General features: G+C 50.2%; 102 protein-coding genes, 2 tRNA genes and 1 other RNA gene (2 of these 105 running past the window's edge). 45 read left to right on the top strand and 60 right to left on the bottom strand.

The features are described 5' to 3' along the window. Positions 1 to 845, top strand: partial view of a glycosyltransferase family 1 protein gene (locus tag IPM52_12485; GenBank protein MBK9292426.1) — the 3' portion only. The gene continues 292 nt to the left of window position 1, outside the view; 845 of the gene's 1137 nt are visible here — the last part of the coding sequence; its start codon lies off the left edge, out of view; it ends in the stop codon at positions 843 to 845. Positions 846 to 847: 2 nt separating this feature from the next. On the opposite strand, the gene IPM52_12480 is transcribed toward IPM52_12485, so the two are convergent. The 3 genes from IPM52_12480 to thiF are packed head-to-tail and all read right to left on the bottom strand — an operon-like array spanning position 848 to position 2380. Next, positions 848 to 1555, bottom strand: a complete 708-nt coding sequence (locus IPM52_12480) for an ATP-binding cassette domain-containing protein (GenBank protein MBK9292425.1) — start codon at positions 1553 to 1555, stop codon at positions 848 to 850. 32 nt (positions 1556 to 1587) lie between these two features. Next, a complete protein-coding gene (gene thiS / locus IPM52_12475) occupies positions 1588 to 1791 on the bottom strand; it encodes a sulfur carrier protein ThiS (GenBank protein ID MBK9292424.1) in 204 nt (67 codons plus the stop codon). Continuing rightward, complete coding sequence (gene thiF, locus IPM52_12470) at positions 1766 to 2380, bottom strand: sulfur carrier protein ThiS adenylyltransferase ThiF (protein ID MBK9292423.1); 615 nt, start codon at positions 2378 to 2380, stop codon at positions 1766 to 1768. The genes thiS and thiF overlap by 26 nt, the downstream gene beginning before the upstream one ends. A 209-nt stretch (positions 2381 to 2589) precedes the next feature. Between thiF and IPM52_12465 the strand changes: the two genes are divergently transcribed. Then, positions 2590 to 4749, top strand: a complete 2160-nt coding sequence (locus tag IPM52_12465; GenBank protein MBK9292422.1) for an aldehyde:ferredoxin oxidoreductase — start codon at positions 2590 to 2592, stop codon at positions 4747 to 4749. A 60-nt stretch (positions 4750 to 4809) separates the two neighbouring features. On the opposite strand, the gene IPM52_12460 is transcribed toward IPM52_12465, so the two are convergent. After that, positions 4810 to 5931 carry an ABC transporter permease gene (locus tag IPM52_12460; GenBank protein ID MBK9292421.1) on the bottom strand — a complete coding sequence of 374 codons (1122 nt, stop codon included), beginning with the start codon at positions 5929 to 5931 and terminating at the stop codon, positions 4810 to 4812. Positions 5932 to 6102: 171 nt separating this feature from the next. On the opposite strand from IPM52_12460, the gene IPM52_12455 reads away from it, so the two are divergent. Together IPM52_12455 and IPM52_12450 are read left to right on the top strand one after the other, a co-directional pair. Next, positions 6103 to 6780 carry a PorT family protein gene (locus IPM52_12455; GenBank protein MBK9292420.1) on the top strand — a complete coding sequence of 226 codons (678 nt, stop codon included), beginning with the start codon at positions 6103 to 6105 and terminating at the stop codon, positions 6778 to 6780. An 18-nt stretch (positions 6781 to 6798) separates the two neighbouring features. Further along, on the top strand, positions 6799 to 8433 hold the full coding sequence (locus IPM52_12450) for an NAD+ synthase (protein MBK9292419.1): 1635 nt from the start codon (positions 6799 to 6801) through the stop codon (positions 8431 to 8433). 11 nt (positions 8434 to 8444) lie between these two features. Here IPM52_12450 and IPM52_12445 read toward each other — a convergent pair whose 3' ends face one another. The 3 genes from IPM52_12445 to IPM52_12435 all read right to left on the bottom strand — a co-directional run bounded on the left by IPM52_12445 (position 8445) and on the right by IPM52_12435 (position 11770). Next, positions 8445 to 8696: a NifU family protein gene (locus tag IPM52_12445; GenBank protein MBK9292418.1), complete on the bottom strand. Its 252-nt coding sequence runs from the start codon at positions 8694 to 8696 to the stop codon at positions 8445 to 8447. An 11-nt stretch (positions 8697 to 8707) separates the two neighbouring features. Further along, the gene (locus tag IPM52_12440; protein ID MBK9292417.1) at positions 8708 to 9757 is read right to left on the bottom strand and encodes an Mrp/NBP35 family ATP-binding protein; all 1050 of its coding nucleotides are present in this window, start codon (positions 9755 to 9757) and stop codon (positions 8708 to 8710) included. Positions 9758 to 9919: 162 nt separating this feature from the next. Then, positions 9920 to 11770 (bottom strand): T9SS type A sorting domain-containing protein, encoded by a 1851-nt coding sequence (locus tag IPM52_12435; GenBank protein MBK9292416.1) that lies wholly within the window; start codon positions 11768 to 11770, stop codon positions 9920 to 9922. A gap of 254 nt (positions 11771 to 12024) precedes the next feature. On the opposite strand from IPM52_12435, the gene tatC reads away from it, so the two are divergent. After that, positions 12025 to 12828, top strand: coding sequence for a twin-arginine translocase subunit TatC (gene tatC, locus IPM52_12430; protein ID MBK9292415.1), 804 nt, complete (start codon positions 12025 to 12027; stop codon positions 12826 to 12828). Here tatC and IPM52_12425 read toward each other — a convergent pair. Continuing rightward, the gene (locus tag IPM52_12425) at positions 12825 to 13553 is read right to left on the bottom strand and encodes a response regulator transcription factor (protein MBK9292414.1); all 729 of its coding nucleotides are present in this window, start codon (positions 13551 to 13553) and stop codon (positions 12825 to 12827) included. The two genes, tatC and IPM52_12425, sit on opposite strands and share 4 nt — an antisense overlap. A 2-nt stretch (positions 13554 to 13555) precedes the next feature. Then, positions 13556 to 14845 carry a HAMP domain-containing histidine kinase gene (locus IPM52_12420; GenBank protein MBK9292413.1) on the bottom strand — a complete coding sequence of 430 codons (1290 nt, stop codon included), beginning with the start codon at positions 14843 to 14845 and terminating at the stop codon, positions 13556 to 13558. 263 nt (positions 14846 to 15108) lie between these two features. Here IPM52_12420 and IPM52_12415 point away from each other — a divergent pair, with 263 nt between their 5' ends. From IPM52_12415 to IPM52_12400, 4 genes are all read left to right on the top strand, one after another. After that, the gene (locus IPM52_12415; protein ID MBK9292412.1) at positions 15109 to 15312 is read left to right on the top strand and encodes a hypothetical protein; all 204 of its coding nucleotides are present in this window, start codon (positions 15109 to 15111) and stop codon (positions 15310 to 15312) included. A gap of 155 nt (positions 15313 to 15467) precedes the next feature. Next, positions 15468 to 15893, top strand: a complete 426-nt coding sequence (locus IPM52_12410; protein MBK9292411.1) for an OsmC family protein — start codon at positions 15468 to 15470, stop codon at positions 15891 to 15893. Beyond that, entirely contained in the window at positions 15883 to 16278 is a 396-nt protein-coding gene (locus IPM52_12405) for a thioesterase family protein (protein MBK9292410.1), read from the top strand. The genes IPM52_12410 and IPM52_12405 overlap by 11 nt, the downstream gene beginning before the upstream one ends. A 101-nt stretch (positions 16279 to 16379) precedes the next feature. Further along, positions 16380 to 16679 carry a hypothetical protein gene (locus tag IPM52_12400; GenBank protein MBK9292409.1) on the top strand — a complete coding sequence of 100 codons (300 nt, stop codon included), beginning with the start codon at positions 16380 to 16382 and terminating at the stop codon, positions 16677 to 16679. A gap of 31 nt (positions 16680 to 16710) precedes the next feature. Here the strand turns inward: IPM52_12400 and IPM52_12395 are convergent, their stop codons facing one another. Both IPM52_12395 and IPM52_12390 read right to left on the bottom strand, forming a co-directional pair. Then, entirely contained in the window at positions 16711 to 19518 is a 2808-nt protein-coding gene (locus tag IPM52_12395) for a T9SS type A sorting domain-containing protein (GenBank protein MBK9292408.1), read from the bottom strand. A gap of 142 nt (positions 19519 to 19660) precedes the next feature. Further along, a complete protein-coding gene (locus IPM52_12390) occupies positions 19661 to 21223 on the bottom strand; it encodes a DUF2807 domain-containing protein (GenBank protein ID MBK9292407.1) in 1563 nt (520 codons plus the stop codon). Between the two features lie 78 nt (positions 21224 to 21301). On the opposite strand from IPM52_12390, the gene IPM52_12385 reads away from it, so the two are divergent. The 5 genes from IPM52_12385 (at position 21302) to IPM52_12365 (ending at position 26280) form a co-directional block, all read left to right on the top strand. Further along, positions 21302 to 22195: a DMT family transporter gene (locus IPM52_12385; GenBank protein MBK9292406.1), complete on the top strand. Its 894-nt coding sequence runs from the start codon at positions 21302 to 21304 to the stop codon at positions 22193 to 22195. After that, a complete protein-coding gene (locus IPM52_12380) occupies positions 22192 to 22794 on the top strand; it encodes a YigZ family protein (protein ID MBK9292405.1) in 603 nt (200 codons plus the stop codon). Before IPM52_12385 ends, IPM52_12380 begins: the two co-directional genes overlap by 4 nt. A gap of 256 nt (positions 22795 to 23050) precedes the next feature. Then, positions 23051 to 24487 carry a chromosomal replication initiator protein DnaA gene (dnaA, locus tag IPM52_12375; GenBank protein MBK9292404.1) on the top strand — a complete coding sequence of 479 codons (1437 nt, stop codon included), beginning with the start codon at positions 23051 to 23053 and terminating at the stop codon, positions 24485 to 24487. 112 nt (positions 24488 to 24599) lie between these two features. Continuing rightward, positions 24600 to 25559, top strand: coding sequence for a pyridoxal-phosphate dependent enzyme (locus IPM52_12370; protein MBK9292403.1), 960 nt, complete (start codon positions 24600 to 24602; stop codon positions 25557 to 25559). Further along, positions 25525 to 26280, top strand: coding sequence for an SAM-dependent methyltransferase (locus IPM52_12365; GenBank protein ID MBK9292402.1), 756 nt, complete (start codon positions 25525 to 25527; stop codon positions 26278 to 26280). Before IPM52_12370 ends, IPM52_12365 begins: the two co-directional genes overlap by 35 nt. Here IPM52_12365 and IPM52_12360 read toward each other — a convergent pair. Next, complete coding sequence (locus IPM52_12360) at positions 26274 to 26780, bottom strand: peptidylprolyl isomerase (protein MBK9292401.1); 507 nt, start codon at positions 26778 to 26780, stop codon at positions 26274 to 26276. The genes IPM52_12365 and IPM52_12360 overlap by 7 nt on opposite strands. A gap of 320 nt (positions 26781 to 27100) precedes the next feature. On the opposite strand from IPM52_12360, the gene IPM52_12355 reads away from it, so the two are divergent. Further along, entirely contained in the window at positions 27101 to 27901 is an 801-nt protein-coding gene (locus tag IPM52_12355; protein MBK9292400.1) for a sugar transferase, read from the top strand. Positions 27902 to 27992: 91 nt separating this feature from the next. Here IPM52_12355 and IPM52_12350 read toward each other — a convergent pair whose 3' ends face one another. The 6 genes from IPM52_12350 to pta form a co-directional block, all read right to left on the bottom strand. After that, a complete protein-coding gene (locus tag IPM52_12350) occupies positions 27993 to 30086 on the bottom strand; it encodes a hypothetical protein (GenBank protein ID MBK9292399.1) in 2094 nt (697 codons plus the stop codon). A gap of 39 nt (positions 30087 to 30125) precedes the next feature. After that, positions 30126 to 30872: a 3-oxoacyl-[acyl-carrier-protein] reductase gene (gene fabG, locus IPM52_12345; GenBank protein MBK9292398.1), complete on the bottom strand. Its 747-nt coding sequence runs from the start codon at positions 30870 to 30872 to the stop codon at positions 30126 to 30128. Between the two features lie 78 nt (positions 30873 to 30950). Beyond that, positions 30951 to 31853, bottom strand: coding sequence for a cation transporter (locus tag IPM52_12340; protein ID MBK9292397.1), 903 nt, complete (start codon positions 31851 to 31853; stop codon positions 30951 to 30953). Between the two features lie 96 nt (positions 31854 to 31949). Then, entirely contained in the window at positions 31950 to 33170 is a 1221-nt protein-coding gene (locus IPM52_12335; protein ID MBK9292396.1) for an acetate kinase, read from the bottom strand. A gap of 21 nt (positions 33171 to 33191) precedes the next feature. Next, positions 33192 to 34154, bottom strand: coding sequence for a 3-hydroxyacyl-CoA dehydrogenase family protein (locus IPM52_12330; GenBank protein ID MBK9292395.1), 963 nt, complete (start codon positions 34152 to 34154; stop codon positions 33192 to 33194). 3 nt (positions 34155 to 34157) lie between these two features. Further along, the gene (gene pta / locus IPM52_12325; protein ID MBK9292394.1) at positions 34158 to 35174 is read right to left on the bottom strand and encodes a phosphate acetyltransferase; all 1017 of its coding nucleotides are present in this window, start codon (positions 35172 to 35174) and stop codon (positions 34158 to 34160) included. 213 nt (positions 35175 to 35387) lie between these two features. Here pta and IPM52_12320 point away from each other — a divergent pair, with 213 nt between their 5' ends. From IPM52_12320 to IPM52_12280, 9 genes are all read left to right on the top strand, one after another. Then, a complete protein-coding gene (locus IPM52_12320; GenBank protein ID MBK9292393.1) occupies positions 35388 to 36233 on the top strand; it encodes a DUF4271 domain-containing protein in 846 nt (281 codons plus the stop codon). 64 nt (positions 36234 to 36297) lie between these two features. Further along, positions 36298 to 37062 (top strand): uroporphyrinogen-III synthase, encoded by a 765-nt coding sequence (locus IPM52_12315; protein ID MBK9292392.1) that lies wholly within the window; start codon positions 36298 to 36300, stop codon positions 37060 to 37062. A 130-nt stretch (positions 37063 to 37192) separates the two neighbouring features. Next, positions 37193 to 37855 (top strand): VWA domain-containing protein, encoded by a 663-nt coding sequence (locus IPM52_12310; protein ID MBK9292391.1) that lies wholly within the window; start codon positions 37193 to 37195, stop codon positions 37853 to 37855. A gap of 163 nt (positions 37856 to 38018) precedes the next feature. Beyond that, a complete protein-coding gene (locus IPM52_12305; GenBank protein ID MBK9292390.1) occupies positions 38019 to 38339 on the top strand; it encodes a winged helix-turn-helix transcriptional regulator in 321 nt (106 codons plus the stop codon). 4 nt (positions 38340 to 38343) lie between these two features. After that, positions 38344 to 38577 carry a TM0996/MTH895 family glutaredoxin-like protein gene (locus tag IPM52_12300; protein ID MBK9292389.1) on the top strand — a complete coding sequence of 78 codons (234 nt, stop codon included), beginning with the start codon at positions 38344 to 38346 and terminating at the stop codon, positions 38575 to 38577. A 27-nt stretch (positions 38578 to 38604) separates the two neighbouring features. Further along, positions 38605 to 39021 (top strand): hypothetical protein, encoded by a 417-nt coding sequence (locus tag IPM52_12295; protein ID MBK9292388.1) that lies wholly within the window; start codon positions 38605 to 38607, stop codon positions 39019 to 39021. Between the two features lie 14 nt (positions 39022 to 39035). Then, positions 39036 to 39737 carry a sulfite exporter TauE/SafE family protein gene (locus IPM52_12290; GenBank protein MBK9292387.1) on the top strand — a complete coding sequence of 234 codons (702 nt, stop codon included), beginning with the start codon at positions 39036 to 39038 and terminating at the stop codon, positions 39735 to 39737. 7 nt (positions 39738 to 39744) lie between these two features. Continuing rightward, positions 39745 to 41064 (top strand): permease, encoded by a 1320-nt coding sequence (locus IPM52_12285; GenBank protein ID MBK9292386.1) that lies wholly within the window; start codon positions 39745 to 39747, stop codon positions 41062 to 41064. Next, positions 41048 to 41479, top strand: coding sequence for a rhodanese-like domain-containing protein (locus tag IPM52_12280; GenBank protein MBK9292385.1), 432 nt, complete (start codon positions 41048 to 41050; stop codon positions 41477 to 41479). The genes IPM52_12285 and IPM52_12280 overlap by 17 nt, the downstream gene beginning before the upstream one ends. Positions 41480 to 41511: 32 nt before the next feature. Here IPM52_12280 and IPM52_12275 read toward each other — a convergent pair whose 3' ends face one another. The 10 genes from IPM52_12275 to IPM52_12230 form a co-directional block, all read right to left on the bottom strand. Then, entirely contained in the window at positions 41512 to 42780 is a 1269-nt protein-coding gene (locus tag IPM52_12275; protein MBK9292384.1) for a T9SS type A sorting domain-containing protein, read from the bottom strand. Between the two features lie 99 nt (positions 42781 to 42879). Then, a tRNA-Arg gene (locus tag IPM52_12270) sits at positions 42880 to 42952 on the bottom strand. Positions 42953 to 42995: 43 nt separating this feature from the next. After that, entirely contained in the window at positions 42996 to 44816 is a 1821-nt protein-coding gene (locus IPM52_12265; GenBank protein ID MBK9292383.1) for an ABC transporter ATP-binding protein, read from the bottom strand. Next, complete coding sequence (purB, locus tag IPM52_12260; protein MBK9292382.1) at positions 44816 to 46177, bottom strand: adenylosuccinate lyase; 1362 nt, start codon at positions 46175 to 46177, stop codon at positions 44816 to 44818. The genes IPM52_12265 and purB overlap by 1 nt, the downstream gene beginning before the upstream one ends. 49 nt (positions 46178 to 46226) lie before the next feature. Beyond that, the gene (locus IPM52_12255; protein MBK9292381.1) at positions 46227 to 47087 is read right to left on the bottom strand and encodes a DUF4249 domain-containing protein; all 861 of its coding nucleotides are present in this window, start codon (positions 47085 to 47087) and stop codon (positions 46227 to 46229) included. A 5-nt stretch (positions 47088 to 47092) separates the two neighbouring features. Beyond that, positions 47093 to 49456 (bottom strand): TonB-dependent receptor, encoded by a 2364-nt coding sequence (locus tag IPM52_12250; GenBank protein MBK9292380.1) that lies wholly within the window; start codon positions 49454 to 49456, stop codon positions 47093 to 47095. 71 nt (positions 49457 to 49527) lie between these two features. Further along, a complete protein-coding gene (locus IPM52_12245) occupies positions 49528 to 50202 on the bottom strand; it encodes a hypothetical protein (protein ID MBK9292379.1) in 675 nt (224 codons plus the stop codon). A gap of 192 nt (positions 50203 to 50394) precedes the next feature. Continuing rightward, positions 50395 to 51132 (bottom strand): hypothetical protein, encoded by a 738-nt coding sequence (locus IPM52_12240; protein ID MBK9292378.1) that lies wholly within the window; start codon positions 51130 to 51132, stop codon positions 50395 to 50397. 3 nt (positions 51133 to 51135) lie between these two features. After that, positions 51136 to 52113, bottom strand: a complete 978-nt coding sequence (locus tag IPM52_12235) for an alpha/beta hydrolase (GenBank protein ID MBK9292377.1) — start codon at positions 52111 to 52113, stop codon at positions 51136 to 51138. Positions 52114 to 52203: 90 nt separating this feature from the next. Further along, positions 52204 to 52797: a Crp/Fnr family transcriptional regulator gene (locus IPM52_12230; protein ID MBK9292376.1), complete on the bottom strand. Its 594-nt coding sequence runs from the start codon at positions 52795 to 52797 to the stop codon at positions 52204 to 52206. A gap of 101 nt (positions 52798 to 52898) precedes the next feature. Here IPM52_12230 and IPM52_12225 point away from each other — a divergent pair, with 101 nt between their 5' ends. After that, positions 52899 to 53630 carry a rhomboid family intramembrane serine protease gene (locus tag IPM52_12225; protein MBK9292375.1) on the top strand — a complete coding sequence of 244 codons (732 nt, stop codon included), beginning with the start codon at positions 52899 to 52901 and terminating at the stop codon, positions 53628 to 53630. On the opposite strand, the gene IPM52_12220 is transcribed toward IPM52_12225, so the two are convergent. The 4 genes from IPM52_12220 to IPM52_12205 form a co-directional block, all read right to left on the bottom strand. After that, entirely contained in the window at positions 53627 to 54058 is a 432-nt protein-coding gene (locus IPM52_12220; protein ID MBK9292374.1) for a hypothetical protein, read from the bottom strand. The two genes, IPM52_12225 and IPM52_12220, sit on opposite strands and share 4 nt — an antisense overlap. 4 nt (positions 54059 to 54062) lie before the next feature. Next, positions 54063 to 56672: a hypothetical protein gene (locus IPM52_12215; protein MBK9292373.1), complete on the bottom strand. Its 2610-nt coding sequence runs from the start codon at positions 56670 to 56672 to the stop codon at positions 54063 to 54065. Positions 56673 to 56679: 7 nt separating this feature from the next. Continuing rightward, positions 56680 to 57144, bottom strand: coding sequence for a heme-binding domain-containing protein (locus IPM52_12210; GenBank protein ID MBK9292372.1), 465 nt, complete (start codon positions 57142 to 57144; stop codon positions 56680 to 56682). A 273-nt stretch (positions 57145 to 57417) separates the two neighbouring features. After that, a tRNA-Pro gene (locus IPM52_12205) sits at positions 57418 to 57491 on the bottom strand. Between the two features lie 262 nt (positions 57492 to 57753). On the opposite strand from IPM52_12205, the gene trxB reads away from it, so the two are divergent. From trxB to IPM52_12180, 5 genes are all read left to right on the top strand, one after another. Next, positions 57754 to 58710, top strand: a complete 957-nt coding sequence (gene trxB, locus IPM52_12200; protein MBK9292371.1) for a thioredoxin-disulfide reductase — start codon at positions 57754 to 57756, stop codon at positions 58708 to 58710. Between the two features lie 135 nt (positions 58711 to 58845). Further along, a complete protein-coding gene (locus IPM52_12195) occupies positions 58846 to 60102 on the top strand; it encodes a hypothetical protein (protein MBK9292370.1) in 1257 nt (418 codons plus the stop codon). A gap of 78 nt (positions 60103 to 60180) precedes the next feature. After that, the gene (locus IPM52_12190) at positions 60181 to 61170 is read left to right on the top strand and encodes a dihydroorotate dehydrogenase-like protein (protein ID MBK9292369.1); all 990 of its coding nucleotides are present in this window, start codon (positions 60181 to 60183) and stop codon (positions 61168 to 61170) included. Between the two features lie 20 nt (positions 61171 to 61190). After that, the gene (locus IPM52_12185) at positions 61191 to 61904 is read left to right on the top strand and encodes a TIGR00730 family Rossman fold protein (protein ID MBK9292368.1); all 714 of its coding nucleotides are present in this window, start codon (positions 61191 to 61193) and stop codon (positions 61902 to 61904) included. Beyond that, positions 61904 to 62350 (top strand): clan AA aspartic protease, encoded by a 447-nt coding sequence (locus tag IPM52_12180; GenBank protein MBK9292367.1) that lies wholly within the window; start codon positions 61904 to 61906, stop codon positions 62348 to 62350. The genes IPM52_12185 and IPM52_12180 overlap by 1 nt, the downstream gene beginning before the upstream one ends. Positions 62351 to 62358: 8 nt before the next feature. On the opposite strand, the gene IPM52_12175 is transcribed toward IPM52_12180, so the two are convergent. Then, on the bottom strand, positions 62359 to 64650 hold the full coding sequence (locus tag IPM52_12175) for a T9SS type A sorting domain-containing protein (GenBank protein ID MBK9292366.1): 2292 nt from the start codon (positions 64648 to 64650) through the stop codon (positions 62359 to 62361). A gap of 35 nt (positions 64651 to 64685) precedes the next feature. On the opposite strand from IPM52_12175, the gene IPM52_12170 reads away from it, so the two are divergent. Continuing rightward, a complete protein-coding gene (locus IPM52_12170; protein ID MBK9292365.1) occupies positions 64686 to 65849 on the top strand; it encodes a sigma-54-dependent Fis family transcriptional regulator in 1164 nt (387 codons plus the stop codon). 76 nt (positions 65850 to 65925) lie between these two features. Then, positions 65926 to 66324, top strand: a transfer-messenger RNA (tmRNA) gene (gene ssrA, locus IPM52_12165). A gap of 99 nt (positions 66325 to 66423) precedes the next feature. On the opposite strand, the gene IPM52_12160 is transcribed toward ssrA, so the two are convergent. From IPM52_12160 to IPM52_12135, 6 genes are all read right to left on the bottom strand, one after another. Next, complete coding sequence (locus IPM52_12160) at positions 66424 to 67803, bottom strand: SusD/RagB family nutrient-binding outer membrane lipoprotein (GenBank protein MBK9292364.1); 1380 nt, start codon at positions 67801 to 67803, stop codon at positions 66424 to 66426. Positions 67804 to 67850: 47 nt separating this feature from the next. Next, complete coding sequence (locus IPM52_12155) at positions 67851 to 71060, bottom strand: SusC/RagA family TonB-linked outer membrane protein (GenBank protein MBK9292363.1); 3210 nt, start codon at positions 71058 to 71060, stop codon at positions 67851 to 67853. 250 nt (positions 71061 to 71310) lie between these two features. Then, a complete protein-coding gene (locus tag IPM52_12150) occupies positions 71311 to 72804 on the bottom strand; it encodes a RagB/SusD family nutrient uptake outer membrane protein (protein MBK9292362.1) in 1494 nt (497 codons plus the stop codon). A 19-nt stretch (positions 72805 to 72823) separates the two neighbouring features. Then, positions 72824 to 75976, bottom strand: coding sequence for a SusC/RagA family TonB-linked outer membrane protein (locus IPM52_12145; protein ID MBK9292361.1), 3153 nt, complete (start codon positions 75974 to 75976; stop codon positions 72824 to 72826). A gap of 200 nt (positions 75977 to 76176) precedes the next feature. Continuing rightward, on the bottom strand, positions 76177 to 76605 hold the full coding sequence (locus tag IPM52_12140) for a hypothetical protein (protein MBK9292360.1): 429 nt from the start codon (positions 76603 to 76605) through the stop codon (positions 76177 to 76179). Between the two features lie 22 nt (positions 76606 to 76627). Continuing rightward, on the bottom strand, positions 76628 to 77071 hold the full coding sequence (locus tag IPM52_12135; protein ID MBK9292359.1) for a hypothetical protein: 444 nt from the start codon (positions 77069 to 77071) through the stop codon (positions 76628 to 76630). Between the two features lie 94 nt (positions 77072 to 77165). Between IPM52_12135 and IPM52_12130 the strand changes: the two genes are divergently transcribed. After that, positions 77166 to 77486 (top strand): thioredoxin family protein, encoded by a 321-nt coding sequence (locus tag IPM52_12130; protein ID MBK9292358.1) that lies wholly within the window; start codon positions 77166 to 77168, stop codon positions 77484 to 77486. Positions 77487 to 77490: 4 nt separating this feature from the next. Here IPM52_12130 and hutH read toward each other — a convergent pair whose 3' ends face one another. From hutH to IPM52_12115, 3 genes are all read right to left on the bottom strand, one after another. Continuing rightward, complete coding sequence (gene hutH, locus IPM52_12125) at positions 77491 to 79008, bottom strand: histidine ammonia-lyase (protein ID MBK9292357.1); 1518 nt, start codon at positions 79006 to 79008, stop codon at positions 77491 to 77493. A gap of 65 nt (positions 79009 to 79073) precedes the next feature. Next, the gene (locus tag IPM52_12120) at positions 79074 to 80456 is read right to left on the bottom strand and encodes a histidine--tRNA ligase (protein ID MBK9292356.1); all 1383 of its coding nucleotides are present in this window, start codon (positions 80454 to 80456) and stop codon (positions 79074 to 79076) included. Between the two features lie 65 nt (positions 80457 to 80521). Continuing rightward, entirely contained in the window at positions 80522 to 80998 is a 477-nt protein-coding gene (locus IPM52_12115; GenBank protein ID MBK9292355.1) for a WbuC family cupin fold metalloprotein, read from the bottom strand. A 203-nt stretch (positions 80999 to 81201) separates the two neighbouring features. Between IPM52_12115 and IPM52_12110 the strand changes: the two genes are divergently transcribed. After that, positions 81202 to 82506 carry a sodium:proton antiporter gene (locus IPM52_12110; GenBank protein MBK9292354.1) on the top strand — a complete coding sequence of 435 codons (1305 nt, stop codon included), beginning with the start codon at positions 81202 to 81204 and terminating at the stop codon, positions 82504 to 82506. A gap of 84 nt (positions 82507 to 82590) precedes the next feature. Here the strand turns inward: IPM52_12110 and ettA are convergent, their stop codons facing one another. The 4 genes from ettA to IPM52_12090 form a co-directional block, all read right to left on the bottom strand. Beyond that, complete coding sequence (gene ettA, locus IPM52_12105) at positions 82591 to 84270, bottom strand: energy-dependent translational throttle protein EttA (GenBank protein ID MBK9292353.1); 1680 nt, start codon at positions 84268 to 84270, stop codon at positions 82591 to 82593. 58 nt (positions 84271 to 84328) lie between these two features. Next, on the bottom strand, positions 84329 to 85519 hold the full coding sequence (locus IPM52_12100) for a glycosyltransferase (protein ID MBK9292352.1): 1191 nt from the start codon (positions 85517 to 85519) through the stop codon (positions 84329 to 84331). Between the two features lie 66 nt (positions 85520 to 85585). Beyond that, a complete protein-coding gene (locus IPM52_12095) occupies positions 85586 to 86803 on the bottom strand; it encodes a glycosyltransferase family 4 protein (GenBank protein ID MBK9292351.1) in 1218 nt (405 codons plus the stop codon). After that, the gene (locus IPM52_12090) at positions 86800 to 88266 is read right to left on the bottom strand and encodes an LptF/LptG family permease (protein ID MBK9292350.1); all 1467 of its coding nucleotides are present in this window, start codon (positions 88264 to 88266) and stop codon (positions 86800 to 86802) included. Before IPM52_12090 ends, IPM52_12095 begins: the two co-directional genes overlap by 4 nt. Before the next feature lie 120 nt (positions 88267 to 88386). Here IPM52_12090 and IPM52_12085 point away from each other — a divergent pair, with 120 nt between their 5' ends. From IPM52_12085 to IPM52_12075, 3 genes are all read left to right on the top strand, one after another. Continuing rightward, positions 88387 to 89145: a hypothetical protein gene (locus tag IPM52_12085; protein ID MBK9292349.1), complete on the top strand. Its 759-nt coding sequence runs from the start codon at positions 88387 to 88389 to the stop codon at positions 89143 to 89145. 13 nt (positions 89146 to 89158) lie between these two features. Beyond that, positions 89159 to 90382 carry a 3-deoxy-D-manno-octulosonic acid transferase gene (locus IPM52_12080; protein ID MBK9292348.1) on the top strand — a complete coding sequence of 408 codons (1224 nt, stop codon included), beginning with the start codon at positions 89159 to 89161 and terminating at the stop codon, positions 90380 to 90382. Positions 90383 to 90457: 75 nt separating this feature from the next. After that, positions 90458 to 91915 carry a leucyl aminopeptidase gene (locus tag IPM52_12075; GenBank protein MBK9292347.1) on the top strand — a complete coding sequence of 486 codons (1458 nt, stop codon included), beginning with the start codon at positions 90458 to 90460 and terminating at the stop codon, positions 91913 to 91915. A gap of 17 nt (positions 91916 to 91932) precedes the next feature. Here the strand turns inward: IPM52_12075 and IPM52_12070 are convergent, their stop codons facing one another. Continuing rightward, positions 91933 to 92331, bottom strand: a complete 399-nt coding sequence (locus IPM52_12070; GenBank protein MBK9292346.1) for a hypothetical protein — start codon at positions 92329 to 92331, stop codon at positions 91933 to 91935. A 94-nt stretch (positions 92332 to 92425) separates the two neighbouring features. On the opposite strand from IPM52_12070, the gene IPM52_12065 reads away from it, so the two are divergent. Together IPM52_12065 and IPM52_12060 are read left to right on the top strand one after the other, a co-directional pair. Next, positions 92426 to 93109, top strand: coding sequence for a cytidylate kinase-like family protein (locus IPM52_12065; protein ID MBK9292345.1), 684 nt, complete (start codon positions 92426 to 92428; stop codon positions 93107 to 93109). Beyond that, positions 93106 to 94080 carry a hypothetical protein gene (locus IPM52_12060; GenBank protein MBK9292344.1) on the top strand — a complete coding sequence of 325 codons (975 nt, stop codon included), beginning with the start codon at positions 93106 to 93108 and terminating at the stop codon, positions 94078 to 94080. The genes IPM52_12065 and IPM52_12060 overlap by 4 nt, the downstream gene beginning before the upstream one ends. A 7-nt stretch (positions 94081 to 94087) precedes the next feature. On the opposite strand, the gene IPM52_12055 is transcribed toward IPM52_12060, so the two are convergent. Further along, on the bottom strand, positions 94088 to 94804 hold the full coding sequence (locus IPM52_12055; protein MBK9292343.1) for a hypothetical protein: 717 nt from the start codon (positions 94802 to 94804) through the stop codon (positions 94088 to 94090). Between the two features lie 148 nt (positions 94805 to 94952). Between IPM52_12055 and IPM52_12050 the strand changes: the two genes are divergently transcribed. The 5 genes from IPM52_12050 (at position 94953) to IPM52_12030 (ending at position 101350) form a co-directional block, all read left to right on the top strand. Then, entirely contained in the window at positions 94953 to 96077 is a 1125-nt protein-coding gene (locus tag IPM52_12050) for a hypothetical protein (GenBank protein MBK9292342.1), read from the top strand. Between the two features lie 98 nt (positions 96078 to 96175). Further along, a complete protein-coding gene (locus IPM52_12045; GenBank protein MBK9292341.1) occupies positions 96176 to 97312 on the top strand; it encodes a DNA polymerase III subunit in 1137 nt (378 codons plus the stop codon). Between the two features lie 123 nt (positions 97313 to 97435). Further along, a complete protein-coding gene (locus IPM52_12040; protein ID MBK9292340.1) occupies positions 97436 to 98596 on the top strand; it encodes a hypothetical protein in 1161 nt (386 codons plus the stop codon). Continuing rightward, positions 98589 to 99065, top strand: a complete 477-nt coding sequence (locus tag IPM52_12035; GenBank protein ID MBK9292339.1) for a gliding motility lipoprotein GldH — start codon at positions 98589 to 98591, stop codon at positions 99063 to 99065. Before IPM52_12040 ends, IPM52_12035 begins: the two co-directional genes overlap by 8 nt. 14 nt (positions 99066 to 99079) lie before the next feature. Further along, positions 99080 to 101350, top strand: a complete 2271-nt coding sequence (locus IPM52_12030) for a PBP1A family penicillin-binding protein (protein MBK9292338.1) — start codon at positions 99080 to 99082, stop codon at positions 101348 to 101350. A gap of 3 nt (positions 101351 to 101353) precedes the next feature. Here the strand turns inward: IPM52_12030 and IPM52_12025 are convergent, their stop codons facing one another. Next, complete coding sequence (locus tag IPM52_12025; protein ID MBK9292337.1) at positions 101354 to 102514, bottom strand: beta-aspartyl-peptidase; 1161 nt, start codon at positions 102512 to 102514, stop codon at positions 101354 to 101356. 168 nt (positions 102515 to 102682) lie between these two features. Between IPM52_12025 and IPM52_12020 the strand changes: the two genes are divergently transcribed. Then, positions 102683 to 103549, top strand: a complete 867-nt coding sequence (locus tag IPM52_12020) for a hypothetical protein (protein MBK9292336.1) — start codon at positions 102683 to 102685, stop codon at positions 103547 to 103549. Between the two features lie 38 nt (positions 103550 to 103587). Here the strand turns inward: IPM52_12020 and IPM52_12015 are convergent, their stop codons facing one another. The 11 genes from IPM52_12015 to IPM52_11965 form a co-directional block, all read right to left on the bottom strand. Continuing rightward, positions 103588 to 104022 carry a hypothetical protein gene (locus IPM52_12015; protein MBK9292335.1) on the bottom strand — a complete coding sequence of 145 codons (435 nt, stop codon included), beginning with the start codon at positions 104020 to 104022 and terminating at the stop codon, positions 103588 to 103590. Positions 104023 to 104063: 41 nt separating this feature from the next. Next, on the bottom strand, positions 104064 to 104573 hold the full coding sequence (locus IPM52_12010; GenBank protein ID MBK9292334.1) for a hypothetical protein: 510 nt from the start codon (positions 104571 to 104573) through the stop codon (positions 104064 to 104066). Positions 104574 to 105073: 500 nt separating this feature from the next. Next, the gene (locus IPM52_12005) at positions 105074 to 106132 is read right to left on the bottom strand and encodes a hypothetical protein (protein MBK9292333.1); all 1059 of its coding nucleotides are present in this window, start codon (positions 106130 to 106132) and stop codon (positions 105074 to 105076) included. Positions 106133 to 106233: 101 nt separating this feature from the next. After that, positions 106234 to 107067: a GLPGLI family protein gene (locus IPM52_12000; GenBank protein MBK9292332.1), complete on the bottom strand. Its 834-nt coding sequence runs from the start codon at positions 107065 to 107067 to the stop codon at positions 106234 to 106236. A gap of 68 nt (positions 107068 to 107135) precedes the next feature. Beyond that, positions 107136 to 107948 (bottom strand): GLPGLI family protein, encoded by an 813-nt coding sequence (locus tag IPM52_11995; protein ID MBK9292331.1) that lies wholly within the window; start codon positions 107946 to 107948, stop codon positions 107136 to 107138. Positions 107949 to 108196: 248 nt separating this feature from the next. After that, entirely contained in the window at positions 108197 to 108325 is a 129-nt protein-coding gene (locus IPM52_11990; protein ID MBK9292330.1) for a hypothetical protein, read from the bottom strand. 119 nt (positions 108326 to 108444) lie between these two features. Beyond that, positions 108445 to 109083, bottom strand: coding sequence for a hypothetical protein (locus tag IPM52_11985; GenBank protein ID MBK9292329.1), 639 nt, complete (start codon positions 109081 to 109083; stop codon positions 108445 to 108447). 551 nt (positions 109084 to 109634) lie between these two features. After that, a complete protein-coding gene (locus IPM52_11980; protein MBK9292328.1) occupies positions 109635 to 110483 on the bottom strand; it encodes an MBL fold metallo-hydrolase in 849 nt (282 codons plus the stop codon). 82 nt (positions 110484 to 110565) lie between these two features. Further along, the gene (locus IPM52_11975; protein ID MBK9292327.1) at positions 110566 to 110808 is read right to left on the bottom strand and encodes a hypothetical protein; all 243 of its coding nucleotides are present in this window, start codon (positions 110806 to 110808) and stop codon (positions 110566 to 110568) included. A gap of 47 nt (positions 110809 to 110855) precedes the next feature. Next, positions 110856 to 112931 carry a T9SS type A sorting domain-containing protein gene (locus IPM52_11970; protein ID MBK9292326.1) on the bottom strand — a complete coding sequence of 692 codons (2076 nt, stop codon included), beginning with the start codon at positions 112929 to 112931 and terminating at the stop codon, positions 110856 to 110858. A gap of 102 nt (positions 112932 to 113033) precedes the next feature. Continuing rightward, positions 113034 to 115343, bottom strand: the end of a protein-coding gene (locus IPM52_11965; protein ID MBK9292325.1) for a fibrobacter succinogenes major paralogous domain-containing protein. 5013 nt of this gene lie beyond the right edge of the window; only the last 2310 of its 7323 coding nucleotides appear in the window; its start codon lies beyond the right edge, outside the window; it ends in the stop codon at positions 113034 to 113036.

Here is a 115343-nt window from a genome sequence, read left to right as displayed (position 1 = left end):
CTGATGAGCACCCAATCCTGCTCGAGGGGCTGCACACCACCATGCTGCTCAACGACCCGCGTTTTGCATCGCGCAAAATAGCAGTTCGCACCCACAATATCGAGCACGAATACTATCGCAACCTGGCCAGTGCCGAATCGCAGTTCCTGAAGAAGTATTATTTCGCCAATGAGGCCAGAAAGCTCGAACGCTACGAAAAAGTGCTGGAAAAAGCCTCGGGCATTGTGGCCATCTCGCGCAAAGATGCCGCCTATTTTGGAACAAAATACCCGAACGTCCATTTCATTCCGGCTTTTCACCCCCATCAACAAGTCAATATTCTTACCGGTAAGGGCGATTATGTGCTCTACCACGGCAACCTGTCGGTAAACGAAAACCACAGTGCGGTAAAGTACCTTCTCGAAAATGTGTTCAGCGACATGGACGTGCCTTTTGTCATTGCCGGGCTCAACCCTCCCAGATGGCTGGCGGATAGGGTTGCAAGCATGCCCCACGTAAAACTGATTGCCAATCCCGACGATGCGACATTGGCCGGAATTATCCGCAATGCACACATCCATCTGCTGATCACTTTTCAGGCTACCGGCCTCAAGCTCAAGTTGATAAACACGCTTTACAACGGGCGCTATTGTCTGGTAAACGACAAAATGCTTAGTGGAAGTGCCCTCGATGAGCTTTGCATCCTCTCAAACGGGGCCGAATCGATCAAACAACAGCTGAAGCGGCTGCTGCGCCGCGATTTTACGGCCAAAGAAATCGCCCGAAGGGAGAAAAAACTTGCACAGCTCTACCACAATGGGCACAATACCGACAGGCTGATCGATATTCTGTTTGGCCAGGCCTGAGCTCAGCTGTTGTCGGTCTTCTGGGCGCTGTCGGAGAGGGTGCCCTCCTCGCATTTTACCACCCGTGCCGGGAACTTGTGGATGAGGTTGTAGTTGTGTGTGGCCATCAGAACGGCATGACCCTGCTCGCTGATGCTCATCAGCAGGCGCAGGATTCCGTTGGCTGTCTCCGGATCAAGGTTGCCGGTGGGTTCGTCGGCCAGAATAATTTCAGGTTTATTAAGCAAAGCCCTGGCAATGGCCACCCGTTGCTGCTCGCCCCCCGAGAGCTGGTGAGGAAATTTGTATCCTTTGGTAACCAGACCCACCAGCATCAGCACTTCCTTAATGCGGTGCATCATCTGTTGTTTGTTTTTCCAGCCTGTGGCTTGCAGCACAAATGCCAGGTTGTCGTTCACCGTGCGATCGTTCATGAGCTGAAAGTCCTGAAAAACAATACCCAACCTGCGACGCAGGTAAGGTATGTCTTTGCGCCGGAGCACCGAAAGATCGTAACCTGCAATATAGGCCCTGCCCTCGAGCACCGGAAGCTCGGCATACAAGGTCTTAAGCAGACTCGACTTGCCGCTGCCTGTTTTGCCGATGAGATAAACAAACTCTCCTTTGCGTATGGTCAGGTTTACCTTGTTCAACACCAGGTTTTTCCGCTGAAAAACAGATAGTTCTTCGATGCGGATAACCACATCCTGAGGTGGCTGCGAGGCCTCCATCTCAGTAGATCTTATGTATGTCCGGATACCTGTCATCCTCCCGAAATCAGATGGAGCACCTCAACCTTGTCGCCCTCATTCACCATCACCTTGTCGCGTTCCTCAACCCGCACCAACTGACCATTGACCTTGGTAACCAACATCTTAAAAGTAAAGTTACGGGCTTTGATGAGCTCGTTCACCGTCATCGGACCGCCGGGTATCGATTCTTTACGGTTGTTGAGTATGATTTCCATTGGTATTCATTTTTAGCAAAAGCTCGAGCGCCAGGTTGGCCATCATATTCGATACGATGCCCACACGTGGCGCCAGGGGTGGCAAATCTTCGCCAGCCTCGCTGACGAAGTCGCCACAAACATACACATTTTCGAACCATTGCTCCTGCCTGATCTTGTCGAACATCCCAATTCCGGCCATGCCGTTGCCCATGATCAAGGGCACCCTGGGCATATGGGCCAGCATGGATTCGGCAATCATCTGCTTGGCTTCCGATCTGTCGAAAGCCTCGATCACCAGGTGGCAACCGCCAAACACCTGTGGTATGTCGGCAAACTCAAGCTTTCTGGTGTGCAATTCGAGTTTCAGGCCGCGCGCAATCATATGCAGGTTGTCGGCAAGGGCCGAAGTTTTATACTCCCCGATCTGATGCAGGAAATAATATTGCCTGTTGAGGTTCGACGGTTCAATAACATCAAAGTCGGCCAGCACCAACTGCTTTACCCCCACCCTGGCCAGCGCCACAGCGGCATTGCTGCCCAGACCACCGCAACCGGCAATACCTACCTTGTACCTGGCCAATGCTTTCTTGATCTGCTCCCAGCGCATAAAAAATGCGTTATTACCGCAAATTTAAGCACGAAACACCAAAAGCCGAATTTATAACCGTTCTAAATATCCTCCTAATCCCATAATGCACAAGCCCTTGTAAAACGCCAGGCGATATGCAAATTATTGCATATTGCTATAAATGAACACTTTACAGCAAAGAAAACGGATAAAAAACCTATATTTGTGAAAAATATAACACTAAATTTATGGAAGTTGCATCCTATCCTTTAACACACGAACCCATCAGGCAGGTGGCTTACACTTTCACGGCCCTCGACCGGGGTTATACGGACAAGATTTTGTACATCAACCTGAGCACCAACGAGATCCGCATCAAGGATGTGGACCCCTTGATGAAAGAAAAGTTTGTGGGCGGACGTGGGTATGGCCTCAGGTTGTTGTGGGACGCCACCGAACCCCGCACCGCCTGGGACGATCCGGCCAACGAAATCATCATTTCCTCGGGGCCTATCGGAGGCATCACGCAATACTCCGGTGCCGGCAAATCCATATGCGTGAGCATTTCGCCAACCACCGACCAGGCCATGGACAGCAATGTGGGTGGCTTTTTCGGGCCTTACCTCAAGTTTGCCGGCTTCGACGCTTTTGAGGTGCAGGGCAAAGCCGAAAAGGATGTGATCATCTTTATTGACGGCGTAAACCACAAGATTGAAATTCTTCCGGCTCCCGACGGCCCGCGCGACAGCCACGAACTGGCCGAAGCGCTCACCGAATATTACGCAGCCAACGAACAGGACAAGAAAAACATAGCTGTGGTTTCAGCCGGAACCGCTGCCGAGAACTCACTGATTGGCATGCTCAACTTCAGTTTCTACGACCCCAAACGCAAAAAAGTTCGTTTCAAACAGGCGGGTCGTGGCGGCATTGGCACTGTTTTTCGCAACAAAAAGATCCTCGCTTTGGTTGCAAAAATACCCGGTGTGAAGGGCAATCTCAACAATGTGGTTGATCTTGAGGCCATTATGGAACGTGGTCGTCGCTTCAACCGCGAAATGCGCGAACTCGACGACAAACAAAACGAAATGCGCAGCAAGGGTACGGCCCACCTGACCAACATCATGAACGACTACGACCTGCTGCCTGTGCACAACTTCAAATACGGCTCACATCCCGAAGCCATCAACATCCACAGCGATGTGTACAAGTCGTACTTCACACAAGGTGTGCCCGACGGCTGCTGGATTGGTTGCAACATGTCGTGCTCCAAAGGAGTGGACGAATATCAGCTTCGCACCGGCCCGTACAAAGGCCAGAAAGTGCTGGTGGACGGCCCTGAGTATGAAACCGCTGCATCGCTGGGCTCCATTGCCGGCATCTTCAATCCCGATTTCACCATCGAAGCAAACTTCTATTGCGACACTTACGGCATCTGTACCATCACCTGGGGCACCATCCTCGGGTTTGTGATGGAATGTTTCGAAAACGGCATCCTGAACGAAGAACGCACCGGTGGGCTTAAGCTCAACTTCGGAAATGCCGACGCCGCCATGGAATTGCTGCACCAGCTGGCCCGGGGCGAAGGATTTGGCAAAACTGCAGGTCTGGGCGTGCGCAAACTCAAACAGATGTTTATCGAGAACGGCTGGGGCGACCCGCAGTTTATCAACGACATCGCCATGGAAAATAAAGGACTGGAGTATTCGCAATACGTCAGCAAAGAATCGCTGGCACAGCAGGGCGGATATGCCATGACCAACAAAGGCCCGCAGCACGACGAAGCCTGGCTGATCTTCATGGACATGGTGAACAACCAGATTCCTACCTTCGAAGACAAGGCCGAAGCCCTGCATTATTTCCCCATGTTCCGCACCTGGTTTGGTCTGGTGGGTCTTTGCAAACTGCCCTGGAACGACGTGGAACCCGAAGACAACCACCTTACCGACGAACCTGCCAAAGTGCCTGCACATGTGGACAACTACGTTACCATCTACAAGGCCGTAACCGGAAAACCTTTCGACAAGCACGAGCTGATCAGGCAATCGGAGCGGGTGTACAACTTCCAGCGCATCTTCAACCTCAGGCGCGGCTATGGCATGCGTCAACACGATGCCCAACCCTACCGTGCTGCCGGCCCTGTGACCATCGAAGAATACGAATCGCGTGCTGAGCGCTACGACAATCAATTGCGCGAACTCGTCGGATTTGATCCTGAAGGAAAAAGCACGGAAGAAAAGCTCAAAGCCCTGCGTGCGTATCGCGAAAACCGCTACGAACAGCTCCTCGACGCAGTTTATCAAAGGCGTGGCTGGAACAAAAACGGCGTGCCAAAAATCTCGCACCTCCAAGCTATCGGCATGGATCTGCCCGAGTTGATCGAACTGGTTAAGCCCTATCAGGAGGACTAAGACATCTCAACATTGAAATAGAACCAAAACCGCCAAAGCCGGCCTGATGGCCGGTTTTTTTTATTTGGGAAGCCTGACGTCGAGTGCGTCGCGCAAGGCATTGCCTACCAGCATAAACGCAAGGGTAAGCAGCATGATGGCCAGGCCGGGCAAAATGGCCAGGTGGGCCGCATCGAGCAGGATAAATGCATAATTTTCGCGCAACATGCTGCCCCAGGAGGGCATGGGCGGCTGCACGCCCAAACCCAGAAAACTCAGGCCAGCCTCAATCAAGATGGCAGAAGCAAAATTGCCGGCCGAAATGACAATGAGCGGACTGACCACATTGGGCAGCAAATGCCTGAAAACTATTCGGAAATGGTTGTATCCCAATGCCCTTGCAGCTTCGGCAAACTCTTTCTCGCGCAGACTGATCAGCTGACCACGAACCACGCGGGCAACCTCGACCCACATGGTAAGCCCCACCGCCACAAACACCTGCCAGAACCCTTTTCCCAATGCAAAGGTGATGGCAATAACCAGCAACAAGGTGGGCAGCGACCATATGACATTAATCAACCACATAACTACATCGTCGGTCCTGCCCCCGAAATATCCCCCTAGGCTGCCAATGAAAAGCCCAATCAACAACGAAATGAAAACTGCAATAAAACCTACCGAAAGGCTGATGCGCGATCCTAGCAACATGCGGCTGAGCATATCGCGCCCAAACTGATCCGTGCCCAGCCAGAAGGTCGCATCAACAATATGCTGATTCTCCACCTTTTCGCGGAGCTCTGCCACCGATTGAACAGCCATCAACTTATCGGCACCTTCGCCAAATACTATCTGCTGCAGAGCCAAACATACCTCCTCCGATTGCTGTGCAGCATCCGCATCAAAAACCTCGTAGCATAACTTATCCTGATCAAAACGCCAGCTGCGCAGAGGAACGCTTTCGAAATGATCGCGCCTGCCATGAATAAAACGCCCGAAAAATCCCGTGCTATCGGGCTGCCCACGTTGAATGCGTAACACCTGGATGCCTGTGCCGGGCGACAAGGATGCAATTTCAAGCATCTGACGATTGGCTCCAGGCGTCGGGTCGGGGGAAATGTGGTATGAAAATAATGCAGCCAAAGCCACCAACAGAATGAATATTAACGCCACTACCCCCACAGTGTTTTGCAAAAACCTGCGCATTCCCCGGCTGTGAGAATCACCATTCTTTAATTCTTCAACCACCTGTGCGTGTCATTTCGATGTAAAATTAGAACATTCGGTTTAGTCGGCCCCGGCATGCCGACATCGAACTTAGATATACAATTACCAAACTTAGCCAGAATTGTTAATTTTGCTTCAAATCATTGAGATATGGCACGCAATTTACTCCTCACCATTTTTTTGGCAATATCAGTTACTTCATTTGCACAGGAAAAGGCATTTCAGTTTGGCTTTGAGCTGGCGCCCAACATCGGTTGGGTCAGCCCGAATACCAACAACTATGAAACCGATGGCGTAAGAATGGGTTTCAGCTGGGGTTTTGTCGGAGACATCTACCTCGTTGAAAACTATGCCATTAACACTGGCCTTAGATTCCTTTACCTGAACGGGAAATATACATTCCCCGAAAAAAAAGATGACTCCAATGGTTTAACCCGCCGCAAGCTAAACACCAGTTACGTTCAGATTCCGGCAGTTTTGCGCATGCGCACACAGGAAATCAGCAACGGCTATTCCATTTACGGTGATTTTGGGTTGGCCCTGGCCCTCAGGCTCAATGCCTCGGCAGATGAAAAATTTTATGTCAACGATCGTTTGTTCGGCACGGAAAACAAAAAAGACGTGGACAATGAGATGCGCTACAGCCGCACTTCGATGATCATCGGCGCCGGGGTGTACAAAGAACTTGCAGAAACGACAAAGCTCAATATCGGCTTGCGCTGGGACAACGGCCTGCTCAATGTGCTCAAAGGCACCAACAACATTTCGGGCGACAAGGTGAAAGGCACTTTTAGCTTCCTTGAGCTTAAGGTCGGAGTGTTGTTTTAATTTCAATCCACTGGTTTTGTGAAAATCGCTTTAGCGCAGATCAATTTCCGGATAGGCGATTTTGAGGCCAACACAAAAAAAATCCTCGAAGCGCTTGCCTTAGCCCGGACAAAGGGAGCCGACCTGGCAGTATTTGCCGAATTGTCCGTTTGTGGTTATCCCCCACTCGATTTTCTGGAGTTCGACGATTTCATCCGCCAGACAGAGGCAGCCCTTCAAGACATAGCCGACCATTGTCAGGATATTGCGGCCATTGTGGGTGCGCCAAGCCGAAACAGGGGCGACAAAGGCAAACCTCTGTTCAATTCCGCTGCATTTTGCTACAAAGGGCAGATCGATTTTTTTCACAAAGGCCTGTTGCCAAACTACGACGTATTTGACGAATACCGCTATTTTGAACCTGCAAAGTCATTCCGGACACTTCATTTTAAAGGGCTTACAATAGCTCTTACCATTTGCGAAGACATCTGGGATCTGGGGCAAAGCCGGCTCTATACCATCGACCCAATGGCTGAGCTGCAGAAAGACAAACCCGACCTGATGATCAACATAGCGGCTTCGCCCTTTCATTACAACCAGGCAAAACGCCGGCATGAGGTACTCAAAGCAAACGTCGAAAAATATGGTATCCCGCTCGTCTACGTCAACCACGTGGGCGCACAAACTGAGTTGATCTTCGACGGTGGGTCGGCCGCCATGATGGCCAATGGCAAGGTGGGCTGCCTGCTGCCTTATTTTGCCGAAGCCATAGAGATTGTTGATACTGCCCATCTTGAAAAATCTGAGGAAGGTTTTGAGCCCGATTTCAGCCAAAAAACCGCATTGATTCACGATGCCCTCATCACCGGCATCCGCGACTATTTCGGGAAGATGGGATTCAAAAAAGCAGTGCTCGGTCTGTCGGGTGGCATCGATTCGGCTGTGACCATGGCACTTGCCGCGCGCGCACTCGGACCTGAAAACGTAACAGGCATCCTCATGCCTTCGCAGTTTTCTAGCACGCACTCGGTGACCGACGCAATTGCGCTGGCTGAAAATCTGGGATGCCCTCACTATACCGTTCCCATTGCACCACCTTACGAAACTGTCGAAAAAGTGCTCCAGCCCATTTTTGAAGGCACACCTTTCGGGCTGACAGAAGAAAACATGCAAGCGAGGCTGCGGGGGTTGATTTTGATGGCATACGCCAACAAATTCAACCATATCCTGCTCAATACCAGCAACAAAAGTGAGGCAGCAGTGGGTTACGGCACGCTGTACGGCGACATGAACGGCGGACTGTCGGTGCTTGGTGATGTGTACAAAACTGAGGTATATGAGCTAGCCCGGTACATCAACAAAGATGGTGAATTTATCCCCGATAACAGCATCACCAAACCGCCTTCGGCCGAGTTGCGCCCCGGCCAGCTCGACTCGGACAGCCTGCCGGATTATGCCATACTCGACCAGATATTGTATCAGTACATTGAACAGCGTCAAGGCCCCCAGGAACTCGTTCAGATGGGCTTCGACGCCGGTTTGGTAAAGCGGGTGCTGAGGCTGGTGAACATGAACGAGTACAAGCGAAAACAAACCCCGCCCATCCTCAGGGTATCGCCCAAGGCATTCGGCATGGGCCGGAGAATGCCCATCGTGGCAAAATATCTGAGCTGATTTAGAACGGATTAGCCCAGATTGACAGCTTCCACCGATTTAATCTCGGGTATCGCCTTGCGGATGGTGTTTTCCACCCCATTCTTTAGGGTCATGGTGCTGTATGGGCAGGATCCGCATGCCCCTGTGAGTTCCACGTTCACCACAAGGTCGTCGGTAAGCTCCACAAAGCTGATGTCGCCTCCATCCTGCTGCAGGTAAGGACGCACCTGCTCGATAATGTTCTTCACTTTACGAACCAATACTTCTTTGTCTTCGGCCATGGCTATGCGATTTAATTTTTGTTTACGCTTTCAATAACTTTTTCCGCAACTTCGGCAAAAGCTTTGGAGATGGGGTGATTATCGTCGAGGGCAATGGGTGAGCCGGAATCACCCGATGAGGCAATCTGATCCACAATGGGGATTTGCCCAAGGAATTGTACCCCCAGAACTTCAGCAAAGCGTTCACCATTCGTCCGACCAAAGATATAATACTTTCTGTCGGGCAGGTCGGAAGGCACAAAATAGGCCATATTTTCAATGAGTCCAAGCAAAGGAATGGTTAATTTTTCCTGCTTGAACATATTTGCAGCCCGGTGCACATCAGCAAATGCCACTTTTTGCGGGGTAGTGACCACAACGGCGCCTGTCACGGAATAGGACTGTGCCAATGTCAGCTGAATGTCGCCTGTGCCCGGAGGCATGTCGATGACCAGGTAATCGAGTATTCCCCAGTCGGCATCGCCCAGCAGTTGGTTCAGGGCGCTGGTAGCCATCGGCCCACGCCAGACCAGGGGTTTGGTCACATCCACAAAAAAACCGATCGAAAGCAGCTTGATGCCATGTTTCTCAATCGGAACGATGGCGGGCTTGCCATTTCTTTCTCTGGCTTCGGGCATCTCGTCCACCACGCCAAACATCACAGGCACCGAAGGCCCGTAAATATCGGCATCGATGAGCCCGACACGAAAACCCTTTTTCGACAATGCGATAGCAAGGTTAGCTGCCACAGTGGATTTGCCCACCCCACCTTTGCCCGAAACTACGGCGATGATATTGCGTACCCCGGCCAACGGACCGAGGCCTTTTTCCTTTTCAGTTATCGGGATGATTTCGAGGGCAAAGTCCTGACCAAAACGTTCGCGGAGCATTTTCTCGGCGGTGGCACTCACGATACGCACAGGGGGCTCGTTGAGCTTTGGAAAAACCAGCCTGAAACTCACCTTACCTTCTGAAACTTCCAGCCCGTCGAGCATCCCAAGATTGACAATATTGTCGCCCTTCGGAAAATAAATAACCTCTTTAAGTGTGTCAATTACAGACTGTTTGGTAATTTGATTCATAGAGCTTGTTGCAGTTAGCGTGCAACAAAAGTAATCAATGTTCGCCAGCGCACTGGTAGAGGCAGCACACCAAAGGCTGTTAATTATGTTTAACAGGGATGTGGAAGGTGATAAAACAAAAAAGCCGGGGGAAAACCCCCGGCCGCAGAAATAAAACCCGTATTAATGAACTATGATTTTCTGCGTAACTACTTGGTTACCATTGGATACACGCACAAAATATACTCCCCTGTCGAGTTTGCTCAGGTCGAGGGCAGCTTTGTGGATGCCAATGTAGTTGAATTGCTGGGTGGTAGACTGCACCTCCTGACCGATAAGGTTGACCAGGCTGATGCGGGCAGTAAGCGGTTTGTCAACCCGAATGGTTACGAAAGCCTCGTTGCGGGCAGGGTTGGGGTAAACCTTATCAATGGAAAGCACAGTGGCCGGCTTTTCGTTGATTCCTGTTACCGTATTCACAGTAAGGTGAACGATGTCGTTGTCCACATGGCCATGGTTTGGAGGTGTTGGCCTGTTGCTGCCGCCAATAAAGTTGTCGCTCTGATAAATCAGATGCACTTTATCGTTCACAGCGGAAGCAGCCGAGGGATAGACACACTCGGTGAACAGGTGGAAGATATCATCGTGCAGATCGGTATAGGGGCTCCAGGTCTGGCCATAATCATCCGAAAACCTCATCCAGATGTGGCGGTAGTTGTTGCCATCGCTGTCCACATAGCCCGGACTGATTGCCGAGTAGAAGGCATACAGAATTTTGTTCTGGTGGTCGAACACCAGCTGGGGCATGCTAGTCAAGGCAGCATAATAGTTAGGGCTGGTGATGGCTGAGATTGTATCGGTTGCTGTTTCGACAACTTCTGCAAGCAAATAACCCGGAGCAACCACAGAAGCATCCAGGATAGAGCTGCCAATTTTGGTAGTATCGAGCGGAGGCATGGTTTCATTCCAGTAAAGCAGGCCGTTGCTGTAAGGATAGTAGAACAATCCAGCCTCGGCGCGGTGAATCTGACGACCCACGGCTACGTGCACCCTCCCCAGGTCATCAATCACGGCATGCTGATACGAATCCGTTCCTCCGTGTATGGGATAAGTGGTATTGCCATCCATGAATTTGTCGATGCTTTCGTAATACAGCATCTTTTCCCATGTATCGCCTCCATCTTCCGATTTCATTACGATGCCGTCGCCATATCCATCGCCCACTACAAATGCGATTGTGTTGCCGAATGGAGCAGCCCAGGCATAGGTGTCGGCACGTACGCGCAACAGGTCGTTGGCGGTGATGCCTTCAAGCAGCACGTTCTGCGGGTCCCAGGTTTCTCCGCCGTCAGTGGAACGGCTGTAGAGCAAGGCACCGTCAAGCCCCTGATAAACGACTCCGCCATTGGCTGTTGGGGCCGTGAGGGCAATCACATGAATGACTTCGTTGTTTTCGCCGCTGGTAATCATGCGTGGCCAGAGCAGGTTGGGCACTTCGGCAGGTCCAGCCAGGTAGGAGTGCGTCCAGGCCCCGCTGCCCTTGGTTTCCCTTCTGCTGAAGATCAGTCCATTAGCAGCACCTGTGTGCGAAACAATAATTTCGCCATTGGGCCCCCAGGGGGCATACGACGGCCAACCCGTGCGCACTGGTTCAACCCTTGCGGTCGGAAGCGCTCCCCAGGCCGTTCCATTGAAATAGTTGTAGGCCGTTCCGCGATCCGAGAAGTTGGGGTCGAGCATACCGTAAGTCCAGGTTGCTCCAATGGTACCATCGGGGAAAAGGTGCACCCGACGTCCCATGGCATAGTTCGATTGCAGGTCGTAGCGCGTCTTGCCGATGACCACGTCAGGTCCGAACTTCAGATTGGCTACAAAAGGATTGGGCAGGTTGTTAATGACTACCACATCTTCGATGGCATGAGGTGCGGGCAAATAAATATTGCGCACGCGCTCTTCACGTTTCTGGCGCCAGTCGGAGGCATGCAACATAACCGCCGGCAAAAGAAACACCAAAAAGAGTAAAGATTTTTTCATAGAATTGGGTTTTAGGTTAAACTTTAATATTTGTCAGCCTTATTGGCAAAGATATATTTTTTGTTGAAAGAACAATTTTCATAACGTTTTTTTGCAAATTTTGGTCGAAAATCGACATTTGTTACCCGAAACAACCATTTTGACTGTATTATTTGCATTAACTACCAAAAACAACAAATGCGCACATAATGAATGCACATTCAAGCGGGCCATGCAATTTTTTCCTTTAGTACCTTTGCCAAAAACAGCACAGGATGAATCAGGAAGTTGACGAGGAGCGTGAGATGTCGTTCTGGGACCACCTCGACGAGTTGAGGGCGAGGCTGGTAAGAAGCATTCTGGCAATACTGGCAATGGCTGTTGTGGCCTTTGTCAATCGGGTTATCGTTTTTGATCAGATTATTCTCGGTCCATCCAGGGCCGACTTTGTAACCAACCGCTGGCTTTGTAAGTTGGGAACGCAACTGCAAATTGACGGACTATGTTTTGACAAGCTGAACATTCAGATCATCAACATCAACATGTCGGGGCAGTTTCTGGTGCATCTTTATACCTCGGCCATGGCAGGAGTGGTTTTAGCCTTCCCTTTTATCATCTACCAATTGTGGAATTTTGTGCGCCCGGCCCTGTATCCCGGCGAAAAAAAGAAATCGCAGCTTGCCATTGCCAATAGTTCGCTTCTTTTTGTTGCAGGCCTGCTTTTTGGTTATTTCCTCATCGTACCGCTCACCATCAATTTTTTGGGAAGCTATCAGGTAAGCAGCAGTGTAAGCAACCAAATCTCGCTCAACTCCTATATCAATACCGTGGTTTCCGTATCTTTTGCGGTGGGCCTGGTTTTTCAGCTTCCTCTGCTGATCTACTTTCTTGCCAGAGCCGGATTGGTTACTCCCGACTATCTGCGTCGCAACCGGAAATACATGCTTGTCGTGCTGCTCATTGTATCGGCCATCATCACTCCTCCGGATGTTTTCAGTCAGGTGATGGTTTGTATTCCCCTGATAGGCCTGTATGAACTGAGTATTCTACTGGCAGCTAAGGTTTACAAGGAGGATTAATCCTGTTTGTATTGTGTGTCATCCACTTTAAGGATAAAACCCATGCCATAAACGTTGGCAATGGTAACTGTGGGATCTTCTTTGAGGTATTTGCGCAAACGGGCGATAAACACATCCATGCTGCGGCTGACAAAATAATCGCTCTCGCCCCAGACTACCTTCTGGGCTGTTTCGCGCAAAACCAACTGATTGCGGTTGTTGCACAAAAGCCTTAGCAATGCAGCTTCTTTTCGCGTGAGGGTGCGCTTGGCACCTGGTGAGGAGAGCAAAAGGTTGTCGAAATCGAAAGTGAATACGCCAAATGTTATTTGAGACTCCTCTGCCTGACTTTTGAATTTTTTACGGTTGCAACGCCTCAGAATGGCACGTATGCGCGCATAGAGCTCATCGGTATTGAAAGGCTTGGTGATGTAATCGTCGCAACCTTGCATAAAACCGGTAATGCGGTCTTCCTGCATGGTTTTGGCAGTGAGAAAGATAATAGGTGTTCCGGGGTCATTTTCCCTGATCTTTCCAGCCAGGCTGAACCCATCCATTTTTGGAAGCATCACATCCAATACATAAAGGTCGTATTGGCCATTGAGCGCCAATTGAAGCCCCTGCGCTCCATCGGCCGCGGTCTCCACACTAAACTTCATCAGCTCAAGGTAGTCGTGCAGAAGCATCCTCAGGTTCGGATCGTCCTCCACTACCAGAAGCCTGATTGCGTCATTAACCGGTTCCATGCTCATGACGTTATTTGCATTGTTTTGGCCGGCATAAAAACCCTGAAAACCGAACCCTGACCAGGGTGGCTCTCAACGGTAATTTTTCCGCCGTGAAGTTCTACAATCTTTTTGACATAGAAAAGTCCTATTCCGAAACCTTTTACATCATGCAGGTTGCCTGTGTGCGACCTGTAAAGGTTTTTGAAAATCAGGTCTATTTCCTCGGGTGGGATGCCCATGCCTTTATCTGCCACAGATATCACCTGATGCTGACCTGATTGCCCCAGGCTCAGTTTTATTGTCGGGGCACCCCTGCTGTATTTTATGGCATTGTCGAGCAGATTGCTCAACACATTGGCCATGTGCAATTTGTCGAAATTCAACATGGGCAACTCTGGTGCCAATTCCAATTCAATCGTTCCGTTGAGTTCGGTTATACGTTGGCTGAATGCCGGCAACACTTGTTCCACAAGTTGCTGCAGGCTGCCTTGCTGCAGATTGAGCCTCACTTTGCTCTCCTCGAGCATGGCACTCATCAACACGTGATCCACCAATGTCTGCAACCGAACACTTTCGCTTTTCAAAACAGAGGCATAACGAAGGATTTTTTCGCTGTCCTGCACAACCACCGGCTTCGAAAGCATTTCGGCTGCAAGGCTGATGGAGGCAATAGGCGTTTTGAGCTCGTGCGTCATGTTGTTGATAAAGTCGGCTTTAACGCGGGAAAGGCGTTTCTGCCTGCGGGCAATACGCACAGTGGACCAAAAAGAAAACAACAATAAAAACAGAAATACAACCGACAGCCCTACCCAAAAAACCAACCTCCTCATCCGCCACAGCTCCGGTTCGGCAACATATACCGACAGCACATAATCGCCCCTGCCATAAACAGGCCTCAGGCTTACCTGATAGCTGCTATTGACGATCCTTTCCTCAAAGCCCATATAATTTCCCATGGCAAACTGCCGGTTCGCTCGGTTGAATACAGCATAATAGTAGGCACCTACGAATTCAAACTGTTGCATTTCCCGGGCAAGGAGCGAATCAATCATGCCGGGAGGAATGGCAGCCTCAATGGTGTTGAACATATCACTGCAGCTCCCGCCCGACTCAATACACCTGATTTTTTTCTCCACCTGCATTTCAGCCACCTTGTTCAGTGCCGATTGAAGGGCAAGCTCCATACCGCGGTTGAAGAGCTCTTTCCGCAAAGCCAACCCGTTGTAAACCAGGTATGCCTGAGTGAGCAAAATACCCAGAAAACCCACGGCAGCCAGGTAAGTCAGCAGATTAAACCTATGATTATTCATGCCCCAAATAAAGCACTAAATTAGCAATCAACCCATTGCGTCACAAGCACATTTCTTTCAGGAAAGAAAAACATCTTTTAAAACCATGAAAAAGCTTACCAGCACAGCATTAGAGGCTTACAAAATTTAAACTCAGGCTAGGGACATATCTGAATCCAATAGCTATTTAACATCTTGTTAAGAGACATTAACAGCGCCTTAACGGTTCACGAAACTTTTTTGCTTCTATCTTTGGCCAGCAATAATACAAAACCTTAAGACCCATGAAAAAATTAGCTATTGTACTTTCGTTTGCAGCCTTTGTTGCTTTTGCCCTTCCTGTTAACCAGGTGATCGCCTCCGGCAGTGTTGTTGAAATGGTACGTCAGGACAACGAGCCCAAGAAAGAAGAACCAAAGAAGAGCGAGCGCACTGCAAAGAAAGAGTGCTGCAGCAAGAAAACCGAGTGCAAAGAGGAGAAGAAATAATCCTCCTGAAGATACTCTCCACCTAACGTTTTGTTTTAATTTGGTTTGGGCCTTCCGATGCGAGTCGGAGGGCTTTTTTATTTTTAAGCAGAAATGAAAGTTCGGCTTTGATGCAGCTAAACCACAACCCAAAAATTATAAATTTGGTGCAAAAAATGGCAGATTTTACTGTTGAATATCTGGGCGACCTGCGCACGGTAATGACGCACCTGCGCTCAGGCAGCGAGGTGGTTACGGATGCCCCTGTGGACAATCAGGGACGAGGGGCATATTTCTCTCCTACCGATCTGGTGTCGTCGGCGCTGGCGTCGTGCATGCTGACCATCATGGGTATTTCGGCCCGCGAACATGGTTTCAGGATTGAAGGTGCCCGCGCGGAAGTACAAAAAATTATGGGATCGGGTCCTCGCCGGATTGCAGAGATCCATATCCAAATTTACTTTCCGCCAGAGGAATATACCGAAAAACAGAAAAAACTGCTGGAGCTGGCTTCGCGCACCTGCCCGGTGGCCCTAAGCCTGCATCCTGATACAAAACAAATAGTTCACCTCCATTTCACAAATACCGGTCATGAGCAATGAAATTGCCATCCCGCTGGGCCTTCGGGGCAAAACTGAGCTGATTGTAACTCCCGACAAAACTGCGGCAACCTACGGCTCAGGGCTTGTTGAGGTTTTTGCCACTCCGGCCATGGTGGCCATGATGGAGAATACCGCCTTGCAAAGCATCAACGATTATTTGCCACCACACCTGACCAGCGTGGGCGCTTCCATCAATATCCGCCACCTGAAAGCCAGCCCGGTTGGCAAAAAATTGTTTTGCGAGAGCCGTGTCATTGAAGTCCTTGGCCGAAAGATCGTTTTCGATGTTTCGGTATGGGAAGGCGAATCCATAGCCGGGCATGGCACGCATGTCAGGTATATCGTTGATAAACAGCAGTTCATGAGCCAGTTCGAAAGCCAATGAATGCAGGACGCTTCCTTGTGCTATGCTGTCTTGCATTGGGCATCCTATCCTGTGCCGATGAGCCGGTGATCGCTCCTATGGATTGTCGGGTTAAAACCGCTTTGCACATCAACACCCTTGATCAGCTGGTTGTAACCTATGAGCTCAGCAGCACGGGCGAACATGCTGTAAGTCAGTGGTTTTACTACGGACCCGACGGCAAGGTGATTGTTCTGTCACCTGAGTTGCCTGCCACAATTACTGTCGCTCTCGGCCCTGAAGACAGTGTTTTGGCAGGCGCCACGGGCACGGTAAAAGCCGGAAGCATTCGCGTCAGCTACCGGGCCGTAGCTCCCGACACAGTGATTACAGCTTCTGATATCTGCATTCAGAACCTTAACGCCACCCCGGTGTTGCCATAAAAAAACCGGCCCGAAGGCCGGCTTAGGCAGTTTATTGCTTTACAATCTTTCGCGTCACGTAGGAATTTCCAGTATCGATTCTCAAAAAATACTTCCCTGAACTGATACGTGCTGTGGAAGTAAGCCTGAGGGGATGACTTCCAGCCTGCAGCTGCCCTTCGTAAAGTTGCTCGACAACCTGGCCGAAAAGGTTGACCAGTTCGATGCGCACCCTTGAACCCGTGGCCAGATTGAGCAACAAATTAATCTGATTGTCAAATGGGTTGGGCGAAATGCGCAGATCAATCACCGGACTGTAAGTGGTTTCGTCGAGTCCGACAAATGCGGGCCGGGCCAATCTTTTGCTGGTAAAGACCTTGAATTCGCCGGGACCTAGTTGAATTGGGTCACCGGTATTGACTACCTGAATGGAATCGCCTGTGAAGTAATCATACCATTTACCGGCAAAATAGAACTGAGGATTCACCGCACGCGGCTGCACATCAAAATTGGCCACAACCGAAACCGACATATCCGGATGGAACAGGGTCAGATTTTTTTGCAGGGTACTGGCGGTGATGGTAAAGTCGGTTGTGCTGAAAACGGGGTGCGATTTGCGAAGCTCGATCAGACTTTTATAGTAATTGAATAATAACCTGCGGTCCCAGTTCTGCTGATATTCCCAGCGTATAGGCTTGGGACATACCCGGCATGGCACATCAATGGACACATCATAGCCCAGCTCACCAAATTGCCAGATCATTTTCGGGCCGGGAACAAGCAGAAACATAGAAGCTGCTGCTGCAGAACGCTTGACGGCAACAGGCAGTGATTTCACATTGTGACCTGCATTGGAAGTATTGCCATAGGTGAGGTTCTTGAACATTTGCCTTTCTTCGTCGTGGCTTTCCATGTAACCTACCAGGTGTGGATGATTCCAACCTCTTGATTTCCAGCTCACACCCGAGAAGTTAGAACCATCCACATAGCCCATGGTCGATTGTGCATAAGCATGGTTCATATTGCCCCAGATGAGCATTCCGTAAGCAGCCAGCTCGCGTTCCTCGTTGTTGGGGGCAAAATGCTCGAGAATCACATAAGTATTTGGCCGCACAGCCCAGATCTGGTCGGCCATACGCTTAAGATTGGCAATCCGGGTATTGTCGTAGCTGTCGTTCATCCCGGGACGATTGGTGAAGCCTTTGGTAAAGTCGAAGCGGAAGCCGTCCACCTTGTATTCGTTGATCCAGTAGCTATTGACGCGGTCGATAAATGCCCGGGTATGCGGACTTTCGTGGTTGAAATCGAAACCCCAGCAATATGGAGGATGCGGACAACTTACGTTGTACCAGGGATTTTCGGGCGTAACCTGACCTGTGGCACTGTTGTAATAAAGCTGCACAAGCGGCGATTGGCTGAAAGAGTGATTGAATACCATATCGATTAAAACAGCAATACCCCTTTTGTGGCATTCGTCAATAAAACGTTTGTAATCGTTTTTTGTGCCATAGGCTTTGTCGGCAGCAAAATAGAAAGAGGGATTATAGCCCCACGAGTCGTTGCCTTCAAACTCATTGATAGGCATGAGCTCAATGGCATTCACGCCCAGCCTTACCAGGTAATCCAATGTGTCGATCACCGTCTTGATATCGCGGGTAGCCACAAAATCGCGGATGTGCAGCTCGTAAATCACCAGATCCTCGGGTGCCGGAGGCACAAAGTTTACAACTTCCCATTGGTATTGTGGCGCACCGGGGTGCAAAACCGATACAATACCTGTGGTTTTGCCTGCAGGATAGGGCTTTAGGTTGGGATAAGTGCTGGCCGGGATGTATTGATCGTTCCAGGGGTCGAGCACTTTTTCGGTATAAGGATCAGCAATCCTAAGGTTGCCATCCACAAGATACTGGTATGCATATTCTGTGTTGGGCTGAAGATTGGTGATTGTTGTCCAGTAGCGCGAGCCATCGGGAGTGCGTTTCATATAGCCGGCCTCGTTGAACTCCCAGTTGTTAAAATCGCCGATGACAAAAACGTGGTTCTTGAATGGCGCGTGAAGCACGAGGGTAACGGCATTGTCGCTCAGATAGTTGATACCATCCACCACACCTTCGGGCAAGGCCTGTGTCATCAGGGGCGGACGCACGAAAACCAAAAGCGAGTCGGTCAGTGTCTGTCCGTTGCCATAAGCAAAGGCCTTGACGCGCTGGGCGCCCGACTGATTGGCTACCAGGGTGTAATTAAGCGTAGCTGAAGTGGTGCCCGCTACCCTTATCTGATTCACATACAATGCAGTTGAATCGGCACCAGAACTTGCAACCTGAATTGGCACCTGCTGTCCGGGTTCCACAAGGAGTTGCTTTTGATCAGGTTGAATGATGGACACATTGAGTCCGCCCTGCGACACATCGTAAAAGATGTCACCTCCGGTAGCAGTTTTGCCTTCGAGCCAGGTACCATTCACCTGTGTGGCGCTGCGAAACACAAATGCCATTTTGAGGATGGTTTCGGAAGCTGGCACCCCGTAATACGCACGGATGCTCGGGCCGATGGTCAGGTGATAGAGGTTGGGATTGTTTGCGTCGCGTGTCATTTTGGCCTTTGGGATATTAACTCCCCAGTTGGCCACCACATATTTCCAGTCGGAGCCACTGGTGCTTAGGTTCGTAATTACACCCGTATGGGCATACACATCGCCTGTGTAGTTGAGTAAACCCCGGTTGCCTTCGGCAGCATTAAAGGTAATGACCACCTGTTGCTGGTCGGTAGGGAAAGGAGGTACGGCGGTGATGAGCTGTGCGTGCAGTGGCAGACAAAACGAAGCCGTCAGAAAAAGCAGGAAGGTGAAGATGCGGTTCATACCAATAAAAATGTTTGTTTTCCAAAGATAAATAAACCGGAAAACCTTTGGCGTTTTTACGGCAAAATGCGAAACCATTCTTTTGCAAAGCATTGCAAAAAAAACGGGCCTCACAGCCCGCATCAACCTAAGGAGTATCACCTCAGAAACTGGTTAGGGTGAGACCTACGGCAAATGGATACAGCTCCGGCCCGCGATCTTTGATAAACATGGGTGTCAGTGAATAATTTGCAAACAGGTTGACAAATCCCCACCCGGCACGAATGCTGGCATCAAGCTTAAAAGGATTTTGCTGGAAACTGTTGTAGTCTTTCACAATGTTGCGGCGCGTGGCTCCCGGACTTACCCATGTACCCTGAACAGGTTGTCCGTTTTCATCAATCAGGTTGTAGGGCTTGTTGGCTTCAAGAAAAAACAGCTTGGTGTGTGAGCTGAACCTCCAGCCCCCAACCACACCCAGGGCAAGGTGGGCTTTCTCTTTGCGCCTGGAGGTGTTGGTCTGCAATTCGAAATAGACCGGAACGGTGAGATAGGTGTTCACCAGTTTGCTTTTGTTCATGCCTACCCCTTCAATGAAGTAGCCCTTCACCTCCCGGTTTTCGTTGCGCAGCATCACATTGTTGTCAAACCGGTAATTGTTCCAGGTCAGGCCTAATCCGCTGACAATACCAAAGGTGCGGCTTTTATTGAGGGGAATGTTCTGCTCGTAAAAATTCAGGTTCACCGCTATGCTTTTCTCCATCTGCAGGTCGAGGTAGCTCGAAGGCATGTTGAGGCTGAAGTCGGGAATAAGGTAGCCGTTGAGACCAAGCTCCAGGCCGCTCCAGTGGCCGTTGAACTTGTTGCGCTTTGTCCGCTTGAGCGAAACATTACCCTTTTCGTTCACAACCAGTTTGCGGTCGCCCAACTCCACCACAGTCGAGTCGCCATCAATTACTCTGACTTTGACATTACCCACTGTAACGCTCACTGTATCTGTTGAAGGCCTGGACGGAGCTGTCGGCGGCACCGGCACAGCAACGGATTGCGCTTTTTGTTCGATGCGCGCAGGCTCTTTGTCATAACGCACTTTGGCAACTCCGGATGTATTGATTTTCAAAAAGTCCCTGGCATCTATTAATGCGTCCGAGGCCCCGGAGGCATTCACTGTGGTCGAGCTTGTCCGAAGCCCACCTGCAATGAGTCGCGAAGCGCCGCTCATCTCGATGTTATGCTCATCAGCGCTCCCAAGCAAGGTAATTTTTGATGCACCCGACAGACTGGAAACCAGCTTAACAACAGAAACCGACAACTCTGCCGAGGTGGCCCCGCTGCACTTGATGGTCAGATGCTCGGATGTGAGATCGCCCTCTGTCTTTGCTTTCACCGCACCGCTCAGCTCAATCAGCTTCATCTCATTGAAAAACACCGTCATGTCGAGCCGGGTGGCTTTTCGTATGCCGCTGGTCGTGAGCCTCAGGGTGCCATTGCTTACCTTGAAATTGACCAATGGCATCAGGTTTTCGTCGGTTTCGATGATGATCTTATTCTTATCAGCCTGAACCAGAATCAGATTGATGGCACCACCGGCATCCACCGCGTTAAAGTAGGGCAAATCATGGGTTTCGGCAATCACCTTGCCATTGCCTGTGGTTTGTGCGAATAGACCCGATGCAAGAAGGGTAAGTAATCCCGCAAGAAAAAAAGTAGCTGTAATCTTTTTCATTGTTTGAAATTTATTGTTTCCATTCCTGTGACGATTGACCATGCGTATTGTTACAGCCGCCGATCAAATTTTCCTCACTTGCGTGTGGTGTTCCTTTTTAACTTTGCCGCAATCATGTTCGATGCGGCCTTAAGTATACTGTTTTCGGTTTCCATCCTGGTTTTTTTTCGCTTGCTGAAAACCGGATCAGCCAGCACACTTCAGGTGATTACAACCAATTACCTTGTCGCATTTTTTCTGGGCTGGAGCACCAGCAAGGGCAAGCTGGAGCATTTCCCGGCTGCCTGGCCCGAATGGACAGGCATCGCCATCATTCTGGGCATGATGTTCATAGGCACTTTTTTCCTTTTTGCCCTATCATCGCGCAAGGCAGGCGTTGCCCTTACCGCAGTTGCCAGCCGAATGTCGGTGCTCATTCCCGTTGCCGGAGGCATCCTGATATTTCACGAACAAGCCGGATTGGGCCGTTGGATCGGTCTGGCCATCGTTTTTCCGGCCTTTTACTACACCTTATATAATAATGATAACGGAATTGGTTTTAGTCTCCGACAGGCCGCACTGCCCCTCGCCTTGTTGCTGGGCACAGGTATGAACGACCTGCTGATGAATCTGGCCATCCGAAAGCATACCCCGGTGGATATTTCCCTGATGCTGGCTGCCATTTTCGGAATAGCGTTTATAATTGGCTCCACCATAATGTTGTACAATACATTTGTTGCCAGGCAGCCTTTCAATCCTGGCCTAATTCCGGCCGGAGTCCTTCTTGGAACCATCAACTATGCCTCCACTTATTTTTTGCTCCGAAGCATGACTCAGTTTGATGCATCGGTACTTTTTCCCGTGGTCAATGCCAGTATTGTGGTGCTGGCAGCCCTGACCGACTTTGTCTTCTTCAGGCATCAACCGGGTAAGCATCAGCTTGTTGGGATGGTACTTGCAGTAATTTCGATCATACTGATCACTGGCGGATGAGCGGCGATACGGATATCTACACTACCCTCACCGGGGTGGGCGAGGGGCTTTACAAGGAGAAAGGCAGCAAGTTTCTTGCTTTTTCCCACCATGTGGATAGCGAAGCAGAAGCGATGGCCTTGGTGGAGCATTACCGGAAAAAATATTTTGACGCCCGGCATCATTGTTATGCCTGGATGCTTGGCCCGGAACGGACTCACTTCAGGGCAAGCGACGACGGCGAACCTTCGGGCACAGCCGGAAAACCCATCCTGAATCAGATACTCTCGGCCGGCATCACAAATGTACTGGTGGTTGTGATCAGGTGGTTCGGAGGCATAAAGCTCGGAACCTCAGGCCTGATTCAAGCCTATAAGGAAGCTGCAAGAGCAGCCATTGAAAACGCATCCAAGGAGCAACGCACTGTAGATGTGATTGTTACCTTAACTTTTGCATATCCGCTCCTGAATGAGGTGATGCGCATTTGCAAAGAATGGAAAGTGAACCCCAACCTGGAATACGGTCCGGATCAACTGACCATTAAATGCCATATCCGAAAAAGTTTCGCAAAAGATTTCGCTGCCAGGCTCAGCGCCATTTATGGGGTAAAGGTGAACTAAGCCATGAAAACCGCATCCATCAATGGTTTCCATTTCAGCGGCCAAAAATATTTCACCCAAGTTGATCCACCAAGCTTATTTTTTTAAAAAATCAAGCCTAAAAAAACTTTTTTATTCACTTTTTTTCACACATTTTTGTTGAAAACGAAAGCACAGGTCTTAGCCAACCTAAGCCCGTCATATTCAGCGCTGTTCGTTTTTAACAAATGTAAGGGTTGTTTCTCGTTAAACATATTAAGTTGATTTTCAAAGGGTTATGAGTAAAAGGCATGTTGAGGTGTGGGCAAATTGCCTGAAAGTGATTAAAGACAATGTGCATGCACAGAGTTTTAAAACCTGGTTTGAACCAATCAAACCTGTGAAGCTCGAAAACAATGTGCTCACCATTCAGGTACCCAGCCAGTTTTTCTACGAATGGCTCGAAGAGCATTACATCATGTTGCTCAAAAAGACCATCAGAAAAGAGCTCGGGCCTGATGCAAGGCTGGAGTACAGCATCATTGTAGATAACAATCAGGGCAACGGTCAGCCCATATCCGTCAATTATCCCACGAGCAACCACCATGCCACCAAGAACCCATATGTTTCGATGCCCATCGACCTGAGTAAGGGCAACTCGAAAGAAATTCCCAATCCCTTTATCATTCCGGGACTGAAAAAGATCAAGGTTGAATCGCAACTTGTTGAGCGGTTTAGTTTCGACAATTTCATCGAGGGCGAATGCAACCGGCTTGCGCGATCAGCCGGATATGCCGTGGCCGAAAATCCCGGAAAGACAGCCTTCAACCCTCTGCTGATCTACAGTGCCACCGGACTGGGTAAAACCCACCTGGGTCATGCCATTGGCCTGCACGTCAAAAACAATTTTCCCGACAAAACTGTGCTTTATGTGCAGACCGAGCAATTTATCAACCAGTTTGTTGAGGCTTCGCGCAACAAAAACCAGAACGACTTTGTCCATTTCTACCAGATGATCGATGTGCTGATCATCGACGACATTCAGTTTCTTGCCGGAAAAGACAAAACCCAGGATGTTTTCTTCCACATTTTCAACCACTTGCATCAATCAGGCAAGCAACTGGTGATCACCAGCGACAAACCTCCAGTGGAGCTCAAAGGCATGGAGCAAAGGCTGTTGTCGCGTTTCAAGTGGGGATTGGCTGCCGACCTTCAGACGCCGGAATATGAGACCCGCATCGCAATCCTGAAAAAGAAAGCCTACAACGACGGCATCGAGCTGCCCCAGGAAGTTATTGAATACCTGGCCCGCTCAATCAACACCAATGTGCGCGAAATGGAAGGCGCACTCATCTCGCTCATCGCACAGTCGTCGCTCAACAAAAAAGCCATCACCCTCGACCTGGCGCGTCAAATGATCGACAAGTTTGTCAAGAATACGGTGAAGGAACTTTCGATCGACTACATCCAAAAAGTTGTCTGCGACCATTTTGGTCTGCCGGTCGAACAGCTGCACTCCAAAACCCGCAAACGTGAGGTGGTGCAGGCCAGGCAGGTAGCTATGTACTTCTCGAAAAAACACACCAAATCGTCGCTCGCATCCATCGGCATGCACTGTGGCAACAAAGACCACGCTACCGTATTGCATGCCTGCAAAACAGTGGCCAACCTGTACGAAACAGATAAAAGGTTCAGATCCAACCTGATAGAAATCGATAAAAAGCTTCAGCAATAGCAATCTGCCTCATCAGCCCGTCGCTCAAGGCGGGCTTTTTTGTTTGCCGCATTCCGGTTAGGAGCTTTTGGGCTATTTTTATGCGTCGAAATGCGAAACCCCATATCTCAGGATGAAACTTAATCATGTGCCCACTGCAGCCGATATTGTCGAAGCGCACAACATCATCAGGCCATACATTCACCGTACCCCGGTATTGAGTTCAACACTGCTCAATGCAATTGCAGGCGCTGAACTCTGGCTAAAGTGCGAAAACTTTCAGAAAGCGGGGGCTTTCAAATCGCGTGGCGCCCTGCACGCCACACTAAGTCTGCCGGCAGACCAATTGCGCAAAGGTGTGGCCACCCATTCGAGCGGCAACCATGCCGGAGCGCTTGCCCGTGCAGCAAAGGTATTAGGCACCAAAGCCTACATCGTGATGCCAAACAACGCTCCCGCAGCCAAAATAGCTGCTGTGCAACAATATGGAGGCTTCATCACGTTTTGCGAACCCACACTCAGCGCCAGGGAGCAAACCCTGCGCGAGGTGGTTGCCCAAACCGGGGCACACGAGATTCATCCCTACAACAATTACGACATCATTGCCGGCCAGGCGACAGCCACCGTCGAGGCCCTGCAGGAAATCACAAAGCCCGATTACATCCTGTGTCCGGTTGGCGGAGGCGGATTGCTTAGCGGCACATTGCTGGCTGCCAAATATTTCTCACCTCAAACAAGGGTCATAGCCTGCGAGCCTAAAGGTGCCGACGACACCTGGCGCTCATTCCAATCGAAAACACTGATTCCCAGTACGGCGCCAAAAACTATTGCCGACGGCCTGCTTACCTCGCTGGGCAGCCGAACCTTCCCCATCATTATGGAACACTTGCACGATGTGCTTACAGTGGAGGACGACGAGATTATCTCCTCCATGAAACTCGTCTGGGAACGTATGAAAATCATCATCGAGCCGAGCTCGGCTGTGCCGGTGGCCGTGGCCCTGCGACACAAAGACCTCTTCCTCGGAAAAAAAATATTGATCATCATATCCGGAGGAAATGTGGACCTCGATAAACTACCGTGGTATGGCTGAGGGAACTGTCTATCTTGTGCCTTCGCCCTTAAACACAGGACAGGAGGCCCTGCTCGAACTGCCGGCTGCCTCTGTGCAAATACTTGCTCAAAGCCAGCACTTTATTGTGGAAGACCTGCGAACAGCCAGGCGGTTGATTGCAGCAGTTCCCGGCCACAGACCTATTGATGAGCTGAAATTTGCCCTGATGGGAAAACACGACAACATGTCGGAAGCCACAGCCATGCTGCAGCTGGCCAAAGCTGGTTCAGATATTGTTGTGCTGAGCGAAGCCGGCTCGCCCTGCGTGGCCGACCCCGGAAGTTTTGTGGTAGCTGAAGCCCACCGCTTAAGGCTGAATATCAAACCCTTATCCGGCCCATCATCCATTATCCAGGCACTTATGGCCTCCGGATTCAACGGGCAACAGTTTGCATTTCACGGCTACCTGCCCATAGCCTCAGGCCAGCGAAAGGAGGCCATACGTAAAATGGAAAAACTAATTTACACGGCCAATCAGACCCAGATATTCATCGAAACACCTTTTCGCAACGAGGCTTTGCTGAATGACCTGATTGCCGTTTGCCAACCTTCAACCCTGTTGTGTGTGGCAGCAGCCATCGGTTCGGCACAGGAAAAAATTATCAGGTTTCCTGTGAGCTGGTGGAAAAACAGCAGGCCTTCCATAGGAAAGGTGCCTGCTGTTTTCTTACTTGGTAAAGAGCTTATCGTAACTCAATGATGGTGGCCATGGGGGCCGTGCACGTGACCATGCGCAAGCTCCTCGGCAGTGGCTTCGCGTACTTCGAGAATTGTGCCGGTAAAGTGAAGATTCATTCCTGCTAGCGGGTGATTGAAATCCATCACTACGGCATCATCAGTCACATCGAGCACAATGCCATCCACCGGATTGCCATCCTGATCCTGCATGGTGATCTGGTTGCCGATTTCGAGCAAGCCTTCCTCAATTTCACCATCAATCTCGAACATGCTTTTTTCGAGTGAGTAAATCATTTCCGGGTTGTGCTCGCCATATGATTCAGCTGCGGAAATGCTAAAACTGAAATTGTCGCCTGCCTGAAGGCCGTCGAGCGCTTTTTCGAATGCCGGCAAAAGGGTTCCGACACCAAAAAGGTGAACAAAAGGGCTGTCGCTTTCAACTTTCTGAATCAGATCGCCATTGGCATCATCTTCGCGCAGCTCATAAACGAGCGATACTACTTTGTTGTTTCCTACTTTCATAAGGGTGTTTTAACGGATAGCCAACGGAAACGCGCAAAACGGTAAACCGGTGTCTGATCCAGATGAATAATTTTTTTTGCAAATATAACACTTTCAAAGATTGGGCTATGCTAATGCATTTGCAAAGAAACATATACCAAATTGTTTATCAATATATTAACATTTAGATCATTACCAGATTTTCGTTCCGGCCAAACATTCGGCCTCCAAAAAATATTCACAATCATATGTTGATGGTTCAACAATTCATTGGCACGGAACTTTTATTTTAATCGTTACATTTGTCGCCGGCCTTGCGTAAGGCAATCCGAATCCTGAAGATGAAAAAATATTTCGATACCAACCAGGCTGAGACGTTTGCTCATTTTCGCATCGGATGGGGAAAACGATTGTTCGATATCATTTTCTCCACCATTGTGCTTATCCTTGCTTCGCCTTTTATGCTTCTGATTGCACTTGCCATCAAGCTCGAGTCGAAAGGTCCGGTATTGTATAAATCCAAACGCGTGGGCACAGGGTACGATGTGTTTGATTTCCTGAAATTCAGGTCGATGTACGTGGGTTCGGACCAACAGCTAAGTTCGATCTCCGATATGAATCTTTACCTGATCAGCAAGTCGAAAGATGCCATCGCATCCGAGGCCGACAAATGCCCGCAATGTGCCGCCCTGGGCCGTCCGTGTTCACCTGTACTTTATATAGATGGGCATGCCATATGCGAAAACTGGTATTTTTCATTAAAAAGCCGGACAAAAAAGAATGTTACTTTTTTCAAGGCAAAGGACGACCCCCGCATTACCAGGGTTGGTCGCTTCCTGAGGAGGTTCAATCTCGATGAGTTGCCGCAGTTTATCAATGTGCTGAAAGGCGATATGTCGGTGGTAGGCAATCGTCCCTTGCCGCTTTACGAAGCCGAAAAGCTCACCACTGATCAGTATGCCTATCGTTTTCTTGCCCCTGCCGGCATCACAGGATTGTGGCAGATTCAGAAAAACCGCTACCAGTCGGAGGAGGAACGCATTGCGCTCGACAACCAATACGCCATGATTGCATCTCCATGGAAAGATCTGGAGATCATTCTGAAAACGATACCTGCCCTTTTCTACAGCAGCAATTACTGAGTCGTTGACTTCTACCTATGCCCTGCTTTCCTTATTCAGCCTGTTGTACCTTTCTGGTGCCACAGCATGAAATTATTTTCCGGGCAAAGCTCTAATATGAACCCAGATACTTGCGCAGCAACCACTCTACCGAGAGAAGCACAAGCAGAAGCACAAGTGCCCATAGCTGCCCGAGCACCGGGCTGAAATCCAGGCTGAAACTCGCCGTGCTGGTAATGCGTTTGTCGTTGCGAAGTAGCTGAGCCAGTTCATCAATCTGATCAAAATGGATAAACTTTCCTCCGGTGAGCGCCGAGATGCTCCGGAGCAGGCGATGATTGGCCTGAAGGTTGCGCAGCTCGGGCGATTCCGAAGCTACCGAGAACCGGCCTTCGCGTGTCAACACCTCTCCCGCAAGGGTAGTTTGGGCAAGGTAAGAATAATCGCCCGGTGGAAGTCGGCCGATATTCAGACGGTAATCCGATTTTTCGGTCCGATAAAAAGCATAGTCAAACTTTACGTCCTGACCGGTTATTGTCATCAGCAATTCAGGCTCGTTCACCAATTCCATGGTCTGGTTATAAAGCTCGGCACGAAAACTGACTTCGTCGTTGCGCGAGAAAACATTCTCGGTGAACAATCGCAACCTTCGCTCTTCAGGCCTGATAATCAAGTAATTGATTGTTTTACGAATGATATCATTCACCGCATCATTGTTCCCGTTCCGTTGAAAATCGGCCAGGCGCCAGCGCCAAAGTCCGGTGCCGGTCACAAATGCCATCCTGCGTGCCGGGCTTTCATAAAAACTCCATAATGGATATGCCGTTTCCACCCCGCGAAGCCGTTGCCTGAAAAGCGGCACAGCAGGCGCAAGAATCTCCCAGTCGGACAGGCGCGCATTCAGGGCAGGCAATCCGGGAATGCGATTCATTTTATCCTCTTCCATGCTGAACAGGCCGAATGTCTTTTCGGCCCAGGCAAATGCATCCGCAAGGGCATCCTGACTAAACGGCCGCATGCGATAAACCTCCTGCATGCGGTTGAAGGAAGCTTCATCGGTGCGTGGACCATTGATAAACCACACCGGCAAGCGGGGGTTTTGCTGTATCAGCGCAATCAATGGTTCCGCATTGCCGCCACGAACCGGTAATTCGTGCAGGATGAGCAGGTCAGGAACTGTTGACATTCCGCTCCAGGCGTTTGCATAAGCTACTTCTAATTCATAATAGTCGGATGCCGCAGCCTGAATGGCTCCCAGGTCGGGATGGGGAGAGGCGGCCAGCAACAGGATTCTCTGTTTCTGTCCCATCACTTCAACAAAAAACTCCCTCCGGTTATTAGACGTAACACGCTCATTTTCAAGCCCTGTGATTTCGACTAAGAACCTACGTTGGCCTGACGGGGCTTCACGCACCTGAAAAGTGAAAGCACGCTCCCAACCCTCAGCACCCACAAGTGCCTCCGCGCGACCAATCAGCTTTCCGTCCATGAGCAGGCTGATGGACACCTTCGAGCCTGCGGCATCGCGCGCCAGTGCGTACACCTCCACCGGAAACTCGCTATTGCTCCACACCACCCTGTTGTAGCGCACATCAGCTATCGCCAGGTCAGGATAGGTATTTGTATCGCCCAAACCAACCGTATATACAGGGAAAGGCATCCTGCCGGCGGGCAACAGCGGATCAATTCCGGCATTGTGAATTCCATCCGATAGCAGCACAAGCGCCCCTACATTCTGGCGGTAAAACAAGCCGGGCAAAAGGGTCAGCGCCTCAGCCAGGTTGGTGCGTTCATCCTCGAACCGGGGCATCCGATTGTCGGCCAGCCTGCTTCCGAACACATAATGTACCGGCTGCATTCCTTTGGATAGCGAAGAAACGACCTCTCCGATGCGTGACTGATATCGCGCTGCAAATTCACCCGTTGTGTCGTTTGCTGCCACCGAAACCGAATTGTCGTGCAGGAAAATTATCCTTGGTTGTTGTATGGTGCGCCGGCTTTGCCTGAAAAAAGGCCCGAGCAACAATCCGGCTATGAGACTGACTACAAGAAAACGAAACAGAAACAGCAGGACGGTTGCCCTTCTGGAGAAAGGCGTGGAAACCTTTCCATAATAAAGCAACAAGGCGTAGCCCAGCCCGGCAAGCAAAGCCACGGGGGCAAGCCAGAGGGAGTGCTCGGTGAGCAACCGGAAGTCCTGAATCATCTATTTGCTGTAAGAGCGCACTTCATGCGCTTAGGTAAATCACATACTCATCCCGCCACACACGCTGATGACCTGCCCTGTAACATAAGAGGAGAGGTCGGAAGCCAGGAACACAGCCACATCGGCCACATCTTCGGGCTTGCCGCTGCGGCGCAGGGGAATGGTGCTGATCCATTGCTGGCGAACGTCTTCAGGAAGTTTGTGCGTCATTTCGGTTTCGATAAAACCGGGTGCAATGGCATTGCAACGCACGCCCCTGCTCCCAAGTTCCTGTGCAATGGATTTGGTAAAACCGATCATCCCGGCTTTCGAAGCGCTGTAGTTGGATTGACCGGCATTGCCGTTTACACCAACCACCGAACTCATATTGATAATAGAACCTCCTTTTTGCTTCAGCATAGTGCGCTGAACTGCCTTGGTAAGGTTGAAAACCGACTTGAGGTTGACAGCCATCACAATATCCCAATCCTGTTCGCTCATACGCATCAGGAGGTTATCGCGGGTGATGCCGGCATTGTTTACAAGAATATCGATGCGGCCAAAATCGGCGAGCACCTGCTCGGCAAGTTTTTCGCTATCGGAAGTTGAAGCAGCATTCGAGGCATAACCTTTCGCCCTGACACCCATAGCCAGCAGCTCGTTTTCGGTGCTTTCCATCAGTTCATCACGGTTCAGGTCCGAAAAAGCCACATCGGCTCCGTTTGCAGCAAAACGCATGGCTATGGCCTTGCCAATACCCCTCGATCCGCCGGTGATGAGGGCAACTTTTCCTTCAAGAAGTTTCATAGGTGTTGTTTTGATTTGAGGCCAAAAGTACAGGATTTTGGGAAAAGAGCAGCCGGGGCTTGATGAACCGGCTTCAGATTACTTCCCGTAGTAGGGCTCAATGTGCACGCCCACATGGGTTTGGAGGCCAAAACGCCGGCGCAGGGCCTGCTCGACAGCCGTGGCAATTTCGTGCGAGGCTTCTACCGAAAGATGTTTATCTACTTTCACATGCACCTCGATGGCCAGTACATTGCCAATCTTCCGGGTCTTGAGCCGGTGAAATGATTTCACACCTTGTTGTCCGCCTATCAAGGCAGCTATTTCGTCGTTAACATGCGCCGGAAGCGAGGCCTCGAGCAATTCGCGCACGCTGGGTATGCCCAGGTCCCACGCAACTTTGACGATAAACACACTCACCACCATGCCCGCAATCGGGTCGAGCACACGCCATCCCTCGCCCAAAAAAATTGCTCCACCAATACCCAATGCAGTGCCAACGGACGACAAAGCATCGGAACGGTGATGCCAGGCATTGGCCACTACTGCATGACTTTCAATATTTTGACCCACTTTGCGCGTCCAGCGAAACAGCCATTCCTTGACAAGAATACTTACAAGCGCTGCCCAGAGGGCAAGCTTTCCGGGTTCATCAAGTACCTGACCTCCGATGGCAGCAAAAACCTTTTCGAGCGATTCCCAAAAAATGGCTACACCCACTACCATGAGTGCAAAACTGATCAACATGGTGGCAAAGGTTTCGTATTTGCCATGGCCGTAATGGTGCCCGTCGTCGCTGTCCTTCCCGGAGATACGCAGAAAAGTGAGCACAACAAGATCGGTGACGATGTCCGACAAGCTGTGAAAACCATCCGCCAGCATGGCAGCACTGCGTCCGCTAATCCCGGCAAATATCTTTCCGGCAGTAAGCACAATGTTGACCAACATGCCGACCAATGTGACACGCGAAGCTTTGTTGCTGCGTCCGGCTTGAGCTTTCATACGACATCAAAGTTATAAAACCCGGGAAAAATTATCAATAAAAAAACCTGAGGTCTGGTGTCTGTCCTCAGGTTTATATCAATCCGAACAAGTGCTTCAGAGAACCTTCTGGCCTACCTTGCTGTAGATTTCGTAGGTGTCGGCAGCGATCATGTATTCTTCGTCGGTGGGCACAACCAACACCCTGACCTTTGAGTCGGGGGTGCTGATTTCAACTTCTTTGCCACGCACGCTCATCGACTTTTCTGCATCGATCTTCACACCCATAAATTCCAACCCTTCGACTGATCTGGTGCGGGTTACGGTGTCATTTTCGCCAATACCTCCGGTGAAAACGATGATGTCGACTCCACCCATGGCAGCGGCATAGGCACCAATATATTTTCTTACCCTGTACTGATAGATTTCCAATGCCAGGCGAGCCCGTTCGTTGCCCTGCTCGGCGGCAATCTCGATATCGCGCATATCGGACGATATACCTGAGATGCCAAGCATGCCCGAAAATTTATTCACCAGGGTGCTGGTGTACTGGATGCTGGTTTCTTCCTTATCGGCAATATAAAGCAGCGCTCCGACATCAAGATCGCCACAGCGGGTACCCATCACCAACCCTTCGAGCGGGGTCATACCCATGCTTGTATCCACCGAACGGCCTTTGTCAATAGCTGCCAGCGAGGCACCATTGCCAAGGTGACAGGTGATGATGCGCTGGGTGTGGATGTCGACACCCAGAATTTCGCAAGCACGTCTTGACACATATTTGTGGCTGGTACCGTGGAATCCGTAGCGACGAATCTTATACTTCTCGTAAAGTGAATAGGGTAATCCATACAGATAGGCCTTGGGTGGCATGGTTTGATGAAATGCCGTATCGAACACACCTACCTGCAACACCTCGGGCAGAAGCGCCTTCATGGCATAAATACCCTTGAGGTTTGGCGGGTTGTGCAGCGGTGCAAGGTCAACGCATTCTTCGAGTGCCTGAATAACTTCGTCGGTAATAAGCACACTGCCGCTAAACTTTTCGCCTGCATGCACCACACGATGGCCTACAGCGGTGATCTCGCTCAGGCTTTCCAGCGAGCCGTACTTTTTGCTGATCAGAACGCCCAGCAGGTATTCGATACCTGCCTGGTGGTCGAGGATTTCGCCTTCAATTTTTGCTTCCACCCCATCATTGCGCTTGTGCTTGATGGCAGCGCCTTTCAGCCCGATTTTGTCCACTATGCCCTTGGCCAGCACCGTGCGGCCGGGCATCTCGAACAATTGATATTTTATGGATGAACTTCCGCAGTTCAGAACAATGATCTTCATCAGTGTAAAGTGTTGATTAGATGGTTATTTTATTACAGCACAAGTCACAGTGTGGTCAACCGGCTTACCTGATTTGTAATTGTAGAAGCCGCGGCCGGTGAGGCGTCCCAGGTATCCTGCTCGCACAAGCCGTTTTATGATGGGAGAGGGCTTGTATTTTTTGTCGCCATATTCCTGGTATAAGTTCTCCATGTAGCGCAACACCTTGTCCAGTCCGATGCGGTCGGCCATCTCGAAAGGCCCCAGCAGGTAACCGGTAGATTCGCGCATGGCCAGGTCAATGTCGCTCACCGATGCAACTCCTTCCATGAGCACCTCGCAGGCCTCGTTGATGGTTACCACCAACATACGGGTCACAATATTACCAGGCGATTCGTTCAGCCGGATGACCTTTTTGTTGATCATGCCGGCAAAACGCTCTACAATGGCATAGGCTTCATCGCTTGTGTTGGTTGCCCTGACAACCTCGACGATATTGGTTTTGCTAATTGGCAAAATGAAATGCAGGCCAATGGCGCGCTCGGGATATTTGAGTACGCTGCTCAGGTCGCTGATTATCAGGGTGGCTATGTTGCTTGCAATGATGGCATCAGGCCTGACCACGGCTTCAATGTTCCGGAATATTTCGCGGCGGATTTCGAGGCTTGTGCCTTTCTTTTTCGAACTGATTGCCTCGATTACGATATCGCAGTCAGCCAGGTCTTTGTATTGGGTTGTGCCAGAGATCCGGCTCAGGATCGAACGCTTTTCGCCGGGGGTAAGCCCCCAGTGGTTGATCACCTCATCCAGGGCCACACCTATTTGCTTGATGGCTTCATTTACCTTCTCTTCGGTCAGGTCCAGAAACACCACATCCAGGCCATATTCGCTGGCTGTGCGGATAATTTCCTGACCTACTGTACCGGCACCGACCACCCCGATTTTGTGGATGCTGCCTTTAGGCTGGGGACGTTTGCCCAAACTGAAATCGGCTAAACTTTCACTCATTTTTTAATATGTTGTTTGCAGTTGTTTATTGGGTTGATTGGCAGTGATAGCCACAAGATTAACGATATCCTCCACCGAACATCCCCGGGAGAGGTCGTTGATAGGCGCAGCAAGTCCCTGAAGCACAGGCCCTATGGCTTCGGCACCAGCCAGACGTTGCACCAGTTTGTAAGCAATATTTCCTGTTTCGAGCGAAGGGAAAACAAGCACATTGGCCTTGCCTGCGATATCCGAGCCAGGGGCTTTGGAACGCCCAACGGATTCCACGATGGCTGCATCGGCCTGCAGCTCACCATCGATGGAGAGATTCGGATTTAACTGACGTGCGAGTTCGGTGGCTTCAATCACTTTATCCACACGCGGATGACGGGCGCTGCCTTTTGTGCTGAAACTCAGCATGGCCACACGCGGCTCAATGCCGGCAATGCTTTGCGCTGTTTCGGCCGAGAGGATGGCGATTTCGGCCAGTTCGGCAGCCGTCGGGTCAGGATTCACTGCACAATCGGCAAATACCAGCATGCCGTTCTCGCCATACGACCTGTCAGGAACCAGCATGATGAAAGCACCGGAAACTGCACTGATGCCGGGTTGTGTTTTAATGATCTGAAAAGCAGGACGAAGCACATCGCCGGTGGTATTTGCAGCTCCGGCCACCTCGCCATGTGCCTGCCCATCCTTGATGAGCAGCACAGCAAGATACAGAGGGTTCTTCACCAGTTCGGCAGCCTGCTCGCGGCTGAGGCCTTTTGATTTGCGCAGCTCAAAAAGCATTTCGGCGAAATATTCCTGCTGGCTGTGATTGAGCGGATCAATGATCCGTGCCTGTTTCAGGTGTCGAAGGTTATGCTTTTGTGCAAACGATGCAATGAAATCGGGCGAACCCAGAATAATCAGGTCGGCAAGCTGCTGCCCGAGAATGATGTCGGCAGCTTTTAAAGTGCGTTCCTCCGATCCTTCAGGCAATACAATTGTCCTTCCGGCCAGTTTTGCCCGTTCGCGGATGTGTGTGATGAAATCCATGGTATGGGAGTTGTTGAGTATTTGTTTGAACAGAAATGTGTGTTTTGGCGGTGCAAAATTACCGCTTTCCTGCCAAACAGTGCCTGTATTTGTTAACAAATTAACAAATTAGTATTTTTATATGATATTGATTATGAGTTTGTTAATTATTTCGTCACTAATCTAAAATCAATATAAATTACTAATTTTGCCGGCCAAAATACCATCCAGCTCGTGACAGCCATAGCTGAAGCCTTCAAACCAGATACAAGTCTGGTGTCAACTTCGGGAGTTTTGCTTCATGGAAACGACGGTTCATGGGAGCTTTACCCTCCTTTGCAGCGCGTGCCTGTGGGCAAACTAGTACAAACCGAACAAAGTCCGGCCCTGGTGGTGGTGCCACGAAACAACGACTCACAAACGCCATATTCACAATGGCTTGGAAATATCGTCCTGATTTCGTTTGCCCTCATGGTATTTTTCCGGCTCACCTATCCCCGGCGGTTTACCCAGTTTTTCAAAGCAGCCTTAAGCAACAAGGGGATGTTTCAGCTATTGCGCGAGTGGAGCCCGATGAACATTTTATCGCTGCTCTTCAGCCTGATGCATACCATCGGTTTTGCGATATTTATCTACGCAGGGGCGACAATTCTGGGATCGACGATCTCTTTTACCAACAAATGGATCATTGACATCCTCATCCTCTCGGCCATAACCACTTTTGTGGTTTACGGCAAATACCTAACTATACTTATTCTGGCCTGGATGTTTCAGCTTCGCGAAAGCGGAAGGCGATATCTTTCGAACCAGATTGTGTTCAGCTTCCTGATCAGCTTGCTGCTTTTCCCCGTGCTGTTGTCGATAATTTACAAGCCTTCCACCGGAGCACTCATCACTTCTGGCGTATTGCTCGCCCTGTTGCAAGGGTTCAGATTGGCAAGAAGTTTTGCTATTGGACTGTCCGAAAGGCACATCCCTTTACACTATTTATTTTTCTATCTTTGCACCCTTGAAATCGTTCCGCTGGTTCTGTTGATCAAGGCGCTGAGTATCGTGGTTTCCGGCCAGGCATTTTCCTGATAAAGAACTCTTTACGAAGACCCACCTTACCAGTAGGACCGACAAAAAAGATGAGGTTTAGCCGATGAGAATCAAAAAGGTACTGGTTTCGCAACCCAAACCCACAGATTTTGAGAAATCGCCTTACGGTGAGTTGGCCAAAAAGTACGGCCTTCAAATCGAATTCTTCAAGTTTATCAAGATCGAGGATGTACCTGCCCGTGAGCTGAGGCAGGAGCGGCTGAACCTGGGCGACTACTCGGCGGTTATCCTGACCAGCCGCAACGCAGTGGATCATTACTTCCGCATTGCCAAAGAGATGCGCTTCGAAGTGCCCGAAACCATGAAATATTTCTGCATTTCGGACTCCACGGCTTATTACCTCCAGAAATACGTGCAATTTCGCAAGAGAAAGATTTTCTACGGCAAGCAGAGCTTTCAGGACCTGATGGACGTGATTCGTAAGCACAAGGATGAGAAGTTTCTCCTGCCTTGCTCCGACATCCATAAGGACACCATGGTGGAACTGCTCGAAGAAAACTCCATCAATTTTCACAAGGCCGTCATGTATCGTACGGTTGCCGCCGACCTTTCCAAAATCAAGCTGGAAGATTATGACCTGGTGGTGTTTTTCAGTCCTGCCGGCATCAAATCGCTTCAGCAAAACTTCCCTAAATTCAAACAGGGCAACCTGCTCTTCGGAGCCTTTGGCCAAAGCACCTGCGATGCAGTGAAGGAGGCCGGTTTCGAACTTCACATTCCGGCCCCAACCAAAAACAGCCCCTCCATGACCATGGCCATTGAGGAGTTTATCATCAACGACCTGAAAAAGAACGGCAAGAAAAAATAACCGTTCAGCCCTTTAGTTTTCCCCAGGCTTGGGTAAGCCGCTCAACAGGAGCACAAAACTATTGTGTCAGCGACATGTTTTGACGCAGAGTGTGAATAGTTTTGCCCTCCCAAACCAAAATAACCCAGGCATGCAAAATTCAACCACAGTAAAAGTTTTCAACCTGATTGTACTCGACGAAAGCGGCTCGATGCAATCCATCAAGGAAGAAACCATCAGCACCTTCAACGAGCTGATCGACACCATCCTCAAGGCAGAAAAGGACAATCCGGGTCAACAACACTATGTAAGCTTTGTGAGTTTCAACTCATCCCGTATTCATACCCATCTCGACCGTATGCCTACGGAAAAAATCCGCAAACTTGATCATCACAGCTACCAGCCCGATGCCATGACTCCGCTCTATGATGCACTGGGCCAAAGCCTGACAAAGCTCGAAAATGCCCTCATTAAGGAAAATGACATTGCCGTGCTGGTATCTGTGATCACCGACGGAATGGAAAACGCCTCCAAAGAATTCAACCGACAAAGCATTGCGGCACTCATCGAAAGGCTTCGGCAAAAGGGCTGGACGATTACCTACATGGGAGCAAACCAGGATGCTGAACGGGTGGCTTTGACGATCAACATTGTGAACGCCATCAATTTCGACGCCAGTACCAAAGGAATGGACGATCTGCTGAACAGGAAAAGGAAGGCTATGGAGCGATATTACTCGGATATGAACGACCGATCGAAGCGCCATTCGGAAAAGAAGGACTACTTCAGCGACGCTGAAAACAATACGGATTAACCTCCAATCCACGGCACGTCCGCACGGTTGCTTCGTACGCACAGCATCGTGAAGTAGTTTAGAATTGCTCTAAATTCTACTATTCGCATAAAAAAGCCTTGCGAATCCTTGCCGGGTTCTGATGTGCCAGCTACATTTGTTTCGTATTTTTACGAAACACGAAATGAGCGCTGATTCAACAGTTTATACTTCAAAACAATTGCAGCTGGCCCGGTATGCGAGGGCACTCGGACATCCGGCACGGGTGATGATTGTTGAACTGCTTTCGGGACAACATTGCTGCTACAGTGGCGACCTGGCCAACGATCTGCCTATTGCCCGCTCGACCATCTCGCAGCATCTGAGCGAACTCAAAGATGCCGGGCTGATCAAAGGCGAAATTTTGCCTCCTCGCATCAGGTATTGCCTGAACCGTGAAAACTGGGAAGAGGCCCGAATGCTATTCTCTCAGCTGTTCTCCGAAAACAACGACCCCAATCCATAATCCTATGAAAAGCATAAAAATCCTTGGCACCGGCTGTGCCAAATGCAAAGCCCTTGAGCAAAGGGTGCGCGAGTATGTAAAAGAAAATCAGTTAGATGCCGATATTTCAAAGGTCGAAGATATTGTCGATATCATGGCCTACGGCATTATGCGCACGCCCGGACTGGTAGTCAACGAAAAAGTTGTGCTTAGCGGAAGGTTACCTTCGTACGACGAACTGAAAGATTTAATTGGCTGAAATAATCAGAACAAACAGTCCAAAACCATGAAAAAGCAGATTGTTTTAGTTTTGCTGGTTTGCAGCGCGTTGTACGTTGAGGCACAAACAGTTGCACAGAAAAACAGCAAACCACGGCTGGAGGTATATTACACCCATGCTACCAATCGCTGTCCGGGTTGCAGAGCCATCGAAAAAGAAACCACCGAGACCCTGAACACCATGTTCAAAGACAAAATGAACAAGGGTGAAATTGTGCTTCACATTGTTAATGTGGACTTAAAGGAGAACCAGGCCATTGCCGAGCAACTTCAGGCATGGGGATCGGGGCTCTATCTGGTGAAGGCTGGCGAAAGCAAACCAAGCGTTGACCTCACCCGCGAAGGTTTTTCGCTCGCGCGTTCCAAACCGGCAGAATTTCGCACTGTGCTGGCTGGTCACATCGAGCGATTGCTCAGGCAATAAACTGACATAGTGTAATGGACACCTTACAGCAATTGCTCGACAGTAGTTCCTGGCCTGTATTGAGCGCATTTTTGCTTGGCCTGATGACTGCTGTCAGCCCATGCCCACTTGCCACCAATATTACGGCCATCGCCTTCATCGGCCGGGATGTGAACAACCGTAGAAGGGTATTTTACAATGGACTGATCTACACCCTTGGAAGGGCAATTTCCTACGCCGGACTGGGTATTGTGCTATATTTGGGAGCGAGCAGGTTTGCTGTGGCGCGCCTGTTTCAGCATTGGGGTGAGCGTTTGCTCGGCCCCCTGCTGATCATTGTAGGTCTTTTGATGCTCGATGCGATCAAACTGCACCTGCCATTGATGGACAACATAACCAGAAAGTTTGAGCAAAATAAAGCCTTTGGTTTCTGGCAGGTTTTATTGCTGGGGATGGTATTTGCCCTGGCGTTCTGTCCTTACAGCGGCGCCCTGTATTTCGGCATGCTCATTCCGCTCACCATCGCAAGTCCCGATGGACTAATGCTTCCGGTGTTTTTTGCGGTTGCAACGGGTTTGCCCGTAATCCTCATCGCCTGGTTACTCGCCTTTGCCGTGTCGGAAGTAGGAACATTTTACAATCGCCTGAAAACTTTTGAACTCTGGTTCAGACGCATTACTGCGGTAGTGTTTCTTCTGGTGGGCTTTTATTACACCCTTATTTATTTCATCAACTAACAGCCTTATGGAGATCAGGAAAGAACTCAGGATCTTGCTTTGGATAGTTGCAGTCTTTTTGTTTGCATTTTTTCTGCCGCTTGAAAACGAACGCTTTACAGGAGCCATATTAGCCTCGCTTGATCTGGCACGCTGGTATGCCCGCGAACACGTGATCCTTTGTCTGCTTCCGGCCTTTTTCATTGCCGGCGTAATCAGCGTGTTCGTCAGTCAGGGTTCGGTGATCAAATATTTTGGTGCCGGTGCAAAAAAATGGCTTGCCTACCTGGTGGCTTCCGTTTCGGGGACCATACTTGCCGTTTGCAGCTGCACCATCTTGCCCTTGTTCTCCAGCATCCACAAGCGCGGCGCCGGTCTTGGGCCGGCCATTACCTTTTTGTATTCCGGTCCGGCAATCAATATTCTGGCCATCATTCTGACAGCCCGCATTCTCGGCTTCGAAATCGGGATAGCTCGTGTGATTGGCTCTGTGGTATTTTCGATTGTCATCGGACTTGCGATGGCATTTATTTACCGTAAGGAAGAAAAAGCAAAGCGAGATCAGCAACAGAAATTTCCGGTCATGCCCAATAAAAGGCCTTTGTGGCAAACCTCTTTCCACTTTTTCACCCTGGTGTTTATTTCAGTATTTGCCAACTGGGGAGCTCCTGCCAGCGAAGAGACCAGTGGCCTCTGGTATGCCATCTGGAGCCATAAATGGCTGATTACCTCAATCTTTGGGCTGATGCTTGCATTTTCGTTGGTTTATATTTTGAAAATCAGGTGGACCTATGTACTGGCAGGCACAGCCATCACAGCTTCTGCAGCCTTCTCATTTGCATCTCCGCTCGTTCCAATGGTTGCAGGCATTGCCTCGCTCAGCATCATCACGCTTTTCGACAAACAAGATCCTGAAAACAGGGAATGGACGCTTTCGAGCTGGGATTTCGCAAAACAGATCATGCCTCTGCTGGCTGTTGGTGTGCTTATTGCCGGTTTCCTCCTTGGCTCAACGCACGATGCAGTTGCAATGCCGGGAATTGTACCAAACAGCTGGATTACCGCATTGGTTGGAGGCAACTCGCTGTTCAGCAATTTCTTTGCTTCAGTGGTTGGTGCATTCATGTATTTTGCCACCCTGACCGAAGTACCTATTCTGCAGGGTTTGATTGCCTCGGGCATGGGCAAAGGCCCTGCGCTTGCCTTGCTGCTTGCCGGCCCTTCGCTCTCGCTACCCAATATGCTGGTTATCAAGGATATCCTTGGAACACAGAAAACCATGGTGTACGTAATGCTTGTGATTGTAATGGCAACAATTAGTGGTTTGATCTATGGATACTTTTTCTGACAGCCCCACCCTGTCCGAACTGCAGGCGCATTGCTTTGTTTTGTCAGGGCTCCGGTTTATCAGTGCACGCGAAGCCTGGCCCCTTTTGATGCGTGGCCTGCTCATGGTGGATCTCAGGCCGGTGTTTGCCAGGGCCGGCAAACAGCCCGACATCCCCAACCTGCTATCCTTACCTTACACGGAACTTCCCCACAAAATTGCTTTTCTGCCACGCGATAAACCACTGATTCTGGCCGATGCAGTAGGTTTGCGCAGCAAGGAGTGGCTCATCCGGCTCAGCGGGATGGGCTTCGGCAACATGGTGTCGCTTGCCGGAGGGTTTGTGGATTGGGAACGAAACGGCTTCCCGATGAAGACCGACCGCGCTGATCAGTTGCATGGTGGTTGCATGTGCCAGCTCAGGAAAAGAATTTGAGTCAGGGGCAGGTTACAAAGATATTGCCCGCATCATTGGTCTTTGATGCAGCGCACACTCAGGCCATGGTGCTTGTTGATGGTACCCCGCCCGAAGCTGGTTGAGTTGTGAAACATGTTGCGCAGCCACGAAAAATTCCCCTGCTGCTCAGTGGCAGACCACAACCAGCAGTAGGTTCCCATGGACTCGAACTGCCCCGACCAGTTGCGATAACCACCCGGCAAGGCGGAAAAACCGGTGCTGTTCAATGCACCTGAATTTGGTGGGTTCCAGTATGAGAACCCTTTTTCCTTGAGCTTTCCACCCACAGCAATGTTGCCAAGGAAGGCCGACAACTGACTGAACTCGGCATCGGTGGGCACATGCCAACCTTCGGGACAAAGATGCTTTCCACCATTGGTCGAAGGATTAACAGCATACCAGTTGTAAAGTGCGCCATAGGTGTCTTTGAAATCCGGGTTGAGGCCGTACCAGCAATACGCACCTGTGTTCAGGGCAACCCAGGCGCTGTTGCCGCTGACTGTGGGGATGTCGGTGCCGTCGGAATATTTGGTTGTTTTCAGATTCGAAGCCATCCACATCTGATTGCCGATCTGAACCACAGGATAGTGGTTGCCCTCGCCGTCAATGCAGTTCACAAATTCGGCGGTGATAAGGGTATCCTGCTGAACAACAGTGGGTATCAGCCTGGCGTAGTTTCCGCTTTTCAGCGTAAAAAGCAGCAAATCGCCAAAGGTGTATTGCATCTCGACTTTGTTTTTCTGGCTTTTATGCTGCAGAGCCGCCTCATTACTTTCAGTCGTTTTAACAAGGTTGACCTCCAGCGAATTCGGCTGATCGCCCGCAACGACAAATGGCCTGCGCAGCGCAAATTGTTTACCCCGGACAGTGAGCACATATGGCCCGGGACTGAGTGAACTCAGACTAAACGTTGTAAAACCGGCGGATTGCAGTTGCGCCTCAGCAACCAGTTGTCCCGACAAGGTACTGATTGCCACATCAGTAGCGGCCGAAGGCACGCCTGTTGCATTGATGAAATCCCTGGCTGGATTGGGCCACAGGTTCAGTGATGGTTCAGACAGATGCTCCACTCCAACCACACCCGACAAAACCAGGGTATCCGATCCGTTGAGGGTCAACTGGGTATCTTTGGCAAGGTTGCGAACGACAACCTGGTCCACAGTATTGGCTGCGCCCTGCCCGGCAAAGGTGACCTTGAGATGCTGGGAAAAGGCATCCGGACAGACAAACATGCCAACAAACATCAGGACTGCCGGTAGGGATGAGATAGCTTTTTTCATGGCAACAGGAAATGATGCACTAAATTAACGCTCCGGCCGAAAAATTTCAAGTGATGGGGCACAAATAAAAAAACCGCCTTTCAGCGGTTTAATCTGATGTGACCCCGGAGGGACTCGAACCCCCAACCTACAGAACCGGAATCTGGCATTCTATCCATTGAACTACGGGGCCATTCGGGCTGCAAATTTAATACGTTTTGCGAAACCTTGCTTCCTCAGGCGAAGGTCTGAAGCTCACACAATCGCTTATACACCCCTTCGCGGGCCATAAGTTCCTGATGGGTGCCACGTTCCACGATCTGACCTTTTTGCAGTACAACGATTTCGTCGGCATGTTGTATGGTCGAGAGGCGGTGTGCTATCACAAGGGATGTACGCGATTTCATCAGTCGCGAAAGGGCTTCCTGCACAAGACGTTCCGATTCGGTGTCGAGAGAGGAGGTGGCCTCATCCAGGATGAGTACTGCAGGATTGCGCAGCACGGCACGGGCAATGCTGAGCCTTTGGCGCTGACCGCCCGAAAGGTTCGACCCCCGATCGCCAATCAAAGTATCATAACCCTGAGGCAGCTGCATGATAAAATCGTGCGCATTGGCCACCTTTGCAGCTTCCACTACCTTTTCAAGGGTAGCATCCTCAATGCCAAAAGCAATGTTGTTGAATACGGTATCGTTGAAAAGTATGCTCTCCTGGGTTACGATGCCAAACAAACCTCTGAGTTTATCAATCTTCAGGTCACGGATATCCGTGCCATCCACCGTGATCCGGCCTTCGGTGACATCATAAAACCTGACCAGCAAATCAACCAGGGTACTTTTTCCTCCTCCCGACTCGCCCACAAGGGCTACCATCCTGCCTTTTCCGATCTTTAAATCTATGTGTCGCAACACCCAATCGGTATGGTATCGGAACGAAACATCCTCATATACAATGGCCTGGCTGAGTGAAGCAATATCCTGCGCATCAGGTTTTTCGGTGATGACTTCCTCTGCATCGAGCAGCTCGAAAATGCGCTCGGCCGAGGCAATCCCTTTTTGCAGGTTGTAATAAGCCTGCGTAAAAGTTTTGGCCGGTGGAATAATCTGCGAAAACACCACAATATAGGTGATAAAATCGGCGGCTCCGAGGGGCGAATTGTCGGAGAGCACCATGCGCCCGCCGAACCATAAAACGATGATAACCACTACCGACGACAGAAATTCGCTCATGGGCGAGCTGAGATCGCGTCGGCGGTAAATGCGCAACATCAGTTGCGAAAACTTCTGGTTGTGTGCTTTGAACCGCTGGTCGGAGTAATCAATGGCATTGAAAGCCTTGATGATACGCAAACCACTTATAGTCTCCTCGATGATGCTGAGCATGCCAGCCAGCTTATCCTGACCGGCTTTGCTCGACTTGCGGAGGCTGCGGCCCACCGCCCCGATGAGGTATCCGGCAAAAGGCAGAATGACAAGTACAAAAAGCGTAAGCTGCGGACTCATCGAAACCATAAAGATCAGGTAGGCGATGATCGTAATAGGGTCGCGCACAAACATCTCCAGCGAGTTCATGATGCTGTTTTCAACCTCCTGGACATCGTTGGAAATGCGCGCCATGATGTCGCCCTTTCGGTTTTTGTTATAAAACGAGAGCGGCAGAATGAGAATTCTTTGGTAAATGGCATTGCGCAGGTCTTTGGTTGCGCCCACCCTCAGCCCGGCAATGAAATAGCTGGTGAGAAAACGTCCCAGGTTGCGCAGCAAAAAAGCCGATAGCATGATCAGACAGATGTATAGCAGGGCTTTCACCTGTCCCTGCGAGATAATCACTTTGCTGATGAAGTAGTTCAGGGTAGCCAGCATGGCATCAAAGCTCAGGCTGAAAGACGGAGCTTCGGTGACCAGTGCCGTATTGCCAAACAACAGATTCAGAAAAGGTACCAGCAAGGCAAAGGTGAACAGGGAGAACAACACCACCCACAGGTTGAATACCACATTGAGCAACGCATATCCCCAATAAGGCCGGGCAAAGGAGAGCACCCTCAGAAACTTGCGCATCATGGCTTGTCGGTTGTTGCGATTCCGGTGTAATTTTCAGGAGTGACGCGTCGCAGTTCCTCTTTAATACGCTCTTCCACAGGCAGTTGATCAATAAATTGCCGCAACTCATTCATACCCGGCGCCTGGTTGGTACGGGTCAGGTCGCGAAGCAATTCGTAGGCATTGGGTACACCCTCGCGCCTGAGAATGGTTTGCAAAGCCTCAGCCACAACCACCGCATTGTGTTCGAGGTCGGCTGCAATTGCTTTATCGTTGATTATGAGTTTGCCAAGTCCACGTATGAGCGAATCGATGGCAATGAGGCTATGGGCAAATGGCACACCGATGTTTCGGCTAACGGTAGAGTCAGTCAGGTCGCGTTGCAGCCTGCTGACGGGCAGCTTTTCGGCCAGATGGGCAAAGACAGCATTGGCTATGCCAAGGTTGCCTTCGGCATTTTCGAAGTCGATGGGGTTTACTTTGTGTGGCATGGCCGACGAGCCCACCTCACCGGCTTTGATTGCCTGCTTGAAATAATCGAGCATGATGTAGAGCCAGATGTCGCGGCTCAGGTCGAGCAGGATGGTATTGATCCGGCGCATCAGGTCGAACAGCGCGGCCATATCGTCGTAATGCGCTATCTGCGTGGTGGTTTGCTGACGCTGCAAGCCAAGACGGTCGCTCAGAAACTTGTTGGCAAAGGCCACCCAGTCGATCTGCGGGAAAGCCACCGCATGGGCATTGAAATTGCCCGTGGCTCCGCCAAACTTTCCGCCATAGGAATGGGCAGCAAGCTGTGTCATTTGATTATCAAGCCTTTCCACAAATACCTGCAATTCTTTCCCGAGCCTGGTTGGGCTGGCCGGCTGCCCGTGCGTACGCGCCAGCATGGGCACATCTTTCCATTGTGCGGCAAGCCCGGCAAGTTTGTTGCGGAGACTTCGCAGGGCAGGCTCAACAATCGCATTCATGGCATCGCGCATGGCCATGGGCTGGGCAGTATTGTTAATGTCCTGCGAGGTGAGCCCGAAATGCACATACTCGCGCCAGGCGCTGTAGCCGGCTTCGTCCATGCGCTTTTTGATGAAATATTCCACGGCTTTCACGTCGTGATTGGTCACCTTTTCCGTGGCTTTGATATCGAGCGCATCTTCGAAGGAGAATTTCAGATAGAGTTCCCGTAAAAAGCGCTTTGCCTGTTCATCAACGCCTGCCAGCGCCGGAAGGGGAATCTCGGAGAGTGCGATGAAATACTCCACCTCGACCAGCACGCGGTAGCGGATCAGGGCAAATTCGCTGAAATAAATGTCAAGTGCTTCTGTTTTGTTGCGATAGCGCCCATCGACAGGCGAGATGGCAGTTAGGGCCGAAAGATCCATAATTCACCGAAATTACCGGCAAAGTTAAGCTATTTCGGCCCTTGGTACTTTAAGGCCTGTTGCCCCTGTTTTTGGGATCGCTGGTGAGGACGATGCTGCTTCGCCTGACGATGCGGGCATCGAAGAACCCCAACCCACCCTCGTGGATATTCGACATGATGTTGGCCGGAGGCCCCGAAAACAATGGATTGGATGGGCCGGATTGTGTGCGGAGTTGTAGAAAGAAATCGTAATAATCATTGCTGATGGCCGACATGACCAGGGTGAGCGTGTCACCGGTTTTCAATTCATCTCCGCGAATAAACATCACAGCCAGGCCATTGGTGGCATTGCCATTGATAAACCTGTCGTCGATCACCAGCGAACGCGAGGCAGTGTCGGTAATAGCCTTTCCGTTGATGAGCGCATCATACTTATAATAATCCGTGGTTGGAGGGTCCCAGGCATAAAGTTTCACCAGAAAAAAATCGAAAGGCTGCTGATACTCAAGAGCAATGGAATCCATCCGGAAGGCCGTGCCCGGCGAACGGATAGCGGCATTGTAATTGCTGGCACCACCAAGCTCCTCTGTCAGCCGGATGTCGAGGTTGTAAGAGGCATCGGGCAGCGCAAAAAAGTCGGGCGGGGTGGCATATGTGCCTGGTTCATCAGGCAGTTCAGTGAGGGCGAGGGTGCCATGCGGTCCGCTCAGCACCAGTTGTGCTCCCTTTATGGCCGGCGGCGCCTCATTGAAAAAGTAACTGGTTGTTTTGCTGAGCTTTACATAATGTACAGTGGTATCGGTACTTATGCTTCCATCCACCACCAGGCGGGCAAATGTGTCGTCGAGTTTTACATCGAATTTTTCGGTGCACGAAGTGGCAAACCACAGGAGTAAAGCCAGGATGAGCAGTGATCTTAATCTTTGCATGGCACTCAGAATTTGAAGTTGTAAGTTAAGGCAGGCACAATGGCAAAGAGGTAGGTCATTTCGGCGTAGGTTACATTCGGATTTTTAGGATCGGGCACGAAGTTGATTACCCAGGGATTTTTTCGGTAATAGGCGTTGTAAACCGACAGGTTCCACTCGCCTTCCCATTTTCTGCCTGGTTTGGGTTTGTTTTTCCATGTAGCCGAAAGGTCGAGGCGGTGGTAATCGGGCAGGCGGTAAGCGTTGCGGTCGGAATAAACCGGAGCTATGGTACTGCCAATCACAAACCTGCCGGTGGGAAAGGTGACCGGCGAACCTGTGGAATATACCCAGGTGGCACCAAAATTCCAACGCTCATTCAGGGTATAATTCGTCACAATGCTGATGTCGTGCGGGCGGTCGTAGCTGGCCGGATATTTTTTTCCGTTGTTGATGGCCTCGATATGCCGGAAAGTTCGCGACCAGGTATAACTGATCCATCCGTTGAGGCGACCGGCGGTGCGCCTGACAAGGGCTTCGATGCCATAGCTGTTGGCTTTGCCAAACCTGAGCTCACCCTCCAGCTTTTCGTTGAGCAGCAGGTCAGCATGATCCTTGAAATCGATGGCATTGTGGTTCAGTTTGTAAAAAGCCTCAACAGAAGCCTCAAGCGCAAGTGGTTCCCAGGCCCTGAAATATCCGGCCGAAAACTGATCGCCGAGCTGAGGTTTCACATTCGGGCTCGAAGGAAACCAGATGTCGAGGGGCGTACCTCCTGTTGAGTTTTGCGCCAGGTGAATATATTGTGCATTTCTGGTGTAGGCCGCTTTGATGGAGGAGTTAGGAGTGATCAGGAAAGAGGCACTGACGCGGGGTTCCAGGTTTGCGTAGGTATGAAACAGCTTTCCGGCAGGGTAATAGGTGGAATCGGATTGGGTAAAATTTTCGTCGAACCTGTACACCACGCCTTCGCCAATATTGCTGAAAGTACTCAGTCTCAGGCCGTACTTTAAGGTAAGCCGCTCGCTCAATTTCTGGTCATTGCTCACATACCATCCCCCCTGGAAGGCACGGTTTTGACGCATCTCAATGCGGTTGAACGGACTGTCGTTGCCTTTGCCCTCCGCCACACCGGGATTAAACCTGTGATACGTGCCGCTCAGGCCAAAACGTATGGTATTATTTTGACCGGCAAACCAGGTAAAATCTGCTTTTGCGCTGTGATCTTTCATGGAAGCAAACCAGTCGAACGCATTCGGCTGGCCTTCGGGCACGCCAAGCTGGTAATTAAATCTGCTGTAAACCAGCGATATGTTGCTGAACAGCCGGCTGCTGAACAAATGGTTCCAGCGCAGTGTGGCAGTCTGGTTGCCCCAGCCAATACCAAAATTCGGACCTTCGAAGATGTCGCGGCCAAAATATCCCGAAAGGAAAAGCCGGTTGCGATCGTTGATGATGTAGTTGGTCTTGGCATTAAAATCGTAGAAATAGAGGGTGTTGTCCTTGATTTGCTCGTTGCTTGAAAGCATCAGGAAAAGGTCGGCGTAGGTGCGCCGGCCAGCCAGCATAAAACTGGAACGGTCTTTCTGTATAGGTCCTTCAAGCGTCAGTCGGCTCGAGATGGTGCCCACCCCGCCCTGCCCGGAGAATTTCTTGATGTTGCCCTCGTTCATCCGCACATCAACCACCGACGACAGCCGACCGCCATAGGCCGGGGGGATGTCGCCTTTGAACAGCTCGACTCCTTTCACAGCATCATTGTTAAAGACTGAGAAAAAACCAAGCAGATGCGAGGGATTGTAAACCACAGCCTCGTCGAGCAGAATAAGGTTCTGATCCGGACTGCCGCCACGCACACTGAAACCCGAGCCGCCTTCGGTAGTGGCCTGAACTCCGGGCAACAGCTGAATGGCTTTGATCACATCCACCTCTCCCATGAGTGCAGGAATCTGACGAATGCTTTTGATATCCAGGCGGTTCACACTCATCTGAGCCTGGGCCAGGCGTTCCTGTGGCCTGTCGGCACTCACCACCACCTCGCGCAATTGCTTGCTTGTTTGCCCAAGGTTGATGTTGATCAATGTGTCGGCTCTCAGCCTGAACGACCGCACCTGAGGCTCAAAACCCACATAAGAAAAAGTAAGCGTATAACTGCCCGGTTCAAGTTTTAGGGCATAATACCCGTAAGCATTGGTGATGGTTCCACCACCTGTCTGAGCAATGATGGTCGCACCGATAAGCGTTTCGCCATTGGCTGCATCGCGCACATAACCGCTCACTGTGAATGTTTTACGGGCAGCGTTATCGCTTCCTGAGACCTCTCCTGCCCACAGGCTCAGACCAAAAATACATAGCAATACAAGGTTATGGAAAAAGTCTCTTGGGTTCATATGTGATTCTTGAACAGTGGTATAGGAAACAAAAGGGGGCTCAAAAGGTTTGCCGGAATGATTTTAAAAATTTAAAACGCACCAAACATGATGCCGAAGCTGAATGAGGGTGCAGAGAAATCGCCCGACTCGAAAAAGTTGCGGAAGCGAGGTGCACCGGGACCGGAAACATCCAGAAACTGCTTGTTGGAGGTAAATACGGCGCGGTACGAAAGTCCGGCCTCAAGCCGCATCCACCTGAGTGGCTGATAAGTTGCCACCACCCTGGGTTGCATCACAAAAATGTTTTCTTCAATGCGGTAGAGCTTTTGCCGGCGCCTGTCGGACATCACAGGTTTCCAGCCCGCACTTCCCCAGCCAAACATGCCTGAGGCTGAGAGGCTTAGTTCGTTTTTCAAGGGGAAAATCTTGCCCAGCCACAACCCGCCATAACTGAACTGCACCGGGTCGCCTCCATAATTCCATCCATTGACCGAATTGTCGTCGGGATGTTTGTAGTTGAGCGCCTTGTAATGGTTGGTGACCAATCCCATCCCGTAGCCACCAATGAAAAAATTGTTCCTCAGATAAGCGCCACCGCCTCCCTGAACAATACCCGTAGTGCCCATCATAGGGCTGATATCGTACAAGATACCCCCAAATCCGCCGTTGCCGTTGGATAAAGATGAACTGTTGCTCTGCGCGCTTGTAAGCTGTGCAAAAAACACACAGGCAAAAATCGTAGCTGATAATTTTTTCAGGTTCATTGTATGTAGGTTTTGAAATAACGACAACCGTTTGGCCCGATGGTTGCATCCACATCCAACGTTTCAACGCCTGGTGCATTGGGGGATTTTTGAAAATTAAACTGTCAACCAACACAATAGTATGTTAGCAGCCAGATTTTAAATTGTATAACGCCGGCCCCCATTCCGGCAAACTTAGGATGTGCTGTTTTTCTAATTTCCTTTGTTCCGAGGTATTGAATATCCAAAGTTTACCCCACCATAAAATGGCAAAGTGCCGACATCAGGAAAGGCAATTAGCCCAAGTCTGTTGGGTTGATGCTGAAATCCTGCTGTTAGGTTGAGGTGCCAATTGGGTTGAAAGTATGCAATCCCAAGTCCTGTTTGTAGTGTAATATTATTTTGGTAAAACCAGCCGTCCTTTGGCACTTTATATTTTCCATCATTGCTTGGATATAAATCCTGAAACGCATCAATAGCATATTCACTGTGTTTGATGTTTATCCAAGGTTGATAATTCAGTGAAAGATGTGGGGTAAAAACCCATTTATTTCCGTAGTATCCGGGAAGGATCTCTATTTTGAACCCCGAATTGAAATATCGTCCATTCAAATCTTCCGTTCTTGAAATATTCCAACCCAGTCCTGCAATTGACCTGAACTTATCTGAAAATGAAACCAAAGCACCCGCACCAATGCGAAAATCAAAATCAAACCCTTTTTGTGAAAATATCGGAAAGTTGGCTTGTGCGTAAAAACCGTAGCGTTCCATGAATTTACCTTGATTGTCAAATCCATAGAAATAATCGGCATTGGCATTAAGATGTGGATTTGCATTTGAGCCTACGGAAATAATATGCCTGCCTTCATTGAGCAAGCCAAAGTAGTTTTGGGCGTATGTATCTGTCACAGAGCAAAGACATAAAACGCAAATAACTAATATATTCTTCATCGTTTAATACGCTTTTAAAAATGATTTGATGGCTGCCATTACTTCATCAAATTTTTCCATATTCATTCTATGACCTGCATCCCTAATTTCAACGACTTCTGCATTTACGAAGTGTGGTCTTGAATACTGCTTTTGCATTTCATAACCCAATGAACTGCAAGAACCACCTAGAATTAAAACAGTATCTTGATAATTTTGAATGCCATCTGTGAAGTTGTAGGTAAAACCTGAGATTGGGTTTCCAAGTCTTTTGTTGCGAACGTATTCCACAAATCCCCCAACCCTATGCACTTGCCAGGGGGGCGGATTGTTACCGTCACAATGGTAGCCTGTAGTCATGGTGCTTCTCAAGATCATCATTGCCCGATAGTCAATTTGCTCGTGGTCTTTGGGGCTGATGACTTGCCCGTGTCTTGCCAAATTGTTCCAAGTGCCGTTGTCATACCTAAACTCAACAATGGTTTTGAACAACTTTTGCATATCATCGCCTGTCAGGGGCATTGGCTCAATGAGCAACAGTTGTTCAACTTTATTTGGATTTTTTGATGTGTAAAATGTGGCCAAACCACCACCCCAAGACTGTCCAATGACGGTAACTTTTTGGTTTGGGGCGTAAATGTTTTTCATTTCGTTTATTTCATCAAGGGCTGTTTGAAGGGTAAACTCATCTTCGGTGATTCGTTCCGACAAGCCGCAGCCCCTTTGGTCCCAAATCACTACATAATACTTATCGGCAAGACTTTCGCAAATATTTCGGTAGGGTCGGGTGTCGGTAAAACTGCCGTGAAGGATAAACAAAGGCGGATTAGTCGGATTACCAAATGTTCTTACGTGGATAAGTCGTTGCCGACCTGACACGTTCACAATTACACTTGGCAAATTTGGGTCTTGGTAAACCGTAGGCGGAACAAGTACTCCAATGTCGTCTATCTTCGCACAACCATGGAGAAAAAAAGCTATTATTACAAAAAGCCATTTCATATTATCAAATTTGTGAGTTTGTATCCTTGGCAAAGTTCTGTATTAAAATATAGAACATCATTTACATTTGGCAAGAAATGAAGATTTAAGTTATTTTTTGGAGCCTCGTAATCGACTTAGCGAAGTTGGCGTTAATCCTAAAAAAGAAGCAATATAGTAGTGTGGGATTTCATTTTCGAGCTTGGGATAGTTCTTTCTAAACCATTCCAATTTTTCAATTCCCGAAGCGGTTAGTAATATCTTTTCTCTTTCCGCCCTTTTAAAAGCGTCTTGCATCATTACTTTAAAACCAAATGCTTCTAAGTCTTTGTTACCTTGCATGGTAGCTTCCATCTCTTTGTTAGAAAAAAACATTACTGTAGCTTTATCGCTAATTACTTGCAGATTTACAAAAGACATGAAATCAACACTTCTCAACAGAGCAGGGGTAATGGCTTGGTTTGCAAGGAAAAAATCGGTCGTAAATTCATCCCCTCTTACATTGGTTAAAAACTTCCTGATAATACCTTTTAAAACTACAAATTGATATTTTACCTGCTGTCCTGAGGTTTCAATTAAAGTGTCTTTTTCTAATGTTCTAATTTCTGTCGCAGATGCAAGAGCAATAGCTGTTTGTTTTGTAATAGGGGAAATTTTGCTTAAAGTAATTTTTATAGTGTCGGAGCTTGATAATTTGTCATTCATTTTCTTATGATTGAGTCATTCATAAAAAAGCACAAAACATGCCATAAAACTAAAAAAAGAGGCAGATTTGATAACTTTGGCCAACAAAAATCCGGCACGCCATGCGACCTGAAGAAAAAATGATCCTGCGTAGTTTCCTGTTTCCGGGTTTGATGGTGGTGCTGATGTGGTCCATTCATTTGTTCACACAGCTCTCCGGGATCAGTCTCACATTTCTGGGCATTCATCCCCTCAAGCCTGAAGGCCTGCCCGGTATTCTACTGGCCCCTTTCCTGCATGCCGACTGGAAACATCTGGGCGCCAACACCATCCCCATGCTGGTTCTGGGGGCTGCATTGTTTTACTTTTACAAACCGCTGGCATGGAAAATTCTGGCCCTGAGCCTGTTGGTAACCGGATTTTGGGTTTGGACGGGTGCACGTGGCGGGGTGCACATTGGCGCCAGCGGACTAATTTATGCCCTTGCTGCCTTTTTGTTTGTGAGCGGGCTGCTCCGGCGCGACACAAGGCTCATGGCAGTTTCGCTGATCGTCGTATTTCTCTACGGCGGAATGGTATGGGGTGTTTTTCCCGATTTCCTTCCTCAAAAAAACATCTCGTGGGAGTCGCACCTATTTGGCGGCATCAGCGGCATCATGCTCGCACTCTACTACCGTACCGACGGCCCGCAGAGACGAAAATACTCCTGGGAACTCGAACCCGAAGAGGAAAATGACGAATCCCCTGCCGCGGAAAGCACCGATGACGACACACAAAAGCCATATTGGCAGGTGCCCGAACCCGATCGCGACAGCCTGGATGTGATTTACCACATCAGAAAGAAAAACAGCTAAAAGCGGTAGCGCCTGACCACATAGGCACAGCTGCCGGCCGAAGGCTGTTCTACAGCCTGATAGCCAAGCCTTTCGATACCGGCTTGCTTTTTCGTGAAACGCAACAACAATACCGGCTCCACCATCACTGTCATGGCCATATCGCTTCCCGGAGGCACACAGGATGACGAACCAGGCTTGTACCAAAGTTCCACAGGACGAAACTTGTTGATGCTAAGCGCCTTTACAGCTTCTTCCAGCTCAAAGCCATTGCCCTGACTACCTTCAAAGTCAAATGCGTAGTAAAAGCCTTCGGGAAACACATAATCACCCCCTGAGTGATCCTCAGCTACCGGCTGGGGGAGCGACTGAATGGCAGATTTGCCGCTTTTGCATGAAGGCATCAGCAGGGCAATGGCCAGCGTAACAAGGAAAGCTAATCTTTTCATGTGGCTAATATAACTGATTTGTTGACTGTCCGAGCAACAACCCGTTGAAAAGCAGTTTGAAACTGCCCCTGGTGTTGGCCCTGAACTGTGGGTTGAACCCCATGACCACTACCTGCCCTTTGCCCTTTTTCATCCAGACAACCGCAGGTTTGCCCTCAAGCAATTCTTCCTTTTGGGCGTACCCGCTGAGCACGAGATTCGATTTTGCATAGGCGCCAATAACCCGCCTTTCCATATCCAGCGCAGGCAGTGACGTGGCAAAGACCGGCTCGCCGCGGGTAAACACGTTCAGGTTTCGGGAAATACCGAACGTAAGCGGATGATTTTCAATTACATTCAGCTGCATCAATGTTCCTGGCACGTAAAGACCTTGTTTGATCAAGTCGTCTGCTACATTACGAAATGGCAATCTGAAGTCTTCTTTTGCTCCGCCTGATGCAATAGTATGCGTGCCCTCGAACAAGGCGGCCGAAGCGCCCCAGCTCAATACCACACCGCCCTGATCGACCCACTCCATCAATTTGTTCAGGCCGTCTTTTCCCATGCCGCGGGCATAACCCGGGGGGAAATTGGCCGGTGGAGCAGCTGCACCCTCGCCCTGCCGTCCTTCGAGCAACACATTTTTTGAGGCCGAAGGAAATACCAGGACCTCAATGCCCGCCGGGACCCCAGTTGCAAGATCAGCCGGCCGGAATAGCTTATACTTGATCCCATAAGTATCGAAAATATATCTCGTCCAGCCGGCATCCATGTCGTGAAACCAGGTTTCGACCAGTCCGATCGCAGGCGCTTTCAGCTTCTTTAGCTCTGCGGCAGGCTTCGAGTGCAACACGATCGGCACGAGTCCATCAGGAAGCTCTGTGCCTTTCAAAGCAGCCGATTCCACCACAAAAGTTCCGGCCGGCAACTGTCTGCCATCTGTTTCGAACACCGCTTCGGCACGGTGCACAGCCTTGCCTGCCGAAAGCAAACCAAATACAAGCTGATAGCTGGTGTTCTGCGATGGACTTAGTGCCAGTCCCCAGTATCCGGGAGCAACGGAGGTTGCGGGCCTGTACTTTTCCACCTCGCTCAAACTCGCCTCCAGGTCGGCGTTTCGCTGGTTGAGCTCGTGGCATTCCAGCCCAAGATGCAATGGCAATGACCACGAGGTGATGTCGTAGGGACGGATAATTTCACCACCTGGTACATACCTTCGCACAGGGAATTCCTGCTTTTCCATCACTTCTTTGATGAATGCCCTGAACGGCTGGGCAAGAGGCACCACTACGCTGCCCTCAGGGAAAATCATATTTCCGTGACGCACTTCCGAGCTTGTAACAAAAGTGCGCACTCCGTGCGAGCGCAGCAAATCAACAAGAAAGGTCAGTTCACCAGGATCATTCTGTGTGGGCGGCAAAACATAATAATATGGAGGCTTTGTGCGTCCGGTTTCCACCATCTTGACAGTGATATCGTGCCTGAAGCGCAGCAGGCGTTCACGGTGGAGTGCAGCCGTTTCGACCATAGCCCACATCGAACTGATCTCGTACCTCACTATGTCCGACAATCGCCACCACCCTCCGGGCCAGGGATCGGGCATGTTGATGCTTTTCTTATACTCGCCAAGCCCTTTCCCGATCACGCCAATCTCCTGAGGCTCCACATAAACCGGCGAGGCAAGGTGCACAGATGCCGCCTCCGTAAGCATCCCTATGGTATTTTTCCACAGACAAGTTTCTGTATGTCCTGGCCAGTAATCGTCGAAAAGATAGCGCTGGGTCACACCTTTCAGGCTGTCGGCTGTCATCCTCTTCATCATGGCCGCACCAAAAACACCCATCCAGTTGAGCAGTCCGGCATCCACGTTTTCGGCTATCGGATCGTGAGGTGGGGGCACAAAATAACGCACCCCCGTAGCTCCCATCTGATGCTTCTCGACCATCACCTGCGGAAACCATTCGTGGCTGAACAGGCGGCTGATGGCCCGGGTATCTTCCTGCGTAAGCATCACAAAATCGCGGTTGTTATCGTGACCAATGTATTTGTGATATACCCCGGGCATCTGGCTGCGCTCGTATTTTGTGCCTTTGTATTTGTTGTAATGGTCAACCACCATATCCATTCCGTCAGGGTTGTGGCTTGCCACAATCATCACTACTGTGTTCTCGAGCCATTTCAACTGTTGCGGATCGGAAGTCACAGCCAGTTCGTAAGCCATCAGGGGTACCGATTGGGAAGGTCCCACTTCGGTGGAGTGCATCGACATGGTAGCCACTACAAACACCTTCCCCCGGCTGATAAGTGACTCAAGCTCCGCCGCCGGGATATCTGTCTCGAGCGCTAGCCTCCGGTTGATCGCCTTGAGTTCTTCCAGGTTTCTGAGGTTTTCGGGTGAGGAAATCAGCAGCATGTAAATGTCCTTACCCATTGGCGAACGCCCGATCGTAACCATCTTTAGCCTGTCGGATTCCTGCTCAAGTTTTTTCAGATACGAAATCATGGCATCATAGCTGAAAAGCTGGCGATCGTCGCCGGGGCGGAAACCAAACCAGGATTCCGGGGTCGTAAGCTTTTGCGGAAAGACCTCCGTAAAAAGACCCAGCATCAGAAGAAATATCATTAAACGCTTCATAACTGCTTCAATTGAGGCTTAACTGTATCTGAGCACTTAAAGAATCGGCCCAATGAATAATCATGCTGCGTTGTGCTCCGCTGAGCTTGGCCTCGCTATGCATGAGAAGATAGGCTGCCGGTGGCATTTCGGCCTGCTGAAGCACCTCCTTGATTTCCTGCAGCTTGTGCAATCTTTTTTCTTTGTCATAAACCGTCCACTGCGAAAAATCCAGGTGTTTCTTTCCATTCTTTACGTGTTGGGCAATCATCCACGACACCGGCGCAACGCTGGCATACCAGGGATAGGTCGTGCGATCGGAATGACAGTCGTAGCAGGCCATTTTAACTGTGCGAACCAGTTCAGGATTGGTCTCGGTCAGGTAAAACACATCGTATCGGCTTTCGACTGTGGCAAGGTTGCGCTCGGGACGAACAAACTGCATGGCGCCAAAGACCAGCAGAATAGCAATAATGATGACATATTTGCGCATGGTTGAATGGTTTTTGGATAGGCCAAATGTACTCCTTTCGATAAAAAAAAGAAATGCCCATCAGGAATACGGCAAAAAACACATCTCCCACAATCAACATTGCCCCGCAGGGGCGAAATATCAGAGGCCCCAGCGGGGCTTATGTCCGGAACACGCCCTCCCCTAAAACACCATAAAACCCTGATTTACCGTTCTTTATCCCTTGATTTAACCATGATCAATGAGGCAAAGAAAAGGCAACAAAAAAACCCCACCATCTGGTGAGGTTTTGTGTCGGAGCGGCCCGACTCGAACGGGCGACCGCTTGCACCCCATGCAAGTATGCTAGCCAACTGCACCACGCCCCGATTGCAATATGCGGTGCAAAGATAATATGTTTCTCTTCAGTCTGCAACACTTTTTAAACTGCAAGATATAACAACCTGTTTTAAAGCGCTTTAAACATCTATGCAAAATAATTTTGATTTTCTGCGCCAAAATTTCACCTATCTTTGAAGCGCATAAATATCACCCTGCAAACTTCCGACAGAATGGCAGACATTCGCCGGATTCTGCCTGCAGGCCTTGTATGGCACAATTTATGAGAAGCTAGAAAATAAATCAAAATCCATGAGTAAAAATCCAGAACATGTGGAATGCCTGATCATTGGTTCAGGTCCGGCCGGTTACACTGCGGCTATCTATGCTGCCAGAGCCGATATGCACCCGGTGATGTATATGGGCATACAGCCCGGTGGTCAGCTTACAACCACAACTGAGGTAGAGAATTTTCCGGGCTATCCCGATGGGATTACAGGGCCGGAGATGATGGAACAGCTCAAGCGCCAGGCCGAGCGCTTCGGGACAGACGTGCGTTGGGGGATGGTGACAGAGGTAGATGCATCGCAGCGTCCGTTCAGGGTAAAGGCCGACGATGGGGCAGAGTTGCTTGCCGAAACCATCATTGTGGCCACAGGAGCAACCGCCAAATATCTTGGCTTGCCCTCGGAAGAAGAATTTAAAGGCGGAGGCGTTTCGGCCTGTGCCACCTGCGATGGCTTTTTCTACAAAGGAAAAGATGTTGCCGTGGTGGGCGGGGGCGACACAGCCGCCGAAGAAGCCACCTACCTGGCAAAGCTTTGCCGCAAGGTGTACCTCATTGTGCGCCGTGATGAGCTCCGCGCCAGCAAAGCCATGCAAAAACGTGTGTTGAACACCCCCAACATCGAAATCCTCTGGAATCACGAAACCAAGGAGCTCTTTGGCGAAAAATCGGGCTTCATGAAAACCCTGAAAGGCGCTGTGCTCAAAAACAACAAAACCGGGGAAGAACGCGTAATTGACATCGACGGTTTCTTTGTTGCCATCGGCCACAAGCCTAACAGCGAGCTCTTTACCGGAATACTCGACATGGACGAAACCGGCTACATCATTACCAAACCCGACAGCACAGCCACCAACGTCCCGGGCATTTTTGCCTGTGGCGACGTGCAGGACAAGGTGTTCAGGCAGGCTGTCACAGCTGCCGGCACAGGCTGCATGGCTGCCCTGGAAGCCGAGCGCTTTCTGGCCGCACAAAACGATTAATACTGATTTTACACTTTGAACTCCCGGGCTGCCAGTTTTGGCAGCCTTTTTTTACAATGCAGCTATTGTTGTTAAATTATTAACAATCACCTTGCATTATTCCTACCTTTGCAGCCGGAAAAGATAATCGTTGATATGCTTTGGAGACATAACTGTAATTCGCTTATATCCAAATATTTAACCATATATTTTGGTATTCTGCTAACCCTTGCAGGAACAAGCTCCCGGGCCAATGAACCCCAAAAAGCGACCTTCAAGCCCTATGGGTTTGTAAAATTCGCCGCGTGGTTCGATTCGCGCCAGGTGGATGGCAACCGTGATGATTTGATGCTTTATTATCCCTTGAACCGGGTGATTGGCAATGGAGGCGAAGATCTGAATGCGCGTCATTCGCTCAACTTCAGCGCCATGAGCACAAGGGTCGGCATGAAGATAACCGGCCGCGATGCACTGGGAGCAAAAACCAATGCGCTGATCGAAAGCGACTATACAGGCGCAGGCAGCAGCATGTCGAATACTTTCAGGCTCAGGCACGCTTATGTCAATCTGCGTTGGAAAAAAACTGAGCTGTTGTTGGGGCAGTACTGGCACCCGATGTTTGTGCCTGAAGTTTTTCCTGATTTGTATTCACTGAATACGGGTGCGCCCTTTCAGCCATTTATACGCAATCCGCAGGCCAGTTTGCGCTATTATTCCGGGGCCAGCCGTTTTGAACTTTGCCTCATCACACAACGCGACAACACGAGCGATGGCCCCAAAGGACGCAGTGCAGAATACCTGAAAAATGCCGCTCTGCCAAACATCCACCTGCAATGGCAACTCAAAAAAGATCAGCTTGTGCTGGGCTTGGGATACGACTACAAAAGGCTGATGCCACAAATTGCCACCCCCGCCCTTTATCGGCAGCGCGAAACGGTTGAAGGCCACTCGCTCATGGCTTTTGCTAAAACCGGCACCAACGAATGGAACTGGCGCATCAAGGCTATTTACGGGCAAAACCTGACCGAGCACCTGCTGCTGGGCGGTTATGCCGTGCGATCGGTTGAATACGGCACCAACATCCAAAGCTACACCCCGACAAATCACCTTTTTCTTTGGTCGGAATTGTGCCTGGAAAAAGGTCCGCTGCATTATGGAATTTTTGCAGGTTACGCCCGGAATCTGGGCACCTTGCACGAAAACACCGGCAAATACTACGCCAAAGGTCACGACATTGCACAGCTGATGCGGTTCAGCCCTATCTTAAGCTACACCTCCGGCCCACTTAAGCTGGCCGGCGAAATGGAATATACCAGGGCTTATTACGGTACCCCCGACAATAAAGGAATTGTAAAAAACACGAGAGCCATTGGCAACGTCCGGCTCACTGCTGCCGCCATCTACAGCTTCTGATCATGTTATTTTTCTTTAAGCTGAGGCGAACACGCTGCTTAATCCACTAATTTTACTCAAGAAAAAGTTCATGCCATGATCGACCTTTCATGCACTTATATGGGTCTGCAGCTTCACAGCCCCATCGTAGCAGGTAGCTCAGGTTTTACCGACAGCCTGGTTAAATTGAAACACCTCGAACAGCAAGGAGTGGGTGCGGTGGTGCTCAAATCAATTTTTGAGGAAGAAATCATTCACGAATATCACCACGTGCTGAGGGAGGAGGCTGAAAAAACCGGCAGGGAAGAATTTCTGGATTATCTGGATGTGCGCCTGCGTCGCGAAACCCTCGACAGGTATCTGCAGTTGATCCGCGATGCCAAAAAGTCGATCGACATCCCCATCATTGCCAGCATCAACTGCAAATCGGCTTATGAGTGGATGACTTTTGCCGAAGAGATTGAAAAGGCAGGTGCAGATGCACTTGAGCTCAACGTCTTTGTGATGCCCTCAGCCATTGGAAGGAGCAGCGAGGACAACGAAAAGATTTACTTCGAAATCGTGAAACAGGTCAGGCGCCGCATCAGCATTCCCATTGCACTTAAAATCAGCTTCTATTTTTCCAACCTGGCCCAGTTTGCCATCGACCTGTCGAACAGCGGCATCGCTGCCCTGGTGTTGTTCAACAGATTCTACAGCCCGGATATCGATCTGGATAAACTCCAGGTCAATCAGGGGCACGTATTGAGCAGTCCGGGAGAGCTGAGTATGCCCTTGCGCTGGATTGCCATGCTGCACGGTCGGATGGGTTGCGACATGGCCGGATCGACCGGCGTAGCCGACGGAAAAGCAGTGGCAAAACTGCTGCTCGCCGGAGCCTCGGTGGCACAGGTGGCATCGGCTTTCTACAGGCATGGCATCGGATATGCCTCGGTGATGCACAACGAGCTGCGCGAATGGATGGAACAACACGACTTCAAAAAAATAAGCGACTTCGCCGGAATGCTCAGCCAGAAAAAAATTGCCGACCCTTCGGTGTATGAAAGGGTTCAGTTTATGAAGTATTTCAGCGACAAAGACACCCTCTGAAAACAAACAATTACACTTTGATGAACAGCGAGAATCAGGAAAGACTTATACACGAGGCTTTTAAGCCCAAAACCTGGAGCGAAATCAAATCGCACGACTCCTGGTCGGTATTCAAAATCATGGCCGAATTTGTCGAGGGTTTCGAAAAGCTGGCCAAAATCGGACCTTGCGTGGCCATCTTCGGGTCGGCACGCACCAGGCCAAGCCACAAATATTACCGGCTTACGGAAGAAATTGCCTATCTGCTCACCAAGAAAGGCTTTGGCATCATCACAGGCGGCGGTCCGGGCATCATGGAAGCCGGCAACAAAGGGGCACACTTTGCCGGAGGCAAATCGGTTGGCGTGAACATTGAACTCCCATTCGAGCAGGCCCCGAATCCTTTTATTGATAGGGACAAATACATTGAGCTTCAGTACTTTTTTGTCCGAAAGGTGATGTTCATGCGCTATTCGCAAGGATATATCGTATTGCCCGGCGGATTTGGCACCATGGACGAGTTGTTCGAAGCCATCACCCTCATACAGACCCAGAAACTGGTGAAATTCCCCATTGTGCTGGTGGGTAAGGATTACTGGTCGGGGCTCATCGCCTGGATCAAAGAAGTGATGCTGGCCGAGCACAACATTTCGCCCGAAGACATGGAAATCTTCAGCCTGGTGGATACTGCCGAAGAAGCGGTCAAAATTATCGAAGACTTCTATAATAAATACGCCATAAAGCCCAACTTCTGATGCGCACGTTGACTACCAGCTTGCCTATCATGCTGTTACCCATCGAGCAAGACGGATATCATCTGCTCATCGAAGGCCGGATCAACGGAAAAAAAGCAAACTTTCTGGTGGATACCGGTGCATCGCGCACGGTGTTCGACGAACAGGAAATCATGAACTACCTGGACGAGGCCAGTTTCGAGGACAACGAAAAGCTTTCCACCGGACTGGGAACGAACGACATGCCCAGCAGGGTAACGACAATTGCACATATCCGCTTTGGCCGGCTCAACATATTCGATTACACTTCGGTCATCATCAACCTCAGCAATGTGCACCTTTCCTATCAGGCGCTCGGCCTGCCGCGCATTGTTGGCGTACTGGGCGGCGATTTGCTGCATGCTTACCGTTGCCGCATCGATTATGGCAAGCTCCGCATCACTTTCCGTCTCGACAACGAAAAATAACATCCAAATCAACGACTGATCACAAGTCGGGATGACTGAACTTTGCCGGAAGGCAGATAGATGGTTATCAGGTAAATGCCCTGTTTTAATCCTGAAACATCCAACGAACCAAGTCCGGATTGAACATTCATGTTGCGACGGACAAGTGTTCTGCCTGAAACATCGGTGAGCTGCAATAAGATTTTGCAATCTGTCGGGTCGGCCAGCCTGAAGCGCACCAAGCCCGATGCCGGATTGGGCCACAAAAGCAATGGTTCTTTTGTGTGCTCACCCTTCCCGGGTAGCACATTGGCCCGGGCATTCCAGAGCTCAAGCCCACCGCTGAAGTTGCCTGTGACCATTTGCAGCTTCTGACCCCCGTCGAGCCTGCCAATGTAAGCCGCCGAACGATAACCGGAGCTGACTGCAGCAACAATGGTGTCGAGGATGCTGTGCCAGTCGTCAGAAGGGCTGAACACCCCATTCAGGTTGTTACGGATCTGATCGAAAAGCCAGATGCGTCCCTGCTCACTGCCCACCACCAGCATGGGTCGCCCGTCTGGTGCATAAAAACCCTGTGGTACACTGAAACCATCGTACGAAAGGCTGTAGTCGGTCACATCGACACCACCCAAATCATTGGTAACATACTGAAATACAAGCGAATCTCCCAGTTTCGATCCCTTTAGAAATATAATCTTTCCATTGCGGGAGCCTATCATCAGATCCTGAATCCTATCTTCATCCAGGTCGAAAATGGCCGGAGCCGACCATGCGGGGGTCTGAATTCCGCCAAAATTGAGCAAAGGGGCCGACCATGAGCCCGGCGATTGCTGTGCTACATAAATCAGTCCCCCGGTCTCACTGCCAACCAGCATATCCGGCAGGCCGTTGCCGCTGATATCTGCAAAGGCGGGCACAAGACCGCGGCGACCCAGAAGCGAAAGCCGGGCAAGGTCACGCTCCGTAAGCTCGAACTGTAAACCTTCGTCCGAAGGCTGCTGCGTGAATACATGGATGGAAGACTCGTATGCAGCATGGAGGGTATTGCCATTGAACCACGACCTCAGGTAACGGCCGATGTTTCCGGCCACGATGTCCAACAGCCCGTCGCCATTCAAATCAACAAATACCGGATAAGCCCCCGAACCAAGATCAATGGTCTGGTCTTGCAGAAAGCGCTTGGTGTGAAGTCTGAAAACCGGCTGGTTTTCAGAGCCTTCGTTAAGATAGAGCCACACACTGGAGTAGTTTTCTGTGACGTTGTAATTTGGGTCGAAAGGCGAAACGATCAGGTCTTTCAATCCGTCGTTATTGACATCAATGAGATAGGCCCCGGGCATGGAGTAAAGCCTTACGGGCACATCGTACGACGGAAAGGCGGTGTCCTGCGCCACGATGAGCGCCGACTGCTGGGTGCCACCATTGGTCAGCAGGTTCAGCCCGGGATAATCCACATCACCAAGCAACAGATCCGGCAGTCCATTTCCGGTAAAATCGTGCAGCAGCATTGTAGCTCCGCGGTGGCGATGGCCGTTTCGCGCACTTCGGAATAAGCAGGTATCCAGAAAGATTGTATTGCTTTCCTCACTTTCCGCTATTCTGCCCCAACAGAACGAAGTTTTCTCAAAAATAAGGGAGTCTGAATGGCCGTAAAGCTCACGGGAGCGGTTGGTATGTTGTTCCACAAAAGTTCCAAGTGCCCAGAAAGTAAGCAGGTCCAGGTCGCCATCGCCATCAAGATCGGCTATGCCGGGCTGGTCGGCATTGGTAGAAATGATGTTGACATATCCCCCGCCCTGAAGCGAGCTCAGAAAGGGTTCGACAACGGGTGTAAACTGAGGGTAAAGCTTTCCGGTGTTTCGAAATACCCTGATTCCTGCCCAACCTGGCGAATAGGTAAAAAGATCGGGACGGCCATCGCCGTCATAATCGGCAAATACCACCCAATCGCTGGCCTTGGGGAAAAACCTGACAAATTCCGGCGCCCAGCGATAGCTGATCTGACCCGGAATGCCATCGTTCACAAAACACAACCAGCGGTTCCCGCGCCGGTCGAACACCACAAGATCATCCACTCCGTCGGCATTCAGATCAATAGCCGCAAACTGGCAGGCATCCAGCCCCCCTGTCCATGGAAATTTCAGGAAACCTCCACCGGAGTGCACTTTCCAACCAGCAAGCTGTGCCGTAACGGAACAACTTAAAGTTGAAAGCAATACAACCAGTGCAAATCTGAAAACTAACAACGGCCTCGACATCCTCACAAAAATAAGCAATTGGCTGATGTGAGCTGTTTGCTGCTCCGGCGGATGCTCCATTGAAGGAGTATGCGTAATTTTACAGCAAAAAGCTCATGCCACGTATCCTGATCATTGACGACGAAATCAGCATCCGCCGTACATTGCGCGAAATTCTGGAATACGAGAAATACAAGGTTGACGATGCCGCCAACGGACCTGAAGGCATAGCCCTGGCTAAAGATCACGATTATGACGTGATATTGTGCGACATCAAAATGCCCGATATGGATGGCATTGAGACGCTCGAAGCTCTGAAACAGATTACCGACAGCCCGGTGGTGATGATTTCCGGCCACGGCACCATCGAAACTGCTGTCGAGGCCATCAAAAAAGGCGCTTACGACTACATCAGCAAGCCGCCGGACCTCAACCGGCTCCTGATCACCCTGCGCAATGCCATGGACAAGTCGCGCCTGGTGAACGAAACCAAAGCTTTGAAAAAAGTCGTCAGCAAGCAGTACGAGATGGTGGGCAAGTCGGCAGCCATCAACGAAATCAGGGAGATGATCGGAAAGGTGGCTCCCACCAATGCGAGGGTGCTGATCACCGGCGAGAACGGCACGGGCAAGGAATTGGTTGCCAGACAAATTCACGAACTCAGCAACCGGTCGCACGCCCCATTCATCGAAGTCAATTGTGCTGCCATCCCTTCGGAGCTCATCGAGAGTCAGCTTTTCGGACACGAAAAGGGTTCATTTACCTCGGCCATCAAGCAACGTAAAGGCGACTTTGAGCTGGCCCATGGCGGCACCCTTTTTCTCGACGAAATTGGCGATATGAGCCTGGCCGCTCAGGCCAAGGTGCTCCGGGCATTGCAGGAAAACAAGATCACACGGGTTGGGGGCGAAAAAGAGATTCCGGTGGATGTACGCATACTGAGTGCTACAAATAAAAACCTGCACGATGAGATTGCAGCGGGGAGGTTTCGCGAGGACCTATACCACCGGCTGAGCGTGATTGTGATTCATGTGCCCCCGCTGCGTGAGCGGGCCGATGATATTCCATTGCTCGTGGCCCATTTCACCGAACTCATCTCACAACGTATGGGCAAGCCGGCAGCCCGCTTTACTGACGAAGCCCTGCTCGAAATGCAACAATACCGCTGGACCGGAAACATCCGCGAATTGCACAATGCCGTGGAAAGGCTGGTCATTTTGGCAGGTCCGGTTGTGAGCCGCGAAGATGTGCTGCGTTTTGCGCGCCCCTTCAATGGTTGATTTTATTATTTGACTTGGGCTGCAAACCGATGTATCTTTGCATCGGCATAAAATTTGATGAGTGCCCTATAACCACGGGACTGACAGGTTTTGACAGCAAGCAGAGTGGTTATGTAAGCATGCCGAGCCTTGCGATGACGCTCGTAAATCCTGATCGCGAACAATAATTGGCGAAACTAACTACGCTCTCGCTGCTTAATCGAAGCACAGTAGATTGAAGCTTAATCGGGGTGCAAGGCGCCCTGACGAGACATCCCGCAGGTGGAGATGCCCGATTCCGGCCTGAGCACGGGGTGCACATCAAGTTCGGGATAGTCCGGCAGTTGCTCCGCCTGCCGGGCGAAATTCAGGAGCTAAGACATGGTTCCGGATGCCGTTTTCCAGGCCATGTACGAAAACCAACAAACGGCTAAGCATGTAGAAAGCATGGTTGCTCCTTGTTTGGACGCGGGTTCGAATCCCGCCAGTTCCACCAGAAAAGCTCCTGATCGGGAGCTTTTTTTATTGCCCAACATAAACAGGGGAGGCTGCCTGACTGGCAGCCTCCCCTGTTAATTAGCTATCAATACTGATTTTACTGATCCCACCAAACCTTGTTCGTCACGGTGAGACCGGCAGGCATGTTGGGGTTATACAGACGTTCGTCGGTAGGATAGAGGTAACGACGGGGCGTCTGATCACCAACTACACCAGCCGGAAGGGCAAGCGAGGGCATACCGGTGCGGCGCCAGTCAACCCAGGTTTCGGAGCTCATAAACATGGCAATATATTTGCCGGTCATGATCTTTTCCATGGTGATGGAGCTGGCCGTTTCGCTGGCATTGTCAGCCTCCCATGCAGCATTGCTCACGCCATGCTTTGCAAGCGAAGCTTTGACTGCATCGTTGTAGGCAGTTGCAGCCCTTGCTTTATCTGTTTCGAAGAAGGCCTCGGCCTCGATGAATTTTACTTCGAAGTAGTTCATGAGGAACACTGGCGAGTTGTTCGAGGCATAGGCGGGTCCGATCCATGCGGCATTCACGTTGTTTTCGCCCGGGCCGGAACCAACGTATTCGTCAGCCGATTTCTTGTCGAAATAACGGGGAATACGCGGGTCGTTGTTGGCCTTCATCAGGTCAACAATTCTTTTGCCTACGCGGATATCGCCGCGCTGCTGGTCAAACTGGAAGCGGGGGTTGTTGGCCGAAGCAGCTGTTCCGAAATTGATCTGGAAGTCGCCGCTGTTGTCAGCAATCAGTCCGCCCTGATTGATCAGGTCGCGAACAGGTCCGTAGCCATTTCTTTTGGAAAGATGGAGGGCATAGCGAACTTTCAGCGATTTGCCCAGGGCTACCCATTTGGCAGCGTTGCCAGCATACACAAGGTCGGCTGCGCCGGGTACGGGAGCGCCCACAGGAGAGGCCTGGCTCAGTTTGGCAATACCTTCATCCAGGAGGGTGTTGATGGTTTGATAGAGCTTTTCCTGGGTATCGTATTTGGGGGTCAGGTTTCCGGTTTCACCCTGAAGTGCATCGCTGTAGGGTGCATCGCCCCAAACGTCGGTAATCATACCAAGGGTATAGGCAGTCATGATCTTGCCAACACCTTCAAAATGAGGCGCATTCTGATCGACAGCCTTTTTTACCAGGATGTCAAGGTTCTTCAGAATTTCGGCATAGAGTGTATTCCAGAGGTTGTTCTGGTCAGATTCGAGCACCGAATAACGCTCGAGCGCTGCCGACTGGCGGTCAACGCCTGAGAGGTGCTGCATCCACATGCCCGACACGCGGCTGTGGTCGCCACCAATCACATAGGCAAGCCCCCCCTGGGTGGCAGGCAACAGCAGTGCCATCGAAACGTCGGCAGGGTTGTTGGGGTTCTTGTTGATGTCTGTATCAATCCATTTTTTGCAGCCCGAAATCATCACTGCAATCAACAGAAACAGACTAACGCTTTTGATGATATTGTTTCTCATTTTCTTAAAATTTTTCATGTTAGTGTTTTGTCAACATTGGTGATTGATTACAGCGTAAGGCGCAAACCAAATGTGTAACTCTTCACGCCAGGCATGTTGAAGTAGTCGAGACCCTGTCCGTTGCCAGCGCCAATAAGGCTGGTTTCGGGATCGACACCGGTGTATGGTGTGCTCAGCCAGAGGTTGCGGCCGGTAAAGAACACTTCGGCACTGTTGAGGAAGGTTTTGGTGAGCAGCGAGCGGTTCAGGGCGTATGAGAGGGTCAGCTCACGCAGACGCACCCAGTCGGTGCTTTCCACAAACTGCCCGGCAGGTCCGGTGAAGCCGCTACCTTCGCCATTGCGATACCAGTCGATATCCTTAGCTACCTTGATATCATTGGGTTGTCCGTTCGACATTTTCACACCTTCAAACACATAAACAGCGCCATCTCCGCGCGATTCGGTGTCTTTGTGTGTACCGAAGAAGTACATGGCGCCTTTGGTGCCATTCCACATCTTGCCGCCTTTCTTGATGTCGAACAGGAAGCTGAGCGACAAGCCCTTCCAGCTCAGGCTGTTGTTGATACCCATCGTCCAGTCGGGCATCACATTACCAAGGTTGGTTTCATCCTCATCGCTTTCAGGATAACCGTAGTTCCATGCGTTTGGATCGTCCACAATCAGGATATTGCCATTGGCATCACGTTTCCAGTCGTTGCCAAAAATGCTTCCATAAGGCTGACCTACAACGGCACGTGTTTGCGAACCCACAAAACCTGCCAGGAATACGTTTTCAACACCCTCAGCCAGTTGGAGAACTTCGTTCACGTTCTTGGTAAAGTTCACATCAATGTTCCAATTCAGGTTTTTGGTTTGAACCGGCACACCGCGCAAGGTAAGCTCAATACCTTTGCTCACCATTGTAGCTGCGTTCAGGTTGGCAGCATAGTAGCCCGACGACTTGGCAATCGGCACCGAAAGGATGAGTTTTTCGTTCTTGTTGTCGTACCAGGTGAAATCGAGGCCCAATCGGTTTTTAAAGAATTTAAGATCGAAACCAACTTCGAATGATTTCAGGAACTCGGGTTCCAGCTCACTATTTGGCAAGGTTGTCGAGAGTGTGAATCCGGGTTGTCCGAGGAAGGGGAAGCTGATACCATCGGTCCAGCCATCGGCAAAAGCTGCACCAGTAAAGGTGGAAAGCGTTCCGTATGCAAATGCATCATTGGCAATGATGGCATACGAAGCCCTTATTTTACCGTAAGGAAGCACTGCATTGTCTTTCAATGCGGGCAGTTCGGTAAATACAAACGAACCGTTGAACGATGGGAAGAAGAAGGAGTTGTTTTCTTCCGGCAGGGTGGTTGACCATTCGTTGCGGCCTGTGGCATTAAAATACAGCATGTTCTTGTACGAAATGCCAAGGTCGGCAAAAATGGCAGCTGTGCGCTTTCTCGATTTGGATTCACGTGTGATGTAGGTAGCTGCATTCGAGAGGTGATAGAACTCCGGAACAGTCAGGTCATCTCCCTGAACGTAGAGGTTTTGGAACGAGGTCTGGAACATGTTCTGACCAAGGAGGGCATTGAAAGTGATGTCCTCGTTGATTTTCTTGTTGATATTGAAAAGCAGGTCGGAGTTAATGTCCTGAACAAAGAATTGTTGTTCATAAATGCGGCCGTTGGGTGCAGTGCGCGAACCACGAGCAAAGAATTGTTTGCGGCGATCGCTGTACCAGTCGGTACCAATACGGTATGTTACCGACAACCATTCGTTTGCCATATAGCTGAGGGCAGTGTGACCGGTAAGACGGTTTACAATGTCCTTGAACTGGTTCATGTTCACTGTCCAGAAGGGGTTGTCGTATCCGCCACCACGGTAAGCATTGCGCTGGCGACCGTCGGGGAGCATGTAGGAAGCCCTGTCGTTTACCGGGTCGTCTGAACCACCGGTTATATCGAAGTTAGGGGGCATACGCATGAGGGCAAGCATCACACCCGAGGTATTCGATCCTTGCTGGATTCGGATACCACCCGAATTGGTATAGGCAAGCCTGGTCTCCGACTTGAACTTATCGGAAAGCTTGCTTTCGCTGTTGAGCGAAATATTAGTCCTGTCGAAGGTATTGTTCGGCACAACACCTTTATTGGAAGAGTTTGCAATCGAAAGGTAATAGGAGTTGTTGTCGCTTCCGCCACTGATGGCAATGGAGTTATTGTAGGCGACACCTGTCTGGAAGAAGTTGCCGACATTGTCGTAAGCCGGCACTGGCAACGCACCTGCAGGAGCATTGGCAGCTGGAACGATGTTACCTTGTGGATAATAAGGATTATCGGTAGCTCCGTCGAATCGCAGGTCAGCCAGGGCCGGACCCCAGACTGCAGTTGTTGTGGGGCTGTATGTTCCAACACCCTGGGCATATTTATTTTGCATCTCGGGCAATTGGGAAACCTGCTCAAAAGTAACCGAGCTGTTGAAAGCCACGCTCGACCTTCTGCCCGAAGAAGCCGAACCCTTTTTGGTGGTAATAATCACAGCGCCGTTTGCTGCACGCAGACCGTAGAGCGCAGTTGCAGCACCGCCTTTGAGGATGTTTACACTCTCGATGTCTTCAGGGTTGAGGTCAACCACGCGGTTAGAAAGTGCTACACCATAAAGGAGGTTGTTGCTTCCATCGTCCGGGTTACCGGAGGTAAGCTGCGAGTTGTCGATCGGCACACCATCAATAACGAACAAGGGCTGGTTGTTGCCGGTGATGGAAGCCGTACCACGGATGGTCATAAACGAAGACGCACCTGCAGCTCCGGAAGAGTTGATGATTTGCACACCGGCAACCTTTCCAGTAAGTGCATTGATGGGGTTTGTGGCAGCCGAGCGCACAATAGCATCCGAGCCAACCGACTGAACGGCATAACCCAGCGCTTTGCTCTCGCGCGATACGCCGATGGCCGTGACGACCACTTCGTCGATCTGGAACACGTCTGGCTCCATCACAACGTTGATACTGGTCTGATTACCCAGGGGCACCTCCACTGTCCTCATCGAAACATAGGAGAAGACCAGTGTCCGGTGCTCCGGACGCACATTGATCTGATACTTCCCGTCCAGGTCGGTTATGGCCCCGATGGTCGTGCCTTTGACAACGACCGTCACACCGGGAATCCCCATACCATCCTGAGAACTGGTAACTTTACCAGACACGGTTCTTGTTTGCGCAAAGGCACTACTCATGCCGGCAGCAATCAAGAACACCAACAAAACAGCAATTTTTCTCATACTGGTGAATTTTGGTTAATTTAGGTAGTTAAACAATCATAAAATGATCTTCCTTTCCAAAGCGGTCGCTAATTTAACGAATAAAACTTCAAATAATCCAAATAAAAAGTTTTAGGAAAATTAATCAGAACAATGGTATAGCGAAGCATTAGTGCGAAATATTTTTATTAGACTAAGTTACCACTCAAAAGGTTGCACAAAAAAAGCGACCCCTGTTCAGGGTCGCTTTTTCAGTATTCATGGCTGATTATCAGGGGTTTTCCTGAATCAGCCTGTTAGTATTGAGCTCATTTTGCGGAATGGGCCAAACATAGGCTACCGAGCTTACCGGAACAGAAGGCACGGTTCCCTTGGCAGCAAATGGCTGAAGTTTGCGGGTAACATCCATGCTGCGGAGACCTTCGCCAAGGAACTCGAGGTTGCGCTCGAGCATCAGGCGGCTCATGAAAGCATCGCGGTTGGCAAAGTCGGCTGCGCTAAGGTCGGCTGCATTGGGATTGGAGCGTTTGAACACTGCGTTGAGCAAAGCGACAGCCCTGTTGCTGGGCCAGGCTTTCATTGCTTCTGCTTCAGCAAGGTTGAGCAGCACTTCGGCATACCGAATTACAGGCACAAAGTCGGTGTGAGGGAAAGACATGTATTTCTTGAGGAAAATATGTCCGGTTCCACCGATGGTGTGGGGCTCAACAAAATTCTTGCGGAAGTCGTCGGCAGGGAACACCGTGCTGGTCCAAAGCACACTTTGCTGGTTGATGGGATACTCATTGTTTCCGATCTGCATTCCGGTTTTGGAAACAGAGAAGTAATGTGCCAGGCCGTTTTGTGTGCCGGGGAGCTCAGTGGCCGACATGGGCATGCTGAAGATGGACTCGCTTGTGGTGTAGGGCGGACGGAAGATGCTCTCGAAATTGTCGGCCAGGGCATAAGCCACACCTGAGGGTGCAGTGAAGGGCGCATTGGCCGAAACAAGCTTGTTGGCTTCTTCGATCACCTTATCCCAGTTTTCCATGTGCAGGTACACACGCGACTTGATGGCAGCCACAGATCCCTTGTGGATACGGGTAACCTTGGCCACATCATTATCGCCGGAAACTGCGGGAAGCAGATTTTCGGCCTCGTTAAGGTCGGAAAGGATCTGCTGATAGGTTTCACTAATAGTGGAGCGAGCCATATCGTTCTCGGCGCCCGACTTCACGAATTTCAGACGCAATACCATCCCCAGTCCATTGGCGTCTTGTTTGTAGGGACGGGCATAGAGCTGCGACAGGTGGAAGTAAGCCAGACCGCGCAGTGCAAGGGCTTCGCCTTTGAACTGATTGAACTCGGCTTCGGTGAGGAGGTTTTTCGACAGGATATTCTGCTTGTTTTCTTCCATTCCGTCGAGAAAGAGGTTGATGCGACCAATGGCAGCATACACCGCATCCCAGAGGTTCTGCACTTCGTTGGTGCTGGGGGTCAGGTTGTGGCCCCAGGTGAGCAGACCTGTAACACCATTTTGCTGCAGGTTGAGGAAGTCATCGCTGCGGATGTCGTTGTAAACCAGATAGCGACCACCCAGGTATTGGCCATTTTTGAATGAAGCATAAATTCCATTTACCTGTCCGACAATGCGGTCGCGGGTTTCAAAAGCTGTTCTGTCGGAGATGGATGTGCGAGGTGTCGGGTCGAGCAAATCCTTGTGGCACGAGGTGAACACCATCGCTATCAGCAAAACCAGTGCGGAATATGTGATATTTCTTTTCATGTGATTGATCAATTTTAAATTAGAATACCAGGTTCATACCGAATGAGATGGTTCTGGCCTGAGGCACAGTGTTCCTGTCCACACCAGGGGTGAGGTTGGCATCGCCATTGGAGGAGATTTCGGGGTCAGCTCCGGTGTAGCCGGTGAAAACAAAGGCATTGAACATCTGAGCATAGAACCTTACCCTGTTGATGCTGTTCTTGCGCAGGAAGTCGTTTTTAAGGGTGTAACCAAGGCCGATGTTGCGGACTTTCAGGTAGTCACCTTTTTCAACGTTCTGCGACTGAACCATGGTGGAGCCGTTGGAGATATTGTCGCCCCAGATAGGCTTGGGAATGTCGGTAATGTCGCCAGGGTTCTTCCAGTAGGTCTCGGCCACTTCGGCAGAGTTGTTCCAGTTACGCTGGTCGCGCAGACCGGCTTTTGAGCCGTTGTACACATAGAAGCCCAGTGCATAGGTAAGACCCATGTTGAAATCGAGGTTGCCAAAAGTCAGGTTGTTGTCCATACCGCCGAAGAACTTCGGGATGGCGCTTCCCAGCACGGTACCATCGTTGGCAATGTCGATCGGACGGGAGAAGGTACCGTCTTCGAGCTGCCAGCGCTGTGCTGCAGGCTTGCTGAAGTCGAAGTAAACCTTGGTTTTGGTAATTTCTCCAGTGTTCGGGTCTTTGTCGCGACGATAGAAGATACGGCGACCGGTTTGCGGGTCAACACCACCGGTTTCCACACCCCAGATTGAACCTACTGGATAACCAACAAGGGTACGGTTGGTAGTTTCGAGCTGGGTTACACCTACTATATATGGTACACCGTCGGCGAGCTCAGTAACTTCGTTCTTCAGATAGTTGAAGTTGAAGGTTGTTGTCCAGTCGAGTTTATTGTTGCGGACGTTGACGCTGGTGAGCTGGAATTCGATACCGGAGTTCACCATGGCACCGACGTTCATAGGCAGGGTATTGCCTGGGATACCTTTTGAAGGCGACTGGGGTACGTTGAGGATGAGGCCGTTCTGGTTGTTGTGGAAATAGTTCAGCTCAAACTGGAAGCGGTCGTTCATGATTGCCCATGCCAGACCTACGTCCATTTTGTTGGAAGTTTCCCACTGCAGGTCAAGGTTACCGGCCTGGTTGAAGAAGAGGCTGGCATTGCCGTTATAGGTTCCAGCAGCATAAAGGAACAACGAAGCAAAATCGCTTACACCACTAATGTTACCAACCCTTCCGTATGAGCCTTTGATACGAAGATCGGAGAACAGTTGGCCGAGTCCGCTTTCCTGGAAGAAGCCTTCATTCGAAATGTTCCACATGAGGCTGGCACCACCGAAGTTACCGTATTTGTTGCCCGGAGCGAGACCTGAGAAACCGTCGCGGCGGAGCGATGCTTCAAGGTAGTACTTCCTGTCCCAATTCAGATTGATACGTCCGAAGGTTGAAGTAAAGAAGTTTTCGCTCAACAGCGCTGCCGGGGGTTGCTGAGGTGTGGTAAACGAGCCCTGATAGTCCTGGAAGAAGGGGTCGGCAAGTCCGGTTCTGCGGCCCGACCAGCCGTCAAACTGGGTGTACTGTTCTTCCAAACCAAGCAGAAATGCAGTATTGAGTTTTTCGGCAATTGTGGTTGAATAATTGAGGGTATTGGTCCAGTTCCAGCGCTTGCGGCGGTCGAAATAGTTATAGGCTTCGCCACCGTTGGTGCGGCCATCACCGTGCAGGGGGTGCCAGAAGGTCTTGGACTCGATCTGGCTGTAGTCGATGCCATAGGTAGTGCGCAGGAAGAGGTTCTTGTAAACTTCAAGGTTGGCAAAGAACGATCCCAGCACACGGTCGCTTTGGGCATTGTTGTAATTCTTGTCGAAAAGGAACTGCGGATGGAAGAAGCCTACAGGCTGGGTATTTTTGCGAAGACCCACACGGTTGTTGGGGTAGTCGATGTTATAATCGCCATTGGGCAGCATAACCGGCACGATGGGCGCGGTCACAAATGCCAGACGTCCGGCACCAGCGGTTGCGAAGTTTGCACCTGCAATCGAACCTGTCTGGGGTGCATTGGCAAAGGTGTTGGTGTAGCCAGCACTACCGCCCACTGTGAAGGCTTTGCTTACTTTGTGGTCGATGTTGAAGCGGAAGCTGCGGCGCTCAAGCTGGTTGGTGCGGATGATACCATCTGTATTGGAATATCCGGCCGAGAAATTGTAAGTAGTGTTGGGGCTTGCACCCGAAACCGAAAGGGCATGGCTATGCTGGAAACCAGTGCGGTAAACTACGTCGTTCCAGTTGGTATTGACCACCTTGCCATCAATGGTGTCGAGCTGATATGCAGGAGCAAGTCCGGCATTTTCGCGTGCCTTGTTTTTGGTTTCTACAAATTGATACGCATCCATGAGGTCGTAGAGGCGGTAGGGGGAGTTCCAACCTACGGAGACATCATAGGTAACGGTTACTTTGCCCTGCTGTCCGCGGCGGGTAGTAACAAGAACTACACCATTGGCAGCACGTGAACCGTAGATGGCGGTGGCCGAGGCGTCTTTGAGTACTTCGATACTCTCGATATCGGCAGGGTTGATGTCGGCCAGGGGGTTGACCGGGGTGGCATTGCGGCCAAAGTCGCCGGTGAACACCGGTACGCCATCAATCACATACAAGGGACTCGAACTGCCCGAGATGGAGTTTACGCCACGCACCCTGATTACAGGCGGGTTGCCAAGCACGGCATTGGGCACGGTTACCGTCACACCGGCTGCCTTTCCTTGCAAGGCCATGTCGAAGGTTTGAACCGGGATGGTGCGCAGGTTTTCGCCTTTAACCTTGGACACAGAGCCCGAAACGTCGCGACGTGTCTGCACACCGTAGCCGACCACAACGATCTCTTCGAGCGCCTTCACATCGGCCTGCATGGATACATTGATCAGCGAACGGCCTGCAATGTCCACTTCCTGAGTCTGCAATCCCACAAAGGAGAAGACCAGGGTGCGGGCATTGGCCGGCACATCGAGCTGATACTTACCGTCGAGGTTGGTAGTAGTTCCGACCGTGGTGCCCTTGACGACCACCGTTACGCCCGGAATGCCACTACCATCCTCAGCGCTCGTCACCGTACCGGTGATTACGCGTTGAGCGAGCACAACCTGCATGGAAAAAAAGATGCAGGCCAGCAACAAGGTAATTTTTCTCATACTGATGAATTTTGGTTAGTGAATTGATTAGTGAAAATGAATCGAAAATCCTTTACATATAAATTTATTTTAACCTTTTCCGGGACGAAAATAAACCAAACTTAACCAATTCTGCAAATAAAATTAAAGATTCCTATCGATTTCGATAAATTCCTGCAGTATCTTAACCGAATGAGAATTGTTCCGAAAAACAGCATAGCTTAATTATACATCTCATTATCAGTATCTTCAAAATTTGTCCCCTTCCTAGGTGGGGCAAGCTGACTTTTTCCGTTTACCAACAGGCAGGTGCCGATCAGCAACAATTCCGCAACTGGCCTGAGCAAGGCCTGGCCTTCGGCACGGGCAAACTGCAAGGCAAGCCATATGCCTCCGGCAACGGTGAGCAGCCATAAACCTGCTTTGAGCCTCCTGAATGCGATCAAAATCAAACCGGCCAGAATGGCAAGATGAAGAAATGCGATAAGTAAGAGGAGTTGCATGAAACTGTCACGAGAGATGAAATGAGGATAAAGATCCCATATCCTTGCCTGTTGCTCCGACCACCACAGCGGAAGCATGAGCAAAATGAGCGAAAGAAGGTAATAGGCCAGTGTGAGCGTAAAAACAAAGAGCTGCCGTTTGCCCATATGCTGTGAAGTTGGCAAGAAATCAGGACATGATATCGCGAAAACGGAGATACATTAATATAAATAGGGTGGTTAGCATGAGATCGAAACCCGGAAAGACACCGGCAGGTTTGTAAATATAGACAGAGGAAAAGATAATGATGAGCAATTGAGAGATGGCATAGAGGTGAAAACCGGCTTTTTGCAACATCCACATAAAACGAACCCCCACAAACGAAACCACATTGAGAAGTGCGGCTATCAGGAAAAACTCCCTCGGGATGGATTGGATGATGCGGAGCTGCTCGCCCAGCTGAAACATGCCATCGGATTGCATCAGCTCCAGGATGTGCCGGTAGTTGATATACACGAAAAAACCACTAACTGCACTCAGCGCCGATCCGATAAAACTAAGCACACAAAGAAGGCTGAGCAAGTGCGGACGCCGGATTTTCTGCTCAAATTCGGGAAGATGTCCTGTTTCCAAACGATAAACTGTTTATGGCTGGCGAATATAATAATAAGGTATAATCCGGGCCGGTTTTGGCGCTAAATTTGCACAAAGAATAGCACAACACCACATGATGACCGTTGAAACATTGAAAGCACTGCCGCATAGACACGAAGCACTTTTGATCTATTTCTATCACGATCAGTGCGCTCCCTGCCTGAGCCTCAGACCTAAAGTAAAATCATTGGTTGAGGAGCGCTTTCCCAAAATCGCGCTTGAATTTGTGGATGCCCTTGCCTATCCGGAACTCCCTGCTTCAATGGGTGTTTTTGGATTTCCCACATTGATCCTCTTTCTGGAAGGGGCCGAGTTTGGCCGTTGGAGCAAGTTTGTTTCGGTGGCTCAGCTCGAGGAACAGATCGAGCGGCCTTATCAATTGCTTTTTGGCTAAGCCATCAAATACCGCTTACCAGGGCATCCGGCAGCTCGACGGGCACATTACGCAGAAAGTCCACAGATTTGTGCATATGCACATACATCAGTGTATCTTCCTGAATAAAAGGGACTTCCTTGCGGTAGGCGCTGATAAACTGTTCAATAGTCGGAGAGCTCTTTGCTGGACGCCTGAACTCGAGTGCCTGGGCAGCAGTAAACAGCTCGATGGCCAGAATTTGTTCGAGGTTTTGCACCACCTTCCAGGCCTTTGTAGCTGCGTTGGCTCCCATGCTCACATGGTCTTCCTGTCCTTGCGACGATTCAATGCTGTCCACAGAAGCCGGGGTGCAGAGTTGTTTGTTCTGGCTGACGATGCTGGCCGCGGTGTAGTGCGGTATCATAAAACCAGAATTTAGCCCGGGGTTTGCGACCAGAAATGGTGGCAATCCGCGCTTTCCGTTGAGCAACTGGTAGGTACGACGCTCGGAGATGTTGCCCCATTCGGCAGCGGCAACAGCCAGATGATCCAGGGCCAGGGCAAGAGGCTGGCCGTGAAAGTTACCGGCCGAGAGCACAAGGTCGGCCTCAGGGAAAATGGTGGGATTGTCGGTTACCGAGTTGATTTCCTGGCTGAAGACCTGTGCCACGTAATTCATGGCATCGACTGAGGCCCCGTGCACCTGCGGAATGCAACGGAAGCTGTAAGGGTCCTGCACATGCGCTTTTGGCCTGTTGATCAGCTGGCTGCCCTCAAGGATCTGACGTATGCGGCGGGCAGTTTCAATCTGACCCCGGTGCGGTCGTATCTGATGCACTGCCTCGTAAAATGGTTCGATCCGGCCATCGAAAGCTTCGAGCGAGATGGCGCCAATCAGGTCGGCCAGAATGGATAGCCTGAAAAGTTTGATCAGGCTCATCACGCCATAAGCACTCATAAATTGTGTGCCATTGAGCAAAGCCAGGCCTTCTTTCGATTGGAGGCTGATGGGTTTCCAGGCCATCATGCGGTTGAATTCGGCCGACGACAGCACGGCTCCTTTGACACGCACTTCGCCGAGACCCAACAAGGGGAGGCTCAGATGTGCAAGCGGGGCGAGGTCGCCTGATGCGCCCAGCGATCCCATCTGATACACTACAGGATACACCTCGCGGTTGTAGAGCTCGATGAGCCGCTCGACGGTTTGCACCTGTACGCCGGAATGCCCGTAGGACAGGCTCTGAATCTTGAGCAGCAGCATCAGCTGCACAATGTCAGCGGGCACCTCCTCGCCCGTGCCGCAGGCGTGCGACATCACCAGGTTGCGTTGAAGGGTACCCAGGTCGTGCCTGGAAATTTTCGTGTCGCAAAGCGATCCGAAACCCGTGTTGACGCCATAGATGGGATCGGTTTGCTGTTCCATCCTGCGGTCGAGGTAGGTACGGCAGTTTTGGATGCGGTTGCGGGCATCGTACGAGAGGGCTAGCTTGCGTTTGTTGCGCAAGATGTCGAAGATCGTGGCAAAAGTGAGCTTTTCGCTGCTGATGTAATGCACGCTCATGTGCGTTGGTTTTGGTTTGAAACGACAGGTGCTTGGGCAAGCCTGTCAATTATTTTGCTTCCCTGCTATTTGATGTCTGTGTTTTCCAACAGTTGCTGAATCTCGGGCAGCAGTTGTGCCGCATCTACTGATTTTTGAACTCCCGAACGCATATCCTTCACCGTAAAACTTTGGTTCTGAAGCTCAGTTTCGCCCGCCATAACCACTATGGCTATATTTTTCTGGTCGGCATAACGCATTTGTTTTTTCAGCTTTTCAGCCGAAGGAAACAGTTCAGTATTGATGCCTTTCTGCCTTAGCTGCCGCACGAAAGGCCAGCAGAAGCGCTCGCTTTCTTCACCGAAATTGAGAAACAACACGCTGGTTGAATCGGCCGAAGAGGGCGGAAACAGGCCCAGCTCGTTCATCACGTCGTAAATGCGGTCGGCGCCAAAGCTGATCCCCACACCCGACATGCCTGGCATGCCAAACACCCCTGTAAGGTTGTCGTAGCGGCCTCCCCCGCATATGCTGCCAATGGCCGCATCGAGCGCCTTCACCTCGAAAATGGCTCCCGTGTAGTAATTCAGGCCCCTGGCAAGGGTGAGGTCGAGTTCAATATTTACACTCAAATCACTCATTTCGAGATATCTGAATAATGTGAACATCTCTTCAATGCCTTTGGCTCCTTCGGCGGTGTGGCCGATGAGCTGATGCAGTTTTTCGAGTTTTTCACGGGTGCCACCCGTCATGAATAGCACCGGTTGAAGCGCATCAATAGCCTGGGCGGGCAATCCCCTTTCGGCAAGCTCTTCGTTCACTTTTTCGATGCCTATTTTGTCGAGCTTATCGATGGCCATCGTGATATCGAGGAGCCGGTCGGGTTGCCCGATGGCTGCGGCTATGCCGGCAAGTATCTTTCTGTTGTTGATTATGACCACTACCCTGATTCCCAGGCGGCTGAACACCATATCAACCATTTGTACCAGTTCGGCCTCATTGAGCAGGGAGTCGCTGCCAACCACATCGGCATCGCATTGATAGAACTCGCGGTATCGTCCTTTTTGCGGACGATCGGCACGCCATACCGGCTGAATCTGATAGCGGCGGAAAGGCATAGGCAGGTCGTTGCGGTTTTGAACCACAAAACGGGCAAAAGGCACCGTGAGGTCGTAGCGCAAACCTTTTTCAGCAATCAGCGGGAGCAGTTGGCCGCTGCCCTGAATTCTTGTCAGGTCAACGCCTTGGAGAAAATCGCCTGAGTTGAGGATGCGGAAAAGCAGTTTATCGCCTTCTTCCCCATACTTTCCGAGCAGGGTGCTGAGGTTTTCCATGGCAGGTGTTTCGATTGGCTGGTAACCAAAGCGCCTGAAAACCTGCCTGATGGTGTCGAAAATGTAGTTGCGGCGCGCCATGAGCTCCGGGCCAAAATCGCGCGTGCCTTTAGGTATGGAGGGTTTGGATGTCATCGATTGCGTTTGTGGCGCAAAGTTAGGGATTTTGCCAGGTTTGATGCCGGATCAGAAAATGGAGTTCAGCCTTTTGCGCCGGTTAGTTCAAGGATGCGCGCAATAAACGCACTGCAAGCCTCACTGCCCTCTTCGGGTGCCCAGGGAGCAAATTTTTTGTCAGTGTTTTGGTCGTAGGGTCCATCTTTAACTTCGTAGGCCACCGAACCTGGCAGCAATGCAATCATGCTGTGATAGCGATTGGGCGCAATTTCGCAGGCGTAGTTGCCAAGTTCTGCATCGAGCACAATATGATCGTGAATGGCGCCGTCGTGCTCATATTCCACAACCATGAAACGACCTCGCAGACAGATGAACACTTCCCTTTTGTCGGGCTGATGGTGCAGATGTGGCCTGATATAGGTGCCCGGCTCCATGGCATTGAGCATGCGCTGTAGCGTATCGTGATCGCCATCGTGAAAATTGTGGTTGATGCGCCGGCGTGGCGATGCCGATGCCACAGCGGACAGCTTGTCGAGCAATTGGTTGTCAATTTTGATCATATACCGGGATTTTGATTCAAAGAAAAGGAGAAATATGCAGTTACAGATCGTTTGGCAGCGTTTCATAAGAACTTCAGAACAATCATATGAAAAAAACTGCATTTATTTTAACTCTTTCTAAATTACGGCATTCGGCAACATTATTCATTGTCATTCAGGATTAAGCCCATAATTTAGCGCTCCAAATTTTAAGCTTGAATTAAATGACAGACCAAATCTTAACTGACATTCCGCTTTGGGCATCAGTCCCTTTTCTGATCATGCTGCTGTTCATTGCGATAGGGCCTTTATTTTTCCACCACTGGTGGGAAGAAAACAAGAACAAACTGATTGTATCGCTTGTACTGGGCGTGCCCACAGCCATTTGGCTGATCTATAATCATCTCACCGACAGGCTGTTGCATCAGATGTTGTTCGACTACATCCCTTTCATCATCCTGCTCGGATCACTTTTCATCATCACAGGTGGCATTCAGCTCAAAGGCGACATTGAAGCAAAACCATGGATCAACACCTTGTTTCTGGCTATTGGGGGTGTGCTGGCCAGTTTCATGGGAACCACCGGCGCAGCTATGCTGCTGATCCGCCCGGTGATCAGAACCATTTCGGAGAGAAAATTTAAAGTCCACACCATTTTGTTCTTCATTGCCATTGTAGCCAATGCCGGTGGCATGCTCACCCCGCTTGGTGATCCGCCATTGTTTTTGCTCTACCTGCGTGGAGCGCCGTTTGAATGGTTTTTCGGCCTTTTTAAGGAGTGGGCATTTGTTGTGGGTGTATTACTGTTAATTTACTATATAACAGACACATACTATTACAAAAAAGAACCAAAATCAGCCATCAGAAAAGACAAATCACAAATTGAGCCCCTTTCACTTACCGGGACATACAATTTTATATTTCTGATAGGTGTTGTGCTTTCGGTAGCATTTCTGAACGAGCATTACCTGCACATCATTCATGACAACCATTATTACGGATTTGTGCGCGAAGCAGCCATGTTGCTGATGGCTGGCCTCTCGCTCTATTTCACGCCCCGTGGCCTGCGCATTGACAACAAATTTACCTGGACACCCATCATTGAGGTTGCATTTTTATTCCTCGGCATCTTTGCCACCATGATTCCTGCTTTGTTGTGGCTCAATGCCAACGCCGAAACCCTGGGGGTTTCTACTCCGGGGGCTTTCTACTATGCCACAGGCGCGCTTAGCTCGTTTCTCGACAATGCCCCAACCGCTCTGGCATTTCACAAGCTGGCACTTGGCTTGCCTATGGCTGAGGGTGTGAAACTTGTTGCAGGAATCCCTGAGGCATTGCTCACAGCCATTTCGCTTGGTGCCGTGTTCTTTGGTGCAATGACATACATTGGCAATGGTCCCAATTTCATGGTTAAAGCCATTGCTGAGGAAAACAAAATCGAGATGCCGAGCTTCTTCGGATATATGGTAAAATTTTCGCTGGTGGTGCTGTTGCCGGTTTACATTCTCACGCAATTATTGTTTGTGTAGGGCATAAATGTGCCTTAACAAGCTGAATATCAGCTCTAATTTACCAAATCACAAAAGGCCGCTTTGAGGCGGCCTTTTGTGTTGTTAGTCTTGTTTCAGTTTTTTGAAACGTATGCGCGAAGGGGCCGCGTCGCCCAGACGTTTGCGTTTGTTTTCTTCGTATTCGGTGTAGGAACCTTCGAAGAAATACACCTGCGAGTTGCCCTCGAAAGCCAGAATATGGGTGGCCACGCGGTCGAGAAACCACCTGTCGTGCGAGATGACAACGGCACAGCCCGCAAAGTTCTCCAGACCCTCTTCAAGGGCACGTAAAGTGTTGACGTCGATGTCGTTGCTCGGTTCGTCGAGCAGCAGCACATTGGCTTCCTGCCTCAGGGTGAGGGCCAGGTGCAGGCGGTTGCGTTCGCCACCCGAGAGCACACCGGCTTTCTTGTTCTGGTCGTTGCCTGTAAAGTTAAACCTGGCCACATATGCCCTGGCATTGATTGTGCGGCTGCCAAGACGGATTTCGTCGTGTCCGCCCGAGATGATTTCGAATACCGTTTTCTCAGGGTCAATCGCTTCGTGTGCCTGATCCACATAGCCGATTTTGACGGTTTCGCCCACTTCAAAATACCCTGTGTCGGGCTTTTCCAGGCCCATGATCATCCTGAAAAGGGTCGTCTTTCCGGCACCGTTTGGGCCGATGATGCCCACGATGCCATTGGGTGGCAGCGAAAAGCTGAGTCCTTCGAAGAGCAGTTTGTCGCCAAAGGCTTTGCTCACATTGTGACATTCAATCACTTTGTTGCCAAGCCTTGGTCCGTTGGGAATAAATATCTCGAGACGTTCTTCTTTTTGTCTTACATCCTCGTTGAGCAGCTTTTCGTAATTATTGAGGCGGGCTTTGGCTTTGGCATGACGGGCTTTCGGGGCCATGCGCACCCATTCGAGTTCGCGTTCGAGGGTTTTTCGGCGGCGACTCTCGGCTTTCTCTTCCATTTCGAGCCGGCGGGCTTTTTGTTCGAGCCACGAGGAGTAGTTGCCTTTCCATGGGATACCTTCGCCACGATCGAGTTCGAGTATCCATCCTGCCACATGGTCGAGAAAATACCTGTCGTGCGTTACGGCAATCACCGTACCCTTATATTGCTGCAGGTGCTGCTCGAGCCATTCAACCGACTCAGCATCAAGATGGTTGGTAGGCTCGTCGAGCAGCAGAATGTCCGGCTCGCTGAGCAACAACCGGCACAAGGCTACACGTCGGCGTTCGCCTCCCGAGAGCACGCTCACGGGCGTATCCGGATCGGGACAGCGCAAGGCATCCATGGCGATCTCAAGCTTGCGGTCGAGCTCCCAGGCGTCCTTTTGCTCAATCAGCTCGGTAAGCCTCCCCTGCTCTTCGATCAGGCGATTCATCTCGTCATCGTCCATCGGCTCAAGAAATTTGTTGTTGATTTCTTCGTAAGCCTTCAGGATGTCCACAATTTCCTGCACTCCTTCTTCCACCACCTGACGCACCGTTTTGTTCGGATCGAGTTCAGGTTCCTGGTCGAGCATACCCACAGAATAGCCGGGCGAAAAAACCACCTGGCCCTGATAGGCGGTGTCTTTGCCGGCAATGATGCGCAGCAGCGACGACTTGCCTGAGCCGTTCAGTCCGATGATGCCGATTTTAGCGCCATAGAAAAAGGACAGGTAAATATCCTTCAGGATTTGTCTGTTGGGTGGAACGATCTTACCCACCCCAACCATGGAGAAAATGATTTTTTTATCGTCAGTCACGTCTTTATATTTGTTTTACAGATACATACACAAATATTCCGATGGCAAAATTACAACACTACCTGCTGGTTTCATCAGAGGTCTTCCCGGCCGCGATGGCGCTCAGGGCCTCCGCGAGCCGGCGGGTTGCACTCTCCCAGTGGTAGTTGCGCTTTACGAAATCCTGTCCTGCACTGGACATGGCAGCCGCTTTTTCCGGGTTTTGGAGGAGTTCGAGGACGGCATTGGCCAGTTCATCAGCTTGTTGGGCCACCATAATAGCTATGCCGGCTTGTCCGCCCAGGGCCTGGTGCGCCAGGGGTGTGGTGATGCAGGGCAATCCCATCGACATGGCTTCGAGCAGCTTGTTTTGCAATCCGGTGCCAATGCGCATAGGTGCAATGAAAACTCTGGCAGCGCGATACGCATCGCGAATGTCGTCGAGCCAGCCGCTCACATGCACCAGATTGCTTTGCAGGGCTTTAACCCTGCGGTCGGGTGTGGCCCCGGCAATCAGCACGTTGGTTTGCGGACGTCTGGCCCAAACCAGCGGCATGATCTCATGCACCAGAAACTCGGCTGCGTTCACATTTGGGGGATAGGCCATGTTGCCGGTAAACACCAGGTCGAACGTCCTAGGCTGATCGTCCGGAGCAAAAAATTGCTGATCCACCCCATTGGGTATCACCACGATTTCGTGGTTTGAGGGATGAGGAATTAAATCGCGGTCGGTTGCACTGATGATGGTTTTCAGGTCGAAAATATCAAACGCCCGACGCTCATATTTGCGCAGCCGCAGGAATTCAAGTTTGTAGATTAAACTGACTGGCCATGCTGCCACGTTTGCCCGCCGTGCCATGCCCTGGCTGAACACATCCTGATAATCAAGCGCTTTGGGGAGAGGAACATCCTCCAGGTATGCGGCCACCCTGAGGAGCTGGCCATAAACCACATCCGGCCGATGGGTTTGGATGAGTTGCCTGATTGTTTTGTTTGCCTTGCTGTTATAGAAATATCCTACCTGAATTGGCTTGCCTGAAACAATGGCCTTCAGGACATTCCAGGCGATGCCGGCCGGACGCAGCCGAACGAAGGTTACCGACTTGCAGTATGGCTGCAAAGCTTTGTAGGCCTGTTGGATATCCACATTGGCCTGGGCGTTGAGTGCACACAGGTAGATGTCGTGCTGTGCCGCAAGGCACCTGATCTGGTGGAAAGCCCTGAGCTTGTCGCCTTTTTCGAGGGGCCAGGGGATTCGGGACAGAAGCACAAAAATTTTCATTACTCAGGCTTAGGCTGTGCGAAGATACGGCAGTGCGCTGAGCAGGCCAAAATGTTAGAGCGAAACACTGCTCATCTGCCTTTTGATTTCATTGTAAAAAACCAGCAAGCGCGACACCAGCACCCTGTTGTCGTATTGCTGCCTGACGAGCTGAAGCCCCCCGGCTGCTATTTTTGCCACCTTTTCGGGATGGTTGGCCAGCAAGTTTGCAAAATCAATGAAGTCGTGCAGTTTGTTGGCGATATAGATATTTTCGCCATGTGTGTAGAGGATGCCTTCGGCACCTATTTTTGTGGCTACCACCGCTTTTCCGGCGGCCATGGCTTCGATGATTTTGATGCGTATGCCGCTGCCCGACCGCAATGGCACAATGGCCACGTCGTGCGCTTCCACAAAACTCCGTGCATCATCCACTTCGCCCACCACGACCACTCCGGGCCTGTATCCTGTGACCAGCCATCCGGGCATGTACCGCCCCGCCAGCGTGAGCGTAAACTGCGGATGCAGCCGGTGCAGTTCGGGCCAGATATCTTCGAGAAACCAACGCATCCCCTCCTCGTTGGGCATCCAGTTCATGGCGCCGATGTGGAAAAATTTGTTTCCTGCCGCGTCGGCAGATTTCTGTGAAATAGCATCCGGAAACACCCCAAACGGCAGGTCGATCACCGGTTTGTGCGTGATGGCCCTGAAAAAAGCAGCGTCGTTGCGTGTGATGGCTGCGATGCCATCTACCTGCCTGATGACAGTTTTCTCAAACTTTTTGAGGGTGAAAGCCAGGTCGCGCAGGTATAGTCTTTTGAAGAGATTGGAGGTTTGTCCGGCCATGCGCTCCCATATCAGGTGCTCCACATTGTGTGCCCGGAGTACAATGGCTCCTTTGCAGTGTTTGCGGATATCGTGTATGTAAGGCGCCATGAAGACCGTTTCGAGCTGCACCACATCAAAGGGCTGCTGCCTGAGGATGCGGATGAGCCGCTCGCGAAAGCTCTCGCTGATAAAACGCTCTACATGGTACGACCTGCGCCGGATCATGCTGATCAGCGCCGGAAGCCACTTCACCCTCAGGTCGAGGTGCACCAGTTCGAGGCCTGTGGCTTTCACATAATCAGCCGGAATTGATGCCGGATCCACATTATATTTTTCAGAGTTGACAGCCAGCACCTTCACCTGGTGTCCTGCGTCAACCAGTCCCATGATTAAGCTGTTCATGGCTATTGGACCGCCTTCGCGCATTGGCCATGGCGATTTGTTGCAGATAAAAAGTACCCTCATGGCCTGAGCGTTTTAAGCGTTTCTCTGAGCCTCACGAGGTTTTTCTTCCAGGTTTCGGCATCAAGCAGAGGTGCATCGGTGGTCGATTTGAAAGTGAGAAACAAGCCCAGCGGTAAGAGCACAACCGACGACAACCACACTCCGAAAAACACATTGAGGTCGCCCACCCTGGCAGCCTTCTCGCCGGTGATGCTCAGGATATGATAGAACACAAAAAGGATGACGGCCATCACTACCGGCAAACCCAGTCCCCCCTTGCGCACAATGGCGCCCAGCGGGGCACCAACGAAAAATAACAATAGACAGGCAATGGAAAGGGTGAACTTTTTGTGCCACACGATCTCGTGTTTGCGGATATTTTCGGCCTGGTAATCAAAATCGTTTTTGTTGAAGCTCACGTTGTCGCGGTTGTTACGGGCCGCGCTCAGGGCCATTTCGATGATATTGAATTGCTCGTTTGGATGAAAGTTTTCCAGCACAGGACGTTTCATGGCAGCCGAAACCGGACGGGATGTATCAGAAGGCAAAGGCGGCTTTTTGCCTGCCAGAATGGTGGTATCTATCGTGGAGAGATATTGATAGCGCTTGAAGAACAAGTCGTTATAGCGATTGCGTCTTTCGTCGAAGCGCTGGCCGAGCGAGTCGATGAAATGGTCGAGCTGACGCAGGTTGAGCATGGTGTAATGGCTCTTGAACAAATCTTCCTGGGTGCGGGTTAGGTTGAATTCCGATAAGTCGAACTTCAGGCGTTGCTCGCTGAAACGCATGCGGTCGAACGGACGGTTGTCGCGGTAGTTGCGTGTGCTGAAGATATCCTGGTAGTTGAAGCCGTTGAACAGGGTAAAAATCACATTGCGCTGGTCGGGGCTCAGTTCCATATAGCCCCATTCGGCTGTGGTCAGCTTCACATTCCCCATGCGGTCGGTGTGGTCATAAATCTTGACGTCGTAAATGGTGCGGTTGTCTTTTTCTTTGCGCCCAACGCGTATCACATAGTTTTCGATGCCGTTGTAAAACACCCCGCCCTCGATGTTGAAGGCCAGTTTCTGCTGCCGGATATCGTAGAGCAGGGACGAAAACTTGAGGTTAGCCACCGGAAGCACATTGTTCGAAAACACAAATGCTGCGATGCTGATGAGCAGGGAGAGATACACCAGCGGCCGCATCACCTTCCAGATGGAAATGCCGGCAGCTTTCATGGCCACCAGTTCGTAATGTTCGCCCAGGTTGCCAAAAGTCATCAACGAGCTGAGCAAAATGGCCAGCGGCAGGGCCAGGGGCACAAAAGTGGCGCTGGCATAAAACATAAGCTCTGCAATGAGATGGAGCTCAAGACCTTTGCCCACGAGGTCGTCCACGTACTTCCACAGGAACTGCATGAGCAGAATGAAAAGAGCAATGAAAAAGGTGAGCACCAGCGGACCAGCGTACGACCTTAAGATGTACAGGTAGAGCTTTTTCAAGAGTCAGCTTTTGTTCGGAAACGCTGAGGCAAAGGTAATAATTGCAGCCTTTGTCCGGTTTCCGGCCCATGGCCACAGGCTTTGCAAAATGTGTAAATTTGCCCGCGATAGTTGCATCCGGTGAAACGAACAGCTGCTTTTCTTTTGTTGCTTTTTCTGGCCTTATCTGGCCTGCACGCCCAGCAGAGCGTGAAAGACTCAGTGGTATCAACTGCTTTGTTTCAGGCCAGTTACGCATTTCAGATACCAGCTGGCGACCTGCGGGAACGCTTTGGTTACAACAGCCAGATAGCTGCAGTTGTGGGATACAAAACCAACCGCAACTGGCTCTGGAACGCACACTTCGGCTTTATCTTCGGCGATCAGGTGAAAGGCAGGGAGGAGCTTTTGCGTATGATCAGCACTTCGACCGGCGAGGTGATCGACGGTGATGGCACTTACACCAGCCTGGCCCTTTTTGAGCGCGGGCTGCATCTGCAGGCCAAAGCCGGCAAGCTGTTCAGCAGCGGGTCGCCCAATCCCAACAGCGGCATCTTTGTGCAAGGGGGGCTGGGCTATCTGGCGCATCGCATCCGCATCGAAACACAGTTTGGCACCGCACCGCAACTGGCAGGCGATTACGCCAAAGGCTACGATCATCTGCGCGGCGGATTTGCTCACAGCCTGGAAGCCGGATACCTGTTTATGGGCAACAAGCGTACGCTCAACTTTTCAGCAGGTCTGGAATGGATAGCCGCCTACACCCGTCCGCTGCGCGACTACAGCTTCGACCTCATGGGCCGCGACACCCGGAAATATACCGACCACTATATCGGGCTAAGGGTTAACTGGATGATCCCTGGCTACCGCAGGGCTCCGCTGAAATACTACTACTACTGACCCCTTACCGCCAATGATCCGACTGCTCTATACCGCAACCATCTGGCTTTATGGTTTGATTGTCAGGATGGTAGCCCCATTCAACACCAAAGCTGTGATGTGGATTCGCGGACGCAGGGAAAGCAGGCAAAGAATTGCTGAAACCGATACGGGCTGGCCGTGGCTGTGGTTTCATGCGGCCTCGCTGGGCGAATTTGAACAAGGCCGTCCGGTCATCGAAGCCATTCGGAAAGCAAAGCCTCAATACCGCATCCTGCTCAGCTTTTTCTCGCCTTCGGGCTTCGAAATCAGAAAAGATTATCCTCAAGCCGACCTGGTCATCTATCTACCCGAAGACAAACCATCTGAAATCCGAAGGCATTTTGACCAGCTCGACCTCAGAGCGGTGTTTTTTATCAAATACGAGTTCTGGTACAATCTGCTTAATTATCTGCACAAACGGCAGGTGCCTTTTTATTTCTTTTCGGTGCGCTTTCGTCCGGGACAACATTTCTTCAGGTGGTACGGCCGGTGGTTTGTTGCACATCTCAGGCCGGCCAGGCATCTCTTCGTGCAGGACAACACATCGCTACACCTGCTTCGCAAGGCAGGTTTCGAACATTGCAGCATTGCCGGCGACACGCGTTTCGATAGGGTAGCCCAGCTGGTTGAAGAAGCCCCTGAACTACCTGAGATTGCTGATTTTGTGCAACAGCAGCCACTCTTTGTAGCCGGAAGCACCTGGCCGGCCGACGAAAGACTGCTGCTCCCCCTGCTCACCGAACTCCCTGATAACTACAAGATTATCATTGCCCCGCACGACATCAGCCAAAATCATGTGCGCAGCATCCGCGAAGCCTGTCCGCTGCCCGCTGTAACTTATTCCGAACGCGAAAACCTGCCCGGCGCCCGTATCATGATCATTGACAATATCGGCATGCTGTCGCGCATTTATCGTTATGCCCGCTTTGCCTACATTGGAGGCGGGTTTGGCAGAGCCATCCACAATATTCAGGAGCCTGTGGCATGGGGGCGACCGGTGATCATAGGCCCGAAGCACGAAAAATTTACCGAAGCCCTTGATTTGGTGAGGCTTGGCGGCGCTTTTGCGGTGCACAACAGCAGCCAGCTTCGCGCAGCCATGCTTCGGCTGGCGACAAACGAAGATGCCCTTGCACAAGCATCGGAAATTTGCAGGCGCTATGTGGCCGACAACCTCGGTGCCACCCAACGCATCCTCGAAAAACTCGATATCTGAGCCAAAACTGATGCCCCGGCAGTCGGGCTGGTCCGGAAAATTTATTTTTGCACACCAACGAAATCCGCAATCCAAATGAACATACAACTCCACCTTACCGACAACGCCAACGCATCCCCCAACAAAATCTATCTGTTGAAAGATGACGGACCATTTGAGCAAACCGGGCTCAAACCTGATGAGCTTCGCTATGTGCGCCGCAAACTTGAACAATCGGAAGGGCACGGATGGATTGAAGTTATCCGCTTCGATTACAGCATCTTTCTTGTGGTGGTTGCATCGGGTAACGAAAATTTGCCCGGCAGCAAACTCGAAAAGATACGCCGCTCGGGAGCACACATCTGTCAGCAGCTCAATAAACACAAATTCAGCGATGCCATAATCGACGGCTTCGACTGCACCGAACAGGAGCTGCTCGCGCTGGCCGAAGGCATTGTGCTGGCAAACTATCAGTTTCTGGCGCATTTCAGCAAGCCCGAAAAAAAGCGAAACAGTCTGGAAAAAATATATCTATTTGCCAATCAGGTGAGTGCCTCAGGCATGGAAAATCTGACTGCCGTGAGCGAGTCGGTATGCTGGGCACGCGACCTGGTGAATCAGCCCCTGAATGCACTCAATGCTGAGAAGCTGGCCGCGAGCTTTGCCGAACAGCTACAGCCATTGGGAGTTGAGGTTGAGGTAATGCACAAAAGCAAGATAGAAGCCCTGAGAATGGGTGGATTGCTTGCTGTGAACAGGGGCAGTGTGGATCCGCCCACATTCACGGTGATGGAATGGAAACCGCTGGATGCTGCCAACAACAAGCCCATTGTACTTGTTGGCAAAGGCGTGGTTTACGACACCGGCGGCATGAGCCTGAAGCCCTCGAATGCCATGGACACCATGAAGTGCGACATGTCGGGCAGCGCAGCCGTGGCTGCCACCATGTATGCCATCGCCAGGATGAAACTCAAACTGCATGTGATCGGGCTTGCCCCGGCCACCGACAACAGGGTAAACGGAAATGCCTATGTGCCCGGCGACGTAATTACCATGTTCGACGGCACCACAGTGGAGGTGCTCAACACCGATGCCGAAGGACGACTCATTCTGGCCGATGCACTCAGCTATGCCAGAAAATACGAACCCCAGCTGGTCATCAACCTGGCCACGCTAACCGGTGCTGCTGCCCGGGCCATTGGCCCTCAGGGCATTGCTGCCATGCAGGTAAAAGCCGGAAGCGAATTTGAGTTACTTAAAGAATCAGGTTTAAGGGTACACGAACGCCTGGTAGAGTTCCCGATGTGGGACGAATATGCCGAACAGCTCAAATCGGACATCGCCGATCTGAAAAACATCGGTGGCCCTGATGCCGGTATGATCACAGCCGCCAAGTTTCTGGAGCACTTCACCGATTACCCGTTCATCCACCTCGACATTGCCGCTCCGGCCTTTCTGGATAAGGCCGACAGCTATCGCGGAAAAGGTGGTACAGGCGTTTGTGTGCGTTTGCTCTCCGATTTTCTGCAGCACAAAGCCAATTCAAATCCCTGATAATTAGCCAGCTGCACTCAGCTCATGTCGATCAGGTGCATAAAATCGAGGTAGTGCGGAGCATCGATGCCGAAGGTCTGCACTTCCTTGCCCATGATTTTGTAAGTGCTTTTCTGCCCGGCAATGCGCGAAAAGTGCAGCTCAAAGGTCTTGCTGTTTTCCTCCTTCATCAACACCATCACAAGGTTTGGATTGAGGTCGCTTTTGAGTTCCTGATGGCATATCGGGCAATAAAATTCAAAAGCCTTACCTTCCTCGATGTGATGTGCCGGATGGTGCAGGGTCTGATAATTCCCCAGTTCGGGATTCATCAGCAGCAGCATTGCCTGATCCGGCTCGTGCTTCACTGTAAGAATTAGATAATTGTTGAGCAACAGATGTCCATTGCAATGCGGACACAAATAATCGGTAACCATGGCCTCCGGGTTTTGAGTAAAATTACGAAAAAAAACCATCTCGGGCAAGTTGTTTCGGCCTGGTTCGGTTGTAACTTTATGAAAAATTTGCGCCATGAGTTCAGTATTTACAGAATACCTCAGGCGGATGCAATTTATCAAAGAAGATGAGCCCATGCCATCCGGGCATCTGCCTTTTGTGACCATCTCGCGCGAAACAGGGTGCCATAGCCTGCATATTGCCCGCCTGCTTCAGCAAAAACTCAACGCGCACACCCCGATTAAATGGCAATTGGTTTCGAAGGAAATTCTGGAAGACGCCTCACGCGAAATGCAGCTCAATCCGGCACAGGTCAAGGGCATTCTCTCGGGCGAAAAGCGCTCCCATCTGAGTGAAATTCTACACTCCATCGAAAACCATGCCTACCTGAGCGACAGCCTGGTGCGCAAAAAGATTGCCGAATTTATTGAATCGGCCGCAAAACGCGGCCATGTCATCATTGTCGGAAGGGCGGGAGCCATCATCACCGCCCGCATACCCGACGGACTTCATGTGCGGCTGGTGGCACCTCTCGACTGGCGCATCCGAAGCATCATGAACCAGAGGAACATCGACCGGAAAACAGCCAAAAAATGGATTGAAGACACCGACGAAAGGCGCCGCCGGCTGCTGGAGGAGTTTAGCGGAAAACCATTCAGCGAGCTGTTGTTCGACCTGGTTTTGAACAATGCCGCCATACACGACGAAGAGATTGCCGAAATGATTGCAGGCCTGATCAACAAACGCTATCAGAGTTGAATATAAAACTATACTTCCCGGTTCTATTCGTCTCCTTATCAGTATGGTTGCTGGCCGCGTGCGGTCGTCGGCCCGACCGCGCGCAGTCGGAAAAGCTGATCCGCGCTGCCGATACCGAACTCACAGGTCTGACAAAACGGATATCAGAAACGCATGGCATGTTGGCACTGCGCGAGCTGATGCGACTCACCGAAACAGATGCTCCATTGCCCATTGAAACAGGAAATCTTGTCAGTGAGCTGGCAAAAAAGTTTCCTGTCAGTGAGGAAAATTCGCCGGTCAAAGCCGATACAGCTCAGGGCATGCCGCTGCGCATGGTGTTCCCCTACCGTTTCAGGGACGACTCGCTCGCTGTGTTTGAGCTTCAGCAGTTGCAAACGGCCCCATCGCTGCTCATGGACGACTTTCCGCTTGCTTTTTCGTGCAGGATAGTTACCGCCTCAGGCACGATATTGCTGGATGTTTCACACCAGGCCAGCCTGAAACATGAACTTCCTGAGTCGGTTGCTTCGCGCATCAGAACGGGCGCTTTTGAAATCCGCATCAGCCTGAAGACAAGTTTCCGGAAGAAAAACAGCCATGTGAGGGCCGAACTCAACATTACCGAGGCCCAAACAGAAAAGCTCGAGGTCAGATTTCGGTCAATGGTTAATCTGACCCAGGATCAGCAGTTTCAGTTTGGCAGGAAGAGCCTCTCGGTCAATGTGTTCCCAATCCGGATCGACCTGAAGGGGGAGCGGGGTTTTCACACCTACGACCCCATGTATTTTGTGCGCGATTTCAATCAGGATAACCATATCGCCATTTACGACCGAAGCGGGTATCATCTGGCAGACATTGTGTTGACAGAAACGGCTGAAAAAGACCACATCAATCCGGTCGTTTTGTTCGAAAACGGCGAACGCATTGAGCTTGAAGCACTGATGAAAAGCATCCGGAACCTGCTGCGCATGAAACTGCGCCACATTTGATAATCTTTTAAAACCTTGCCCGTCCGATGCGTCCGTTTGTATTATCAAAATACGGGCTGGCAATCAGGTCGTTGGGATAAACCATATAACCACCATTGACATCAAGGTCGATACCTTTCACAAAATACACCGCCTGCCACACCAGCAACGAACAATACCAATGGTTGTTGTCGGCCCAGTTTTTGCGCAGGCCTGCACGTACCAGGCTGTCGGCGAAAGGATGGCCGGGAAAACGTTTGGCGGCATTCCAGGTGCTGAGGTCGCCTTTTTGCTCGCGCAGAAAAGTCATGAGACGCTCCAGCTCGTCGTCCGTCCACGACAGGCGGAGGCGATAGCGGTTTCCGGCATACCGAGATGAAAAATTGGTGTTGTTGAACGCATCGCGGTTGTGGTGAACAAGTGCCGGCACCTCGCGCACCTGAAACCCCGGCTGCACATCGCGTGCCATCGACTCAATGATGATGGTGTTGGCAAGCAGGCTGTCGGTATCATCCGATTTGAAACCTTTTACTACAAATGCTGCATGTCCGAACATAAAGCCCGAAGGCACACGTGCGGTGCCCGGCAGATAATTGGCATTCGGACGCACGATGATGTCGCCTGGTAGAAACTCATCCAAACCTTCTTTGGCAAAGTTTTTTCCCGCAACTTCCTTTGCCGGTTGATGTGTAGTTTCATCAGGCCTAACGCATGAAAGCATGGTGAACACTGACAAAATGATCATTATGCTTTTCAATGCGCATGTTTCGCTTGCAACCTGAATGGACATCAGGGCATCTCCTTTTAAATTTTTCTTAACAAATATAACCCAAAAGGCTTCGATTAAGCGTACCTTTGATAGAAAGAATCATAGCAACCCAAAACCAAATCATATGAAAACGACATTTTTTCGTTTGGCAGTCCTGCTAGCCGCAATGCTTGCCATTGTTTCGTGCAACAAAGACAAAAAGATCAGCGAGCTCCCGGCCGACCAGGCCAAAGTGGAGATCAGGAACGCAACCCAGGCTGTGGTCACAAATATGGATGCTGTTCTTGAAACCCCTGCCGCACAATCGCTTATGTACATGTCGGAACTGATGGACGGCAAAAAAGCTGCCGCCAACCTACGCCGGCAGATAGAAAAACCCGGCAGGATACACCTTGCCCTTCTGATGGAGTCCTTCAGAGATCCTTCAATCAAGCCTATCTTTTCGCCTAACAAGGTGGAAGGTGAGTATGGCATTTACGCCTACAACTTCAGCACTCAGACGTTCGACCTTGTGCAAAGCAGCACCACCAAGCTCGAATTCAGTTATCCGGCCGATGATGCTGCCTATATGCAGATGCAAAACAATGCCGTGCTGACCATTGACAATCTTGTGTACAAGATAATTACCTACGACACCAAGGCAAACCGGGGTGTGAAAGAACAGGAAGCTGTGCCCGTGAAGGCCGACGTAACGCTCAAGATAAACAACCAGACGCAGATGACAGCCAGCTACAATTCGACCCTGACTGACAGCGGTACTCCCACAGCAGTGAGCGCTTCGTGCAACATGGCCGACTACAGCATGAATATGTCGATGAGTGGCAGCGGAGTCAATTACACAACCACCGAAAGTTTCAAGAAAGGCAATGACGAACTGATGGGGCACAGCCTCAAGATCACCTACACTTCGGACAAAGAAGAGGTAGAAAAAGTGACCGGATATTATCTGGTTAAACCCCTGAAATTCGACGGACTTATCTATCCCAAAGCCATTGACGACCACATCACCCAGATTGAACAGCAGGGCGGCACCAATTACGATTTCAACTATCTGAACTCCAAGATCGACATCAAGGTGATTCAGACCGAGCTCAACGGGCAGATTGGCAAAATTCAGATGAAGCTTTACACCGATCCCGACGATGGCAGCAAGTACCCCAGCCTAGCGCTGGTTTACAATGACGGTACTTACGAATGGCTCGATAACATTCTTGAAGGGGAAGGATACAAAGTGCTGAAGTTCAGATAGAAATAATTCACTTCCGTAAAAGCCGGCACTATGAAGCCGGCTTTTTTATTCCCCGGCATCTCCTAAAGTGTAATTTTGTTTCCGGAAAGCCGACGATCATGCGTTTTGCCGATATCATCGGGCAACAGGAAGCCCGGCAACAGCTCATACAAACCATCCGTAACGGACGCATTCCGCATGCCCAGCTTTTTTTTGGCCCACCCGGCAACGGCAAATACGCCCTGGCCCTGTCCTATGTGCAATACTTAAATTGCGCCAACCGAAGCCATGACGACAGCTGCGGCACCTGCCCCTCGTGTGTAAAAATCAACAAGCTGGCGCACCCTGATGTGCATTTTTTCTTTCCGACCACTACCACAAAGAAAGTAAAGAAAGATCCCGAGTCGAAGCTGTATGCCGATGAATGGCGCACATATATTGCTGCATGTCAGGGCTATCCCGATATCAACGACTGGTACGATTACCTTGGTGTCGAAAACAAGCAAGGCACCCTGTTTGTGCGCGATGCATCGGAGATAAACCGTTTGCTTGGATTCAAGCCCTTCGAAGGCAATTTCAGCGCATTTGTCATCTGGATGCCCGAAAAGCTGCATCCCACTGCGGCGAACAAACTGCTGAAAAACCTGGAAGAACCTCCTGCCAACACGGTATTTCTGCTGGTGGCCGAAAATCCCGAGCAGGTGTTGCCTACCATTCGTTCGCGCTGTTATCAGGTAAAAGTTCCACGCATTGCGCAGTCGGATCTTGAGGCTTATCTTTCGAACAACTTTCAATTGAGCGCAGACGAAAGCACGCAGCTTGCCCTGCTGTCGGACGGCAACCTGCTCACAGCCAGGATGCTGGCCAGCCAGCCCGACGAACGCCTGCAGCAGATGGAACAGTTCAGGCTGTGGATGCGCCTTTGTTTCGACCACAAATACGCCGAAATAATTGACTTTGCCAACAACACGGCAGGCATGGGGCGCGAACGCATCAAAGCCATGCTCGAATACGGATTGCGCATCTTCCGCTTTGTGCTGCTCATTCAGCAGGGTCAGCCGGAAATGGTATCGGCAGCAGGCGGGGAGCAGGAGTTTGTGACACGCTTTGCGCGGGCCGTTGGCCGTGCCGATGTGTCGGAAGTGGCCTTTCTGCTGGAAGAAAGCATACGCCATGTGGAACGCAACGCCAACACCTCCTTGCTGCTGAGCAGCCTGAGCTTCAGGCTGGCACGCCTTATCGGGCGAGGTGTCTGAGAAAAGCATGCTCCACCCGACAGCTGCAGGCAAAGTACGGAAAATGAATTACTTTTGCGGGTTGAATTTGAAATTATCCATATATATCAGACTTATTATTAACCTTAACCGCGTTTATCATTCATGTTTCAGACATATCAACCCAATCAGGAAGGCAGCGAACAAAACCGTGGATGCTGCCGGGTAGGCGCCAGTGGCGGCAATAAAGGAGCTGGTTTTCAGCAAAGCTGCTGCAAGCTGAGCGCCACCAACTGGCTGAAAGGCTATGAGACCCCTAAAAAAGAAGACACTCCCGGTGTGGTAGAGGTGCGTTTTAAAAACGACCATAAGGATTTTTTCAGCCACGCCCCCGACCTCAAGCTGAAAGAAGGTGAGATTGTGGCTGTTGAAGCCGCCACCGGCCACGACATCGGCATCGTATCGCTCACGGGTGAAACCGCACTCCTCCAGTTCAGACGCAAACGCGACAATACTGATGTGAGTCAGTTGCGCAAGGTGTATCGTCATGCCAAAGCCGGCGACATCGAAAAATGGATGAAAGCCATAGAGCTCGAAGGGCCGCATCTGAAACGCACCCGTGAGCTGGCCATGGAGCTCGGCCTCGAAATGAAGCTCAACGATGTGGAATATCAGGGCGACCGTTCAAAAGCTATCTTTTACTACACTGCCGAGGATCGTGTGGACTTCAGGGAGCTGATCAAACGCATGGCCGAGGAATTCCGCATCAGGGTCGAGATGCGCCAGATAGGTATGCGGCAGGAATCGGCCAAGCTGGGCGGCATTGGTCCCTGCGGCCGCGAGCTTTGCTGCGCTTCGTGGATGACCGACTTCAAATCGGTGGGCACCTACGCCGCCAGGGTACAACAGCTTTCGCCCAATCCGCAGAAGCTGGCCGGATTGTGCGGCAAACTGAAATGCTGCATCAACTACGAATATCCGGCTTATGCCGAGGCTTACGAACAATTTCCGGACGAACGCACCGTTTTGCGCACACAAAAAGGCGATGCCGTGCACCAGAAAAGCGACATCTTCAAAGGCCTGATGTGGTTTGCCTATACCAACGACCGGTCGAACATCATGGCTATACCGGTGGAACAGGTGAAAAACATTTCCGACATGAACCGCAATGGAGTCATGCCCGAAAAACTCGAAGACTTTGCCTTTATCAAAGATGTGCAGGCACTGGAAGTACCGGTGGTAGGGCTGGAAGGCGACCTTACGCGCTTCGACGAGCCCAAAACCAACAAGCCCAGGAAAAACAGGAATAACCGCCGCAATGCCTAAACGCTTCAAACTGTTTCTGTTATTCGCTATATTTTCTGTTGCCCTGCCGGCATGTTCCGACAGGGCCGTGTTCGAGGCTGTGCAATCTACAGGTGGCCACGAATGGGCTGCCTCGAACAAACTGCGTTTCGAGGCCAGCATCAGCGACACCACTTCAACCTATCGCATCCTGCTGCACCTGCGCAATCATTTGGACTATCCGTATGCCAATCTGTTTCTTTTCCTGCAGACACGCATGCCCAACGGCAACATCACACGCGATACCATCGAATGCCAGTTGGCCGATCCCACAGGTCGCTGGTTTGGCAAAGGCACGGGATTGTACCGCCAACATCTCATTCCATTGCACAACAGGCTGAAGTTCCCGTTGCCGGGCACCTATGTGTTTTATCTGGAACAAGGCATGCGCGACACTTTGCTGTTTGGCATAACCGATGCCGGCCTGCGCATTGAACGTAATCCGATCTGACATCACACTATTCTATGGTTCAAAAGAAAAAGTCTGCACCCAGCCCGTCCGACAAAGGCACTGTCGGATTGTTCTGGATGATATATTTTTCCGGACTCACGCTGGTCATACTCTTGTTTTTTGCCATAAGTGCCGGATGGCTGGGCAAGATGCCCACCTTCGAGGAGCTTGAAAATCCTCAGACCAACCTGGCCTCAGAGATCATCTCCTCCGACGGGGTGCTTCTGGGCACCTTTTTTATCGAAAACCGCTCCAATGTGCAGTTCAGGGAGCTCTCGCCCCATATGGTCAATGCCATTCTCGCCATTGAGGACATACGTTTCACCGAACACTCGGGCATCGATGTGAAAGCCCTGTTCCGTGTGGCCTGGGGTTTGATGACAGGAAACAGTAAAGGAGGTGGCAGTACCATCACCCAGCAGCTGGCCAAAAATCTTTTTCCTCGCGATGAAGACCTCAACTTCATTCAGCTGGTGCTCAGAAAATTCATGGAGTGGATAACAGCTGCCAAACTTGAACGAAGCTATTCGAAAGAGGAGATTCTGGCCATGTACCTCAATACGGTACCCTATGGCAGCAATGCTTTTGGTATCAAGTCGGCAGCTATGACGTTTTTCGGCAAAACACCCGATTCGCTCACCATCGAAGAGGCTGCCCTGATGGCTGGCGTGGTCAATGCTCCCACACGTTTCAGCCCGGTTCGCAATCCCGAGCGGGCATTGCAGCGTCGCAACCTGGTAATCAGCAAGATGAGGGAATACGGCTTTATCACCGAGGAGGAGTTTCAACAGGCCATCAATACCCCCATCGATATGTCGAATTTCGGCCTGATGGACCACAACACCGGCAGTGCCACCTATTTCAGGGAGTTTCTGCGCTCGGAAATGCGCAAATGGACCGAAACACATTACAAGAGCAACGGCAAGAACTACGACATTTACAAAGATGGCCTGAAGATTTACACCACCATCGATTCACGCATGCAACGGTATGCAGAGGAGGCTGTGCGTGAGCATCTGGCCAACGACCTTCAACCCGCATTTTTCAGGCATTGGCGCGGACAGCCCAATGCACCTTTCGATTTTCCACCCTCGGAAGCCAGGCAGGAAATTGAAAAAATCATGCAGACTGCCATGCGGCGTACGGACCGTTACCGTTATCTGAAACAGGCAGGGGTGAGCAACGATTCTATTCAGAAGGCTTTCAACACCCCGACACGCATGCGGGTATTTTCGTGGAACGGGTATCGCGATACCATCATGACCCCGATGGATTCGATAAGGTATTACAAATCATTCCTGCAAAGCAGTCTCATGTCGGTGGATGTCGGAACCGGTCAGGTACGGGCTTACGTAGGAGGCATTGATTACCGCCACTTCAAATTCGACAATGCCACACAGGCACGCCGTCAGGTGGGTTCAACCTTTAAACCTTTTGTTTACACTTTGGCCATGCAGGAAGGCGAATACACCCCCTGCACCAAAGTGCCCAATATCCCCTACAGTGTTCAGCTTTGGGACGGAACGTTTTGGGAACCAAAGAATTCCAACAACGACCGCCTTGGCGAGGAAGTCACGCTGAAATGGGCGCTGGCCAACTCGAACAACTGGATTTCGGCCTACCTGATCAAGCGCTTTCCGCCCGAATCGGTGATACAGATGGCCCGCAAGATGGGGGTAGTTTCGCCCATCGACCCCGTTCCGGCCATAGCGCTCGGAACGCCAGAGATCACGCTCTACGAAATGGTAGGTGCAATGAACACCTACGCCAACAAAGGCGTCTATATCAAGCCCTACTTTATCACCCGCATCGAAGACAAAAACGGCAATGTCATCGAACGTTTTTCGCCCGAGCAGTCTGAAGCCCTCGACGAAGTGACGGCATACAAGATGGTGGCATTGATGAAAGGGGTGGTTGAGAGCGGCACCGGGATGCGGCTCCGCGGCAGGTACAACCTGCGCAATCCGATAGCCGGCAAAACCGGAACCACTCAAAATCAATCTGATGGCTGGTTTATGGGCCTGACGCCCGACCTGGTAACCGGGGTTTGGACAGGAGCCGAAGACCGGAGCGTGCATTTCAGGTCGTTGCAACTGGGACAGGGCGCAAATACAGCCCTACCCATCTGGGCCATTTACATGAAAAAAATCTATGCCGATCCCTCGCTGCGCATCTCGACGGGCGACTTTGAGCGTCCGGCAGGTTTTCAGGCTGTGGAATTCAATTGCGACATCGAAGACACCCGTCGGAACATCCGCCAGTGGTCGAACCCTGACGAGTTCTGAGGTTTATTTTTCGTAAGTGCCTTTGCGCAGGAGCTTTGCATCGCGCATCATCCACCGGCCCAACGCCATTACATCTTTCAGCTGCAATTGCTCATCGAGCAGGCAGATGTCGGCATCAGCACCGGGAGCGATGCAACCCTTGGCTGAGAGCCGGAGCACGCGGGCAGGGTTGCTTGTCACGGTGCGCAGGGCAGTGCTCAGATCGAGTTTTTCGCGAAGCACAATGTCGCGCATTTCATCGAAGAGCGAGCGGAGCAACCCCATTTCGAGCCTGAGCAGATTGCCCTCCGCATCGAAGAGCGGCAGCGAGCCAAAGGCATCGGAAGTCATGGTAATATGCTCGACCGGCACACCGGCCTCGAGCAGCAACCTGACCGCCTCTGAAGGCTTGATCTCTTCATCGGGAAAATAAGGGTATGAGCTGGTGGTGATATCCACTACTCCAAGTTTGCCATAGGCTTTGGCATCTTCGAAGATATAGTGGTTGCGGTTGATATGGGTGGGGAAGAACTGCCTGAAGCTCAGCTCGCTGTTTTCGACTACCGAATAGATTGGGGCAAACGGATTTTTGGCATCGCCCATGTGAATGTTGACGATACCGGCTTTTCCGCCCAGCATGCCCCCTACCCTGGCATGGGCTGCCAGGCGGGTGAGTTCGGAGGTGGTTGGATGCGAGGAGCGATGGTCCGAGAGGGCAATTTCGCCCACCCCTATCACTTCGTCGATCAGGCTGAGGTCGCGGCCTACATCGCCGGTGAGGGTGGGTGTGGGCACCTGATAGGCCCCTGCATACATCCAGGCTGAGACACCCTCAGCGCGAAGCGATTTTACTTTCATCAGCACCGACTCGAAGCTTCGCGTGAAACCATCGGTGCCAAGGCAGCCAATCACAGTGGTTACACCCGCTTCGATCATATGCGAGAGCTGCATCTCGGGCGTGCGTGTGGCCGGGCCGCCTTCGCCTCCGGCGCCGGCAATGTGCACATGTGCATCAATCAGCCCGGGAATGGCGAAAAGATGGCTGCAATCGACCACCTCAGTTTCCGCTCCGGAAGGAGGTTCAATCCGGCTGCCCATGGCCAGAATGCGTCCGCCACCAATGAGCAGATCCAGATACCCTTGGTCTTCAGGGCTATACACCCTGCAGTTTTTCAATAGCTTGATCATAATTATGTTCCGTGTTGCCTCAAAAATACAGTTTTCATCCAAGCAAAAGGCTAAACTTCTCCTACGGCATGCATCCCGGAAAACAACGCAAACTTTTTTTGGATTGTTAACAATATTTGCCCTGTCCGGGGCACTACCTTTGCAAAAATTATCGGAGGAAGGAGCATGAAAAGAGCGTTGATTCTGATTGCATTAGGTGTGGCCATATCGTTTGGCAGCTGCACGGAGAAGTACAAAAAGGAAATTGAACGTTTGCAACGCGAAACCGACAGCCTCAAGGCCGAAACTGTCGAGCGCGACACCATTACGATGGCTTATGTGCGGGCATTTAATGCCATTCAGCAGAACCTGGATGAGATTAAAATGCGCGAAAGGCTCATCACCGAAATCAGCGAAGCTGATCCCGAAAAACGCAAGTCGATGGAAGAGCAGATCAACCGCGATATCGAAGCCATCTATGAGCTTTTGCTCAGAAACAAAAAGATGGTGGACGATCTGCAACGTAAGCTTCGCACCCAGGGCATCAAAAATGCCGAACTTGAAAAGATGATTGCCAACCTGAACACCCAGATTGAGCTAAAGGATGCCGAGATTGGCCGTTTGAAGGAAAGCCTGGCGCAGATGAATATCACCATACGCAACCTGGAGACCAACCTGGCCACCATGGAGAAACTCAGCGAACAGCAAACAGCTGTGATCGGCCAGCAGGAAGCCGAGCTGAACAAGGTATGGTACATCATTGGCACACGCAAGGTGCTCGAAGAAAAAAAGGTACTCACCAAAGAAGGCGGCTTCATCGGCATTGGCCGGAGCAGGAGGGTAAGCGAAGAGTTCGACAAGTCGGAGTTTACGATGGCCGACCGCCGCGACCTGCGCTCGCTGCCCATTTTTAGCAAAAAATGCCGCCTGGTAAGTGTTCATCCGGCCGGAAGCTACCAGCTGGTGGGCGAAAGCCAGGTGGACAGCCTGAAAATCCTGCACCCCGACGACTTTTGGAGTGCCTCGCGCTTTCTGGTGGTTGTGATAGATTAAACGCATCAAACCCGCCCCTGTTCAGGCGGGTTTTTTATTCAAAAGCCGAACCTCAGTGTGACAAGCGCCTGTGCAGGCCTCAACTCGTAGATGTATTCGAATAAAGTGAAAGAAGAGGTATGAAACTCAACATAGGTGCGTGCATTGAACAAGTTGTTTGCCGCAATCTCGAGCTCCATGCCTTTTGGCTTTAGCCTGCGGCTGAATCTCATATCGGAAAAGTAAGCGTCGCCTGAACCAAAATGATAATACGAATTAGTTAAAGATATGATAGTATTGCCCGGGAGATACACATAAACATTCAGCTGATGCTTCGAGCTGGTGTTCAGGCGTTTTGCCGCCTGATCAGGTCTTACAAGCAGCCATCGTTGTTCGAATCCGTATTCGGCATTCATCCAGCTGGTGACCTGGGTGTTGAGCTGCGGATTGATAAACAACTGACTGTTTCGCGTGGCGAAAACCATTTCATTCAATAAATTCTGTCTTTTAAAAGTTCCACCCATGGCTTTAAGGCTCAACGAAGTCCTGGCCCCTGACAAATATAACTTCCGTTGTACTGCACACTGTGGCTGGTGGTCAGCACCGGCATATCAACCGGAAAAACTTCGGTCCTTCCATCGGGATAAAGCATAGTGCTCAACAGGTAAGGTTGCCTGAGATACGAATTTGCATAAGTAATTGATTGAAAGAGCGATGTAATCGGATTGCGGTAGGACAGGCGCAGCGAAAATGTGCGGCCGTTGGTTTGAGCGTTTGGGAGTTGATTTCGGATTAAAAGGTTGTAGTGCGTGAGTATATAACCATAATACAGCTCGTCCGGTTCCACTTGTCGTTGAATCAGTGCCAATGTTGTGCCTGCTTGCCAGAAACCCTTAAATTGATAATGTAATGAGCCTTTTGGCTCAACGAGAAGCTTATTTGATTCAGCAGAAAACTCGCTGTGATGTTTGTCGTCAGATTGTTGCACATGCAGGCTCAACGGCAACTCGGCCTTCAAAACCAATGACTTGTATTTGTATTCCAACCCGGTTTTAATATAAGGCCTGATGATAAATATCTGATTATTATTGAAATAACCTGTGTCTGGAGGATTCAATACTTCGGGTGAAGTTGTTAAGCGCGTGTTCAGGTGTTGCAGCCTGAACACAAAGCCGGCAGAAGGAAAAAATGTGAGCCTTTTCCATTTGGTAATGAAGCCTGCCGACTGATGGGTATAAAAACGTTTGGTTAATACAGTTTGATTGGCTGCTTTGTAGGGATTGCCGTTGTTGAAAATGTTTTCGAACATACCGGGTTCGAGGTTCAGCGATTCGTCTTGCTTTTCAAACTGAACCAATGACTTCAACTCAACCAGATGCCGTGCTACAGGGAAAACAGTTCTTAGACTATTGCTAAGAAATACCCGCGGTTGTTCGAGCAACTGTGAAGAATAGGCATCCTGAAACCTTACGATGGCATTTACGTCGCGCCCCCACGCCTCGAACTGAAGTTTGTTTTCCAGGTAGTTCTTTCTGGTATTGCTGTTCAGGGTGATGTAGTGCGCAGCAATTGCGAAAACGCCTTATTGTTCAGGGTTTCGATGAATGCAGAAGAATCAATGGGGCTGAAGATGAACCGTCTTGTGGTGCTGTTCGACAGGTGGGTGTCGTGCAGCAGATGGTTGTTCACCCGCAAGCTTAAACCTTTATTAAGTTTCGCAAGGCCATTCAGATTGAGCAGGTGCGATTGGTTGAACAAGAAGCGACTCAGATCATTCAACGGAAGTTGCGGCTGGGGAACAAGGAGCACCGTTGATTCGTCCGGGCGGATCGGATGAAGTTGCGCATCCTGAAAACCAAGCATCTGGAACTGTTGTTTTATTTCCTGACCTGTATTGTTCGACTGTACCGAAGCAAGTGCCTGAAAATGCGGAGTGAATGCCATCGGCGAAACATCGGCATTCCAAAGCAGTTCTTCGCCAAAACCTGAACCAATCTTTGCAGCACCGGTATAGGTAGTTTTTCGTTTCAGTTTCAGGTTGAGTGATGCTTGCTGCGAGCTCAGCCGATCGCGAAGAATTTCAATGGGTTGATGATTTTCGAGCACCTCCACAGTGGTCACAGCCTCGTGGGGCAGGTTGCGGCTTATCGGGGCATAGCGACCGTCCATCAGGTCAAGGCCTTCCACGTAAAACTTCTCAATGGGCAGCCCATTGTAAAGAATTTTACCTCCAGGTTCCACTTCAATACCCGGCATGCGGCGGAGCACATCTTCGATGGAACGATCTGTTTTGCCTGCAAAGGATTGCACCAGATAACTCAGGGTGTCGCCTTTACGCGCTATGGGCGAAGCGCGAACGGTAAATGTTTCCAACTGTTTCACATCCGGGATCAGCGTAAACCTGATTTCCTGCGATACATTGACAATTGTTTTGGTTTGCCGCGCCCAGGCAAGCGAACTCACAGTTACATCAAGACTGTCGTGTGTGGTGTTGAATGAAATTGTAAAATAACCTCTGTCGTCGGTAAAGCCAAAAGCTAAGATGGTACTTTGACCGTTGGGCGAAATAACAACATTGATATTTGGAATTGGTTGTTTCTGCAAATCAGCAATAAAACCCGTAAGGGTGGTTTGTGACCAAATGAGGGTTGCTTGACAAAAAGTCAGTAAGAAGGTGAAGGTAAGTTTTACTGCCAGAGTGCGCATTATTTAAGCTCTATTGGGTTATTCCTGCGCTGCATATTTCGTGCTGCTGTTTGTTGAGCCTGACTATTTGCACCTGCCTCACGAGCTCTGCTTATAATATCCATTCTCAGGTTTTCTTCCGATCTGAGGTACCTCTCTCTGCTTGTTCTAACATAATCGTGTTCTTCAAGCTCTATAGGAGTAATTTCTGACAGCCTTTCAATTGAAACAATCTCAAAAATATAATGTCCTTTACTGTCGGCCATCTTTATAATGAGTCCGGGCAATCCTCTGAACTTGTATGGGCCTTCGCTCAGTGGCACTTCGGTGGTGTACCATGCTGCCCACAAACGACCACCATAGTTTATCTCGGCCAAACGCGTATTGTAGTCGCCAAATTTTTCTATTGTGTCTTTTAATTCCCACCGAAAAGCATCGAAATCTTCCTCATAAAGAAAAAAGCCTGGCAACACTTTGTTTGTATAAGTAATCTTTCCGACAGGAAAATTCTTGTATATTGAATACGTAAATCTGCCTAATCTGCTATTGGCTTTAAACTCATCCAAAAATGCATCCAGACGCCCCTCGCGCTCAGCTTTTTTTCCTTGTTGCCGGAAAGCATAAAAGTTCTTGCCGGTAAAAATGCTGACTCTATCTCCCACCAGAAGAACCATCTCCTCCCGTCGCTGAAGACTGAGATTAGTGCTGTCCTCTTTAAACTTTAGCTCATAAGTTATCATCAATCCGGCATTGTTGAGTGTTTTAGCAGTGGTCTGAAAAAACTGAGCTCTTATACAATTAGAGTAAGCCAGAATAATTAATAAACAAAATGCAAAGTTGTTTCTGGAATTCATAAAGGTCAATATGTTAGCCTCTCATGCGAAATATTTTGTTTAAAACTGAATGCGAAAGTCAACATTAATCACTTCAGCTCAATTGGATTGTTTTTTCGGGCCAATTTACGGTAAACTTCAATGAGTGTTGTTTGGTCAGCACCAACATCTTTCAATCGTCGTTGTACTTCAGCATGATTTTTTTCTCTTGCTCTGATGTAGTCCAAACGACCACCTTTTACATAATCATATTGCTTTAAATCGATAACAACCAGGTGTTTAAGCTCTTTTATCGAAATAAACTCAAAAGAATAATGTTTTTTTGAGTCGTGCAACAATATGATCAGGCCCGGCAAACCATCAAACTTGTATGGCCCGTCGTTGATGGGTATTTCCGGAGTAAACCACGCAACCCATTCACGCCCACCATAATGGCAGACAGCTTTTTGTGCTTTCTGGTCATACAGAACTTTGGTCTCTCCTGTGAGCTGCCACCTGCAAACAGGTCTGACCTCTTCGTAGAGAAACGGACTGCCTATTAAATGCTCTGTTACTGTATTTTTCCCAAAAGGATAGTTTTTGAATATCTGAAAAAGCAGCACAGGCCGCGGAGCCTGAGTATTATTGTTAAAATAAGCAGCAAACATCTCAGGTGTAGGTATTCTACGGGCAATACTGTCGCCCAGATAGAGATTGAGGCTTTGAAACATGCTCAGTTTTTTGCCCACAAAGAGCAACATATCTTCCTGCCTGATGTAGGATGGACTCAGCGAATCTTCCTGATATTTCAGGGAATAGGTTATTTGATACCGTGCAGTATCCAGACTTGTGTATGGCGCATCAAACTGACCAAATAATGCAATAGAATTCAAAATAATTAGTATCAAAAATAATACGCTCATTTTGCTGATGGATTTTGAACTGAGCCACAGTTAAAAAGACTGTGGCTCAGTTGGTTGTTACTATACTTATTTGAAGGTTTCTTAGTTAATTCTTACTTTATACAGCAATTCGGACCATGTCCACCAATCGCTAGCATTACTCCACACAAATTAATGTTGTTGGACATTTGGGCAGGTCAATACGGAGGCATAACATTTTTCACTGCATGCAAATGCTGCTGCATTATCTGCCACGAAAGATGTGTGAATTATCCCTGGTTAGACTTGCTTCTTAATGATGGGCGAATTGCCTGGAAATAAATTATACTTCCCAAAACAGGGAATAGAATAATCAGATAAATAAGTCTCTTGTCATGCTTCAATCTGATAATATCCATGATTGCGCTTAACATTAGCAAAGCGGACAAAACAAGAAACGTGATGATTAAAGGGTAATACATAACAGTAAGTGTATTAAATTTAATAATTTTGAAACGACATAAGAATCAAAATAACATTAATTACTGGGATTTATGATCGTGTGGTAGGCGCATGCTGCCGCGATTCCTGCTAAACATTGTCTCCAGACAATTCCGCATAAAAATGCACACTCAGGGTCTTGCAAACATGCATTTAATGCGGTGCGAAAGCATCGAATAAAATCATTGCCGCTTGGAGAGTATACAATGTATTCAATCTCTTCACGTTCCATTGGATCAAAAAGAATCGAAGCAAATAATGTGGTATTGTAAAAAATATTGATTTGATTATTTACATCTAAAACATCGATCTCAATAGAGTAGTCTAATAATTCATTATCATAGTACGACATAATAATAATTGATGAGGAGTCGACGCATAATTGGTCTTTTTGAAGTACAATGCTACGTATCGGATTATCAACATAGGTAATAACTTCGTGTATGGATAAACTTCCATCATTCTTTATTGATGTTTTCTCCATATAAGAGTTGAAAGATTTACTGTCAATTTCCAATGGTTTTGAAACGCTTAATATTTCAGGTCTGGAAGTTGAACAAATATTTATTACTGGTTCAGTGTGATTTAAGGTCTTTTCACAGCCGATAAATAATAATGTAAATACAATGAGTGCCTGTATTGGCAATCTAAATTTATATTGAAACAGATTTTTCATTGTTTTATTTATTTAATTGTTAAAAAAAGAACTCTTAATAAACCTTCAAAAAAATTTAGGCATATTAAAAAGCTAAACGAACTTATTCTTCCCCAGCCAAAAAATGTATTTTGTTGTGCAACAAGGCACAAACTGTTTGCGAAATAAAAGTATGTGTATAAGCTCATGGCAACAATAAACAATCCAGACCTTTAGATATGAGAAACCACCAAAGCTCTTGCCTCTGGGGGGGATAAAGTTAGCAACGCTCATGCATCACTTGTTTGTCGAAGCTAATGTAGTGAAATATTTGTACGCTTGTCAAGTCGGGGTAGAGAAAATTTATTCCAAGGTTGCTTTTTTAAAAAATATATATCTGATTGAAAGAGCTATAAAAAGCACTTTGTTCCATCAGAATATTACAAAGGCTCAACGATGATTAATACAAGGATAAACGGATTCTGGTTGGTCATAAAAACCAGTCAGCAGCAACCAAACTTATTGGCAGCCAATCAGTATGATAAAGATTTTAGCAAAACAAACTGCCCTCAAAGGTTAGGCAGGCAATGCACTCAGCCAGCCAGCAATTCGTACAGCTTACCTTTGCGGTCAGCACGCACGCCTTTTGGCGTTTCCTGCAGTGTGATGGCTTCGGTGTAGAGGTCGTGTTCCAGAAAGACCACAAAATCGCCGCTGAGAGCATCGGCATAAAAACGCTCTTTGTCTTTCAGGGTAACAAGCGGCCGGGTGTCGTAGGCCATAATCCAGGGCATGGGCACATGGGCCGACGATGGAAGAAGATCGGCAGCAAAAACCACTGTTTTTCCGCTGTAGCGGATGTATGGAATCACCTGACCTTCGGTATGGCCATTGAACAGCTTAAAGGTGATGCCCGTGATGTATTCGCCTTCTTCTTCGATGAGCATCAGCTTTCCGCTTTCGTAAATGGGCAGGATATTTTCTTTCAGGTACGAAGCCTCTTCGCGGCGGTTGGGCTGGGTGGCCCATTCGAACTGTTGGCGGCTGGTCCAGTATGTGGCATTCGGAAAAGCCAGCTCGTAGCCGCTGCGATCGGCATTCCATTTGACGCTGCCGCCGCAATGGTCGAAGTGCATATGGGTGATTACCATATCGGTGATGTCTTCGGGCTTGTAGCCGGCAGTCGCCAGCGACGATTCGAGGGTGGCATCGCCGTTGAGGTAGTAATGGCTCAGCCATTTTTCGTCCTGCTTGTTGCCTATGCCGTTATCAATGAGGATATGCCGGTCGCCGTCAACCACCAGCAGGCAGCGCATGGCCCAATTGCAGAGGTTGTTTTCGTCGCAGGGATACACCTTGCTCCAGAGTACTTTGGGCACAACACCGAACATGGCACCGCCGTCGAGTTTGAGGTTACCGGTTTCGATGGGGATGAGATGCATGGGTCATGTAGATTGATTGGTTTTCAAATTTACAGGTTTTGTGAGAACCCAAACTACTTATCCCATCGAAACCGGCGGCTTGTTATTCTTCTTTCTTTTGCCAGGCAAGGTATAGCTTTCGGCTGCCATAAGCCGCTCCCATGAGGAGCAGCAGGTCAATGCCGCTCCCAACAGGAGCCGACCCACCAACAGGGCCTCCGCCCGAAACAGGATCAAGCGGAGGTGAGGGTGGGCCTTGTGCCAATAATGGCAACGATATGCTGAGCTTTAAAATGAACAACAAGCTAATGGCAGCGCGTAACAGGCGCATGCTGCTTATTGTCATGTGTGTATGTTTTTTAGTCTCAATATTCATTTTAGGGTAGTGTTTTTCTACAACACAATTTTGGCCGTGGCAGAGCGTGTTCCAGTGGTTACTTTAACAACAAAAAGCTGGGTAGGCAGGTCCACAGAAACTACAGTCGGGCTGTTGAGCGTTTGTTCCGATTTGTAAACGATCCTGCCGGCCAGATCAATGATTTCGACGAAGGCTTTTTGCCCCAGATGGTCAGGCAGGTTGATATACAACTGCTTGTTATGTGCCCAGATATTGTGTGTTTGATTTTCCTTTTCGTTTTGCCCAAGCACATTGGTAAAATGGAGCATAAAACGGTTGGGGGCATTCCCGGCCACATGGTCGAAAGTGTAGGTATGTTGCTCGTGCAGGTTTATCATTTGGTTGGTGTGCAGGTCTTCAAGAAATACCGACACATCTTCATCGAAGCTTTCCAGCATAGAAGCATCCAGGGTAACCTGCCCGTCAACAGCCATTTCGAAATGCATGGGCAACATAAAAATTTCATTAACCGCCGGTAAAGCATTGATGGCATAGTCCACACCATTGAGGACTGTAAAAAGTTGTGGGGCATTGCCAAAACCTTTTAGTTTGAGGGCATCCAGATTCCCGTCAAAAAAGGCGGTCGCAGTCTGTACGAACCTGATGTATGTTTCATCATACGCATCTGTGGAAAGAGCCTTTATTTTAAGCAGGTTTGCAGGTGAATTGACCGATTTGTAAAAGCCCTGACCATGATGAAGCCTGGAGGCGTTGTTGAGTTGGATGCCTGCTCCGGTTCCCCCTGCTGACGATTTTTTGATGAAGAACGCCTGACCTATCGGAATAATAGCCGGATTTGGAATGCCGTCAACCGATGCCACATAGTTGCCAGTTTCGGAATTAAAGAAATAGATGGCGTCATCATAACCGGTTTTGGTTACTTGCTCCCAATCCACCGCGCTGGGGTAAGGGTTTGGTAGCAATCGGAATGAGTTGCCACCGGCAATACCCATCTGGATGGCCGGGAAATTGACTTCACCGCTATTGAGCCAACCGCCAACTTGATAGTTATAGCTTGCACCGTTAAACCATACCAAATAACCCTCTTTGTTGTTGATCGGGTGGTTGCTACTGGTGATTTTGCTCCATTCCTGGTTTTGATGATCCATCTCCCACAGGTGAAGCCCCGTGAAAAGGTCGCCTGCGGTGAAAACGGATGCGTCATGCATAGGTACACTGACCAGATGATAGCGGTGTGTGGTAGGGTTGATTGACCCGCCCGTGAGCGAACGTTGGATAGTTGCCTGAACAGATGCGGTATGGTGCATCAGCGAACCGCCATCGGCAACAACCAATGCTGAGGCAGCCGGCGAAGAAAGTGTCCCATTTACAGTGAGCCACTTACCGGGTTCTATTGTAAGATTTCCACCTGCCAGAATTGTAAGGTTATTGGCCATGGCGGGGGTAAGGTCAGCCTGTGTAATTGAGGCATCACCGTTCCAAACGGTTGTGTTGAGTGCCTCATCCCAGTCGAGATGCTGCACATTGTTTGTGCCTCCACCAATTTGCGACCACCCATGAGCCGCTGAGAAAATCCTGCCAAGGAAAACCAAAGCTGGTTCGGTTTCGTGATAGGCATTGGGGGTCTGGTACAGCTGGGTTACGCCCGGATCGGAAACGTGCAACTGAAATCCGTTCATACCACCTTGCAGAAAACTTATTCCTGTCAACTGGTTATGGTCAACCGGGGAGTTAAGGCGCGCACGAATGGTTATCATGGTTGTCCAATCGGTTGGGATTTCGGCAAAATCATCCGCATTTCCACCGTTCCACTGGGCATCGGGGTCGCCGGTGAGGGCAATGTTGTAAACCTTGTTGGGCGATTCGCCTGTGATGGTGCGTGTTACGGAATATTTGAGCCCTCCCAGGGAGTTTAACCCATTGAATGCGCCTGCCTTGATAATCTGCCAGGTAGTGTGGGTATTGTTGAATGCCACATTATTGAAATTCAATTTGATTTGGCTGGCCCATAAATAGGTGTTGGACTCGCTGGCTTTCACCTGGATATCAAACTGAAAATGATCGAAGTTTGATTGCCTGATGATCCGTGGGTTGTTTATCCGATAGCTCAACTGCTGTGCCCAAAGGCTTGTGCCAATTAAGCTTATCAATAAGCTGGAAATGAACGTTTTTATTTTCATGGCTGTACTTTTAATATTGTGGTTGGTTTTAGTTTACTTATCACCGGGAACACATGAGCGGTAGATAACCCTTTGCCTGATAGAGTTGAAGATGTTGCCATAGCCGAAGTTGACCGACCATAGGTTGAAATCCAGTACGGACACAAGCGCATCCATATCTACATCAGATCTGCTGTAAACCACCCATTGACCGAACGCTGTGCCCCATTCATCAAAATCAAGCACACTCAGTTGGCCATCGCCATCAATATCGCCTGCCACCATTCCGTACACTCCCGGTTCAACAGCTTTATAGCCAAGGCTTCCCCCATAGGCTTGGGTTACAGCCGTTGAGAAGTCGTAAGTAAGTATATTGCCATTAAAGTTTAAGGTTGCGCTGCTCATCACATCAATATGATTGCGATGACGTACCACGACGTATAGGTTTTCGGTGCCTGCGGTTACATCAACAGAAGGCCACTCGCCGAAAGGATCCACAATGAAACCGTTATTTGTCAACAGCAAACTCTTTGGCCAGCCGGGCAGAATTGTTTCGGGGGTAGCCAGTTCGGGCGAAGCTGCCTGCCTGATTTCCACCAACACCCAGTCAACAGTTTGCAATGGCACACATGCAGGCACATCGGCAAGACTTTCAAAGTTCCACGGTTCTTCGTTATAAGGTTGTGATGACGGCACAAGATGGTTAAGGTTAAGATGGTTTTTCATGGTGCCGCCAGTTTGGTATGCACCCTCGAGGAATACCTTTACCTGCAGCTCATGCGCTGTTTTGAAGCTTACCTCGTTTCCATAGGCTGTTCCTTCGCTATTGACAGCATAGGCACGGGCGTAGTAAACCATTCCGGGGATCAGGTTTTCAAGTTGTACTGAGAATGTGCCAGGGCCACTTCCGGCACTTGAACTGAAGTTTGCCAGGGTTGGTTCGGTTGTTGTTGCCCAAACAATGCCCCTATCGGTAACCATTGCATTGCCATCATTGGTTACTTCGCCTCCGATGGTTACTTGGGTTGGGCTGACAATGGTAACGCTGCCGGTTACCACCTCGGGAAGCTCCGAAGGCCCGTCGGAAAGAGTTTGAAACTGCCATTGGTTGCCGTAGGCAGTACCATTGGCATTTGTTGCATAAGCCCTTACATAATAGGTAGTTTGTGGGCTAAGGCCGGTAAGATAGCTTGTAAAAAATCCGGTTCCGCTACCATCAGTGGTGAATTGGTCTGCGGTGGTTGGGTTTGGGTTTGTGCTCCAGCACACACCCCGCTGGGTAACGTTTGAACCACCGTCGTAGGTAATAATTCCGCCACTGATGGCCGAATTGGCCGTTAGCCCGCTTATAGCCTGGGTGCTAACGGTAGCTTCACCGGATATAGTTTGTTCGCGAACGCACCTCACGCTCAAGCCTGCCGACTTGCCACGTGAAGGCCTCCAAATATTGGGATGATAGTCCATCGAACGGTGCCATGCTTCGCCAGGGGTGGATTCGGTTGACGACCACCACCAGCCGGTACTACCTAAGAATTGATAAGTGCCGCCGCTTTGGCGCTCACCACCGGGCAAGGCGCCAAACCCATAGTCATCGGTTCCGTAGGAGGTTTCGTGGTAATCCCAACGGGGATGGGCTGTGGTGTTGCAATCAGCCCCAAGCGGTGAACCAACCTGACGGCACGATTTCAACTGGTTGCCACCATTTGCCTCTCCTCCGCTGATGTAATCGGTCAGGGCATACCAATCGTTATCGGTTGGCACGCGCCAGCCCTCCGGACAAAGCTGGTTGGCATTCGACACTGCATACCAGTTGTAGAGCGCCCCATATAAGTCTTTCCAGCTTTCATCGTTATTGTACCAGGCATACGCCCCAGTGGTGTTGCTGCTCCATGCACTGTTGTCAGCCCCGGGATGTTGAATGTTGGTTCCGTTACGGTATTTGGTGGTTCTGAGGTTTTCGCCCATCCAGCATTGTGTTCCGATGCGAACCGTGGTGTAAGTGTTTCCATCGGCATCGGTAACTGTTGGCATATTGGGGCAGGCAGTTTCGGCATGGGTAGAGAATACCACCTGGTTGCCATAAGCCACGCCCTGGTTGTTAATGGCATAAGCACGCACATAGTAGCTCGTATTTGGGCTCAGGTTGGTCATTTGTGCCTTAAATGTTCCCAAGCCGGAACCGACATCAAGCTTTTCTTCGTCTATGGTCGGGTTTGGATTTGTGCTCCAGCAAATACCCCTTTCAGTAACGGGATCGTTGCCATCGCCAACAACATTGCCTCCACCTATTGCCGAATTATCGGTTATCGAAACCACTTCATCTGTAGTAACCTGTGGCAACGAAACCAGCGCATACTCACGCAC

The organism is Bacteroidota bacterium (genome assembly GCA_016715945.1).
Classification (GTDB): Bacteria; Bacteroidota; Bacteroidia; order Bacteroidales; family F082; genus JALNZU01.
Note: the sequence above shows the minus strand (reverse complement) of the source record. Positions and strands in the feature narration are given on the sequence as shown.

Excerpts from the sequence above, each read along its gene's own strand:
- IPM52_12355 (MBK9292400.1), top strand. The coding sequence starts at position 27,101 with ATGAAAAAATATTTCGATACCAACCAGGCTGAGACGTTTGCTCATTTT.
- IPM52_12145 (MBK9292361.1), bottom strand. The coding sequence starts at position 75,976 with ATGAGAAAAATTACCTTGTTGCTGGCCTGCATCTTTTTTTCCATGCAG.
- IPM52_12340 (MBK9292397.1), bottom strand. The coding sequence starts at position 31,853 with ATGAAAGCTCAAGCCGGACGCAGCAACAAAGCTTCGCGTGTCACATTG.
- IPM52_11975 (MBK9292327.1), bottom strand. The coding sequence starts at position 110,808 with ATGACAATAAGCAGCATGCGCCTGTTACGCGCTGCCATTAGCTTGTTG.
- IPM52_12310 (MBK9292391.1), top strand. The coding sequence starts at position 37,193 with ATGCAAAATTCAACCACAGTAAAAGTTTTCAACCTGATTGTACTCGAC.
- IPM52_12020 (MBK9292336.1), top strand. The coding sequence starts at position 102,683 with ATGAAAAGAGCGTTGATTCTGATTGCATTAGGTGTGGCCATATCGTTT.
- IPM52_12480 (MBK9292425.1), bottom strand. The coding sequence starts at position 1,555 with ATGGAGGCCTCGCAGCCACCTCAGGATGTGGTTATCCGCATCGAAGAA.
- IPM52_12445 (MBK9292418.1), bottom strand. The coding sequence starts at position 8,696 with ATGGCCGAAGACAAAGAAGTATTGGTTCGTAAAGTGAAGAACATTATC.
- IPM52_12150 (MBK9292362.1), bottom strand. The coding sequence starts at position 72,804 with ATGAAAAGAAATATCACATATTCCGCACTGGTTTTGCTGATAGCGATG.
- IPM52_12035 (MBK9292339.1), top strand. The coding sequence starts at position 98,589 with ATGCCTAAACGCTTCAAACTGTTTCTGTTATTCGCTATATTTTCTGTT.
- IPM52_12435 (MBK9292416.1), bottom strand. The coding sequence starts at position 11,770 with ATGAAAAAATCTTTACTCTTTTTGGTGTTTCTTTTGCCGGCGGTTATG.
- IPM52_12285 (MBK9292386.1), top strand. The coding sequence starts at position 39,745 with ATGGAGATCAGGAAAGAACTCAGGATCTTGCTTTGGATAGTTGCAGTC.
- IPM52_12055 (MBK9292343.1), bottom strand. The coding sequence starts at position 94,804 with ATGATCATTTTGTCAGTGTTCACCATGCTTTCATGCGTTAGGCCTGAT.
- IPM52_12160 (MBK9292364.1), bottom strand. The coding sequence starts at position 67,803 with ATGAGAAACAATATCATCAAAAGCGTTAGTCTGTTTCTGTTGATTGCA.
- pta (MBK9292394.1), bottom strand. The coding sequence starts at position 35,174 with ATGGATTTCATCACACACATCCGCGAACGGGCAAAACTGGCCGGAAGG.
- IPM52_12030 (MBK9292338.1), top strand. The coding sequence starts at position 99,080 with ATGGTTCAAAAGAAAAAGTCTGCACCCAGCCCGTCCGACAAAGGCACT.
- IPM52_12240 (MBK9292378.1), bottom strand. The coding sequence starts at position 51,132 with ATGAAGAATATATTAGTTATTTGCGTTTTATGTCTTTGCTCTGTGACA.
- IPM52_12095 (MBK9292351.1), bottom strand. The coding sequence starts at position 86,803 with ATGAGGGTACTTTTTATCTGCAACAAATCGCCATGGCCAATGCGCGAA.
- IPM52_12180 (MBK9292367.1), top strand. The coding sequence starts at position 61,904 with ATGCGCACGTTGACTACCAGCTTGCCTATCATGCTGTTACCCATCGAG.
- IPM52_12350 (MBK9292399.1), bottom strand. The coding sequence starts at position 30,086 with ATGATTCAGGACTTCCGGTTGCTCACCGAGCACTCCCTCTGGCTTGCC.
- IPM52_12465 (MBK9292422.1), top strand. The coding sequence starts at position 2,590 with ATGGAAGTTGCATCCTATCCTTTAACACACGAACCCATCAGGCAGGTG.
- IPM52_11990 (MBK9292330.1), bottom strand. The coding sequence starts at position 108,325 with ATGGATATTATCAGATTGAAGCATGACAAGAGACTTATTTATCTGATT.
- IPM52_12080 (MBK9292348.1), top strand. The coding sequence starts at position 89,159 with ATGATCCGACTGCTCTATACCGCAACCATCTGGCTTTATGGTTTGATT.
- IPM52_12000 (MBK9292332.1), bottom strand. The coding sequence starts at position 107,067 with ATGAATTCCAGAAACAACTTTGCATTTTGTTTATTAATTATTCTGGCT.
- IPM52_12195 (MBK9292370.1), top strand. The coding sequence starts at position 58,846 with ATGCTTTGGAGACATAACTGTAATTCGCTTATATCCAAATATTTAACC.
- IPM52_12420 (MBK9292413.1), bottom strand. The coding sequence starts at position 14,845 with ATGAATAATCATAGGTTTAATCTGCTGACTTACCTGGCTGCCGTGGGT.
- IPM52_12130 (MBK9292358.1), top strand. The coding sequence starts at position 77,166 with ATGATGACCGTTGAAACATTGAAAGCACTGCCGCATAGACACGAAGCA.
- IPM52_12175 (MBK9292366.1), bottom strand. The coding sequence starts at position 64,650 with ATGGAGCATCCGCCGGAGCAGCAAACAGCTCACATCAGCCAATTGCTT.
- IPM52_12410 (MBK9292411.1), top strand. The coding sequence starts at position 15,468 with ATGGCAGATTTTACTGTTGAATATCTGGGCGACCTGCGCACGGTAATG.
- hutH (MBK9292357.1), bottom strand. The coding sequence starts at position 79,008 with ATGAGCGTGCATTACATCAGCAGCGAAAAGCTCACTTTTGCCACGATC.
- IPM52_12370 (MBK9292403.1), top strand. The coding sequence starts at position 24,600 with ATGAAACTTAATCATGTGCCCACTGCAGCCGATATTGTCGAAGCGCAC.
- IPM52_12140 (MBK9292360.1), bottom strand. The coding sequence starts at position 76,605 with ATGGGCAAACGGCAGCTCTTTGTTTTTACGCTCACACTGGCCTATTAC.
- IPM52_12315 (MBK9292392.1), top strand. The coding sequence starts at position 36,298 with ATGAGAATCAAAAAGGTACTGGTTTCGCAACCCAAACCCACAGATTTT.
- thiF (MBK9292423.1), bottom strand. The coding sequence starts at position 2,380 with ATGCGCTGGGAGCAGATCAAGAAAGCATTGGCCAGGTACAAGGTAGGT.
- IPM52_12155 (MBK9292363.1), bottom strand. The coding sequence starts at position 71,060 with ATGAGAAAAATTGCTGTTTTGTTGGTGTTCTTGATTGCTGCCGGCATG.
- IPM52_12050 (MBK9292342.1), top strand. The coding sequence starts at position 94,953 with ATGAAAACGACATTTTTTCGTTTGGCAGTCCTGCTAGCCGCAATGCTT.
- IPM52_11995 (MBK9292331.1), bottom strand. The coding sequence starts at position 107,948 with ATGAGCGTATTATTTTTGATACTAATTATTTTGAATTCTATTGCATTA.
- IPM52_12120 (MBK9292356.1), bottom strand. The coding sequence starts at position 80,456 with ATGACATCCAAACCCTCCATACCTAAAGGCACGCGCGATTTTGGCCCG.
- IPM52_12215 (MBK9292373.1), bottom strand. The coding sequence starts at position 56,672 with ATGAAGCGTTTAATGATATTTCTTCTGATGCTGGGTCTTTTTACGGAG.
- IPM52_12460 (MBK9292421.1), bottom strand. The coding sequence starts at position 5,931 with ATGCGCAGGTTTTTGCAAAACACTGTGGGGGTAGTGGCGTTAATATTC.
- IPM52_12110 (MBK9292354.1), top strand. The coding sequence starts at position 81,202 with ATGACAGACCAAATCTTAACTGACATTCCGCTTTGGGCATCAGTCCCT.
- IPM52_11980 (MBK9292328.1), bottom strand. The coding sequence starts at position 110,483 with ATGCATCTCATCCCCATCGAAACCGGTAACCTCAAACTCGACGGCGGT.
- IPM52_12425 (MBK9292414.1), bottom strand. The coding sequence starts at position 13,553 with ATGGAACCGGTTAATGACGCAATCAGGCTTCTGGTAGTGGAGGACGAT.
- IPM52_12330 (MBK9292395.1), bottom strand. The coding sequence starts at position 34,154 with ATGAGTGAAAGTTTAGCCGATTTCAGTTTGGGCAAACGTCCCCAGCCT.
- purB (MBK9292382.1), bottom strand. The coding sequence starts at position 46,177 with ATGGATCTTTCGGCCCTAACTGCCATCTCGCCTGTCGATGGGCGCTAT.
- IPM52_12275 (MBK9292384.1), bottom strand. The coding sequence starts at position 42,780 with ATGAAAAAAGCTATCTCATCCCTACCGGCAGTCCTGATGTTTGTTGGC.
- IPM52_12070 (MBK9292346.1), bottom strand. The coding sequence starts at position 92,331 with ATGGTTACCGATTATTTGTGTCCGCATTGCAATGGACATCTGTTGCTC.
- IPM52_12170 (MBK9292365.1), top strand. The coding sequence starts at position 64,686 with ATGCCACGTATCCTGATCATTGACGACGAAATCAGCATCCGCCGTACA.
- IPM52_12230 (MBK9292376.1), bottom strand. The coding sequence starts at position 52,797 with ATGAATGACAAATTATCAAGCTCCGACACTATAAAAATTACTTTAAGC.
- trxB (MBK9292371.1), top strand. The coding sequence starts at position 57,754 with ATGAGTAAAAATCCAGAACATGTGGAATGCCTGATCATTGGTTCAGGT.
- IPM52_12390 (MBK9292407.1), bottom strand. The coding sequence starts at position 21,223 with ATGAAAAAGATTACAGCTACTTTTTTTCTTGCGGGATTACTTACCCTT.
- dnaA (MBK9292404.1), top strand. The coding sequence starts at position 23,051 with ATGAGTAAAAGGCATGTTGAGGTGTGGGCAAATTGCCTGAAAGTGATT.
- IPM52_12045 (MBK9292341.1), top strand. The coding sequence starts at position 96,176 with ATGCGTTTTGCCGATATCATCGGGCAACAGGAAGCCCGGCAACAGCTC.
- IPM52_12405 (MBK9292410.1), top strand. The coding sequence starts at position 15,883 with ATGAGCAATGAAATTGCCATCCCGCTGGGCCTTCGGGGCAAAACTGAG.
- IPM52_12290 (MBK9292387.1), top strand. The coding sequence starts at position 39,036 with ATGGACACCTTACAGCAATTGCTCGACAGTAGTTCCTGGCCTGTATTG.
- IPM52_12255 (MBK9292381.1), bottom strand. The coding sequence starts at position 47,087 with ATGCAAAGATTAAGATCACTGCTCATCCTGGCTTTACTCCTGTGGTTT.
- IPM52_12380 (MBK9292405.1), top strand. The coding sequence starts at position 22,192 with ATGAGCGGCGATACGGATATCTACACTACCCTCACCGGGGTGGGCGAG.
- IPM52_12360 (MBK9292401.1), bottom strand. The coding sequence starts at position 26,780 with ATGAAAGTAGGAAACAACAAAGTAGTATCGCTCGTTTATGAGCTGCGC.
- IPM52_12235 (MBK9292377.1), bottom strand. The coding sequence starts at position 52,113 with ATGAAATGGCTTTTTGTAATAATAGCTTTTTTTCTCCATGGTTGTGCG.
- IPM52_12250 (MBK9292380.1), bottom strand. The coding sequence starts at position 49,456 with ATGAACCCAAGAGACTTTTTCCATAACCTTGTATTGCTATGTATTTTT.
- IPM52_12300 (MBK9292389.1), top strand. The coding sequence starts at position 38,344 with ATGAAAAGCATAAAAATCCTTGGCACCGGCTGTGCCAAATGCAAAGCC.
- tatC (MBK9292415.1), top strand. The coding sequence starts at position 12,025 with ATGAATCAGGAAGTTGACGAGGAGCGTGAGATGTCGTTCTGGGACCAC.
- IPM52_12280 (MBK9292385.1), top strand. The coding sequence starts at position 41,048 with ATGGATACTTTTTCTGACAGCCCCACCCTGTCCGAACTGCAGGCGCAT.
- thiS (MBK9292424.1), bottom strand. The coding sequence starts at position 1,791 with ATGGAAATCATACTCAACAACCGTAAAGAATCGATACCCGGCGGTCCG.
- IPM52_12115 (MBK9292355.1), bottom strand. The coding sequence starts at position 80,998 with ATGATCAAAATTGACAACCAATTGCTCGACAAGCTGTCCGCTGTGGCA.
- IPM52_12075 (MBK9292347.1), top strand. The coding sequence starts at position 90,458 with ATGAACATACAACTCCACCTTACCGACAACGCCAACGCATCCCCCAAC.
- IPM52_12185 (MBK9292368.1), top strand. The coding sequence starts at position 61,191 with ATGAACAGCGAGAATCAGGAAAGACTTATACACGAGGCTTTTAAGCCC.
- IPM52_12415 (MBK9292412.1), top strand. The coding sequence starts at position 15,109 with ATGAAAAAATTAGCTATTGTACTTTCGTTTGCAGCCTTTGTTGCTTTT.
- IPM52_12065 (MBK9292345.1), top strand. The coding sequence starts at position 92,426 with ATGAGTTCAGTATTTACAGAATACCTCAGGCGGATGCAATTTATCAAA.
- IPM52_12295 (MBK9292388.1), top strand. The coding sequence starts at position 38,605 with ATGAAAAAGCAGATTGTTTTAGTTTTGCTGGTTTGCAGCGCGTTGTAC.
- IPM52_12225 (MBK9292375.1), top strand. The coding sequence starts at position 52,899 with ATGCGACCTGAAGAAAAAATGATCCTGCGTAGTTTCCTGTTTCCGGGT.
- IPM52_12305 (MBK9292390.1), top strand. The coding sequence starts at position 38,019 with ATGAGCGCTGATTCAACAGTTTATACTTCAAAACAATTGCAGCTGGCC.
- IPM52_12395 (MBK9292408.1), bottom strand. The coding sequence starts at position 19,518 with ATGAACCGCATCTTCACCTTCCTGCTTTTTCTGACGGCTTCGTTTTGT.
- IPM52_12365 (MBK9292402.1), top strand. The coding sequence starts at position 25,525 with ATGTGGACCTCGATAAACTACCGTGGTATGGCTGAGGGAACTGTCTAT.
- IPM52_12220 (MBK9292374.1), bottom strand. The coding sequence starts at position 54,058 with ATGAAAAGATTAGCTTTCCTTGTTACGCTGGCCATTGCCCTGCTGATG.
- IPM52_11985 (MBK9292329.1), bottom strand. The coding sequence starts at position 109,083 with ATGAAAAATCTGTTTCAATATAAATTTAGATTGCCAATACAGGCACTC.
- IPM52_12455 (MBK9292420.1), top strand. The coding sequence starts at position 6,103 with ATGGCACGCAATTTACTCCTCACCATTTTTTTGGCAATATCAGTTACT.
- IPM52_12210 (MBK9292372.1), bottom strand. The coding sequence starts at position 57,144 with ATGCGCAAATATGTCATCATTATTGCTATTCTGCTGGTCTTTGGCGCC.
- IPM52_12245 (MBK9292379.1), bottom strand. The coding sequence starts at position 50,202 with ATGAACCTGAAAAAATTATCAGCTACGATTTTTGCCTGTGTGTTTTTT.
- IPM52_12040 (MBK9292340.1), top strand. The coding sequence starts at position 97,436 with ATGTTTCAGACATATCAACCCAATCAGGAAGGCAGCGAACAAAACCGT.
- IPM52_12440 (MBK9292417.1), bottom strand. The coding sequence starts at position 9,757 with ATGAATCAAATTACCAAACAGTCTGTAATTGACACACTTAAAGAGGTT.
- IPM52_12265 (MBK9292383.1), bottom strand. The coding sequence starts at position 44,816 with ATGCGCAAGTTTCTGAGGGTGCTCTCCTTTGCCCGGCCTTATTGGGGA.
- fabG (MBK9292398.1), bottom strand. The coding sequence starts at position 30,872 with ATGAAACTTCTTGAAGGAAAAGTTGCCCTCATCACCGGCGGATCGAGG.